Below are 115,343 nucleotides of genomic sequence, written 5' to 3' on the forward strand. Positions count from 1 at the left end.
CGTTGCAAACCAACAACAAGACAATTTACGTTGCAATACTTTCTACTTTAACTTTTTTCTTATTTTTAGATTATATTCCTGGTTTACAAGCATGGTCCGCATGGGTGACTCCTCCGGTAGCTTTGTTTCTCGGACTTATTTTCGCATTAACCTGCGGACAGGCACATCCCAAATTTAATAAAAAGACATCTAAATATTTGCTGCAATATTCTGTAGTAGGATTGGGATTCGGTATGAATCTTCAGTCGGCTTTGGCATCCGGTAAAGAAGGGATGGAGTTTACTGTTATTTCTGTGGTAGGCACGTTGCTCATCGGCTGGTTTATTGGTCGTAAAATCTTCAAGATAGACAGAAATACTTCCTATCTGATTAGTTCGGGAACTGCTATCTGTGGTGGTAGTGCTATTGCGGCAGTAGGGCCGGTGCTGAGGGCCAAAGACAGTGAAATGTCTGTGGCATTGGGAACGATTTTTATTCTGAATGCTATTGCACTTTTTATCTTCCCGGCTATCGGACATGCTTTGGATATGACCGAACATCAGTTTGGCACATGGGCTGCCATTGCTATTCATGATACCAGTTCTGTGGTGGGAGCAGGCGCTGCTTATGGTGAAGAAGCACTGAAGGTTGCTACAACTATCAAGTTGACCCGTGCTCTTTGGATCATACCAATGGCATTCGCCACTTCTTTTATATTTAAAAGTAAAGGGCAGAAGATAAGTATTCCCTGGTTTATTTTCTTCTTTATTCTGGCTATGATTGCGAATACATATTTACTGAATGGCGTGCCACAGTTGGGTGCTGCCATCAATGGAATTGCACGCAAGACATTGACTATTACCATGTTTTTTATAGGCGCTTCCCTTTCTTTGGATGTTCTAAGATCTGTCGGTGTCAAACCTTTGATCCAAGGCGTTTTGTTATGGGTGGTCATAAGTTTAAGTACATTAGCCTATATCTATTTCGTGTAAAAAGTGAAAGAAATGTCCCCTATCTGAATCCTCGCAATACAATTCAGATAGGGGACATTTCTTATGTTTAAGCTAAAAATAAGCTGTCTCAAAACATCGAATGAGACAGCTTATATTATTTATAGTTGAATCGGTTGAGACAACTTATTCTTTATTCAAGGCTTCGAAGATCAATCCTTCTAATTCTTCAGCAAGTTCGGGATTATCTTTGATACATACCTTGGCTGCATCACGTCCTTGACCCAGTTTAGTGTCATTGTAGCTATACCATGAACCGCTCTTTTTGATGATTCCCAGTTCTGCGCCCAAATCGATGATTTCTCCGGAGTGAGAAATACCTTCACCGAACATGATGTCAAATTCTGCTTTGCGGAAAGGGGGTGCTACTTTGTTCTTCACCACTTTCACCTTAGTCAGTTTACCAAGAACTTCTTCACCATCTTTGATTGGCTGGCTGCCACGGATATCTATACGTACAGAAGCGTAGAACTTCAATGCGTTACCACCTGTCGTTGTTTCCGGATTACCGAACATGACGCCAATCTTTTCACGGAGCTGGTTGATAAAGATACAAGTCGTACGTGTTTTGCTGACTGTACCGGTCAATTTACGCAAAGCCTGTGACATCAGACGTGCCTGCAAACCTACCTTATTGTCACCCATGTCGCCTTCAATTTCTGCTTTCGGAGTTAATGCTGCTACGGAGTCAATAACAATAATATCAATAGCGGAAGAACGGATTAACTGTTCGGCTATTTCCAAAGCCTGCTCTCCGTTGTCCGGTTGAGAAATCCAGAGATTGTCTACATCCACGCCTAATTTCGCTGCATAGAAGCGGTCGAAGGCATGCTCGGCATCAATAAAAGCGGCGATACCACCGGTTTTTTGTGCTTCGGCAATGGCGTGAATAGCCAAAGTCGTTTTACCGGATGATTCCGGACCATAGATTTCGATGATTCTTCCCCTAGGATATCCTCCTACGCCAAGTGCTACGTTTAAAGCAATGGAGCCGGTAGGAATCACTTCCACTTGTTCAACACTATTATCACCCATTTTCATGATAGAACCTTTACCGAAGTTCTTTTCTATCTTTTCCATGGTAGCCTGTAAGGCTTTCAGTTTTTCGCTTGATGCCATTTTATTATCTGTTTCAAAATTAAGTTCGTCTTTCTTTGCCATACCTTATTCTTATAATTAATGGATTTATTGATTTAAAATCTGTGAGGCATGCTCTTTGGTTTTCACTTCTTTGGGAGTGATAATCCGTTCTATGACTCCTTCTTCATTGATCAGGAAAGTAGTGCGGAAGGTGCCCATATAGGCACGTCCATACAGCTTTTTCTCTCCCCATACACCAAATTCTTCTACTAACTTTTTGTCCGTATCGGCTATCAGTGTAAAAGGAAGATTATTCTTATCGATGAATTTTTGGTGCGACTTCTCGCTGTCTACGCTGACACCGATTACTTCGTAACCGGCTTTACGCAGTTCGGAATAGTTGTCGCGCAGACTGCATGCCTGTGCCGTGCAGCCCGATGTGCTGTCTTTCGGATAGAAATACAGTACTATCTTTTTTCCTTTATAAGCACTCAGTCGGATCTCTTCACCTTTTTCATTGATGCCTAATACTTCCGGTGCTTTATCTCCTATATTCTTCATTCGACTCGTTCTATTATAGTTCCAGATCTTTATCAAACACTTCATGCCAAGGCAGTCCCTGCTTATTGAGCTGTTCCATGAACGGGTCCGGATTAAATTCTTCTACGTTGTTTACACCCGGACGTTGCCATTCGCCTTTGAAGAACATCATGGCACCGATCATAGCCGGAACACCGGTGGTGTAGCTGACTCCCTGCATACCTGTTTCCTTGTAAGCCTCCTGATGGCTGCAGTTGTTGTAGACATAGTAAGTACGTTCTTTTCCGTCTTTGATGCCACGGATACGGCAACCGATAGAGGTTTCACCTTCATAGTTCTCACCTAAATCCTGTGGATTGGGCAATACTGCTTTCAAGAATTGTAATGGTACGATTTTAGTTCCGTTATAATCAACTTCATCGATACGGGCCATGCCGATATTCTGAATCACGCGTAAGTGAGTCAGATATTCTTGTCCGAAAGTCATCCAAAAACGGGCACGCTTGATTGTCGGGAAATGCTTGACCAACGATTCCAGTTCTTCATGATAAAGAAGATAGGAATCACGTGGACCGATATTAGGATAAGTCAGATCTTTGTGAATTTCCAGCGGACCGGTTGTCACCCATTGACCATTCTCATAATAACGTCCGTTCTGAGTAATTTCGCGGATATTGATTTCCGGATTAAAATTGGTGGCAAATGCTTTATGATGATTTCCTGCATTACAGTCTACGATATCCAGATATTGGATTTCGTCAAAATAATGTTTGGCTGCATAGGCTGTGTAGATTCCACTGACTCCCGGATCGAAACCGCAACCAAGAATGGCAGTCAGACCTGCTTCCTTGAAACGGTCGTGGTAAGCCCATTGCCAGCTGTATTCAAAATGAGCTTCATCTTTCGGCTCATAGTTGGCTGTATCCAGGTAGTTGACACCCGCCTTCAGACAGGCTTCCATAATGGTAAGGTCCTGATAAGGAAGAGCAACGTTGATTACCATTTCCGGCTTAAAGTCATTGAATAAAGCTACCAGTTCATCTACATTATCCGCATCCACTTTGGCGGTTTTTATATTGGGATTGCCTATAGCTTTGACGATATTATCGCATTTCTCCTTTGTACGGCTGGCAATCATGATGTCTGTGAATACATCGGCATTTTGTGCCACTTTGTGTGCTACGACAGTACCAACACCGCCTGCACCGATAATAAGAACTCTACCCATTTCTTTTAATTAATAAATTATAAATCAAAAATTAAGATTTTAGAATTGTTAGCTTGGCAAATATACGTGATTATTTTCAGATAATCACCGCGTCGCTACTCCTTTTTATTTGAAACGTTGCAAGATGCCACTCTCAAATTCCAGCGTTTTTCCGTTGTAGAACCAAGTTTCGAAACGACTGTCTTTTTTTAACTGTATTTCTACAGGATCACCTATTGACAGACGACATTCGTCGGTGTTCATACCTTCTTCCAAATCACCCCGTGCGATGATTGCCCAACGTTTATCTGTGATAGCCGGATACTTCTGATGGATGTCTCCAAATCCGAAAAGGTCTTCAATATAATTCTCGTTTTTGACGATAACGTCATATTTCAAGTCAACCTCTGTTTCATAAAGTGATCCATGCCGATCCTCCAGTGAGAGGATAACCAGACTTCCCGGACCGGAGATTTTTATTTCTTTTATTTTCAAAACAGTGTAGCGAGGCAAATGTATGCGGTTTTCCATTTGCTTGTTTTCAAGGCTGAAGACTCTTTTTACAGCCAATGTCCGTTTCGGATAGACGGTCAGATCAATATATTTGTCTTTCAAGGTTTCCAGATTTCCGGACTTTTTGCTACTGAAACTGATGGCGTTGGAAAAATATCTCATTTTCTTTTCAGCTTGGAAATCGCTCACGTCCATACCGGAATTAGTGCGGGAAAGAGCTACTTCCAGATAATAGGAATGTCCCTGCGAATCCTGAAATATGATTTTCACGGGATATGACTGACTGCCAACTCCTATGGCGGTAATGGTTGCTTCGGTGTTGACCGGAATAGACACTTCCCGATATCCGGAGTAACTATTGGCGTCGTCCACCCGTGCCATATCGGACTGAACATATATCTTTCTGCCTGTCAGCAATTCTTTTGCCGTGTCTACGTCTTTCAGATTAACTAATCCGTTGATATAGGCACGGGGATTCTTTTCGCAAATTTCATCCGGACGTGTATTTTTAATCTCATAATAATATTTTTCTCCGTCACATTCGAAGAGGAGTCGAGTGGAATAGCTCATGTCATTTGATAGTTCTTGAGATTTTTCTTCATATCCGGCGAAAGTAAGAATCTTGTGTTTCAGAACGCTGTTGTCTGCCCCTTTTTCTGTCTCATACACCGAAAGGGTAGGGAGGAACATGTCACGTCCGGATGGAATAAACATGAATTTCATTCCGGGTGTCCATTTACATAAAAGTTGCAGTGGGAAGTTCTCTTTTATGAACTGTTCTTCTTCACTTAGAGGGTCTTCCTGATTGGAAATAGTAGTGACAAGATAATCATTTTGCGCTGTGATATGAGAGGTACCACAACCAAGCAGGATTAGAAATAGGACGATTGTTCTCATATTTATTTACTTTAGATGAACTATGTAATCTTATTGTTTGTTTTATAGATAATGGCAAATGTATGTATTTTATATCGCATTAGATGGTATTTCCCAATCTTTTTGATATCTTTGCCCCCGATTTTAACTTAAACGTTATAACAAAATGAAGAAAGTATTCGTTTCAATTTGCATTGCCAGCACAGTACTTGCAATGTTTTCATGCCGTTCGGTTGAGAAGGCAGTCCCATTGGCTTCAATCAATGGTGAGTGGAATATTATAGAAGTTAACGGCTCGAAAGTAACTCCGGGCGAAAGCAGAACCCTTCCCTTTATTACTTTTGATACAGCGACCGGAAGAGTATCCGGTAACAGCGGATGTAACCGTATGATGGGTAGCTTTGACGTGAATGCCAAGCCAGGCAGCATGGAGCTTAAGGGAATGGCTAGCACCAGAATGATGTGTCCGGACATGACTACCGAGAGAAATGTGTTAGGTGCGCTTGCACAGGTGAAAGGTTATAAGAAAGCCGGTAAGGATAAAATGTTTCTTTGCAATGAGTCCAATCGTCCGGTTGTAGTTCTTGAAAAAAAGGAGGCTGATGTGAAACTATCGGTATTGAACGGAGAATGGAAAATAAAGGAAGTGAATGGTGAAGCAATTCCTTCGGGAATGGAAAAGCAACCTTTCATTGCTTTTGATGTGAAAAAGAAAACACTTCATGGCAATGCCGGATGTAACTTGATTAATGGTGGTTTTGAAACTAGCACTACTAATACTAAATCAATCTCTTTCCCTGGGGTGGCTAGCACAATGATGGCTTGCCCTGATATGGAAGTGGAAGGTAAGATTCTGAAAGCAATGAATGAAGTGAAGTCGTTCGATAAACTTTCCGGTGGTGGAATCGGTTTGTATGACGCAAATAATGCGTTGGTGATTGTACTTGAAAAGTAAGATATACGTATTATATTAAATAGGTATGCCTGTGTCGCACATAACGATACAGGCATATTTTTTATTCCTTTATGATCTATTCTTTTGCTTTATTGAACCAGAGCTGTTTCCATTTGTTTAATGAGTCGATAGCTGTCTGGCTTCTATGTGACTTGACAGCAGTCATTTCGATTTAAAACTGTCGTTTTGGCAGAAAATATGTCACGTATTCGTCTGATTTCTTTTTGGCACATGGTTTGTTTTTTAATCAGCGTCCGTTTGAAAGCCCTTACAAAGAGAAAGAAAACAACCGGACAAAAAGAAATTGAATAATAATAAATAAAAAGAATAACGATCATGGGAAAAATTATTGGTATTGACTTAGGAACAACAAACTCTTGTGTTGCCGTATTTGAGGGCAACGAACCTGTAGTAATTGCAAACAGTGAAGGTAAGCGTACAACTCCTTCTGTGGTTGCATTTGTAGATGGCGGCGAACGTAAAGTAGGTGATCCTGCTAAACGTCAGGCTATTACTAACCCGACACGTACGATCTTCTCTATCAAACGTTTTATGGGTGAAAACTGGGATCAGGTGCAGAAAGAGGTTACACGTGTTCCTTATAAAGTAGTGAAAGGTGACAACAACACTCCGCGTGTAGATATTGACGGTCGTCTGTACACTCCGCAAGAAATCTCTGCAATGATTCTTCAGAAGATGAAGAAGACTGCTGAAGATTATCTGGGACAAGAAGTTACAGAAGCTGTTATCACCGTTCCTGCATATTTCTCCGATTCTCAACGTCAGGCTACTAAAGAAGCCGGACAGATTGCAGGTCTGGAAGTAAAACGTATTGTTAACGAACCGACAGCTGCAGCTCTTGCATACGGTCTGGACAAGGCTCACAAAGATATGAAGATTGCTGTATTCGACCTTGGTGGTGGTACTTTTGATATCTCTATCCTCGAATTCGGTGGTGGTGTATTCGAAGTTCTTTCTACTAACGGTGATACTCACTTGGGTGGTGATGACTTCGACCAGGTAATCATCAACTGGCTGGTACAGGAATTCAAAAACGACGAAGGTGCTGATTTGACTCAGGATCCAATGGCTTTGCAACGTCTGAAAGAAGCTGCTGAAAAGGCTAAGATTGAACTTTCTTCTTCAACAAGCACAGAAATCAACTTGCCGTACATTATGCCGGTAAACGGTGTGCCCAAGCACTTGGTGAAGACTTTGACTCGTGCAAAATTCGAATCATTGGCTCACGGATTGATTCAGGCTTGTCTGGAACCATGTAAGAAAGCAATGAGCGACGCTGGTTTGAGCAACTCCGATATTGATGAAGTAATCCTTGTAGGTGGTTCTTCCCGTATCCCTGCCGTACAGAAATTGGTAGAAGATTTCTTCGGAAAGACTCCTTCTAAAGGCGTGAACCCGGATGAAGTAGTAGCTGTTGGTGCTGCTGTACAGGGTGCTGTTTTGACAGACGAAATCAAAGGTGTGGTATTGTTGGATGTTACTCCGTTGTCAATGGGTATTGAAACACTGGGTGGTGTGATGACGAAATTGATTGATGCTAATACAACAATTCCGGCTCGTAAGAGTGAGACCTTCTCTACTGCTGCCGATAATCAGAGTGAAGTAACTATTCATGTATTGCAGGGAGAACGTCCGATGGCTGCTCAGAATAAGTCAATTGGTCAGTTCAACTTGTCAGGTATCGCTCCGGCTCGTCGTGGTGTGCCTCAGATTGAGGTTACATTCGATATCGATGCAAACGGTATCTTGAAGGTATCTGCTAAGGATAAGGCTACAGGTAAAGAACAGGCAATCCGTATCGAAGCTTCCAGCGGTTTGAGCAAGGAAGAAATCGAAAAGATGAAGGCTGAAGCTGAAGCTAATGCAGAAGCAGACAAGAAAGAACGTGAAAAGATCGATAAACTGAATCAGGCTGACAGCGTGATTTTCCAGACAGAAAATCAGTTGAAGGAATTGGGTGATAAGTTGCCTGCTGATAAGAAAGCTCCGATTGAAGCTGCTTTGCAGAAACTGAAAGATGCTCATAAGTCTCAGGATTTAGCTGCTATTGATACAGCTATGGCAGAAATCAATACTGTTTTCCAAGCTGCAAGTGCTGAAATGTACGCTCAAGGCGGAGCTCAGGGTGGTGCACAGGCTGGTCCTGATATGGATGCAGGTCAGAATGCTGGTCAGGATAATAGCAAGCATGGTGACAATGTTCAGGATGCAGATTTTGAGGAAGTGAAGTAAGTATCGATAAATAACGATAACAATAAATAGGAATATAGGGTGTAACTCAATAAGTTACGCCCTATTTCTTTTTGTAGACTTTTCTTTGGCTTTGCTTATTTCTCGGATTTTTATCGTATATTTGTACCATAATTGTACCGACACTTAAAAGTAGATAATGTGACACTTACAAGAATGCCGGTATTGAGAATGAGGAATATAAGTAAAAAGTAGATTATGCCAGCAGCAAAATTTGAAATAAAACGGAAGTGCCAGATTTGTGGAGAAGAGTTTTTAGCCAAAACAATAGAATCTTGGTATTGCTCTCCCAAATGTTCCAAAATTGCATGGAAGCGACGCAAGGATGAAGAACAAAGATTGCAAAGGTTGGACGAAGTGGTTAAGAAGATACCCAAGTCCAAAGAGTACATCACGGTTCCTGAAGCATACGCATTGTTTGGCATAAGCAAGGAAACTCTTTATCGTTTGATTCGTAAGGGTACAATCCCCAGTGTAAATGCAGGAGAAAGACAGACATTACTATCAAAAGCAGAACTGATGAAACTCTATCCTCCACGCAAGAAAGCTCTCACAAAGCCGAAACCTGTTGCCAAACTATATAGTCTGGAGCCGAAAGATTGTTATACCATTGGAGAAATCACAGAGAAGTTTCTTGTGAATGAAAGTACAGTTTATCTCCACATACGCAAATACTCTATCCCTACCCGGCAGATTGGGAACTTTGTGTATGTACCCAAGAAAGAAATTGATAACTTATATAAAGGTGTGAAGCGATGAAGAAAGCATTAGTCAATACACGAGTGTCGGTAAAGCTCCGCAAATCTGAATATCGTGATGAATGGTATCTTTATGTGGAATCTTATCCTGTATTTCAATCCGGAAAAGATACGCCACAAAGAGTGCGTGAATATCTCAATCGTACCATTACAACACCTATTTGGGATAAGTCACGCAATGCAAGGACTAATGCCGAAGGCAAAACCACTTATAAGCCGAAGCGAGATTTGAACGGTGTCATTCAATGTAAGTCGCAATTAGACCAGGAATCATGTATCTATGCCGACAAGGTCAGAAGCCTACGACAAAAGGAATACGACAATGCAGCTTTATATGCCGATACCGATGCAGAACAGGCGGAGCAGTTGGAACGCTCCCGAAGTAATTTCATTGAGTACTTCGACCATGTGCAGCGAACAAGGCATGCCCATAGCTCTGATTCTATCATTGTCAACTGGAGGAGAGTGCATGAATTATTGAAGATTTTCGCAAAAGGTGACACCATTCTCTTTTCGCAAATAGACTTAAAGATGGTTGAATCGTTCCGGCAATTCATAATGAATGCCCCACAAGGAGGCACTAAACGAGGTACGATTTCTCAAAATACAGCAGCAACCTATTTCTCTATCTTCAAAGCCGGATTGAAACAGGCTTTTATAGACGGATATCTGACTATTGATATTTCTGCAAAAGTCAAAGGCATTCAAGAAAGGGAAAGCCGGAGAGAATATCTCACGGTAGAGGAATTGAACCGACTGGCTCAAACACCTTGTGACCCATTACTGAAACGTGCTGCCTTGTTCTCTGCTTTAACAGGAATCCGTCATTGCGACATTCAGAAGTTGAAGTGGTCGGAAGTGGAAATGTTCAATGGAGGCTATCGGTTGAATTTTACTCAGCAAAAGACAAAAGGAGTTGAATATATGCCTATATCAGAGCAAGCATATAATCTCTGTGGAGAGCCAAAAGAGGGTGAACTTTTGGTTTTTGCCGGACTTCCTGACCCTTCTTGGATAAACCGTCCTGTCAAAAAGTGGGTTGAAGCTGCCGGAATCACCAAACACATTACCTTCCATTGTTTTAGGCACAGCTACGCAACCCTGCAACTGGCTGGAGGAACTGATATTTATACGGTCAGCAAAATGTTGGGACATACAAATGTGCGAACAACACAGGTGTATGCAAAGGTTGTTGATGAAAAGAAAGAGAAAGCTACAGAAACTATTAAATTGGATTTATCTCAAACAAAATAACCATTATTATACTTTGTAAGTATAGCCATCTGCGTAAAATCTGCGTGGGTGGCTTTTTGTTTTTATCTATGGTCTTTTCTTCAGACCATCTTATGATTCCTTTATGATTGAAGACATTATCATAAAAATCTACTGCTGAATTCTCCACTATTCATGTTGATAATCAATGGGTAATCCTTATGATGATTATGTTTCGTTACTGCTTGTTTATGTGATGTATTACACTATGAAATCAGTATGCGTAATCGCTGTTATTTTGCCGAAAAATCAAAAAACAAGTAGCAATATGAGTGAGAAGAACATTACATTTGAAGATTTACCCAAAGCAATGTCGTGGTTGATGGATAAATTGAATGAGCTGGATTCTAAAATAGATGGATTAAACAATCAGAATCAAAGCGTTCCAACCGAACAATGGATGAACCTTAAGGAATTGTGTGATTATATTCCCAGTCACCCGGCAGAGCAAACTGTATATGGCTGGACGAGTTGTCATCTAATCCCATTCCACAAAAGAGGGAAGCGTATCATGTTTCTAAAATCGGAAATTGACGAATGGCTCCATGCCGGCAAAATCAAATCTGATAAAAACTTGGAAGATGAAGCCGCCCAATTCATAAAGTCAAAAAGAAATACCAAATTCTAATGGATTCAACCAATTTATGCAATGCGCTCAGAATGGAATTTGAAGGAATCTTTGAAAACAAGATTCCTTTGGATGCTTTTCCTGCCAAAATTCAAGATATGATATTGGCTCTATCCCGACAAGAGAATTATTCCATAGAATATATGATGGCTTCTCTTTTGGTTGCAGTGTCAACCGCTATCGGCAACGCTGTCAATATTCGTATTCGTGGTGGATGGATTAGTAATCCTGCCCTTTATATGATATTGGTAGGTCGTCCCGGAATGGGCAAAACCCCACCTTTGGATTTTGCATTCCGTCCTATCCGAAAGCATGATGCCAAAATCATCAAACAATTTAAATTGGATATGGAGCATTATAATAGCTTGGTTGAAAACAATAAGGCTAAAAAAGACAAGTCCTCTTCATTGCCGGACAAACCAATTTTACGAAGAACCATCATATCCGATTTTACACCGGAAGCTTTAATGCGTGCGTTGGATGACAATCAGCGAGGTGTCGTGGTATATGTGGATGAAATTATGGGAATGTTTAATGCCGTGAATCAATATAGCAAAGGACAACTCATTGAGCAGCTATTGACAGCCTTTAGCGGAAAACCATTGGATATTTCAAGATGTAGCATCCCTGTACCTATTCATATAGAGCATCCTTTTATAAATATTGTCGGCACGATGCAAACGACACGTATGCACGAACTGATAGAGAAAGGATATAAAGACAATGGGCTGATAGACAGAATAATTTTTGTTTATCCATCGTCTCAGGAAATTTCAGATTGGGGGCTGGATGAAGAATCTTCCGTATCAACTTTTGGTAAATACTCATCAATGTGGGATTCTATTATAAATAAGGTAATTAGTTTGCCATTTATAGAGAATGAAGATGACAGAGCCATACATAATGTATTGGAATTTTCTTCGGAAGCCAAAGCCTATTTTACAAACTGGCGCAATAATGCAGTTCGGGCTGTTAATCAAATCCAAGATGATGGATTGGTGGATAGCAGAGTGATTAAAGCTCCCATGATTACGGCTCGTTTAGCTTTAGTCTTGCAAATCCTTCGTTGGGCTTGCGGTGAAGAACACAAGGATTTTGTGGATATTGACTCAACCAAATCTGCTATTGCATTGAGTGAATACTTTGAGAACTGTTATACCAACATTCAGAAATATATGTTGCGAGAGAGCGTTGAACCGCAAAAAAGAGAATTGCTTGATTGCCTTTCCGCAACTTTCACTACTGCCGATGCCATTCAAGCCGGAAAAGAAGTAGGGTTGTCGGAAAGGTCGGTAATGTATTCTTTGGTTAGCCTTGCTACGAATAAGGTTATCAAGAAAGTAAAGCGAGGTGAATATGAGAAGCTGCAATAAACGACACCTTTTGCAGTTTGCAGTTGTTGCAGTTTGCACTTTGCGCTGACATAGGATTTCTGCAAAACTGCAATAAGTGCAAACTGCACGGACTGCAATAACAAAATGAAGAAGTATGGCTGAATATAGATTTTCTCTTCAAAAATATAAGCGTGGGTCAAAACTTTCATGCCCGAAGTGTGGAAAGAAACAATGTTTTGTCAAGTACATAGATAGCCAAGGAGAAATAATTTTTCCTGATTATGTAGGCAGATGTGACCATGAGCAATCTTGCCAATACCATTACACTCCATCGGATTATTTTCATGATAACCCAATGGTAGTGGATTACAACAAAGATAACTTCATTGAAGCCGATAAGCCTAAGCCCAATTTACTGCCTCCAACCTCTTTTGTTGTCAATGAACTAATGAAACGTACTCTTACTAACTATGGTATGAATCCATTGTACATCTACCTGTCTGGGATGTTGGGTAAAGATGAGACTTCTCGGATATTCCAACTATATCATGTTGGCACATCAAAGAAGTGGGGCGGTTCTACTGTCTATTGGCAAATTGATTGGCAAGGTAATGTACGAACAGGGAAGATAATGTTGTATGATGCAGAAACAGGACATCGGACAAAAGAGCCAAGAAGTTATGTTAGTTGGGTACATACAGAACTGAATCTCCCAAACTACAATTTGAAGCAATGTTTGTTTGGCGAACATCTGTTATCTGAGAATCCGACCAAACCTGTTGCTATTGTGGAAAGCGAAAAATCCGCTTTGATAGCTACCCATTATATGCCGGAATTTATATGGTTGGCAACAGGTGGAATGCATGGATGCTTCAAGTCTGACGTGGTAAGTGTATTGAAAGGTCGGTCGGTTATGCTATGCCCGGATTTGGGTGCAAGAGAGGTTTGGCAAACCAAGATGGCTTTACTCACTTCCGTATGTTCTAAAGTTGTATTGAGTGATAGTTTGGAACAATGCGCCACAGACGAACAGCGCAAGAACGGACTTGATATTGCGGATTTCTTATTGATGACTGAAACACCTGCGATGATACTTCAAAAGATGATAAAGCGAAATCCAAACCTACAAACTTTGATTGACTGCTTGCATTTGGAACTGGTGGATTCCGGTTAGTGATGTGTTTATGGAGAAGCCAAACTAAGGGGAAAGTAAAACTATTGATTATCCAAATGGATATAGGTGACAATAGCCACTCTTAAAGTTGACAGACAAATGGCATAGTTCGGACAAAGACAATGCTTACATTAAGGTATGTAATGCCCCATTTTTAATGGGTATTCTATGCAAGAAGTACCACCGTCCGACAAAATGGTTTCACTCATTTGTCGTCTTGGAGGCTTCTTGCATTACTCGCAGGCTCGCAATGGATAGAACATTTTATTAATAAATTCCAGTTATAAACGCTTATGGATATACAACAAAACAATGGAAAACAGGGTGTTCGTACTCGTCATATAGACATTCGTCTGACTGAAAATGAGTATGAAATGATAGTAGAAAAAGCTGCCGAATGTGGACTGACACTTAGTAACTACGGACGAAAATTATTGCAAAATCACCATCCAAACAAACGACTTTCAGACGAGGAAGTACAAGGATTGAACTCTTTATCGGATGCACGAGCCGACCTTATCCGCATTCAGAATGTACTCAAAGGTAAACCTGATGAGATTAAAAAACGATATTTCCGAGATGAGAATTATATGCGTGCTTGGATAGAGGCAGTAAATAGGCTTATTGTTCGATGGGGACAAATACGAGACAGTATAAATCAAATTTGAAATTATGATAGCACAAGGAAAGGCAATTTCTCATGGAGCAAGAGCCATTGAGTATTCTATGGAAAAAGATAAAGCCCAGCTCGTTAAGGTGCATGACTTGCCAGAAAATATAGAACCTTTGGCTATGTGGTCACGGATGATGCAACACCAGCATCAATGTATGAAAGACAGATATAATCCGAAGCCCATAAAGCTGAACGCACTGCGCTTTGAAATATCTCCAGCCAAAGAAGAATCGGCAGGATGGACAATGACGGATTGGCAGAATTTGGCGGATGAGTTTATTGCAGTACTTGACGGCATTGACCGAAGATGTGGCAAACCAGATAGTCATCTTAAACCGACCAATATCAAAAATAGCCAGTATGTTGTTTCGTTACACACCGACAGCAAAAGTGGCATCCCTCACTTGCATATTGTAGCTAACCGCATAGACAATATGGGCAAGACAAACGATGCGCATTATATTGGTGAACGTGCCGTTCATGCTGCCAACATCATCAATGAGAGACGTGGCTGGGTGCAATCCGTGCAACGTCGTGATGAGAATATTCAGCAAATCAGTGAAGACTGCATCGCAATATTGAAAGCTATGCCAGAATTTGATTGGGAAACTTATAGCCAAATGTTAAACGCTAAGGGGTACGATATTAAGTTGATAAAGGACGATAAGGAAGTGGTCAAAGGGTACGCTATACGAAAAGGGAACTCTATTTATAAATCCTCGATATTGGGTAAAAGTCGAAAATTGATGCCATCAAAAATTGAAGCGACTTGGGTGGGATTACATGCTTCTGATAAACAAACTGCAATTCAGTCAAAGGAAGTATGTACTCAAACGATGGCGCATAATAATAAAGAGGTGATGCCACAATCAAAGCCTTCTATTTACCACTATTCCATAACAGTGGATGGAGAACAACTCGAGGTTGATATACCAGATATGGTTAAGTCTGTCTTTGACGAAGAGTTTGGAAGCCTTGATGAAGAAGTCAAACAGACCAATTTATTCAAAGTTGCCGCCTTACTATTTGCCGGATATTTGGATGCAGCCACTTCTATGGCGGCTTCAAGCGGAGGTGGTGGCAGTCCCGGTAGCGGATGGGGTAAAGATAAGGACGATGATGAGCGTAACTGGGCTGTTCGTTGTGCAAAAATGGCAAAATGGCTCTGCAAACCGATTAAACGTAGCAGGGGTAGATAGTATTTCATTTATAATCACATATAACCATGCGTAAAAGTAAATATGACCAATCTTCTTTGCCTGTGCAGGATAGCAAGAGCATAGATAGTGATGATAACATTAGCAAAATTGAAAATCGTGTTGATTTTGAAACCGAGCTTGTAAATCTCACGAATCAGATTAAGGACATCAAAGATGTTATCCAAGAATTGAAACAGATAAAAGCATTTGTAGATGCTTCAGTGTTAACTTTTGAAGAATCAGCACAGGTTCTTAATGCTGCAGTGAAAACATCCGACAATATCCCTGATACTATTAGCCGTGCAATTATTCAGGCAGAGAATACTGTTGTAAATGTCAAACTTAGCGATGAAGACAAGTCTATTCTTACAGAATATCGCAATAAATTGATTGAAGAAGAAAAATCTTTATTTGAGAAGCAGATAACAGAATTGAAGACACTTCATACGAATCACTGGAAAGAAGTCCATAAATGTGTGAAATCTGAAACTTCGTTTTCTCTTAATGGCAAAATAGCCAAATGTGCCGTTGTCGGATTCTGGATATTGTATGCGTATTTCTGTTTGACATTGGGAGGATTGATAATCTATATGAAGTTCTTTTAAGGAATTGGAAGGATGGATTGACCAACCTTCCAAATACATCACCATGTTATGACCTTATCAACAATCTCTTGTTGTTCGGCACTGCTACGCCTCAAATAAATACGAGTTGTTTCAATACTTTCATGTCCCATCAGGTCAGCAAGTAGAGAAATATCGTTGAACTTCTCCAAGAAATTTTTAGCAAAGCGATGACGGAATGAATGGGGGTAAACCACTTTCTCATTCAATCCGTATTTGGCTGCGTAGTTTTTCAACTGTTGCGCAATCCCTCTTGTAGTGATACGCTCACCAAAGCGATTAAGAAAAAGATAGCCGGTGGTACGATTGACTTTGCTAAGCCATTCTGTGGCTTCCTTGCGCAAGGACTTCGGAATATAAATACGACGTATTTTGCCACCTTTGGTGTAGATGTCAAAATAACCCATCTGCACGTGTTCAGCCTTCATTTGGATTAGTTCACTGACTCTTGCTCCTGTTGCTGCGAGGAAACGAACTACGAAATACCATTCTTGGTTTTCCTCCTTTTTTAGTTTGTTTTTTAGAAAAGCGTAGTCGGCATTACTGATTACATTTTCCAAGTAACTCCGCTGCTGCACTTTGACGGATTTTAATCTCAAACGAGATTTTCCCATGCTATCAAGATACTTGTTCATTGCCTGAATACGAAGATTCACTGTCTTAGGCTTGAATTTCTCAATGAGATAGGTTTTATACACAAGCAAATTGCGCTTGTTCAATTCTTTGTGCCGGGAATAATACTCTTTTACGGCATAGAGATAAGCTGCAATTGTGTTCTCCGCCATATTCCCTTGACGAAGATACGTTTCAAAATTTTCAATGTTCATGTCAGATACATTATTAGTTAAACAATTCGTTATCATAATAATGTATGGTATTGCCTAATTCATTGAGTTCCTATTATGAGAAGTTTCTCGCTACGGGAGAGGTGAAGTGCATTGATGACGAGATTCCGTTTGAGATTCCTAAAGGGTGGGAATGGTGCAGATTGAAGCATATGTGTTCTATGCAGGCTGGGAAAAATATATCAGCTTCAGAAATTTATGATAAAAAGTCAGTTCTTCACCCATATAGATGTGTCGGTGGAAATGGACTACGAGGGTTTACAAACACATTCAATGCAGAAGGACATTTTGCTATTATTGGCAGGCAAGGAGCATTATGTGGATGCCTTAATATAGAAAGTGGGAAATTCTATGCCACAGAACACGCTGTAGTTGTGAATGGCTTTGGTATAATTCCATCGTTGTTCATCTATTACTTTTTTACGGCATTGAACTTAAATCAATATGCAACCGCAACAGCTCAACCCGGTTTGGCTGTATCCAATATAGTTGAAGTATTTATACCTTTACCTCCGCTTCCTGAGCAACTACGCATAGTCTCAAAAATAGAAAAACTACTTCCGTTAGTCAAAACTTATGAACAAGCACAGAATGGACTTAACGAACTTAATGCCTCACTTAACGAGCAATTACGTAAATCGATTCTGCAAGAAGCAATACAAGGTAAACTTGTACCTCAATGTTCAGACGAAGGTACAGCCCAAGAATTGCTCGAACAGATAAAATTAGAGAAGCAGAAACTCATCAAAGATGGCAAATTAAAAAAGTCTGCCTTAACTGATTCTGTCATCTTCAAAGGTGACGATAACAAGTATTATGAGCAGGTAGGCAATGAGAACATTGATATAACAGAAGAAATACCTTTTGATTTACCTGAAAACTGGACTTGGGTTAGATTTGGTCAATACGTAAGAATGTCTATCGGAAAGACACCACCGCGAGGGGAAACCAAGTATTGGGCAAATGGTAAATATCCTTGGGTTTCTATTTCAGATATGTCTGATTATGGATTGGTTACAACGACAAAAGAATCTGTTTCAGAATATGCCAAAAGTTTATTTGGAGAAATATCTCCTGTCGGAACTTTAATAATGAGTTTTAAGTTAACGGTAGGCAGGACTTCTCTTCTAAATACTTCGGCATATCATAATGAAGCAATTATATCCATATATCCTTTTGTAGATAAAAATTATCAAGCAAGGAATTTTCTGTTTCACATTTTGCCGATTATATCTAATCTTGGAGATACCAAAGATGCCATAAAAGGTAAAACACTAAATTCTAAGAGTTTGAACAATCTTTTATTACCACTTCCGCCTCTTAATGAACAAGGGCGAATAGTGGCTATGATAGAATTATTATTTGATAAGTTGAAATAAATTATTTATTTGACAAGTTATACGTTGCTGTTCAGACAATGGCGGAATACCGATTGGTAGCTTGTAGAATAAATCCTTATTGAGGTGCGGAATTGCTGCACCTCTTTTTGAATTTCTCAATGCCTCTTTATAGAACAAGATGAAAGCCAAAATACAAGGCTTCCACATAACCGAAGAAAGCCATAGCTGTTTGAATGTGCTTCCCATATATCCATCTTGTGGAATAGAAAAAACTTCACCTGAATTTTCACCATCCACAAGAATGATATTATCTCCAGCATAGACAAATCTGCCTTTTTCTATAATGGTTGCAGATGATTTTCCACGTAGGAACTTTGCATCAAGGCAAATGCCCTTTCCGTTTCTTTTTTCACCGTCTGTTAGTTGGCATATATCTTTCAAGCGTAACACAATCCAGCTATTGGGATATTCAAAAGGAAGTTCAACTTCAACGATTTGCTCATTTATCCTCTCATAATACTTGTTACAGTTTTAATCTTTTCAACAATTCGAGTTTGTTCCTTTAAAGGGGGAACAGGGATTAAGTATCTGTTCAATCGCACCATTGTCAAGGTTGCTACTGTAGTTCCATCAGACTCTGATAAATATTGGTTTGCAAAAGCAGACGATTCAAAAAATAATTTCAAATAATACGGATTCAAGCGAAAAGGATTACCTATACATAAAACACTACCGTCCTTGTAATAGAAAGGATTGTTTGTTTCAACAACATAAGTTTTACCAAGTGTCCCAACTGCCGTCATCATTAGGTCTCCAATTTGCGGAACTCCGCTTTTAGAGAACTCATCGTATAATGATTGTTCTATAAACAAATCGTTATCAACATGACCCCAATCAGCCATTTTACCAATTTCTCTTGCTCGATAAAATGGAATTCCAGAAGAACGCCAATCTCTTTCGTGTACTCTTCGAGCAGACCAAATATTTAAGACACTTCCTATTCTACACCATTTCCAATCATCAGGTATTTCAAATGGTATTTCATCAGTAATATCCTGCTCTGTTTTACCAACCTTCTCGAAGTACTTGTTATCGTCACCACGGAAGATAATGGAATCGGTTAAAGCAGACTTTTTAAGTTTGCCTTCTTTGACAAGTTGCAATTTCTCTTGCCGTATTTGTTCAAGTAATTCTTGGGCTGTACCTTCCTCTGCAATCTGTGGAACTAATTTACCTTGTATTGCCTCTTGAAGAATGGACTTTTTTAAACTATGCCATATTTCTTTATTTATTTGGTTGAGTCTATTTTGACTATTTCCATATTGATAAATATATGGGTATAACTGATTTAATTTTGTAACAATGCGAAGTTGTTCTTCTTGTGGTGGAATAGGTAACAAGCAGTGCTTAATAATGAGTTGATTTATGTTGGAATCTTTTCTTGAACCTGCTGCAAAATCCATCCAAAATGGTCTTTGATATTCAATAAAAGTATGGATGTAATCCATATTACAAAATCCATTAGGCTGGATGGCACATACAGATTGGTTTATAGTTGTATCAAAATGCAAGATACAGTGTTTGCCTATTGTCCCAGCACCACCATACATTGCAACACACACTGAGGTTTGGGGTAAAATAGAAAGATTGTAGTCTATAATTGCTTTCGAGGTTATTTGTATTTCGGTTTTGTTCAAAATTCCATTGTTCAAGTCTGTTGTACGTACCCAATTGATATTGCCATTTTTATAATAATCTGGATTCCTACTTAATGGCGTAGAACCACTTGTTGTTTCAAAAATATTTCCAATTCTTTCCCATTGCCACCCATTTGGAATCTCAAACGGAATCTCCTCATCGATGCACTTCACCTCTCCGGTAGCGAGAAACTTCTCATAATAGGAATTATCGTCACCACGGTAAATGATAGATTCGTTTTTGTCTTTTTTGATTTTCTTTTCCTTGACCAGTCGGGCTTTTTCAGCTCTGATACGTTCAAGAAGTACCGATGCCGGTTCGTCATTAGGGTCTTGCGGTACAAGTTTTCCCTGTATCGCCCACTGGAGTATGCTGTTTTTTAATTGTTTTCCGTTCATCTTATTCTAACTGATTTAGAAGTTTTCGTCTTTTTGTTTTTCATTCAGATAGAACTGATATAACTTTTTCCCTATCTTATCTTTTTTGAAAGTACGTTCATGATTCATAGGAGTCATAGACAAACGAATTTTTGCCACACCTTCATTCAAAATTTCAAACTGCTGTGGAGTAATTCTAAATTGAGCAGTAGAACTAATTTCTGTGATTGGTATTACAATATTTCCACTTATAACACCAGCAGATTGACTTCCATTCCCAATCACAGTTCCTCTTAGTTCAAGATATTTACCTGTGAATGTTCTAATTTTCATGGTTGGTTTAGTGAGGAAATTCATTCTGTCTGAACGTACTGTGGCTACTATAGAATAAATGGTGTCTTGCTTAGCCACACTGTATTTCATATTGCAACCTTCAGCTGCGAGTGCTTTATAAGTATAACCTACTGTTTGTGCTTTAGCGTTAATTCCTAAAATAATACAGAACAGTAATAAGATAATTTTTATAGTTTTCATATTTAATCTTTTTCGTAATCCTCCCCTTGTATTCCTAACTCTCCTTTGCTCATGGCATTGGCAATATCTATTTTCAGTTCTTCGTCATAATCTTTACTTGTCAAAAAGCTATTGACGATGCGTAGCAGCAAATCTTGGTTGATATTCGATGCTGCCACATGATAAATGATAGATTCCAATGTACGCATACAGATGCAAGCGTGCCAGTAGTAATTATTCTTGTGTAAGAAGTAAGCTCCCAAAGTCAGCGCAATACGCTTATTCCCATCATTGAAGAAATGCCCAGAACAGAATCTATACATCAGATAGGTCAGTTTCTCTGCAAAGGTTGGATAGTATAAATCATTTTGTACAAAATCCAATGTAGCACGAATGCCACCTTCATCACGCACTCCTTCAAAGCCACCATCGCTAGCATCAATCATTTTGCCATAGACGGTTAAGGCTTCATCGTAGTCTATATAAACAATTTCCTCACTCATCTTCTGCCTGCTTTAAGCGTTTAAGCACATCTTTATTGTCCGCTAAGATACGGTCAAAATCAATAGACTGGTCACCGATGAATCGTTCAAACTCTTCAGGAGTAACAGCTTGCAGATAATCTGCTATATTACCATGATACGCATCCCGGAAACTGAAATCCCTTGAAGCCATTTTGGTTCTGGCATCATTTAAATAAGGTTTCTGCATCGGATGTTCGGCAAGTTCATTCACAATGCGCTCTACCTCGTCAATGGTAAGTAACCTGCCACCATTTTCTTTAAACCGTTCACTGAGAGCTGCCCCCACACCGTTTTCAAAAGAAGAAATAACCAATAAAACCTCTGAATACAGCGTGTGTCGAACATTGTCTTTGGAATCCAACTTCAATACTTCCCGATACTCCTTAGCATTCTCCTTGAATACAGCCTTATATATAAAGTCTGTAATTTGAGGATATTTGTATGTGGGATGTCCGTCCACATATTGATTGATGGCAGAAGTGAGATTCTTGCGATAGTTTTCTTCTGTGATTGCAGCAGGAAGATAATGTACATCTCTGCGGTTTATGTATTTTGTTCCGCCACCCGTCTTTTCATTGATGGTGGTAATCACGAAATCCAAGATAAGGCTACGTACTTTTTTTGCTTTCTCACTCTCTGTAAGCAACATACCCATATCCAAGAATGAGCGGAAATTAAACAATCCAAGTTGGGTCGTTTTGCTCCCGACATTTATGACGGGAGCAAATTGTAACTTTAACTCTTTCAGATGTTTACCTTTACATAAAACATAACCGTTAGCTGCTAATTCATCTGAATGTTTTTCCAAATAGCGTTCTATGGTTCGTTCTTCTACTTCGTAGAAATCGGCAACCATTTTTTTTGTAAAGCGATACTCTCCCTCAAAGAGCATTCCTTCAATGTCAAGATGCTCCTGTACTTTGCTGACCGCAAAACGGTTGTTAAGTACATTTTGTCTTTCTATGTTTGAGATGGTCAAATCTTTCATATCACTTCACAATTATCAGTTACACGATTTTATGTCAATGCCGAGAATCTTTTGAATTTCGGAAAGCGTTTTGTCTATTTCATGGTCGAGCGCAGCACGTTTTTCAAAATATTGTTTGAGCAGTTCTGCTGGAGGGAGTATTTCTTCTTCCTCTTTCGGGAACTTACATTGATCAAAATTGCAATCCAAGTCTATCAATTGTTGGGCAGTGAACACACGGCTCTTTTCACCCACTTCGTCACTGATAATTTCTTTCCTGTCTTTCCACCATTCCTGAATAGGTAGGGTATGCTCCACCTTCATTGGTTTGGTCTTTGAGAAGTGTTTGTACCCTTCCGGCATATCAAGACGATAGAACCATGTTTCTTTGGTCTTGAATCCTTCTTCGCAACCTTCGGCTTCTTCATTATTAAAGAAAAGGATGTTGGTTGCAATAGATGTGTATGGAGAGAATATAGAACCCGGCAAACGGATGATTGTATGTAGATTGAACTTGCGAAGGAGATTTTCTTTAAGTGCAAGTTTTGCTCCATCCGTACCAAATAAGAAACCATCAGGGATAATCACACCGCACCGTCCACCAGCTTTGAGGCGATACATGATAAGGGCGATAAACAAATCCGCAGTTTCACTTGAACGATACTGTACTGGGAAGTTGCTTTTTACGCTGTCTTCCGTGCTACCACCATACGGAGGATTCATGCCGATAACATCAACCTTGTCGCTTTCCTTGAAATCAGTAACATTCGTTCCAAGCGAATCACAGTTGGTTATGTTGGGAGCTTCAATATCATGGAGCAGCAGGTTTGTGATGCTCAAAAGGTAGGGCAACGGTTTCCATTCCTGACCTACAACGGCATTTTGCAGTTTTTCTCCATCTGCCGCAGAGCCAATATTCCTGCCCATATATTTAAGTGCCGAGGTGAGGAAGCCTCCCGTTCCACTGGTGAAGTCGCCAAAGGTTTCGCCCAATTTCGGGTCGAGCATCATCACAATAAAATCAGTCAATGCACGTGGTGTGTAGAACTCTCCGGCATTTCCTGCCGATTGCAGATCTTTCAAAATTCCCTCATAAATATCTCCGAATGTGTGACGGTCGTCAGCATCGTCAAATTCGATTTCGTTTACAATGTTGACCACTTGGCGCAGAAGCGTTCCATTCTTCATATACTGGTTCAAGTCTGCAAATGTTTCTTGAACAATGCTTTTAGCTCTTGGGGTATTGGCATCTATCGGGAGATTCTTCAAGGTAGGAAACAGTTTCTCATTGACGAAAGAGAGTAGGGCTTCTCCAGTCAATGCTTCACCGTCTTTTTTATCTATTGCCCAGTTACGCCAACGCAAATCCTCGGGGATAATGGACTTGTATTTCTCATCTTTCCATTCCCATGTTTCTTCTTGTGTGTCATAGACTTTCAAGAAGAACATCCAAGTCATCTGTTCAATTCTTTGTGCGTCACCATTGATACCTGCGTCTTGACGCATGATATTCTGGATTCGCTTTATGATATTATTTACTGCCATTTTTAAGCTGATTTATATATTTGATATTCCAATTCTCTGATGGCTTGTTCAAAAGCGACTTTGCCACCAAATAGTTTTATGATTTTAGTTGGTTTCCCTATGCTGTTGAATGGAGGAATCTCCAAAATATTTGCCTTTTCAAAGTCAAGAATACCATTCTCCGCATATTTGTCAAGAAGAGCCTCCAATACTTCACGAGCCTTGCCTTCGTACTTTCCGAAGTAGTTACGTTTCTTTACATTGTTAGCCCTTTCTTTCCTCGTCAATGGTGGTTGGTCAAATGCAACGTGACATATCACATCGAAGATATCGGCATCTTTCAATGCCGGATTTGCTTCACGTACTGCGTCTATCAAGATGGCATATTCCTTTAACTCATCCATAACCGCCTGTTTGCGTTCTGCTTCAGTCCACGTTTGTACGAAATCATCCAAACTTTGATAGTGTCGCAACAGTTGCTTTCTCGCAAAGGACTGAACGCTTTCCGTTCTCATGGTTTTGCCATCCTCTCCCAAAACAGATACTATCTCATGAGCAATACGAATATCCTTTCCATTGATAAGATACTTTTCACGAGGTTCGTGAGCTGTTGGAGGATTTGAGGGAACAGGCGGATATGGCTTCGGCTTTTTTTCACCGCCTTTGGGTGGTTCAGGGTCGCCGTCAAATGACGGGTCTTTGAATTTTGCGGTAGCATTGCGGAAGTCGAGGATTTCCAGATGCCACTTGCCTTTGTCTTTTCTAAGTCGTGTGCCACGCCCGATGATTTGCTTAAATTCCGTCATAGAGCCAATTTCTTTATCAATGACGATTAAGCCACAAGTTTTGCAGTCCACTCCTGTAGATAGAAGTTCGGAGGTAGTAACAATTACCGGATAAGGTTCGTCAACACTGATAAAGTTGTCTAACTGCTTCTTCCCCTCTTTGTCCTCTCCGACAATGCGTGTTACGTAGTAAGGAGATTTTTTACATAAATCGCTATTCATGTTGATAAGCAGTGTTCGCATTTCGGCGGCTTCCTCAATATCTGAACAGAACACGATTGTCTTTGTCATACGACCGATGTCGTATAACATTTGGGTAATCCTGTGTGCTACTACTTTACGCCTTAACTTAATGGCAAGGTCACGACCTATATTCTGTCTTTGATATAATTTCTGTTCAATCTCCTTTCCTAACAAATCTATTTCACCTTCATCGGGAGTCCAGCCCTGCAAATCAACGTTGATGAAGTCGGCAGTAACCCGATATGGAGCCAAGAAACCATCTTGGATTCCTTGAAGAAGGGAATAGGTATATACCGGCTCTCCGAAATAATCCAAGTTGTTTGCTCCTTCATCAGCTTTCGGGGTAGCAGTCATACCGATTTGGGTAGCCGAGCTGAAATACTCCAATACTTTGCGCCATGCAGAATCGTCCTTTGCGCTACCACGATGGCACTCGTCAACGATAATCAAATCAAAGAAGTTTGGCTGCACCTCCAAAAACGGATCTGGCTTGCCCTCTTTTCCAACCAGTTGGTGGTATAACGCCATATATACCTCGTATGAGGAGTCAATTTTCTCTTCGCCTTCCCCAACAGAAGTTATCTTAGTCATAAACTTCTTGAAAGGTTTGAAGTCTTGCACCATTGTTTGGTCAATGAGGATATTTCGGTCTGCAAGATAAAGAATCTTTTTCTTTGCTCCGCTTTTATGGAGACGATGGATAATCTGGAAAGCAGTGAAAGTCTTACCAGTACCGGTAGCCATTACGACAAGTACACGCTGTTGTCCTCTTGCAATGGCTTCCACTGTACGGTCAACCGCTATACGTTGGTAATATCTTGGCTCATGGCTATGGGCATCATAATAAAACGGTGTTTCTATTATGTTAAGTTCATCCGATGTATAGTTCTTGGATGCAAGATAACGATTGTATAATTCCTCTTCTGTCGGGAAATTCTCTAATTTGATTTCGGTTTCTTTCCCTGTGATAAAGTCATGTTCCAAGAAAGCATCACCATTACTGGAGTACGCAAATTTCAAGTCAAGGATTTGGGCATAATCCATAGCTTGTTGAATACCACCCCCAACGGCATGTTTGTTATCTTTAGCTTCTACCACTGCAATGGGCTTACCATTATGGTATAATAGATAATCAGCCTTTTTGCCCTCTGCTACTGAATGTTGGTTGCCAACAACAAGTACTCGACCATCCGTGAAATAATACTCTTCACGCATATTTACGCTTACAGCCCAGCCCTTTTGTTGGAGTGCAGGGGTAATGAACAAGGTGCGTATCTCTTGTTCTTTGAGTTCTTTCTTGTTTACTTCCATGATAATAAATTGTTTTAAGATTTATTACTGCTAACAATCAAATCTTTCACATCAATATCAAGAACATTAGCTATATCATTAAGGGTTTTGAGGTCTGGTTGAACAGAATTACTACACCATTTACTCACAGTGCAATTGGATTTACCAATCTGTTCTGCAAGCCATTTTCCTGTTTTTTGTTGTTCTGCAAGTACGACTTTTAGTCTGTTCAAATTAGCCATGAGGTAAAACGTTTTAATTCAAGAGCAAATTTACACAAAATCTTTGGAATTGCAGTGAGAAAAGGGCGAAAATGCGCTGAATGGCTTAGTATAAAAGCGTTTATAACGCCAAACGGTGCCAATGGCAAAAATGGGGTAACGCAAAGAAAAGCGGAATATTGAAGAAGAACGGTCTCCAAATCATTACCCGCTGAAATGTGATTTTTAACACATGGCATTGAATGTGTCTCCGTATGGCTTCGATTGACTTACATGGTCTAACTCGTTGAGTAATAACTTTGCAGACAAAAACAGCGAGTATGGCAAGAAGCACATTCAAAGTGCTGTTCTACGTGAATGGCAGCAAGGAGAAAAACGGTATTGTCCCCATCATGGGACGAGTGACAATCAACGGGACTGTAGCGCAGTTCAGTTGTAAACGGAGCATCCCGAAAGACCTTTGGGACGTGAAGGGCAACAAGGCGAAAGGCAAAAGTGTGGAGGCACGGGACATCAACCATGCCCTTGACAACATCAAGGCGCAAATCATTAAGCACTACCAACGTATTTCCGACCGCGAAGCATTCGTAACTGCGGAAATGGTACGTAACGCCTATCAGGGAATCGGCAGCGAGTATGAAACATTGCTCAAAGCATTTGACCGTGAAAACGAGGTGTTCAAGAAACGTGTGGGCAAAGACAGGACAATAGCAACCTACCGTTCACGGGTGGTGGCAAGAAACCATGTGGCAGCTTTCATAAAGTCTTTTTACAGACGGACAGATATGTCCATGTTGGAGATTATCGCCTTCAACCGCATAGACAACAACGGCAATACCATATCCGACAAGCACGAGCGTCTACGCAACACCCGTATCTGCAAGGAACTTACCTTGAAATACGGCTTGCACATGGCAAACGGCAAGGAGAATGTCAAACGTAACCGACTGAAAGAGCCGGATAAGACAAAGTACGAGCTTTACGACATCCTTAAAACGGAGGTCGGCAGATGTGGAAACTGGAACATGCTTGTCGCCAATCTGAAACGGCAAGGAGCGGAAGTGCATTTCAGTCACAGAGGACAGACGGACGAAATACAGGGTGTGGTATTCTCCAAGAATGGCTACCATTTCAACGGCTCCAAGGTGGACAGGCGTTTCAGTTATTCCAAGATTGATGCTGCCTTACAGCGCAACAGGTATGGGGAACGTATGAATCTGATACCGAAAGTCTGTACAACAGATACGCCAAACGCAACTTCCGATACTGCAAGAGGTGAACTTGTCAGCGGTTCATTAGGATTGCTAAACGGTCACGGTTCATCCTGTAACGCCACCGATGCGGAAGCCAATCTGGAGATGGCGGAAATGTTGCGCAGGAAGAAGAAGCGAAAAAAAGGATTAAGACTATAAAGTCAGGATATTCTATTTCAATGAATAGGTCGTAATAATTCGCCTGTATTGAGATGATTTATTGCGGCTTTTTTGTAATTTTGCAAATGGATTGAGGCAACTCTTTCCAAGAAATATTAGAAAAGAAAGAAGTGTTATGCTCATCTTGTGCTTGAAAACGTAGGAAATTTTCAAATTGGATACAAGGATAGCATAGTGGTTCTCACGCTATAGCGTGGGCTGCTATTGTTGCATCTGTATCCAAGGTTTCCTACGACCTTCAAGTTAAGTGTGGCAAAACAGTTCACGCTTTGTGTTTTACACTTAGACTAAATGTTTTTAGTGTTTAAAGACATTGCGTGAAACTCTTACAAAATATGGACAATATTAAATGAATATCAATCATAAGGCAAAAGCATTGGAATGAAAAAGGAAATAAATATAGCCGTTATTGGATTAGGATACGTTGGGTTACCCTTATTTTGTCTTTTATCCAAGTACTTCCCTTGTATTGGTATAGACAAGGATACGGTTCGTGTTACTCAATTGAAAGATGGAGTTGATTATCGAGAATGTGAAAATCAGCATAACATAAAAATGGCATTACAACGAAGTTTATTAACTTCCACATATTCTGATTTGACGGAATGCAATGTATTCTTTGTTTGTATTCCAACGGGTATTGATGAAAATAAACTTCCAGAATTGGAACCATTGAAGAACGTCTGTAAGTCGCTTGGTGAAATTTTAAAACGTGGTGATATTGTGATTTTTGAATCAACAGTATTTCCCGGAGCAACCGAAGAATTATGTATACCTATTTTGGAAAAATATTCTATGATGAAAGTTAATGAGGATTTTTCAGTCGGATATTCACCTGAACGAATTAACGTGGGGGATGATTGTCATAGGATAGTGTCCACTCCCAAAATCATTTCTGCATCAAATATAGAATCTTTAAATGTTATGAGAGATATTTATTCAACTATTCTTGATGCGCCTGTAATAGAGGCATCAAGTATAAAAATAGCTGAAACGGCAAAAATGTATGAAAATGTGCAACGTGATGTCTTAATTGCATTGGCAAATGAATATGCGGATTTCTGTAAATCAGAGGGAATAAATATCAATGAAGTCACAGAATGTGCTGCAAGTAAATGGAACTTTGCAAAGGTCTATCCTGGATTGGTGGGTGGTCATTGCATTGGTGTTGATACCTATTATCTTATGAAACGTGCAAAAGACAAAAAACAATCGTTGAATTTGGTACAGACAGCTCGGCATATAAATGAGGCAGAGTCTAAAAAGGTTGCCACTCGAATTAAGGACTATGCTGTGTTTATAAACGCACAGCGTATTTTGTTGTTAGGCTTTTCTTATAAAGCAAACACTCCGGATTGCAGAAATACAAAAGTGGCAGATGTTTACAATGAACTCAAACAACACTGTCTCGTTGTTGATTGTTTCGACCCGCTGGTGGACACAAAGAAAGTAAGCAAAGATTATGGAATTTCGATTATTCATTCCAAAGAAGAAGTGCAGACAGATTACGATTTAGTAGTGCAACTGGTGAACCACAATGTTTTTAACGAAATGGGATTCGCCGATGCTACATTTATTAAACTAAAAGACTTGTTATGATTCAACAAATAAACAACAACTCCATTAGAGACACAGAAATGCATGAATCAGACATAGACTTCTTGAGAAAATTCTATGTAGAGCATAGCCATTTTCCTGTGTTTCAGCAAGTCCTAATAGAGACAAGGACTGATTGCAATAATCATTGTCCGTTTTGCCCACATGCTTTCAACAAAAAAACATTGGGTATTATGAAATGGAAATGCTATACGACCATCATAGACCAACTATGTGAGATAAACTATAATGGTCGTGTCGCTCTAATGCTTTCCAACGAACCTTTATTAGATGACAGGCTGGAAGACATGATTGTCTTTGCCAAAGCAAAATCACAGCGTTTGTTCCTCGACATAACTACTAATGGCAGATTGTTGACTGTTGAATTGGTTGACAGGCTTTTTAGATTGGGATTGGATAATATAAACATCAATGACTATCGGGGAGATAGGGACAAATATCCAGAAAAATGGTCTGCTTGTCTTGAACCCATCTATGTTGCATACTGGAACAATCCAAAAGTGAGTTTCAAACGCAGAAGATTTGATGAACCATTGCCAAATTATGCAGGGAATATTCCGCAGACTTTCAGTAAGGGAAATTTAGGCTTCTGCAACTATCCTTTCCGTAAACTAACCATTGCTTACAATGGCGATGTGTTGCTGTGCTGTGATGATTTCATGTACAAAACAAGTTTTGGAAATGTTATGACAGACAACCTTATAGATTGCTGGAACAATCCAGAACTAAATACTATAAGACTATCGCTGCTTGACAACAAACGCATAGGATTATGTGAGCGGTGCAATGATTTTCAAGATTATAACACATTTTAGATATGGAGAACTTATTATTGGGTAATGTCATTGAATCTGGAAATATTTCACCTTTTAGTTGTCCTTTTTGTGGCTACAATGGTTCATTGGATTTAATGGGTGCAGATAGATTTCCTGTGCTTCGGACTCTTCAAGTTATTGGTGCGGGAAGAAGAGCTGCAAGATGTCCTAAATGTAAGTCCTCAGATAAAGAAAGACTTGTATATACTTATTTGAAAGAAGTAGAAAAAATAGAAAAAACAAAAGGTCTAAGTATATTGCACATAGCTCCTGAGAGTAATCTGCAAATATGGCTTCAATCCATTTCTGATAAGTACATTGCAGGAGATGCGTTCTTACAAAACCAGAAATTTATAGATAAAGTTCAATTTGTGGATATAAGACAAACTGAGTTCTGCAACAATCAATTCGATTATATAATTTGTAATCATGTGATATGTGACATTAAAGAGGACAAAACAGCATTGATGGAGATTTTACGCATTTTAAAAACTGGAGGCAAAGCTATATTACAGGTTCCAATTACAAAAATATCTAAAACTGTAGAATATCCAAATGTTTACACAAAAGAAGAACGAGAAGTTGTTTATGGGTATGGCTACCATGAAAGAATCTATAATGACAAAGAATATGTCAAGCTTCTTACAAGTGTTGGATTTGTAGTTGATGTCTATAACATTTCGGCACGGTATAATAAAAATGGTTTAAATCCATTAGAAGATTTGTATATTTGTAAAAAGAAATAATTATGGTACTAAATCAAGAACAATTTGATGCGTTTCGCATGGAAATAGCCACATTCGGTAACATTCCAATTCTAAGCCAATATTGTGGAATTGGATGTGTGTTCTGTAAAGTACATACAGACTCTTATCTTGGGCACTATCCAAAGATACCGCCTATTGACCGAGAGGACTTGCTAAAAGGGTTTGAATACATCAATCCAAATGTCAAGTATGTCCGTCTTGGAGCAGGCGTTTTGGTCGCTCCACATACAGACCCATTTCTACATCCGAAGATTTATGATTTCATAAAGATAGCTTCCGAACATTTTCCGACAAAAAAGATTACGACAGTGACAACCGGGGCATACATTAGAGAGGATAAAATGGATTTTCTGAACTCTATTCCAAATTTTGGTATTGACTTGTCGTTAATAACTATGCAAGAGCAACGTGAGAAAATAATTCCACGTTCAGAACGGGAACGGACAATGTATCTACTGAAATATGCTCCGTTGAACAAATGTACACTTATGTTTACTGGGAATCTTGACGAAGTAAAGAAGGATTTGGAGCTGCTTCATAAACTTGAAGTAAATAAACGTGTCCGCCAAATTTTGGTGAGACGGGTAGAACACACTGCAACTTCACAACCTCGTCTGAAAGAATTGTCACAGACTTGCATTGACAAATATGAAGAATGTATCTCTTGGGTAAAACAAAACTATCCTGATGTCGTATTTACTGTCCCTATCCTTAAAGATGTTTTTAGGGGCGGCAACAATGAATACTTTATTGATGCTGATCAACGAATAGCTCGACAAAGAGATATTATTTCATCTTTGCCGGAAGGAACATTTGTAAATCTTATATGCCCACTCTCGGGATATGACTATTTTACAAGGGCGTTTATGGGAATGCCTAATGTAAAAACGAATCTTATCAAGAATCATTTGTATGGAGGCTCAGTCTCTGTTGCCGGTCTATTAAATCATCAGGATATACGTGCTCAGTTTAATCCTGATAGAAATGATGTAATGATAGTGCCGGAAGAGATGTATAATATTGATGGACTCGATATTTTAGGAGAGCATAAGACTCTGTTAGAAACTTATTATAATGCTAAAATCATTTTAGGATAATATGAAAAAGCTTCAATGGGACAAAGTAAGAGTCTTGGTTGCTAACTATTGCAACTATAAGTGCCCCTTTTGTCACAATGAGGGGCAAGGCAAGACAACGACTAAAGAACGGATGTCGCTGCAATCTTTTAGGAGATTGGTAGATATTCTTTCTAACCAACCCATATCTGAGTTTAACATTAGCGGTGGAGAGCCGTTCTTGAACGAAGATATTGTAGATATGATTTTATATATCAATGATAATCTGGATTGCGACATAAGCTGTGCCACCAATTTATCGCTCATTAAACCTGAACATATAAGCGTGTTAAGCGGAACAAGAATAAAATTCAACATTCAATTCCCTTTTGCAACAGCCGAGGCATTCAAACAGAGTACAGTTACTGGCAATCTTGATAGAATACTCACCAATATAGATCTGTTGTGTGCTGAAAATATTCAAGTGGGTCTTAATACTGTCGTACAGTCAGATGATTTTAGCTCAATTTCCACATTGATTGACTTTGCTTTAGAACGTGGATTGCCATTAAAGTTATTGCCGCAAATCGGCTTAAGTGGCAGTAATCAGTTCCTAAACCATATCCGGCCGATGCTTGATGCCATTGCTGTCAAAAGCATTGACAAAAATAATGGTGCGCTCAAATGGTATATCGAAAAGAACGGAAAGATAACCACGGTGCTTTATATTGATGCCCCGTGTTTTACTAAGGATATAAATCGATGCCGTAATTATGGTGAATTACGAATACAGCCAAATATGGAAGTTCAGGCTTGCATTTTAGGCTCGCCAACAGATACCATCGACTTAGCCGACTCAAATGATGTAATAATAGCTCAACTCAACAACTTATGGAAGAACTTCAATCATTGCTGAGATATTATAATTTGAGCCATTTAGATGACATGGAAGTCGCTCCTTGGAGTAAGCAATACTGTGAAGATGAGTTCCCTCGATATTGGCAGGTAGTCTATTCGATTTTAGAAAAGTTGGATAGAAAGCTACGCATTATCGAAATTGGATGTGGACTTGGAGATGTAACCACAATCCCATGCTATTTGGGCTTTGACAAAGTCATATCTTTTGAGAAAAATCCTGAGATATGCGAAAGAACTGTTCGCCGTCTTGACGACCTTTTTAATCGTGGCAATATTGTCAATAATCAAGATTACCCTGGGGCTACTTTCTATGAGAGTGATTTACTTTTAATGGTAAACTGCGCATACGCTGATCTTGCAGATTCAAAAGATGAGTATATGACTTTAATGCTTGATTATTATAATCATGCAGGAAAGCCGCAATATTTCATTATGGAGGTTATTGACTCGTCATACACACGAGATAATGCTCAATTCCCGAAACATATACGTCTATCCAAAGAAGATGTAGAGTCTATGTTCCCAAAATATAAGATTTCATCATGGGAAACGTATAAATATCCCATCAACAAAAAGAGCAAAACATTATATTTGATTGAGAAAGTATGAAAATCTTGTTCGTTACATCGGAATTTGGAAGTAATGGAGGAGGGCTCTCGCTTTCTTCTGAGCGTGTATTTAATTACTTAAGTGAAAGGTATTCAGTACAAATTGTCAACCCGAAGAATCCACAGGTGTTAGTAGCTGATGGTGGATATAATCAAGAATTGGCGAGTGCGATTAGACATGAAAATGATTTGAAGATAGATGCTTATCAATATAAAGATAAGGACATTGACTATGTTATCGCATTTGGAGGAGGTTTTAACGGTTATTATGCCTCTATTCTGTCTCAAAGAATAAATTCATCTTTCATTCTTTGCCTACGTGGCACTGATGTAAATCTGGCAAAATGGTCACCCATTGAAACATTCTATTTAAAAGAGTCGGCAATCCATTCCCATAAAGTAGTTTGTCTATCTAGAGAAATGATAGAAAACTTACGTTTGATTGATAAGTCTCTTTGCATTAAATGCGTGTTGATCCCTAACTCTATTGTTGGCGGTGGGGACGTAACATTTATGGAGAAACAAAATTCGACCATTGTAATTGGAACTGCATCCACTCATTTAAATGAAAAGAAGGGAGTCGCAAACCTTCTTTCATTGGTGAAACTTGCAAAGGAAGGTGGTATTGATATCAATTTAGAATTAGTCGGTGAAATTGATGCGGATTTATATGAGTCGTATGTAAAGATTATAAACAACTTTGAAATCTCAGACCATATAACTTTTCATGGACGTATCAGCAGACCTGAGCTTTCATTGTTAATGAGGGATTGGGATTTGTACGTCCAAGCATCTGTTTGTGAAGGTCATCCCAATTCCGTCATAGAGTCATTAGAGAATGGCATAAGCTTTATTAGTACCAGAACTGGTTATATCTTTGAGAAGTTGCATTGCGATTTCCCCGAGTACTTCTTTGATGATAATACCCCAGCTTCTATGCTAAAAGGAGTCCTAGCTTTACTAAACGATAAAAAACTTGCGCTCAGAAGCGAGCAACTTCGAGATAACCTTCTGAAATCGTCTGATTCTAATACCATTAAAAAATTATGGTATAAATTGCTTGAGTCACCATCGAAAGAAATGTATTGTGCTTTTGATGGCGATAATATCCTTTCTGTTGGTTTACATGATGTTCAAGGAGAGGTGTATGACAGTATCACTACACCGATAGATGTATTCAGGCAGTTCGTAGATTTCATATATAATCATGGTATGGGGTTGTGCTCGATGAGGTATTACTTGTCGATGCCTCCAAAGGAACGACAATCTTGGATTGTCTGCACATTTGATGATGGATATGCCGGATTATATAGTCACGCTTTACCAATATTGTCTAAATATGGTTTTAGCGCAACTGTTTTTGTCTGCACATCTTTAATCGGCTATGACAATAAATGGAATAATAAAGACTCCAAGATGAGAATGCATCTCAACATGGATGAGCTTTCAGCCTTGAATAATCAAGGATGGGAGATTGCCTCACATGGGGTGCATCATTATAACTTCTTGAAATTGACAGACATTGAATTGGAATATGAAATTCAACAATCTAAAGAACAGATAGATAGTCTATTTGGCCCGTCTGACTGTTTTGCTTATCCTTATGGAGCAAACAATGCCTACATCCAACAATGTGTCTCATCTTATTACAGATATGCTTTTGCTGTTAATCAAGGAGGTACATCATTGTCTGCCGATACTTATCAATTAAGAAGGTACTCAATCTCGGAAATCTATAAGATTTTAACTGTAGAATCATGAAAAAGATATTAGGCATACTTAGAGGTTTCCCCGGACTTGGAAGAGTTGTGTCGGGTGTTTCTATCTTAGAAACATTACGAGACAGCTATGACTATGATGTTAAAATCATTAGTTATCTACAAGGTAATAAGTATTTAAATTCTCGTGGTTATAATAATTTGAATGAGGTAACCCCTATGGATTATTGTTCAATAGGTTTATTGCCTACAAATAAAATGGGTATATATATCCATAATTGCATTAGAGAGTTCACCCCGGATTTGATTGTTGTTGATGGCGAGCCCTTGATGATAAAGTCAATTAAGATTTCACATCCGAGCATAAAGGTTGTTGCATTGCTTAATCCTGCCGATGTTGTTAATCCTAATAACAACAAAGAGGCTATGGACTTTTTTAATGAATTTTACTCATTGAGCGACTTGGCAATAGTCCATGGAATAAGACGTATAGATAAGGATTCGAGATACACTAAGTTTCTGTCAATAAACACAATTATTCGTTCTGAAATAATAGGTGTCGAGAATGTTCCTACCAATAACATATACTGTGTACTTGGTGGAGGTACGGTTAATGTGGGACAGCTGTTTGTTGATTCAACAATTGCAATCGGACAACTTTGTCAAAAAGTTGCCTCATTACTTCCGCAATATACGATGCATATAGTTTGTTCAAGCCAAAATATATTCAATGTTTTGAATCGAAATAGCAGCTCCGAAAATGTTGTGCTTCACGACGAAATTATACCTGCCGAACAGTATTACTGTAACGCAGGGCTTGTAATTACACGGTCAGGGCGTAACACTTTAAGTGAACTTGCATATCTTGGCATCCCCGCTATATCATTCGTTTCGGGCTGTTCATATAGAAAAATTGAACAAACTAACAACATCAACGATTTGAATATTTCTACAATTGTAGCCGCAAATAATGATATTAGTCCAGTAGCCTTTGCCGACCTTTGTCAAAAAATGATGCAGGTAAAAAAAGGTGAGCCTATGCTTCCTGGAAATGATGAAGCTATTAAAAGTATATTGCATTTATGAGGATAGTGCATATTAGTGATATTCACCTTACTGAAAATGGTACCGAAATATGGGGCATTAATACCCTTGAACATTTTCAGAAAGCCATCCACAAGATAAAAGAAATGGATGGTCTTGATGGCATTATAGTAAGTGGAGATTTGTCTAACGATGGCAGTAAATGGACTTATGAATGTATTGATAGAGCTTTTGAAGAAATCGGTGTGCCGACTTATTGTTGCCCAGGTAATCACGATAACTTAGAGATGTTTTATCGAGGATATAAACCATACCACTATAAAATTAACGAAAAGTTTGAGATCTGTGGATGGGATTTTATAATGCTCAATTCAGCAGTACCAGATATGTCAAGAGGCTATTTCAATCCTGATGTCCTTATGAGGCTACTAAAATCATGTGATGGTCCGGTGGCCATCGTCCTTCACCATCCTCCGGTTGAACAAGATGGTTGGCTTAATAGAAAACTTCTTGATAATAAATCCCACTTTAAGAAAATCATAGAACATTTCCATAATGTTAAATTAGTGTTATATGGGCATTCTCACTATGCATCATTTAGAACTTTTGAAGACATAATATACAATTGTTCTCCTTCTATAGGATTTGCGTTTTCGCCGAAATTACCAAAGTTTGAAATAGCCTGTGGCGAAGAAGGTTTTTCCCTAATAGATACATCTAATGATGACATAAGTATAAATACAATACTTATCTGACTAAGTATATGATTGTAGAAAAAGAAAAAATTCGATTTATCGTAGATATAGTTGACCATTGCAATCTAAACTGTAAATGCTGCGGTCATTTCTCCCCATTGGCTCCAAAAGGATTTCTGGATATAAATACTTTTGAGAGAGACTTGAAACGTCTTCATGAGTTGCTTTATGGTCATATTCATTGTTTTGAACTAATGGGTGGTGAATCACTTTTACACCCTCGCCTATATGATTTTATCTTCTTAACAGCAAAATATGTGACTGGAGAAAAATACTTATGTACTAATGGGGTGCTTTTAAGTTCAAAGCCTGATGAGTTCTATCAATTATGCGCTGAAACAGATACGATAATAAGTATCACTATGTATCCTATTGACTTGAATTGGGATGAAATCAATCGCAAAGTCAAGTTGTACGGCACGAAGTTATATTTAATTAAATCTCAAGGTGAGGAAAATAAAAACTGGTTCAAAAACAGAAGAGACTTGAGTGGAAGTCAGGACGTTAAAGAAAATTTCAACAACTGCTTCTGGAAGGCTCGTTGTATAGTGCTTGAAAATGGCAGACTATCATCGTGCGTTGTACCATTTAAGGCAAAATACTTTCAACAATATTATAAATCAGATGTGTTTGATACATCTGATAAAAATTCAATTGACATTTTTAAAGCAAAAGATATTGAAGAAATTGTTGAGTTTCTAAATCGTCCCATCCCTTGTTGTAGGTATTGTTTGCCTAATCAAGAGGAAAAAATTCCTTGGGGCGTTTCTAAGAGAGATATTAGTGAGTGGTTTTGAAATTGAGATTTTATGGAAAAAATATTAGTAACTGGTGGCGCTGGTTTTATTGGGTCAAATCTCTGTGAACATCTAGTTCTCAATGGATATGATGTTGTATGCCTTGATAATTTTTCAACTGGACACATGAGTAATATTCAGCACCTCATTGATAGTTATCCACTAAATTTTAAGCTAATAGAAGGCGATATACGTAATTTCGAGACTTGCGTAAGAGCTGTCAACGGAGTTCAATATGTTCTTCATGAAGCAGCACTTGGAAGCATACCAAGAAGTATCAATGACCCAATAACTACTAATGATGTAAATATTGGAGGATTCCTAAATATGTTAGTAGCAGCCCGAGACAGCAATATAAGAAGATTCATATTTGCAGCTAGTAGCTCCACCTATGGTGATAATACTGATTTGCCCAAAAAGGAAGATAACATCGGAAAACCTTTATCCCCATATGCATTGACTAAATATGTTGATGAGTTATATGCTGATGTATTTGCTAAAACCTATGGAATAGAATATATAGGACTGCGATATTTTAATGTGTTTGGAAGAAGACAAGATCCCAACAGTATGTATGCAGCTGTAATACCATTGTTTATAAAGCAATTTCTAAATCACAAGCAGCCAAAGATAAATGGTGATGGATTGAACACTAGAGATTTTACTTACATTGACAATGTGCTTCATATGAACATGCTTGCATTAAATACAACAAACACTCAAGCGGTAAACCAAATCTACAACACTGCGGGTGGAGGGCGAACAAGCATCAACAAGTTAGCAAATGAGATAAAATCATGTTTGGTTCAATACGATTTTTCAATTTCCGATATAAATCCTATTTATGGGGCAAATAGACTTGGTGATATACCCCACTCTTTTGCTTCAATAGATAAGGCAAAGCAGCTATTGGGTTATTCCCCATTGGTTTCTTTTCAAGAAGGATTAAATGAAACTGTTAAATGGTATGTAAACAATAAAAATCATTAGCTAATCAATAATGTTACTATATAACAAGATACGAGCAACTAAATTCAAATATACATAATAAATATCTTATATTGATATTGATTTGTAAGTAACACTTTTCTCACTCTTTTTTCTTTGAAGATTGTGTGTGAATAGAAAAATCTTCGTACCTTTGTGTCAAGACGAGTAACAATGAAAGCAACTCACAGCAAAGCACGGAAATAGGTACGGTTGCCAAATCATTACCTCATTTTTATCTTATCTGCAGAACCGCTTATAAACAAAAAGGTTATAAGATTATTCCAAAATTATATAAATACTCTGATAACATAAGCAACTTCCGATAATAATTATTATTTGGAAGCGAAAAAATGGCTTAGATACCGTATTTCGACAGGATATTTTCGTCAATTTCAATTTTATGCCGACCTGTTGTAGTTCGCAGATTCTTTCTTACGGTGTCAAACGTGGAGTTAGTGAACCATTCGGCAAATGTCGCCATCACAAATGATGTAGTTACATCTCCACCTATATTATATTGGAAAGCGATGTTCCAAGCAAAGTTCTTTAAAGAGATTTGTGTGAGCGAACTATGTTTCTTAATATGAATCTCGGTCATGGAAAGCACTTGACGATTAGTCACAAAATAGCGGACAGATTCGCAAATTTGGAAAATCTCTGTTTCGTCCAAATCAAAACGCTTGAATGTGTCTCGTGTATATTTCAGGATAGCATTTAATTTCTCGTCTTCTTCTCTTTCTTTTTGTTGCTTGTATTGTTGTTGCTCATGCTGGTATTCATAATGGAATAATTCCATACGCCTTTTTTGTACTTCTACACAATCTTGGGTATGTAAGGATGCAACAGCCGAAGTCTTTTTATCTGTCACTTCATCGGCTAATGCCAAATGTGACAAAGGAGTTTCTATAATGTATCTTGCTATAGAGATGCAAAGATGATATAGAAGTTTCAGTATCACATATCCGACAGCCATAACGAACGGAAGCAAACTCATTCGTATGCTAAGCATATTGCATATTTGAAATGCAATCATTGAAGCCAGCAACACCGCAATGACCTCTATTGTCAAAGAATGGAGTATATATTGTTTTTGCTTCATGCCTATTGTTTTTTATTTCTCAATGCAAAGGTATAACACTTTTTCATAAAAAACGAAAGGAAAAAATAGATACCGTTTTGCAAATCAATAGCTTATGAAAAGAAAAGCATAATAAGAGAAAATATCGAAGACTATCTGAAAACAAGAGAAAATAGAAATCGTCAAAAACAGTATGGTTAAACTAAGTTAAAGTTTTTTTTGCGGTAGCTTTTCTATTCTCGCTAAGGCTGAAATATAGAGTAAACGAAGTAAAGTAATCATATTTGTACCAAGTTATATATAATACACTGATATACAGTAGTAATTATCTTTGAGGAGGTCAAATGATTCCGATAAGGAAACAGATAATAAATAATAAGCAAAAGCGTGTAGCTCAATGAGTTGCACGCTTTTTGCGTTTATGGGGTTCATGGTTGCTATATGTTTTCTATGGGCTTTTTTATCTCTTATTTGCGACATGTTTGCGACACGTCTTATTTGGCGATAAGGTACAACTTAAATTGATATAAACCATTTAAAACGAGAAGAATATGCCAAGAGGAAATTACATCATTCAAAGAAGTTGCGAGGAGTGCGGTAAAATCTTTACTCCTCCGACATTAGTGTCGAAGTATTGTTGCCCTGCTTGTTCCAAGAGGGCGTATAAGAAAAGACAAATCGCAAAAGAGAAAGAAGCGATACGCCAAGCACTGATTAGACGAATACCATCCAGTAAGGGGTATCTAACCGTAAAGGAAGCTATGCTGATTTACGGAATTAGTAAAGACGTTCTTTATCGTATGATACGGCAAGGCTTGATACCGTCATACAATTTTGGTCAGCGTCTGATACGCCTTAGTCGGCAGTATATGGATGAACACTTCAAAACAAAGGCAGGGAGTAGAAAGAGAAAAAAGGAGGCATTGTCCTTTGAACCCAAAGATTGTTACACCATCGGAGAGATCGCAAAGAAGTTCCATATCAATGACAGCAGTGTGTTTAAGCACATACGCCGTCATTCTATTCCTACACGCCAAATCGGTAACTATGTTTATGTTCCCAAATCTGAAATTGATAAATTGTATAAGTCGTTATGAAGAAAGCATTACCCAATACCAAAGTGACCGTCAAACTCAGAAGGTCGAATTATAAAGAAGAGTGGTATCTGATTATAGAGTCATACCCAGTGTATAAGCGAGGTTCTAAACGGGCAAGCCGTGTGGTGGAATCTATCAACAGAACTATATCCACACCCATTTGGGATAAGTCATCCATAGCACGAATCTTGCCGGATGGAACATTCAACTATAAGCCTAAACGTGATTTGAATGGAATTATCCAATGCCGTTCAACGATAGACCAAGAGGCTTGCATCTATGCCGACAATGTGCGGAAGTTACGGCAGCATGAATACGATAGTGCCATCCTATACACTGATAAGGAAAACGAAATCGCTGCACAGAATGAGCGGAGCGAACAGGATTTTATCAAGTATTTCAATCGTATTATAAGCACACGTCATCCCAATAGTTCCGATTCGATTATAGTCAACTGGAGGCGTGTAGGTGAATTATTGAAAATGTATTCACAAGGGCAACCAATTCCATTCAAGGCGATTTCCGTTAAACTGCTTGAAGATATAAAGATGTTCCTTCTCCGTGCTCCAATGGGAGGGAATAAGAAAGGTACTATCTCACAAAACACGGCATCAACCTATTTTTCCATACTTAAAGCCGGACTGAAACAGGCGTTCATTGATGAATATCTGACCGTTGATATAAGCGCGAAAGTAAAGGGAATAACAAACATAGAGAAGCCTCGTGTTGCGCTTACCATGAATGAAGTGCAAATGTTGGTTGATACTCCTTGCAAGGATGATGTTTTGAAACGTGCGTTCTTGTTCTCTATTCTCACTGGATTGCGGCATAGTGATATTCAAACTTTGAAATGGAAACAAATTCAGCAAACAAGCAAAGGTACATGGCAAGCAGTAGTAATTCAGCAAAAGACAAAAAGGCCCGATTACAAGCCAGTCATTCAACAGGCACTTCAACTATGCGGCATACGTCCAGACGATGATGAAGCACTTGTTTTTGAAGGATTGACTGATGCCTCTTGGATTTCTCGCCCGTTGAAAGTCTGGATAGAAGCATCCGGTATCAAGAAGCACATCACCTTCCATTGTGGGCGGCATAGCTATGCTTCGCTGTTGCTGGAAAATGGCGTTGACATATACACCATCAAGTCTTTGATGGGACATACTAACGTCAAAACCACGCAGATTTATACGCATATCGTAAACGAACAAAAAGAGAAAGCCGCCAATACACTGCATATAGAAAATTTGGATTTATAGGTTGTGGTGGTTATATCCACCATTGAGCACCAACGACTTATGTAATACCAATCATATACTTACCACCGTTTACCCCTCATGAAGCATCAACTTTTTGAGGGGTATTTTGTAGTATAGAGGTGTTCAGTAAAGAATGTGTTAGTCCAAACAGTCGTTTATTCCCCATTTATTATGTTGCCCAATAAATTTTCGTATTAATGAAACTTAAATCTGTCAGTGGTAAATGAGCGGTTGATTGGTGGCGGTCAAGCACCTATTTAGCACCTATAAGCATCCCTATACTTTTGCGGCATAAATTTTAATACGAAGAAAAAATGGCCTATAAAGTAAATTCATTGGAGGAAATGCCGAATGCGTTGTCCTACCTGATTGAGTCCGTAGAAGTACTGCAATCTAAAGTGAATGCCTTGCAGCATAAACAGGCAAGTAACTCACCCAAGTGGATGGATATAGATGAGCTTTGTGCTTATCTGCCATCACATCCTGCCAAACAAACGGTTTATGGATGGGTGTCAACCAAACAGATTCCCGTACATAAAATAAACAAGGCTTTGGCTTTCCTGCAATCAGAGATTGACGATTGGCTGAAGAACAAATCGCACAAGACCCAAGATGACTTAATGGAAGAAGCCAGACGATTTGTCGAATCTAAAAAGATTATCAGATGATGGAAACGACCGACTATTGCTTTTCATTCTTTCGCAAGCCCATTCAAAACATCGAACCGATGAGGGCTATAGGTATTGTGGATGTGTATCGTTATGTCATCGGACATTATGCCCAACCACAAACCGAGAACCTGCGGCAGATGCAGTCCTCTCCCGAAGCCAAAAGGTACAAAGCCACCCATTTTGACTATTGTACTTTTTCGGGATTATTCCGAAAACGGAATGAAAAGGAACTGATTATGCACTCAGGATTGATGTGTTTGGATTTCGATCATGTGGATAACATAGGGAGGTTAAAGCAACAATTACTTAACCATGAGTATTTTGATACAGAACTGTTATTTGTCAGTCCATCCGGTAATGGATTGAAGTGGATAATACCTGTTGATTTGAAAGGCTGGGAACATTCCCGGTACTTCAAGGCTGTTACCAACTGTATCAAAGCGACAGGTTTGCCATTGGTGGATATGTCCGGCAGTGATGTGGCTCGTTCATGCTTCTTACCCTACGACCCACAAGCATATATTAACCCTAAATACAAAGATGATGTCGAAGAAAATATTTTCTGCCCAAGATTGGGAGAATGTCCCTTCTGAAATACAACAGGCACATACACCAAGTATTGCCCCTATATATAATAAGGTGGAGGATGATGTGGAAAGTGTTGTTCGGGAGATAGAACAGTGTGCCATTGATATAGCCCCTCATTATAAAGATTGGGTGGAGTTGGGCTTTGCGCTTGTGGATGGATTGGGAGAGAACGGGCGGGAGTATTACCACCGCATCAGCAGGTTTTACCCTACCTATCAAAAGGAAGAAACGGATAAACAATACACGCATTGTCTGCACTCCAAAGGGCAAGGCATTACTATCCGTTCTTTCTTCCATTTGGCAAATCAAGCTGGAATCTCATTGGCTCCGTTCTTCAAAGAGCATTTATCCATTTTGCCAAATATCCAAAATGGTAAAACGGATAAATGGATAAAATCAGAAGAAGAACTTCCTGCATTTCCTGAATGTGTGTTTAAACATCTTCCCCCTTTTCTAAATGAGGTTGTCAATAACTCCATTTCAGTAGATGACCGTGATACAATATTGATTGGGGCTATTGTGTGTTTGTCAGCCTGCTTTCATAATGTATGTGGCGTGTACGATGAACGCATTGTTTATCCGAATCTTTATCTGTTCGTGGTGGCGGATGCCGGTATGGGAAAAGGAGCATTGACCTTGTGCCGAGAGCTTGTAGCTCCCATCAACCGTAATTTGCATGAACTTTCAAAGCGGATGGAACTGGAATACAAAGAAGCGATGAACACTTATATCAAAGGTAAGAAAACTGATGGAATGACTATGCCAACAGAACCGCCCATGCGTATGCTCGTCATTCCTGCCAATAGCAGCGCAAGCTCTTTCTTGAAGATATTGGGAGATAATGACGGAATCGGACTGTTGTTTGAATCGGAAGGCGACACATTAAGCCAGGCTTTGAAGTCGGACTATGGTAACTATTCCGATGTGTTGCGAAAGGCATTTCACCATGAGTTGGTAAGTTTGAGTCGGCGCAAGGACAGGGAGTATTGCGAAGTAGCTAATCCGAGAGTTTCGGTAGCTTTGGCTGGAACGCCCGAACAGATAAGAAGATTGATACCTGATGCGGAGAACGGATTGATGAGTCGCTTCTGTTTCTATATTATCCGCTTCAAGCGAGGTATAAGAAATGTGTTTGCCACAAACGACATTTCTCAATCCAAGAATGCTATGTTCAAACTGTTGGGAGATAAATTCTGCCATTTGCATGAGGAATTTGTGAGGCAAGGCAATTATTCCTTTTCTCTTCCCTCCGATTTACAGGAACACTTTATAGAATATTTCAGTCGGGTGAATGAGGAATGTTGTGACGAAGTGGATAACAAGATGCAAGGAGTAGTCAGACGGATGGGACTGATTGCTTATCGTATAATGATGGTGTTGACCGCTGTCCGACATTTGGAGAATGTGATTCACAAATCTTCTTCAGACGAGACTGCACAATTGGTTTGCCATGAGTTTGACTATTTCATAGCCATGAGTATTTGCGACACCCTGCTTTATCATGCCGTATTCATTTATCAGAATTTGTCAGGAAATCAGTCTAAACGATTCAATACCGTTTCGCAAGAGACTGGCGTTTATGCACGAAGGAACACTCTTTATAATATGTTGCCTGACACTTTCACAAAGAAAGATTATGATGCGGCGGTTTTAACTTTGGGCGAGAATGGAAGTACGGCAAACAAGTGGATAGAAGCCTTTATTAAAGATGGCAAGCTGTGCCGAATAGAACAGGGGAAATATAGGAAGATTTTTTGAGTGGCAAGTTTGTGTTTTAGTGCCACTAAAACCTATGCGGCAAGCGATAGAACTGCCACTCTCAAAAAAACAATTTATCAATATCGAGAATCAATATGAGTATAAAGGAAAAGAAACTTGGTGGCCGCCCAAAGTTGGCGAGCTATCAGAAACGTACCAAATGTTTTCGGGTAATGTTTACCGAGAATGACTACATTTATATTCAATCCAAAGCGGAACAAGCTGGGTTGTCTGTCAATGAATTTTGCCATCAGGCAGCAATGGATTGTCCGGTCTGCCAGCGCATCAGTCCGGAAATGGCATCGGCAATTCGTGACCTTTCCGGCATCGCCAACAATGTCAATCAGATTGCTCATCAGATGAATGCCTATGGTTTAGAAACTGTCAAACAACAATGTTTTTCAATCATCTCAGAAATCAGTAGAATTATCTCCCAAGCAAAGAACAACTGCCATGATAGCGAAGATTAAAACAAGAGCCGATTTTGGTGGAATCGTGAATTACGCCAATGACCGAAAGAACAAGAAAAAGTGCGCCACGCTAATAGCGCATGAAGGAGTTTGTGCCGTTAGCAATAAAGCCATCTCGGATTCTTTTCAGATACAAGCATCCATGCGCCCGAAAGTGAAAAGCTCGGTGAAACACGTATCACTTGCTTTTTCTTCGCAGGACATTAGCCGTTTTCCTGATAACGAAGAAGGAGATGCGCTGATGGTAGAGATTGCTAAGAAATGGATGGAACAAATGGGGATTCGCAATACTCAATATATCATAGCCCGACATCACGACACGAAACATCCTCATTGTCATTTGGTATTTAACCGGATAGACAATGATGGCAAACTTATTTCTGACAGCAATGAAAGAATACGTAATACTAAAGTATGCCGGGCTTTGACTAAAGAATATGAACTGTACTTTGCTCCTAAGAATAGTAAAGCCAGAAACAAGAGTCGTTTGCGCCCTTATCAATTACGGAAGTATAATCTACGTTCTGCAACTCTTGATGCACTGGCTGTATCTCGTTCATGGAATGATTTTCTTGGCATTCTCAAAGGTCAGGGTATAGATATACGCTTTAATCATACAGATAACCCTGATAAAATTCGTGGCATATCATTCTGTCAAAATGAATATAGTATAGCCGGTTCTAAACTTGACCGTGATTTAAGTTTTAACAGTCTTTGTGCTACATTGGGCAATGTGGCAGCGGAACTGGTTGTTCAACCTCATCAAGCCATAATTTCCGGTGGAGGTGGAGGAACAAGTAATGAACTGGGATGGCGAGACGATAAAAATAAGGATAACCAAAGAAACGCCCCTTTTTATAAACCCTCAAAACGTAGAAGATAATGAAAGAAGATGTAGTAGCAGCAAATCTTGCAAATTTGCGGCAAAGTATCAACGAGCTTAAAGTGTGTATTGAAAAACAGAAAACTACAGCTCCTAAACCAGAGCAATCTGTAAAAGTGGACTTTGACGAAAAGACCATTTATAATGGAGTCGCCAAAAGTTTCTGTGCTTGCTGGAACGATGCGTTATCAGTGGTGAAGAAGCATATCTGGAAGCAACAGCCGGACACATTGCCGTTCTCGCTATGGTTTCCGAAGCTTATTGAATTATTCAAGCAGAAGTCCAAATTTCTTGAATATCTTTATCGGCACGTTTGCGATTATAATCTCAATCGTATGAATATCGAAGCAAATACCGAAAGCATATTAAAACGGCAGGATGAGATATTTGTCAAAATCAATGAGTTGAAAAATCCAGTAACGGTTATTCCACCCAATATCAATGGGATGTTTATACGAGGGCATCATATCAAACTTCGATATGTTGTAGCCTTTATTGTCATCATTGTTACGTGGGCTGTTACTGCGTCGGTTAGTAGCGTGAAGTATAAGGAAGAATCCTTTGCACATTATTCGATGTATAGGGCGGTGAAGGAGCAGTCTAGATTCATATTACAAAGAATGGAGGAACTCTCAAGAAAGAAATAGCATCTATTGTGTGTAAAATCACTGCTTATTAAGAATTTATCCTTTTATATTCTTATTGAATACCTAAAAAAAGATTTTCTTATGACCATGAGATATTTCATAAGGTATAAACAATAATAATTTAAGGATTATGATTTACGGATATATTAGAGTCAGCAGTGATAAACAGACGGTAGAGAATCAGCGATTTGAAATTAATAACTTCTGTGAGAGGGAAAACATCAAAATTGATGGTTGGATAGAAGAAACTATCAGTGGAACAAAAGCTTATAACAAAAGGCAACTCGGAACACTTTTAAGGCGAATACAAAAAGATGATTTGATAATATGTGCAGAACTCTCTCGGCTTGGTCGTAATTTATTTATGATAATGGAAATACTCAATATCTGTATGACAAAAGAATGTCGAGTATGGACTATTAAAGATAATTACAGGCTTGGAGAGGATATACAGAGTAAGGTTTTGGCCTTTGCTTTTGGCTTATCTGCAGAGATAGAACGTAACCTTATCTCTCAACGAACAAAAGAGGCTTTAGCACGGAAAAAAGCAGAAGGTGGCAAATTGGGAAGAATTACGGGCAGCAAAAACAAATGCAATAAACTTACAGGAAAAGAAGAAAAGATTAAGCAATGGATTAAGCTTGGAACGCCCAAAGCAGAAATAGCTCGTAGATGCAAAGTAAATCCTTCAACCATCTTTCGCTATCTCAAAGATAATCCAACTTCAAAATAACGTCCCTCAGACTGCAATGGTTTTGATATTGTGATTGGGAACCCGCCGTATGGAGCTAATATAGACGAGTTGGTACCTCTGTATGAAAGATTATATCCTAAAACATCACATGGGTATAAGGATATATACAAGTATTTCTATGACTTTGGATTATCAATTTGTAAAAAAGACGGTTCCCTATGCTATATCACTCCAAATACCTTTCTGCGACAACCTCGTTATGGTGATTTAAGAAGAGTTCTATTAGAATTTAATATAATGCAGATTCTTGATTTAGGTGAAAATATATTTATGGATGCAGTGGTTCCTGTGGCTATATGTATCTGCAAAAATGCTAGTTATAAAAATAATGAGGTATCGTTTATTGATTTAACGCAAATTATATCAGTTCAAAATTCTAAGGAGGTATTAAATTCCATCAAATTTGAAATTCTTTCACAAAATTATTGGGCAATAACAAGGAACAACTCTTTTACAAAAGTAATTCAGCAATTGACTCTGAATATTGTAGAATTGGATTCCATACTTAAGTTTAAGGATGCAGGAATTAATTATCAACGGGTTAAAGTGGGTTTATCGCAAAAAGGCAAGTCGGATCTTAGTTCAAGACTATTATATGAAGGAGAAAAAGAGTCAAGAAACGATGTGGAGTTTTGGAAAGGTGTGGATATCAACAGTTTCTTTATTTCTGAACACACATCAAGATTTTGTAGAACTAACATCATATTACGAGAAGGAGAGCGTGTGATTCTTAATGAGGAATATTTTAACATTTTCCCTAAGTTAATATGGCGACAAACTGCACCATACCCAATATGTACAGTTGATTATAAGGGAGTTTGGTTTGGACGTAGTATTCAAGCAGGCTTAATAAAGCCTGAATATCAAAATACAATCTCATATGAATATTTGTGTGGAATTCTTAATTCTAAATACATCAGAGATGTATATGAACAAAATGTGAAAGAAGGTGGGCGTGTATTTCCTCAAGTAAAATTGGAGAAACTTAAACCACTCCCAATAGTTATTCCAACTCCAGAAGAGCGTAAGATTGTTGAAGATATTGTATTGCAAATAATTACCCTTAAGTCTAAATTTGAGGATACAGAAAAATTGGAGGAACGATTGAATAAGTTTGTCGCTAAACTTTATAGTTAAAAGTCCAAATACAGCAATAGCCTGCTGAATTGCAGGCTATTGCCGTGTTTAGATGCTTTGTTCGATAGTTTTTATTTCGGTATCAGTTAGTCCATATAGTTGATATACAAGCTTGTCTATTTTATTACATATTACTGAAGTTTCAATATTTTGTTTTTTATATCGAATAATTGTATCAACCAAGTCTGACAATTCGGATTCAACTCCATCACTAAGATGTGGTAATGGGAACATCTTCAAATGCACACCTTTAATGTAAGGAAAAACATCTGCGTTAGTTATTAGCTTTTTATTATAATAATAATTTAATAATTTAGAATTAAGAATCGCTAATAAAACCCTATTATTATACCTTTTATTGGGTTTTAAATATAGGTTATATAGGCTTTGGTCTGTATAGTATTGTTCGCTATCAAGAGAAGCCATTAGTATATTGCCGGTTTTACGAACAAGAATCTTCTCCTTCTGTTCATAAACAGATTGGTCTGTATTGCTGTGAAGTAACTCGGGTATAAAATTAATGTATACAGATTTGAAAACAATCTGATATGGTGCAATATGTTTACCTTGCAGGTATTTCTTGTGATAGATTGTATCTTTTGTATTTGACAGAAATTGCTTTATACCTTTAGCAACTATACCTACATATATTTTATAATAATCTTCAACTTTCATACCAGATGCTTCCATTTTAGAAAATATAGCAGAATCAGTAGAAGTAGACTTCAAATCTATTACATATAACTTATTAGAATTATTCCATTCTCCTGTAACAAATTCCTTTTCTTCTATGGGTACTAAAGATAAATCTGAAACGCGCTTGAATAGCATTGTATTATTTTCAACAACCCCTTTTTTACATCTAAGAATAATGGAGTCTGTTACAGCATTAAATACTTTATTGCTGAATGAAACTATTTCTTTGATTTGATTTCTGCATATTAAAAACTCTCGTATTTTTTTGAGGTAATCATTTTGTAATATAGTGCCTGGGATAATATAAGATATAGTACCTTGATTATTGGAAATATTGATACCAGCTTCAGTAAATAAAGCATAACTATTTACCTTATACTCAGCAGAATGGGTATAAGTTGCTATTAGATTATTTAACTCGCTATCTGAAATAGAGTTTTTTTCTTTACCTCTATATGTAATATACGGCGGGTTCCCAATCACAATATCAAAACCATTGCAGTCTGAGGGACGTGAAAATACATCACTAAACCAAGTATGCCAAAGGAAGAATTTGTTATTCTCAGCAAGATTGATAGTTTTGAGTTTGCCAAGAATTGTAGGGTTGTATGCTTGTTCCTCCAACTGTTTGTTGATGGTATCGGAAATTTCTTGTTGTAACTTCACCTTTCTATCGTGGTCGCTACAAGAGTAGTACGAAGATAGCAGATGTGATACGGTTTTCTGTAAACGATTCTTCTCATCATCAAAGAGCGATATTTCCCCCTTATCTTTCTTGTACTCCTTTTCGTAGGTGAGCTTACTTAAATCAACACCCATAAAGCTCTCGACAAGTGAGTTACCTTGCATAATCTTATAGTCAAGGTTAGGTAATGGCGATGGTGTTTCTTCATCAACTACGATTGAAAGCCAAAAACGCAAACGGGCTATGTCAACAGCACCTTTCTCAATATCTACACCATAGATATTATTTTGGATAATGCTCTTCTTAATTTCGGCACGGTCATAATGCTTGCCGCTCAACACTTCACGACAATGCAACAATTCATTAAGCAAACCCATAGGGAATGCACCAGAACCGATGGCAGGGTCGCAAATCTTCACCTCTTCAAGTGCTGTAAGTAGTTTTGGCTTCTTATTATCAGGAATGTCAGCTACACCATCTTCGGGAGAAAGAACGAATTTTCGAATCTTATCTTTTGCCACGCTTGTATTGGTTTCAAGATAGGCAATAAGCGATTCCTGGCACATATAGCGTACAATCTCCTTCGGAGTGTAGAACGCTCCTTTATCTTTGTTGTCTTCAAGCAAGTTTTCGAAGATTTTACCCAACATTTCGGGGTCAACACCGACCTCGGCATCATTAGGGTCGTTCTCATCAATGGTAAAATTATACTCGCTGAAGAATTGGAACAAGCGTTTGAAGTATTCAGAAGGGAAACGGCTCTCTGGCTCATCTTCCGTATCACGTTCAAACAAACCTCCATTGAGATATGGAATATCTTTCCACTCGGCAAGCAAAGACTTATCCCAGCCGTAATTAGCAAATAGAGCTTCACGTTCCGCAGGTTTAGTATTCAATATACCGAAGAACAGAGGTTCAAGAACAGAATCAAGATAATCGTTCTTGTATGCCGAGTTCTCAAACATATTCTGCATGTAGTTGAGGTCGCCACACATCCAGCCTTTGCGCTGCAAGAAGTGTAGGAAGGTGATTCGTCCCATCATCTTCTTTACATAATCACGAATTTTCTTTTCGTTGTGGTCAAATGCTTGCATCAATGCAGCATTAGGCTCGCCAAGCACCTTTTCTTCCCACTTGCTACCTACTTTAACGAACCGCTTGCCTGTAATGTATTGAATAAAATCAGCGTATTGTTCACGGTATTTATTAAAGAACTCATCAGAGAGAGCTTCAACGGAGAAGGCTATTTTCAAATTCTCAAATGATACACCTTTCTTCTTCAAGAAGTTGAAACGCTCAATAGGTGTTCGGTATAGCAGATTATCACTACCGAAAACATACGTATATCGTTTGGGTGATGTCGCTTCGCCCTTAATATCACAAATGAATGACAAACGCCAATGGTCGCCACTGTCGAACACCACCAATGCTGCATCAAACTCACCCCAAATAGGATTGATAAATGATTTTACAAGATTGCGAAGCCCCACACGCTTGTTAGCAACTGAACCTTTTGAGATGTTATATTGAAACAAACCGATACGGTAACTATCGGTAGTATTTATGTTGCCTAAATAGTAGCCCTCATCCGAAGTGTTCTCAATAATTCTTTCAGGTTTCTTCTTCAATTCACTTACATTGAAAAAGTGTTGCGAAAAGCTATACCATTGTGTCAAGTTGAATGACGATTGGAACAGGTTTCTTAAACTATCTGTAGTATATATAGTTGCCATAGTAATATTGGTTTATAGTGAGTGATTTATTTGAAACTCTCTGAAATAATGATTTGAGGATTGGAAATATCTTGTGCATCGTGGCGTTGCTCCTTGTTCATCGTCTGATAATCACCAAGTAGTTCCGATATTTTGTTTTGTAAACAATACTCATCTTGCTTCATCTTTGCACGGTCGCTCTTGTATTCACGAGACAAAGCTTTCAAGTAACGAGGTAGCTGGGCGTAGATACCTTCATTGATATATCCCATCAACACATCGCATTGTGATTTCAATTCATTATCGGTTGTTATCTGCTTGATGGTACGCAAGAACTTGTTGGCTTCAAGCGAAGTCTTGTCAAGGTCAGTGCGGTTGATGGATGATGTATCGGCAGCCTCCACATATTCGGTCGTATATTGAGCTAATGCACTATTTACATGTTTGTAGTGTTGCTCTTCTTTAGAAAATGGCACAGGCTGTTCTTCTGGCTTCGCTTTGAGATATTTTACTGCTTCAAGGAAGTCAATAACCTCCACACTAGTTGCTGATGCCAAATAGAACTCTGTTTTAACATTGGAAGAAACAAATATTATAGACTTACCGCTATGCTTTCCTGTATCACGCATTACACGGCTCTTCATTGGCAGTGCCTTGATTTTGTGATACAGTTTGCGGTCACTATTATAGAGTTCACGTACCTCACGCAATAGGGCAATTTTCTTGTCAATGCTATCCTTTACATTGCTATCGAACATCTGGAACTCCTTTACAATCTCCTCTTTGGAGTAGATTTGTGCATCTTCGCCAAATGCCGAATGGAAACCTTGCAACTTGACAAGGGCATTCTTATATAACTGAATTTCTTTATCTCCCTGTTGAGATGGGTAGAACATATAGTTGTAGATGTTGGTAGCAACTGATCCGATACGGTTTACACGACCGATGCGCTGCATCAATCGGGTAGCGTTCCAAGGCGAATCATAATTGACAATCACATTAGAACGATGCAAGTTCACACCTTCCGCTAACACATCAGAGGTAATGATAATGTTGTACCTCATAGAATCGCTGTCAAAGTTTGCATCAAAATTTTCCTTGATGGTCTGTCCCAAACGATTGCGGTTGGCTGCTGTAACCATTAAGACATCGGAACGACCAATTTCCTTTGTAAGTCTATCGTACAAATAGTTCAGTGTATCTACACTTTCGGAGAACAATACCAATTTGCCCGATGGATTTCTCTCTTTATCGAAGAAGTTATGAGTAAGGTTTTCTTGGAACTTATCGAATTTTGGGTCGTCATTCTCTTTCTCCCAATCTGCATTGAGTTGTTCCAATATCTCACGGTCGTGATGGAGCATTTCAATAAAGTCGGAACTGAAAGCATCTGCGGTAAAGAGTATATCTTCTGTGGCATATCCTTTTGTAATAGCATACTCTATAATCTCGTCAAGTTCCATATTCTTTGCTTGAAGATCTTTTACTTTCAAGTCAGGAGCAATGATAACCTTGTCCTCTTCAAACATCTTAATCATATCGGTTGTGATACGAAGAAGTGTGCGGAGCGACTTCTTGAAAGCATAGAAACTACTCTCCAATCGCTTTACCATATGGACACGATAGATAGCTGCCAATGTCTGACCGATATGTACAGCATTCTTGTACTTGTTACGATATTCAGGCTTCAAAAACTCTACTGCACGATAACGAGCATAAGTTAGTCCCTTGCCCTCTGGATTCTCATCTGTTTTCCCATCGGTTAATTGTTTCAATGTTTCGTAGAAACGATTACTTGTGTCGGAGTCCATCACGTACTCCAATTCGTTAGGTGGCAGAATATTGGGGAATATGATGCCCTGAGACTTGATGTCTGCTCTATAATCAGGGTCATTTAGAATGTTGTTGCGTGTACGACGAACTGTTACTTTGTCGATAACCTTACTACGGATTTGCTCATATATTTTATCCACTTCGGATGTAACATCACGCTGGTCACGTTCACGCATCAATCGCTTGTAGTCCAATATGTGTTCTGAGAAGAAACCTTTGAGGTTTGGAACTCCATCAATGGTACAACTCTGACTGTTTTGGAACAGCAATAATTGATTCTGCAAATCATCGGGACGGTTGTTGAGCGGAGTTGCTGAAAGAAGCATCACTTTCTTCTGTGAACTCTTCAATAAGCCCATATTTATGCAAGGAGACTTGCATATCTTCTGCAACTCGTCATACTTGCCCGAACTATCGCTACGGAAACCGTGTGCTTCATCGACAATGATTAGATCAAACTCCTCTTTATCCTTGTAGTTGTCTTTACCGTCAAGAACTTTGGATAGGCTACCATTAGTGATAAACTGAGCTTTTTTGTAGATGCCGAACAACTTGAATGTATTTCTCCAGTTGTCTTCCAGAGCAGGAGGATAAACAACAAGGATATTGGTGTTTTTACCGTTAGCCTCTACAAATCGCTTGGCTATCATTGTAGCAATCATAGTCTTTCCCAAACCTACAACATCAGCAAGAAACAAGCCGTTATGCTGCATCAGCATCTGATAGCCTTGAATAACGGCATCTTTCTGATATTTCAAATCCTTGACACCATCGGGTAACTGAATAGAAAAATCATCTTCCACTTGGTCGCCAAAAGTATCGATAAGCACTTTTATGTATAGTTCGTATGGCGTTGGCTGATAACCCAAATATGTTTTCTTCTTGTACTCTTCAATATCTTCTACAGTCAATGGCACAGCTTCATTCCACAAAGCCCAAAACTCATCAGAGCAATACTTTACATCGTCAAAATCTTTCATCGCTACATTAAGTTCGTATTGTGGTGGTTGCTTAATGCCTAAACCCGAATCAGAGATATTTGACGATCCCATAATAACCCAACCATCGCTATGTTCGCTATGATTTTGTGGCAAACAGAGATAGAATTTAGCGTGCAAGTTTTTAGTAGCGTGGATACGCATTTGTAAGCGTCCTGAAACAAGGTCTTCACACATCTGTAAAATACCCTCTTCTACTTCAGGAGAATATTGGGCATTAATAATGTCCTCTTTGAAGCCGTTGTGATAGATTTCTTTCGCTTTATCTTCGTCTGCTAACATCAATAGAGCTTTATTGTGTTTGCGAAAAATATCATCAATATTAATGCCTACCAATATTTTAATTTCTGATACATTATCCAATTCTTTTCGTAATTTAAAATAACCAGATGAGCGAAAAAATCCAACAACTGCTAAAAAACTATCGAAATTTATCATATCAGCAGCAATACCTTTGAATTTATCAAACAAGGTGTTTCCTGTGCTATTTGTGAAAAATTTTGTACTCATTATTATTCGTATTAAAATTTAATTAGAAATAAGTGACGCTAATAATGCTAATTGTTATTGAGCATTTTCTTTTCTCTCCTTTCCTTAACTTTCTCCAATCCCGGCATCTTTTTAGCCAATGCACTTTCTCCAGCAGGAAAATAGAGAGGAAAAACTTTATATAAGAAACCCACAACTTCACTACGACTTTTATCCATATTGTAAAAAGCAGAGCAGACAAAGTACATTAGTTCTTGCTGACTACATGTTTCTTTGGGCTGTATGCTTATTGAGGGAGCAACTATCAAGTCATGTTCAGCAAATGATAGAGCACTGGCAAGAATAGCTTCCTGTTCTTCTTCGGTAAACATCTTTATTTTCCCAGCTAACCATTCAAGTTCTCTTTGCTGAAGTGCTTGTTGCTTTTCATTTTGATGTTCCAATAGGATTGCTACATTTTTTTGTTGCTTTTCGGTCAAGGCATTTTCCAATGCTTGATTCTTTCGTTTAAGGACATTGTATTTCAGTAATGCGGCAATGTACATACAGAAATAACCTACTGCAATATCAAATATCAGAACAAGCAGATAATTGCTGTTTGAATTTTTGGTATTCTTAGCCATACACTCACTGATAGGAATAACGGCAAATAGCATGATGATGGCTATTGCATAAAGTACCCTGTATCGCATCTTGTGGCTTACTTGCGGTAACGAGGCAAACAAAAAGGCGATAATCAAAACGGCAATTATTGCACTGAATGGTATGAAAGATGTCTTCATAGTTTTATTGCTCAGTTTGAGGGTTAACAATAATGCGCCAATAGCCACCATGATCTGCTCCTTCACGAGACAAAATTCCTATAGAACGAAGCTTTGAAATATGTTTTTCTACGGCTCGGGAGCTTATTCCTATTTTATAGGCCATTGCTTCTGCAGACATTGATGGGTCGGAAATGACGAAATCAATAATCTTTTGTGCGGTTTTCCCAATGCTTTTAGATTTGTTTTTCGAATCTCCGAACTTTTTCTCCGAACCTTTTTGCATTATCTCCGAACTTTCTTGCGTATCACCAAAGGTTTTCACCGAACTTTTGCTGTTTCCACCGAACTTTTCCACCGAACTTTCTTCGTTTTCAGGGTACTTTTCGAGGGTACTGTTTACCCTGTTAGCCACTTCCTCAACAGGTATTCTTCCGTTTTCGTTCCAGTTTAAATTATAGAAAGTGGTGTAGAAAGAAGTCGCTTCCGTTTGATATTGAGGTTCTTTGCCTTGCAGGAAGTTAGGCAGTTTCTCCGTAAGCTCTCGCATTTTCCGTAGGCCGGAGCCACGTTTCTCCATATAGTCCAACTGAGTGAACACATCCGCAATGACGGGATTGCGACGCATGGAAGGCACTTTGTATATGTCACGGTCTTGAATCCGCGTACCATCAAGCATAGCACCGGGTGATACCAGTTCCACTCGGTCATCATAAATGTCGATATGCACTTCACCGCCCATTATGGTATAATCCCGATGGATAAGGTGGTTTACCAAGCCTTCAAAGATGGCACGGTCGGAGTAGTCGGGGAGGTTCAGGCGATAGTTGGGCATCTTCACCCATCCGCTCATGGTGTAGTTCTTGATGAAGTCCATGCCATATTTCAAGAGCAGTACAAGGTTTGCACGATGCTCTACGGAACTGATGGCATCATCTTTATAGAGTCCCGTCCAACGGGTGCAGAAGATACGCGATTGGAATACGGTGCAATTATCCACGAACAACAGTCCGGCATTGGTCAGTTTGCCGTCCGGTGTGACCAGCCCGAATGATTCCAGATACTTGTCATTCCATTCCTGATGGGTTTGCTCACGGAAGGTATTGGCAAGGATGATGAAAGAATGCTTGCTGGCATCCACTTGGGTAGGCAGTGAATCCCAAGTCATGTGCGTACCTTTCAATACCAATGAAAGAAGTTGTTGCGAATTACACTCCACGCTTTCATTGCCAACTCGTACATATGCGGTACGTGTTCCATCCTGATAATAATAATAAGGTGTAAGCGTTCCTGCCTTTACTTTCACTTCAAGCAGGGTATGCCCTTCATGTTCTATCGGAATAAGTTGAACTTCCGGCACAGGGTCAAGTCGTGCCTTTATCATTTCACTGATAAAATCAGCATCGGCTTGTGGATTCTCCAACCCTACAATTACGCCGTCATCATTCACTCCATAGAACAAACTGCCACCATCGGTATTGGCAAAAGCCGATACCGATTTGAGCCATGACTTCACTTTCTTACGTTCCAACATTTCCTTGAAATCGTAAGCTGAGCATTCCGCTATCAATGTATTGTTATGTATTTGCATAGTTTCCTTATTGTTGTTTGGGTGTAACACCCCAATATCATACACAAAGGTAAGGATAAAACCGAAGAATCTGTTAAAAATATCGCTTTCTTTTGATTATTATGCGTTTATATCACGGTTTTTATTAAATAAATCCGTACTTTTGCAGTCAAGAGCTGTGGTTGCTTATGAATGCTTATTTTCAGATTTGCGTTATATTTGCAACACGTGTACGCAAGTCGCTGATAGATATATCACGTTGATTTTGAGGAAGTGAAGTAAGATTAGCTGAATTAGTATATATAAAAAGGTGTGTCAGAACTTTTTCTGACACACCTTTTTGAATTTTATAATTAGCCTATTGAAAATAAATAGAAAGGTTTTTGTTTATTTTGGTGAAGCCATATATTTTGTTGTTTCAATAAATGTCACTTTTTCCCTTTTGCTCTTTCCTGCACCAATATATCTTTCATTTCTTTTACTATGGCTGGATATTTCGGAGCCAGATTTTCGCTTTCAAACTCGGACTTATTCATATCGAACAGCTGATCATAAGGTGCATATCCTGTTTCTATTTTCGGACCCCAAGTGATCATGGGGGAACCATTGGAAGGTTCGATATATTTCCATTTTCCTTTGCGTACGGATAATGCCAGAATATTAGATTCCTCGATAACCCAAGGACGATCTTTTTTACTTTTTCCTAACCAACTGTCTAAATGATTTTGACTGTCCGGAGCTTTACTTTGGGGAATAGTGACATTTACTAGAGAAGCCAATGATTGGATCCAGTCTATTTGGCTTAGCAATGTGTTTAAAGTTTGGTTCTTTTTCACCTGTGCCGGATAGCGTACGATGGCCGGAACACATGTTCCCGCTTCGAAGGCACTGTATTTTCCACCACGGAAAGGACCACCCGGCTTATGACTGCCAGCAAGCTCAACGGCTTTGTCATCATAACCATCATCCAGTACCGGACCGTTATCGCTGGATAGAATAATGAGTGTGTTTTCAGTCAATCCCAGCCGGTCTAACGTTTTCATGATTTCTCCCACGCTCCAGTCAAACTGTACAATGGCATCACCTCGTAATCCCATCGGGTTTTTACCTCTGAAACGTTCGTGTGGGAAGCGGGGAACATGTACATCATTGGTCGCAAAATAAAGAAAGAAAGGCCGCTCTTTGTTTTCTTCAATGAAACGGATGGCATGACTGGTGATGGTGTCTGCTATATTTTCATCTTTCCACAAAGCTTTACCTCCTCCTTTCATGTATCCGATGCGCGAGATACCGTTTACGATTGCCATGTCGTGTCCGTGGCTTGGCTTGAGATTATAAAGCAATTCAGGATTCTTTCTTCCTGTCGGCTCACCTTCAAATGGTTTCTGATAACTGACTTCAATAGGAGCGGTGGAATCATAGTCGGCTACTTTACCGTTTTCAATATAAATGCAAGGAACACGGTCTGCAGTAGCAGCCATGATATAAGAATAGTCGAATCCTATATCTTTGAGTGCAGGAGATATTGTCCCGTTCCAGTCTTGTGTACCCGTTTTGTCACCTAATCCTAGATGCCATTTACCAATAGCTCCGGTGGTATAGTCTGCCGATTTAAACATATCGGCTATAGTATATTGTTCTGGTCGAATTATCATGCCTGCATTACCTGCAGCTACTCCGGTACCTTTCTTTCTCCATGCATATTCTCCGGTCAGCAAAGCATAGCGGGAAGGAGTACTGGTAGAAGCGGTAGCATGTACATTGGTAAACCGTATACCTTCAGAAGCCAACCGATTTACATTGGGGGTATGTACACGTGTGGTACCATAACATTCAAGATCACCATAACCTAAATCGTCTGCGAGAATGATAATAACATTAGGTTTTGTTTTTTTTCTTTTTTTGAACTTTGCCCGGCATACGCGGGCAAAGAACAAGAACATAGAACTGCGACACAAGGCAGCAGATTGAGGGATCTTTTATTCATCATGTGTTTAAATCAAATAAGGTTTTGAGTATAATACTGATTTTTAATTATTACCTTCTAATCCGTAAACAGTCAATTCGCGAATGGCGGCAGGAGGACAGTTATTTCCATATCCTTCAGGAATTATAAGTTTCAGATATCGTGCTTTGGTAGACTTTACATAATATCGGAATGTTGCTCTGGTACCTTCATCATTAAAATCACCGGCACCAATTTTATCCCATTCACTATTGTTATTGCTGGCATAAAATTCTACCCATTTAATATTATTGGCAGCTCCGTCTCCACGATTAAGTAAGTCAATTTGAGCGATTGTAATTTCTTTTTTCATATCAATAATAAAATGGAAGGGAGGTACAGATGATCCTGCTTCATTTTTGAATTTGCAATGCCAGTATGTACTTTCATTATCGTCAATCATGTATGTAGCTTCATTCCCTGCATGTTCAGAACTGCACTCTATCACTTCCCATCCGGATTTGTTGATCTTATTCCCTTCTTTTACAATACAGAACAAAACGTTGCTTTCCTCATCTATTACCAGTGAGTTATTCGGAACTCCTCCTTGGCTTGCCGTGATACTTCCTATTTTTATAGGTAAAATATAGTTTCCCGGTACCAGATTGTTTTTTAGTTGGTAGGAGGCGGTTATCTGACTGACTCCTTCCTGAAGAGTTACGGATTCAGGAGCAGTATAGGCATTTTCGGGAAGTAAAGTGAAATTTACTTTATTAATCTGATTATATTCGTCAATCAATGATAAATCTTCTGTCAGATTACAAAGAATATCCCACTTATTGGTAAAGGGTACTCCGATCTGTATATCCATTGTAGAAGTTAGATCCGGATTGATATTATATACTCCAGCATTACTGATATGAACGATAGGTTCCAAAATGGTAAATGCAAGAAAAGATGTATTTCTTGCTGGATTAATAGCCAGATCGTTAGAAATGAGTCGTAATGGCAATACATATTTTGTTTCGTTATACGCTGACAAAGCCAGTATCTTTTCAGGATGGTACGTGATGTAACCGCATAACTCGTTTTTATCTACCGTAAATTCTGTATTTGTCATTTCATAACAATTTTCCGGCAATAACTCATAATTAGTTTTATCTTCTTGATTCAGCGAGTCAAGCAAAAGAGGGTCTACAACGAATTGAACTTTACCGGAGGCATCTTTCAGTCCTCCCCGTTGTATCCATAGTTCCGCTTGGGCAGTTTCTCCGACATTATAGGCTGCTTGATTATTCAAGGTGTTGACTGTAACAGATATCAGACTGTCTGCTTTATCGGAGACATCAAATTCATTCTCGCAACTTATTGCCAGCATCGCAATAGTCATTGCTGCTAATAAGGTATGTATCGTTTTCATATTGTTATTATATTTTTAATCATGAAATATAATTAAGATTACCATCCCGGATTCTGAACAAGTTGTCCATCAGACTTTTTCATTTCACTATCCGGAATAGGATATAGGTACATTTTGCGTCTGAATACGATGGGGCTGGCCTCTACTTCCTGAAGGAATTTATCTTCAGTTCCATTCATGTTCATACCATGCACGTATCCATATTGACGTCCTTCACCTTCTTGGTCAGCTATCATCCAGCGGCGTACGTCGAAATAACGTTGTCCTTCAGTAGCCAGTTCGATGCGGCGTTCACGCTGTATAGCCAGTCTTTGCAGATCCTGTTTGCCTGCAATGTCAGGATTCAAAATTTCTATATTTTCTAATCCTGCGCGGTGACGTACTTTATTCAGGTAGGTCAATACTCGTGCATCGTTAGGATCGATTTCGTTGACAGCTTCTGCGTATAGCAGGTAAAAATCGGCTAGACGGAAAATGATAGAAGGACGGAATTTTGATGTAACTCCCGGTGATTTCTTATTAACCTCACGATTAAATCTCTTATACAGCATATAGCCCGTAAGAGTATAAATAGTACCACTAAGTTCATTAGGACTTCCTTTATGGAACTGGGTAACGTTATTACTGACGTGCCATCTTCTGTTTTGAAAGAATACGGTATTATAGAAACGTGGTTCACGATTCATGAATCGATTGCTGACATTCTTGGCATCACTTACTTTCTTATTGTTGCTGGTAACGACTTTTTCCTTATAAGTGTCTGTTCCCTCGGTTGTGTAGAGTGTAGACTGTTTTAGGAAACTTGTTTCTTGTACCGGATAACCATCATTCATATAGAATGCATCTACCAATTCTTGAGTGACACCCGTACATCCCATTCCATTTTGTTCACTTCTTGGGGTACATCTGCGGTCAAAGGCATCTCCATCCATACCACCCCAGGTATTGGCAGCAGTGGCCCATATAATTTCTCGATTGTAAGTTTGAAATAAATCATACAATGCTTGTGAAGGGTTCTCTTCATTTTCCAACAATTCATAATTGTTTTCATCTTCAGCGAATGTCATGAAATCTTTCAAAGCACTTACTGCTTTCTCCCATTTTCCGGGATCTTTATCTGGGAAAAGCCGTTGTCCGTCAGGATTAGTAATCGATAATGCTTCTTTGTACTCGCCATTGAATAATTTACTGGCGGCATATACCCATAGTTTAGCTCTGACTGCCAGTGCTACACCTTTTGTGGGCCACGCATTGTGTTGGTCATCCTCATGTAGAGCTTCTTGTGACAGTTCATTGGATACTTCTTTCAGTTCCTGATCAATGTAAGCTATAATCTCATCAATCGGACTACGTGGAATATCTAAGTCATCATCTCTTTCGTAAATGGCGTCTTTTACAAGAGGAATAGGTCCATATTGCTCAAACAAAAGATAATGATAATAAGCTCTCATAAAACGGACATTAGCTTTCATTTCTATAAGTTCCTCTTCTGTCAGAACATCGACGTGGGTGCCATTGGCAGCTATTGGTTTGGCATTGGCCAGAAAAATATTAGCTTGCCGAATTTGTTTATAACAATTTCCCCAACGGTGAAAACCCATGTTTGCTGCATTTTTTTCTGTTTTATTGTATAATTTGTTGTCTCCATAGCCAACGGTTAGTTCGTCACACATACCAGCCCAAGGGTTTTTGAAGCCTGTGACGTTGCCTTCTGCAGCGACGATACCCGAATAATCAGGGATAGCAGTAAAAATATTGGCATACCATCTTTTGGTATAGGCGACATTGTCAAATATCTCATCCAACGATTGAAGATTTCCGGCTAGTTCATCTGATACATCCAGATAGTTGCATGAACAGAGATTGCATAGTGTAAAAGCTACTATCAGTACTTTCCTATATAGTTTCTTTTTTGTTTTCATACTTAATAGATTTAATTAGAATGTAAAATCAATTCCTAAAGTAAATGTCCGTGCTTTGGGGTATGTATTACCACCATTGGCATTACCAGCTTCCGGATCAAAATATTTCAGATCGTCCCATAAAGCAATGTTATATCCCATCAGATAGATTCTGGCTGCCTGAAGATTTATTTTACTTAAGAGTTTTTTGGGTAATTGGTAACCTAATTCCACGTTCTTGAGACGTAAGAATCCTCCGTTGCGTAACCACCAAGTACTTGCTACACTATTATTAGCGGCATTGGTGTTGTCTTTATGTAAGCGTGGCATTAATACGTTTTGGCTTGGATTCTTTTCAGTCCACCTGTCTAAAGCGAATGTACGGTAATTCGATTGGTCTACTCCCCATGAGAAAGGAAACCATCCTTCAGGGGTATTACCTCCCAGCAAAACGGAACAGTTGCCGGCACCTTGAAAGAATGCGCTGGCATAAAATCCTTTATATTCTATATTTAGCCCAAATCCATATACAATTTCTGGAACTTTGGGATGTCCTACACCTCTTACTTTATCATAGCTATCGATAATGCCATCTCCATTTATATCTTTATATTTGATATCACCAGGACCTAACAGTCCCCCCAATGTGCTTTGGGGTAATTCAGAACGTAGAGTATAAGTTTCGATGCCACTACCGTTTTTGCTGACAATAAAGTCTTCTTTTGTATATAAACGTTCTGCTATATATAAATAATTTTCGTTTATTCTCATACCTGTCTGAGCCATCCAAGGATATCTTTGTGGTAATTCATCATATTCAACGATCTTATTTCTTGCATAGGTAAAGGTTCCACGTGCACTGAGTTTTACTTTTCCTATTTGCTGATGAATATTCAGTGACATATCTACGCCATGATTATTAACAATACCGTAGTTGGCATATTGATTGACGCGGAATCCGCCTACAGTAGGAGTAGTATTTCTTTGCATCAGAATATGACTTCTTTCAGAGCGGAAATAATCGAATACAAAATCAACTTTGTTGTCAAACAGTCCTAGGTCGAAGCCGTAGTTTTGTTTAGTTTCAATTTCCCAACCGATATCCAGCGTTTCGGGGAATCCTTCGATGATAGCATTGCCTATTGCATTGGTACCTCCGTTACTTCCTATACCTTGTGACCATGAACCGGCTGCCATATTATAAGTAGCTCTATAAACAAAACGTTTATCGGTAGTATCATTACCGGTTTTTCCGACAGAAGCTCTGATTTTAATCTTATTGGCTATTTTCTTTATTGCTTTGGGATAGAATGGCTCATTGGATAGATAGTAAGCAACTCCTACAGCTGGGAAGAAACCGAAACGGTGATTCTTGGCAAAGGCTTCCGAACCGGTATATCCGAAGTTACCTTCAATAAAGTAACGTCCGTCATAAGCATAGCTTACACGTCCTACTACACCTTGTTTACGGTAAGGTAGTGGCTCGGTTTTATATTGTGTTTCTTTTTGCATATAGAGCAACATTCCGGTTACATCATGTTTTTCAGCAAAGGTCCGTTTATAGTTGATGGAAGCATCAATATATATTTTTTTGTTCGCTTCGATACCGTTGTCCTTCAGGTCGCTAAGGTCTGGAGTACCGGAAACTACTTGTGCGAATTGAAGATTCCCGTTTTCGTCTCTGCCTGTTGCATGATAACGTGATGGATTGTATGAACGTATGGATTTGAAAGTTGCGTCGAAGTCATAACTGATATTCATTTTAGCACTTAATCCTTTGGTAATGAATTTCAGATTTTGTTGTACGCCTACTTTCGACTGGATTCCTGTCCGCCATTGGCGGGTATATCCGGAGTTCATTAACAGATTGTATGGATTCCTCATATTAACTCCTCGTTCCTGTTCATAAGTGGCTACTGTGCCATCACTGTATACAGCAGGAAAACAGTATGGAGGGGTAATTAACATGGAACGGAAGATACTGGATGAAGATGAGCCTGGATAGTTGGCTATCAAGTATTGTCCTGCCAAATCAACAGAAATTTTAGTTGTTGAGGTGACATCCATATCAATGTTTGAACGAAGATTAAAACGGTCAAGTCCGATATTTGTATCATACTTGTCTGTAGGGTTGCCTTTGTAAATTCCACTTTCATTATAATATGCACCTGAAACAAAGTACTTTGCACGTGCGGAACCGCCACGGGCATTTAGTGTGTATCGATGATTATTTGTAGTTTTCTTGAGCAACTCTTTAATCCAGTCTGTATTAGGATAGAGGTCAGGATCAGTGCTGTTACGAAACTTTTCTATGGTTTCGTCACTGAATAAAGCAGGTTCACCGTCGTTACGCAATGCTTCATTATATAATCCCAGATAATCGGCAGATCCCACAAATTCTGGCAAACGTTGGGGACTTGAAATAGAATGCTCGGTCTTAAAAGTAATTTTCGGCTTTTCATCTTTACCGCGTTTGGTAGTGACTAATATAACTCCATTTGCACCTTCTGCACCATAGATAGCTGTTGCAGCAGCATCCTTTAGGATGGAAAAAGTTTCAATTTCATCCGGTTCGATATCTGTAATTTTACGGGGAATACCGTCCACTAAAACTAGGGGAGTAGAAGCTGCCGAGTTGCTTGCAAATGTACTGATACCACGAATCCAAAATTCGGCATCATCAAATCCCGGTTCACTGGATCGTTGTATTGCTATAAGACCGGAAACTTGTCCGGCCAGATTATTAGTCAGATTTCTTGTTGGAGCTGTTATGTCTGAAACTTTGACGGAACTCATGGATACAACTACACTTTCCTTTTTTTGCTGTCCATATCCCACTACTACAACTTCATCCAGTGCTTTTGTGTCTTCGCGCAATCTTATATTGATGTTTCGACGATCATTGATTTTAACTTCTTCAGTTGAATAGCCAATATATGAAATTACCAAAATACTGTTTTTTCCGGGTGCAGTAATTGTATAGCGTCCGTCCATATCGGTGATTACTCCATTGGTTGTATCTTTGATTCTCACAGATGCTCCGATTACTGACTCTCCTTGTGAATCAGTGACAACACCAGTGATTACAAATTTATTTTTTTCTTGTTGAGGAGTTGGCTGCTCTCCTTTGCGGTAAATGGTAATTTGCCGATCGTTGATACTGTAAGTGTTATCGGTTCCGGCAAAAAGTTGATCTAGGATAGCACTTACTTGTTGCTTTCTGACATTGATATTCACTTTGCGGTTCGTATCAATGAGTTGGTCCATGTAGAAAATAATATATTCACTATTTTTCTCAATTTCATGAAAGACTTCCGTTATAGTCTTTTGTGATGATTTAATGGTGAATAGTTTATTCTGCGAATACGTGTTTGTAGCCAAACAGTTTCCTATTCCGATAAGAAGGAAGAGTGAAAAAAACTTCATGATTAGTAATAGTTGTTTATCTTTAGTCCTTTGGTGACTAAATAATCGGTGCTTTTTCATACATTTGTAATGATTAGATTAATTAATATTAACGTGTAAGTAATTTAATCAAAGGCCGGATGATATTAAGGGTATTATTCGGCCTTATTTTTTTAAGGATAATGTTTATTCATAGGCTTTCGATTTTAATTAATGTTTTACATAAATATGGATAATTCCATCTGATTTTTCTATTCTTGCCGGGACAGTCCGTATTAGTGTCTGAAGAACTTCGTCAAGATCTTCTTTCAAATCTAGTTTACCACTGCAGGTAATGGTCTTCAATGGACTGTCTATCATGATCTTTTTGCCATAGTAATCGCTGAGTTTTGTAGCAATGTCTTTTAGTTTTTCTGTTTGGAAGAGGTAAAAACCATCTTTCCAGGCGATATATTTTTGTACGTCTACCGATTGGATATGGATGCCTTCCTGTTCATTATAACTTAATAAGTTATTGGGAGAAAGTGTCTTACTTTCATTTTTGCTGGTTTTTACTTTTATTTTACCACTTACTAATACAACACTTTGCGTTTGTTTATTTTCATAAGCACTGACGTTGAATGTGGTGCCTAATACTTGAATGTCCATTTGGCTTGTTTTCACGATAAATGGCCGGTTCGGGTCATGAGATACACTGAGGAAAGCTTCCCCCTCTATATATATTTCTCGTTTGTGTTGTTTAAATTCCACAGGATAAACGATTCTTGAGTTAGCGCTTAACCAAATACATGTACCATCGGTGAAAGTGATAGATGAACGTTTACCGGCAGGTACGATTAATTGATTATAAATATTAGTCTTTTCCTTGTCATCAGTTTCTTGAATAATGGTTTGGGAGTTTACATTAATCTTGCCCTGATGGTCATATTGTAATTGACTTTCTTTTCCATCAATATCTATCTGTTTTTTTTTCGAAAGTACAAGTTGGATATTATCAGTAGGAGTAGCATTCGGCCTTTTTACAGCTGTTATTTCCAGTTCCGTTTTTTCTTGCATAATGCTGAGTTGTGATTGAAAATACCATGCCGAACAGAGTATAAGAGCTAAACTGGCGGCAACTAATATACTATGATTAATAAAAAGAATTTTCTTTTTTCGTTGTTTTTCTATATTGTTGAGTCTGGAAATATTCTTCCACACTGTTTCTACTTCGTTTTGCGGTAAGTGTGAAACAGGAATGTGTCGAATATCATGCAGAAAAGAACGTGCTATTTTTATTTCTTTTGCTAATGCTTTATCTTTTTGCTGCATCGTTTCCCAAAAAGCGATACTTTCTGGGCTGGGATGCTGCTCAGACTCCAAAAAGTAGAAATCATTGAGTAGTTGATCTGCAGAGTAGTGAGTATATTTGTTTTTAATGTCCATTTTCAATGTTGATTTATCTTAGGACAATCTCAATTGACAAATCTACTCAACTGCTCTTTATTTTTTTTGAGATTTTTATTTTTTAGTGTAAATAGGTCAGTTGATGGAGTATTAACATCCATATTCCAGTGACTCCATAGGCTTCTCTTATTTTTTGTAGAGAGCGTTGCAAAAGGTTATAAGCCGATTGGTAATTGAGCCCCATTATCTGGCAAATATCATCGTAACTCAGTTCTTCTATAAAGCGGTAATAAATAACTTCCCGTTGTCTGGGAGTCAGGATTTTCATCATTCTTTTAATATTATTCATTTCTTCATGCCGGGCTTCCTGATCAATGAATTCGTTTTTAACAGTAAGCTGCTCTTCTGTTTGGTATAAACTGAAAGCATAGTTTTTTTGCAATCGTTCTTGATTGAAAGTATTATAGATGTTATTTTTTAAAGCAATCATTAAATATACTTTAGGATTTTGAGGTACAGTAAGTTGCTTTTTGGCTTTATATATCTTTACGAATACGTCCTGAATGCAGTCTTTCACTATTTCAGAATCAGGAGTGATTTGTAAGCCATAATTATAGAGCACTTGGATGTAATGAGTATATATCCAGCTGTATGCCTGGTCATCTCCTTCTAAAAATAACTTCCATTTGATATAACTTTCGTCTTGAGTGAACATAGAATTATTACTTAAATTTGCCTGTCGCATTACACAATGAAAGCAAAGATAGTATTAAAAAATAATAATAAAAGATTTATGTTTAATAATTCTTTTCTGAAGAAATTCTTTATATCTCGAAGGAGACGTTAAATATTTAAGGTTCTATGTGTATCATTTTATAGTATTCCCTCTACAAAATACTGTAGAGGGATGTTAAGAGTAGCTATTTTTCTTGTTTAAATTTCGAGTTGTTTCCCTTGAAGCAGAATTTATTTCAGGAACAGAGAAACTACACAATAAATACATGCAGCTAGGAGTCCACTGACAGGGATAGTAAGTACCCACGCAGTCATGAGGCTTTTAGTCACCCCCCAGCGAACAGCGGATAAACGTTTGGTTGCTCCGACACCAATGATTGCTCCGGTAATTGTATGAGTCGTACTAACAGGTATTTTCAGCATTTCGGTGATATAAAGAGTAAAAGCACCTGCGGTTTCGGCAACCATACCTTCCAATGGAGTAACTTTAGTGATTCTGGTTCCCATCGTTTTTACGATTTTCCATCCTCCGGACATCGTTCCCAGTGAGATAGCAGTAAAACAGGAGAACGCTACCCAGTCCGGCAGATCAGAAATACTGTTTATTCCCATTCCCAGACCCATAGAGTGGGCAGCTATCATTGCGGCGGCGATAATACCCATTACCTTCTGCGAGTCATTCAGACCATGTCCTACACTGAACATGGCGGAAGAAACCAACTGTAATCTCTTGAACCACATTTCAGCGGTATGCGGATTTGTACGTCGGCAGATATAGAGCACAAGTAGAGTAAATCCGAAAGCGATAATCATACCGATAAATGGAGCCAGGAAGATAAAAGCGGCAATCTTAAGAATGATATTGAGCTGAATAGCTTCAAAGCCGTTTGCCATGATAGCAGCTCCTGCGAAACCACCTATAAGCGTATGGGAGGAAGAAGACGGGATACCCTTCCACCAGGTAATCAGATTCCAGGAAATAGCGGCAATAATGCCCGCCAGGATAATAGGCAGCGTGATGTATTGTTCAACAACTGTCTTTGACACAGTGTTTGCTATGCCAAAGCCCCCTATAATGTATTTGGCTATGAAGAACGCAACGAAGTTAAAGAATGCTGCCCACAATACCGCTTGAAAAGGAGTCAGTACTTTAGTCGATACGATGGTAGCGATCGAGTTTGCTGCGTCATGAAAGCCATTGATATAATCGAATATCAGAGCTAGTATAATGATAGTCACTAATAATTCCATGTGTCTTGCTCTGCTTTTATGAATACTTTACGATCAGGTTTTTTAATATTTTCCCTACATGTTCTGCTGCATCGGTTGTCTTTTCCAGTTCATGCATGATTTCTTTTATTTTAATCAGTTCGATACAGTCTTTTTCTTCTTCAAAGAGTTTGGTGATAAAAAGCTCGTATACGTCATCTGCCTGATTTTCTATATCGTGTAATTGGGTGCAATAGTCGCGTAATGGCTTTGGATTTTTGCGGAAAGTCTCCAGTTCATCCATGGCTTTACCTATATTGATAGCCTCCTCGTGAATCAGACGGCTCAGTTCTTTGCCACTTTCGGAAATAGGGCGAGGATTATAGATTACAATACGCTTGGCGCTACTGTTGATTCCGTCGATAACATCATCCATGCAGGAAGCCAAGTCGTGAATATCTTCACGGTCGAAGGGGGTGATAAATGTCGTACTTAACTCGTCAAAGATTAAATGAGTCAATCTGTCACCTTCACGTTCCATGTCTTTAATTTGTTTGTAGTAATCTGCTCTTTCTGTGGGCAGATCATGTTCCATACTTTCAACAAGTAGAACGGATGAGGCAGATAAAACATCTGATAACTGCTTCAGCAGAGGAAAGAACTTTGGTTCTTTGGGCGTGAATTTACTAAAAAAAGAATTTTTCATAAATACGAGTACATTAAATTGTTTTTGGGATGTTTAATTTGATGGCCGTTGTTATTAATAAACAAATGAATAAAGTTTTTTATTGCTTCGATCCTAACTTCGCTCGTAATATTTCTATTATTGCAGGCAATATTGAAATAAATATAATAGCGATAATCAAGAGTTTAAGATTTTCCTGTACGAACGGCAGATCGCCAAAGAAGTAGCCTGCATAGCAAAATAACCCCACCCATATGGCCCCACCTATCAGATTGTGGATCATAAAGTAATAGTAATGCATTTTTCCCATCCCGGCTACAAATGGAGCAAAAGTGCGGACGATAGGCACAAAGCGGGCGAGAATAATTGTTTTCCCACCATATTTTTTATAAAAATCATGTGTTTTATCAAGATAACTTTGTTTGAATATCCTGGAGTTGGGATTATGAAAAAGTTTGCATCCGAAAAAATGTCCGATCATGTAGTTGCAGGAGTCACCTAATACGGCTGCTGCAAATAAGATTAAAACAAGAATATGGATATCGATCGGCATACCGGGTAATGCGGAAATGGCTCCTGCAACGAAAAGTAAAGAATCACCAGGAAGAAAAGGGGTGACTACAAGCCCGGTTTCGCAAAATATAATGATGAATAAGATAGCGTATGCCCAAGTATGGTAATCCTGCACTATACTAATCATGTATTGATCAATGTGGAGAATAAAGTCTAATATAAATTCCATTATATATCAAGTTATTAATATGTTAAAGGGAAATCGTATGCATATTCCTGGCAATGGAAAAGACTCTTCTTGCTTTCTTGCCTTGAATATAAAGAGATAAAATGGGCATAGATGCACTCATCTCATCCCATAAAAGGAAAAGAGATATTTAAATAAGTATTCGTCCTAGTGTATAGACGTAATATCGATAGGAGAATTTGGTGAGATTTGTGTAGTAGGGGAGACCAGTCCATTTTTCTTTCGGAAATTGATATTTTAATGAACTTAGTATCCGAATTGTAACGGAAGAAACGTTGAATCTTAGAATTTTGGAAAGAGAAGTGGTACGGGATAAAAGTGAGTTTCCTAAAATACCATCGGCAATGTTGCAATCATATTTTCCATCATATTTCCCTTCTTGGAAGGAGTTACTTTCTTTACCGGATTGTTTGACTACAGCTTTGGATCGGTAACTCTGTGACTTGTTATGGGATTGTATAGTGGTAGTACCGGCCTCTGTCCGGAACTCCTGTAATTCTTTATCGGGCACTAAATTGCATCCCCATATCAGAAATATACCAAATAATATACAGAAAATGTATTTCGCCATAACGGTCGCAAATGTAGAAACTATTTTTATAAGAAATACATATTCGAAAGTATAATTAACAATTAGATTTGGCTTCCGGGGAACTGGAATCTAATGGTAATATCTTCTTCTTTATTTGTTCGATATGAGCTTCATCGGAGTGTAACAGATTCCGTTTGTTTGTTGCCTGTTGTTTGTTTTCTCAAATCCCAGAGATTCGTAGAACCTGATAGCGTATGTAGATGAGTTTACCGTTATTTCATTTGCCGGACAATCACATTGGGAATAGTCAAACAGTTGCTTGCCTATCCCTTTTCTATGGAATTCCTTTTTGATGAAAAACAAAGAAATGTGTTTGCCTTCATTCTTGGTTCCCATAATACCTATTAGTTTATTCTCTTCGAAAGCTCCATAAATGCAGAGTTCATTCATCAATTTATCGTTGAATATAAAACTTTTGAAACTCTCAAGACCTTCGTCTTCGAAATCATCCTGACCACATTGCAAGTATACTTCTAATGCTAAAGTTGTCGCCTGCTGCAATTCTACTTTATCTAATTTGCGTATCATAATTAATCATTTGTTGAGAATCTAATTTTTGTCTGTCGGGCAAGATACTGATTTTTTTTATTTCAGACAATAGGGTATTTGCAGATTGAACGATCTTATTAGTAGAAGCAGGAATTATTTACTTTAAAACTCTATTAAGATGAAAAAGTCAGTTATACTTTTGGTTGGATGGTTATTAGCTTTTCTATGGATAGGGAATGCTGATATATGGGCGCAGGATGCAGGAGATTATTTCACGATTGTCGGAATGGTGAAGGATAAGCAAAATAAGAGAACACTTGAAAACGTGAATGTATCTGTGCAAGGAAGTAATATCGGTACGGTGACAAATGCGGAGGGAGAATTTGCTCTGAAAGTCAGGAAAGAAGAAGTGCCGCGAGAGTTGGAAATCTCTCACATAGGCTATATCAATAGTCATGTATCTTTAGATAAGGATAATTCTTCTAAATTGACGGTCTGGATGATACCCCATACTAACCAGTTGAATGAAGTGGTCGTTTATGCCAATAATCCGCGTACAATTATAGAAAAGGCGATTGAAAAGATTCCGGTGAATTATAGTGCCAACCGGAATATGCTTACCAGTTTCTATCGGGAGACTGTGCAGAAAGGGCGCCGTTATATCAGTGTATCGGAAGCTGTACTTGATGTGTCGAAAACAGCATACACCAATCGCACTACGGATTATGATAAACTACAGGTTCTGAAAGGACGCCGTCTGCTAAGTCAGAAAGTTAGTGATACATTGGCAGTAAAGGTTATGGGTGGTCCTAATATATCAGTAGTTTTGGATATCGTGAAGAATAAAGAAGCGCTGCTGGAACCGGAAGAATTGAACAACTATGAGTTTGGGATGGCTGAATCGGCATTGATCGATAACCGGATACAATATGTTATCAATTTCCGTCCGAGAGTTCTTTTACCATATGCGCTGTTTCATGGGAAATTGTATGTAGATTGTGATAACCTGTCGTTTACACGTATCGAGATGAATTTGGATATGCAGAATAAATCGAAAGCAATTGCTGCTATTCTTCATCAGAAACCATTTGGACTGAGATTCAAACCGCAAGAGTTATCTTTTCTGATTACCTATAAAACGATAGATGGAAGGACCTATCTGAATTATATCCGCAATGATATTCGTTTCAAATGCGACTGGAAACGGAGGCTTTTCTCTACGAGCTATGCAGTGACCTCAGAAATGGTGGTGACAGACCGGAGGGAGAACCCGTCCGAGGTGATTCCGCGGAATAAAGTATTTACCTCCAATCAGATCTTCTATGATAAAGTCGGAAATTACTGGAGTGAAGACTTTTGGGGAAATTATAATATTATTGAACCTACAGAGTCTCTGGAACATGCTGTCGATAAATTGAAAAAGCAATCTAATTAAAATCAGAATTGTTTTCTTATATTTGGGAACAATCGTAAAATGATAGAAGTATGCTGAATGAACTGCTCATACTGACAAAAATAAAGGCAGGTGACATAAAAGCGTTTGAGGAACTATTTCGCTGTTATTATTCTCCCCTGTGTTGGTATGCGGCAAGCATTACCGGGCGGATGGAGGTAGCTGAGGAAATTGTTGAAGAACTGTTTTACGTGCTTTGGAAGGATAGGGAACAGTTACAGATTTTCCAGTCTGTAAAAAGTTATCTCTACAGGGCGACACGTAATCAGTCAATTCAATACTGTGAGCATGAAGAGGTCAAGGAGCGGTATAGAGAGTCTGTGCTGACTGCATCCTCTTCGGAACAGGCGACAGATCCTCATCAGCAGATGGAATATGAAGAACTTCAGAAGCTGATAAATAATACCCTTGAGAAATTGCCGGAACGCAGAATGCAAATATTTAAAATGCACCGGACGGAAGGAAAGAAATATGCGGAAATTGCAGTCCAGCTTTCTCTCTCCGTCAAAACGGTGGAAGCGGAAATGACGAAGACTTTACGAACTTTGCGAAAAGAAATAGAAAATTATATTCAAATGAAATGATGAAAACGGATATTCATAAAATAAAGACGGAGCAGGCTTGGAATCGGTTGTACGACCGATTGGATAAAGATCATCTGCTTGTAGAAGACCATCGGATGCCTAAAGTCCCGATGTGGGTACGCTATGGCACTGTAGCGGCGATGGTGGTCGGTTTGGTTTTTAGTACCTTGTATTGGGGATTCGGTCAAAAAGAGGAATTACCTGACTTTATAACACGGGAGAATCAGGATGTTCCTACATTGGTCACGACTCTGGAAGATGGTTCTGTCGTGTTCTTGGCAAAGGAGACTTCTATCCGATATCCGGAACATTTTGTTTCTGATAAACGGGAAGTTAGTTTGCAGGGAGATGCCTTTTTTGATGTGGCAAAGAAGCAGAAGCAACCTTTTTGGATTGATACAAAGGAAGTAAAGATTGAAGTATTGGGTACTGCTTTTAGTGTAAAGAGCGTCGAAGATGCTCCGTTCCGTCTCTCGGTGCAACGGGGAACCGTCAGAGTAACCCTTAAAAAGGGAAATAAAGAATGTTATGTCAAAGCCGGTGAGACAGTGATATTGCAATCACAGCAACTTTTGCTCAGTTCGACTGAAAATGCAGGAGAGTTGAACCGCTATCTGAAGCATGTCTGTTTTAAAGATGAATCTTTGGGGCATATTCTGAAAGTAATGAATATGAATGCAGGCAGTTCACAGATACGTGTAGCTTCTCCTGCGCTGGAAAAAAGAAAGCTGACAGTTGAATTTTCCAATGAATCTCCAGAGACTGTGGCTACATTGATAGCCTATGCGCTTAATTTGAAGTGTACACGGCAGGGGGATACATTCATGCTGACAGAATAAATAAAAAAGGAGTGAAATGAGGCTGATTTATCGCTATATGGTGATTCTGTGTTTGTTCTTTATCGTACCGGATACGTTGAGAGCTGACGGAGAAGATGTGCTGGAGCGTATGATCAGTCTGCCGAAGATGAAAGGAACGGTCTATTCACTGTTAGGCAATATTTCTCAGCAGTCAGGTTATCTGTTTATCTATGACAGTAAAGTAGTAGACAATGATGTAACGGTGAAGGTACGGAAAGGAGAGCGAACCATTCGTCAGGCTATTTATGAGATAACAGGAGATACCAGCCTGAAATTTAAAGTAATAGGGACTCATATTCTGATAACTTCTTCTTCGCCAATCAAACAGCAACAGGCGAAACCTTCATCCGTTCGCCCTGTAAATCTCATGCTTACCGGAACTTTGCTGGATAAGGAAACCGGAATGCCTGTCGCTTCTGCATCCGTTGGAGTCCGGAGGACATCTGTGGGGATTGTTACTAATCAGGAAGGAGAGTTCAGACTTTCCTTACCGGATTCTTTGCAAAACGATTCGGTTGTTTTTTCTCATATAGGATATGTATCACAAACTCTGGAAGTTTCAGTTTTGGCAGGTGGCCATCATATTCTGAGCTTGGAACCAAAGGTTGTTCCTTTGCAGGAAGTAGTGGTTCAATGGGTTGATCCTTATAAGCTGCTGAAAGAAATGGGAAGGCAAAGAGAGCAGAACTATTCTCATTCTCCTGCCTACCTGACCACATTTTACCGTGAAGGAGTTTTATTGAAAAATAAGGTTCAGAATCTAACTGAAGCAGTCTTCAAAGTTTATAAGATCGCTTCGCATTCTCCCGTTTCCGATCAGGCGAAGCTGTTGAAGATGAGCCGGCTGAGTAATGTCGAAGCCAAAGACAGTCTGCTTGTAAAGGTGAAGTCCGGTATTCAGGCATGTTTTCAGATGGATATAATGAAGGATATGCCTTCATTCCTGATACCTGACGCAGGTGATAACGGTTATCTGTATACTTCGCAGGGAGTGACATTCATAGACGACCGGTGTGTGAATGTCATACACTTTGCACAAAAGAAGGAGATTATCGAGCCTCTCTACTGTGGAGATTTGTATATTGATGCCGAGACGAATGCCTTGTTACAAGCTCGTTTTGAGGTAGATCCCCAGCGTGTGAAGAAAGCGTCGGAAATGTTTGTAGAAAGGCACACGCGTGGCATTCGGATAATACCGCAAAAGGTGGTTTATACTATTTCCTACAAACCATGGCAAGGTATCTATTATATTCACCATATCCGTGGAGACCTTTCATTTAAGGTGAAACGGCGACGGTTGCTGTCTGCTAGTCCGCAGATGCAGATTTGGTTTGAAATGATCACTTGCAAAGTGGATACGGAACAAGTGGCTGCATTCCCGCGGGCAGAAAGATTACCGACGCGTACTATCTTCTCTGATCTGAATTTCAAATATGATGAAGACTTCTGGAGGGATTTTAATGTGATACCTCTGGAAGAGGAGCTTGGTAAGCTGATTGAAAGAATCTCTTTGAAAATAGAAGAAATCGGTCCTTGAATTGTTTTGCCATTCGACGGGATTGCTGTAACTTTGCGGCGGTTTAAAAGATTGTAGAATATGGAATTGCCTAAAGATCCGATGATGCTGTTCAGTGTCATCAATATGAAGTTGCGTGACTGTTATTCTTCGCTGGATGAGCTTTGCGAAGATATGGATGTAAGTAGAGAAGACATTGTCAGTCAGTTGAAAGCTGCAGGTTTTGAATATAGTGCGGAACATAATAAGTTCTGGTAATTTTCAGTCAACTTCGGCTTCTATATAAAGAGTTAATAGCGCCTCCATGGTCTTGAAAAAGACTATGGAGGCGTTTTTTTATTCCCTGTATGCCAATACCATATTTCCTCTTTTCTATTAATAAATGTAAAATCGGCTCTTGTGCATTTAACTTCGTTTCTTTTCGGCGTTCTAATAACCAAAGCTCAGAAATAATAGATGATAAACGAAGATAAAATCCGAAAAGCTTGTTCCTCCGATCGCGAGCGGGGATTCAGGTTGCTGGTGGACAGTTTTCAGGAACCGATATATAATTATATCCGGAGAATGGTGGTGTCTCATGAAGATGCGGAAGATGTGCTGCAAGAAGTCTTCATTCGTGTATTCCGCCATTTGGACCAGTTCCGGAATGAAAGTTCGCTGAGTACATGGATCTACAGAATTGCAACGAATGAGTGTCTTCGGCTATTGAATAACCGTAAGGAAGAAGTGATATCAGCGGAAGATGTTCAGGAAGAACTGATGAGTAAACTGAAAGCTTCTGACTATATCGACTACGAAGATGAGCTGGCTGTAAAGTTTCAGGAAGCTATATTGACTTTGCCGGAAAAGCAGCGGATCGTTTTCAACTTGCGCTATTACGATGAACTGGAATATGAAGATATTGCCCGTGTTCTGGATAGTAAGGTTGAGACACTGAAAGTGAATTATCACTATGCGAAAGATAAGATAAAGGAATATATATTAAACAGGTAACATCATGGATAAGGATTTTGATTTTGACAATATTGGTAAGCGGACACCTTATCGCACTCCCGATAACTTTTTTGAGGAGACGCAGCGTAAGATATTGGAACGTACGGTTGGCGAACAACGCAAGAAACGTCGGCTGAAAAGGATTATTCCTACTGTGATTGCTGTAGCAGCAGTATTGGCCGGGATTTTGTTTACGCCGTCTCTCCGCTATATGAATACCGACACACCATCGGCTTCAAATATATTGGCTGTCGATAAAAACAATGTAACTACAGATCCGGTAGATAAATGGATTAGAGAATTGTCAGATGAGGAGTTGGAAGAGCTCGTCAGCTTCTCTGAAAACGATATATTTTTAAACTGAATAACTCAATTAATTATTTAAAACGTGAAGATTATGAAGACTAAGTTTATTTATGTAGTGTTGATGGCTTTATTTTTGGGAAGCCAGATGACCCTTTCTGCACAGAATAAAGATAATAAAGAAAAAAAACAGCGTCCTACACCGGAGCAGATGATGCAGATGCAGACCAATCAGATGGTGAGAGCGCTCATGCTGGATGATGCAACGGCAGCCAAGTTTACTCCGATATACGAGAAGTATCTGAAAGAACTTCGTGAGTGTCGTATGATGAACTTCAAACCCAGAGCGAGAAAAGATGCAGCTCAAGGTACGGAAGCCAATACTGCCAAAGAAACTCCAAAACCGGTTATGACAGATGCGGAAATCGCTAAAATGTTGAAAGATCAGTTTGCGCAGAGTCGTAAGATGCTGGACATCCGTGAGAAGTATTATAATGAGTTCAGCAAGATTCTGTCTCAAAAGCAGATCATGAAGATCTATCAGCAGGAAAAGAGTAATATGAATAAATTCAGAAAAGAGTTTGACCGTAGAAAAGGACAGAAACCGGGACAAGGTCACAAACCCGGACAAGACCGCCAGAGACAAAGACAGCATACCCCTCATCAAACTCAAAAGTAGATAATGGATTAGGTATAATTTATTATAGTGTTTTATTTTACTAAAGTCAACACAAATTGGGCATAGGCAGATATATCTTTTCTTTTCAGTATCGTTTGATTATTCATTGTGTCTTGTTACTGATCAGTTTGACTGCCTATACACAGTCCGGCAAAGAGAGCTTTGCCGGACGTGTAGTTGATGCTGACTCATGATACATGGTATTCTGCGTCTGAATCTGCTGGAAGGATAAAGCTGATTAAATATTTATCAGTCTGAAACCTCTGCGGGGTATTAATTGTTGTATCCATGCGAAAACAATGAAAACTTTGCTGAATGGAGTTTCGACTGATTAAAAAATTAAAGGACAGAGGACGTTGGCGTATCTTCAAACTCAAATTGATTGATGCGCGGCTTTACTTTGTCAGTATCTTTGTCGGGTTACTGACGGGGCTTATTGCTGTGCCTTATCATTACCTGCTTCAGTTCTTCTTCAATCTTCGCCATGACTTCTTTGATTCTCATCCTAAATGGTATTGGTACCTTCCTCTTTTTCTGTTAATGTGGGGGATTCTTATATTTGTCTCCTGGCTGGTGAAAAAGATGCCGTTGATCACAGGAGGAGGTATTCCACAAACACGTGGAGTTATCAATGGAAGAGTTGCGTATAAACATCCTTTCATTGAAGTGATTGCCAAGTTTGTGGGTGGAATACTTGCGTTAAGCACCGGTTTGTCTTTGGGACGTGAAGGACCTTCGGTGCAGATCGGTTCGTATGTAGGATGTCTGGTTTCTAAATGGGGGAGAGTGCTTGCCGGCGAGCGGAAACAATTGTTGGCGGCGGGTGCCGGTGCCGGGTTGGCGGCTGCTTTTGCTGCTCCGTTGGCTTCCTCATTGCTGGTTATAGAATCTATTGAACGGTTTGATGCGCCAAAGACGGCGATTACTACCTTGCTGGCAGGAGTCGTTGCCGGAGGAGTCGCCAGTTGGCTTTTTCCTATCAATCCGTATTTTCAGATTGATGCGATTGTACCGGGAATGACTTTCTGGTCACAGGTAAAGTTGTTTCTTCTTTTGGCGGCTGTGGTTTCTGTTTTCGGAAAGTTCTTTTCTGTCACTACGCTTCAGGTCAAACGTATCTATCCGGCCATCAAGCATCCGGAATACGTAAAAATGCTATATCTGCTCTTTATTGCTTATCTCATCTCTATGGCAGAAGTCAATCTGACAGGAGGTGGGGAACAGTTTCTGTTGGCACAGGCCATGCATCCCGATACCCATATTCTTTGGATTGTCGGTATGATGTTGTTGCATTTTGTATTCAGTACCTTTTCTTTTTCGTCAGGACTGCCGGGAGGAAGTTTCATTCCTACATTAGTGACAGGAGGGCTTTTAGGGCAAATAGTTGCATTGATTCTGGTTCAGCAAGGAGTGATTGCTTATGAAAATATCAGTTATATCATGTTGATCTGTATGTCTGCTTTTCTGGTTGCGGTCATACGTACACCTCTCACCGCTATTGTGCTGATTACTGAGATTACGGGACATCTGGAAGTCTTTTATCCTTCTATTGTAGTGGGAGGACTGACTTACTATTTCACGGAAATGCTTCAGATAAAACCTTTCAATGTGATTTTATATGATGATATGATTAATTCTCCTGCGTTTAAAGAAGAGGCCCGCTACACTTTATCGGTAGAGGTCATGAGCGGTTCTTACCTGGATGGTAAAATCGTGGATGAACTTCGCCTGCCGGAACGTTGTATTATTATTAATGTTCATCGTGACCGGAAAAACTGGCCTCCCAAAGGGCAGAAACTGATGCCGGGGGATCAGGTGCAGATAGAAATGGACTCGCAGGATATCGAGAAACTCTATGAGCCGTTAGTCAGTATGGCGAATATTTATTAAAAAAGAAGTGAAGCGTTTATTCAACGCTTCTCAACCATGCAATTTCTTCTGCCCACTTGCTTTCATCGGGTGTTTCAAGAATAAGTGGCATATTATCGAATCTTGAATCTTTCATTAATCTTTCAAAGAATGCACTCCCGATCAGTCCCTGGCCTATGTTATCGTGACGGTCAACATGACTGCCTAATTCTTTTTTAGAATCATTCAGGTGCATACCACGCAGATACTCGAAACCTACTTCTTTTTCAAATTCGTCAAAGACTTTATCGTAATCATTCACTATGTCATATCCCGCTGTATATGTATGGCAAGTATCCAGGCAAATACCTACACGGCTTTTATCATTCACCCGGTCGATGATATATCTTAATTGCCAGAATTCACTTCCTAAATTACTGCCTTGCCCCGCAGTATTTTCAATAACGGCCGTTACTCCTTTAGTCTTCTCCAAAGTCAGGTTGATACTTTCTGCAATGAGTGCGAGACAATCCTCTACGGAGATTTTATTCAGATGGCTGCCGGGATGGAAATTGAGAAGTTTCAGTCCTAATTGTTCGCAGCGTTGCATCTCATCTAAAAAGGCAGCTCGACTTTTCTCCAATCCTTCTTCTTCGGGGTGTCCCAAATTAATAAGGTAACTGTCATGCGGTAAAATATAGTCTGTTTGGAAATTGTACTTAGTGCAATTTTCTTTGAAAAGACGGATGTTTTCTTCTGTCAATGGTTTACTCACCCATTGACGTTGATTTTTAGTAAACAGGGCAAAGGCATTTGCTCCAATCTCATGCGCATTGACAGGGGCGAATTCTACGCCGCCGGATGCGCTTACATGTGCTCCAATGTATTTCATCTTTTATTCTATTTAAATTTTATCTGTTGATATAACATTTATGCAGGTTTCAATGTTTGCGTAAAGTACCAGCATAGGCAAAGATACAATTTTTTAGTAGTAAACTCAATGCTCACTATGATAAAGGTACAGTAATCTACTGTCTTTTTATATCCCACATCTCAGGTATTAATAGTTGAGTTGTCAGATGTTAATACCTGAGATGTCAACTGTTAATACCTGAGAAGTCAGATATTAATACCTGTCATGGCCATTATTAATGCTTGAAATGAGGCATAATAAGCATTGTCACCTTCAATAAAAAACAATAAAAGAAAGGAGCTACTCGTAAGTTTATAATAACCTTTGAATAGCTCCATATTGTGTGGTCGAATGGAGAAATTATATCTCGAAATCCGGTAAATAGTCAGTCAGAACCTTATTGACCTGTTTCCCTTGTACTTGGTCAGTGACGATAGTCGCACCTTCCTTCTTGCCGGCATCATACTTCAGAGAAACCTTTTCCGCTTGATGGGTAACACTGATTGCCGCTTTCCCTTTCTCCGTCAGATTGCAGGTAATAATCCAGTCACCTACTTGTATGGTATTGCCCTTGCGAACCACTTTCATATCCGCACGATTATTTCCGTGTGTATCCATAATGGTGAGGAAACGGGCGGTTCGGCAGGGGACGGTAGTAGACGAAAAATGCCAGTGATTGGGATACTTCACAGCTTTCCCTTGCGCATTGGTTACATTCTTCCAGTTGGTTGGAGCGCAGAAGAAGGTATCTACGATGGCCTGTTCCGTCTTTGCCGAACTGAAAAGATGAGCAACAGAGATGCCCCCATCCTTATTCTTTCCCGTGACTTTTATTTCATCAGGAAGTTCCTGCATTTCCATCGGAAGTTCTACCGTATGCAGCAGATAGCTCCATGTGACCGCTTCTTTTCCTTCCAGTTCATCATAAATCACATACACTCCCGTATGCCCTAACTGAATAATGTGCCGACGGAACATCTCCAGTTTGTTCTCATCCCATCCCTTTTCGGGAGTATATTGAGTGCCTGAAAGTTCGCCACGTTTCAGCCAGATAGGAGCTGTGATCTTTCCGTAAGCATTGGAAGCATCTCCTACCATATACGAAATCTTTTCTCCTTCATACCAACGGGGAATCCATCCGTACCCTTCCGTCCCGATAGTCTGAGTCATCCCATTGACCAGAATGCTGTTGTGCGCACGGGTGTTTCGATAGGAATACATACAATGGTCATCCGTAAAACCGGTACGATGTCCGCTGCTATAGAAGATCGCCTTGCCGCCATAGAAGGTATTAAATGCATTCTGATTGGCCAATGCGTGCGAAGTTGAACCGTATGGACTGGAACGGAATGACAACATTGCGTTCTTTTCTATATCTCCCAAGGATGTATGCATCGTAGCAATTCCCGTTTCATTGAATACTTTCGTCATAGGCAACTCTGCCAATGAGTGTTCTTCTTTCGGGAGTGCCTTGTCGGTAATGCAGCGATACCAGGTCAGATCACCTGCTTTTCCAAGAAAAGACTTTTTCATGATATCCGGTTCTTTCTCAAGGATAGTACGTGCGTAGGCGGCTGCCCACGGATTATTGCATTCACGTGCTAAAGCATCCGCATAGCCGACCCGTGTTCCGTTCGGTTTCATTTTCGTTTCATGAGAGTTGCCGTGCCCCGCAGATTTGGAGAACGGAGGCTGATGATAGATTACATAGAGCGCATTGTTGTTATACCAGGGATCGGCAAAGAAATCGAAACCGCTGATACGTGAATAGAAAGCGGGAACTTCGATCAATGTACGAAGGTTGACATGGAAATAAGAATCACCATTATGCCATCCACCGTCGGTATTGAGTCCCGGCAGGCGGGATACCCATTCGTTATAGCAATAATCTGCCCAGGTGGAAGCCATCGGCAATTCACCGTACGTAGCAAAAGCTGCCATATTCAGAATACGGAAAGTCATCTGCCATACATGATTGTCGGCAATACGGTTTTCCAGATGATTCACATATTCATGATAAAACTTATGGGCGTTTTCGCTGATCGTTTCGAGAAGCAACTGTTTCTCGGCAGGCGTTAACAGATTGTACCATGCATCATAAGCGGAAGTACTCATGGATAGAATCGTGGAGCGGTTGAAATCTCCTGCGAAGTACTTACTGTCCTTCCACGAAAGAATTTCGGAAAGACGCTTGATACCTTCTTTGTAGTAAACCTCGTCTTTCGTCAGCAGATAAGCGCGCACCATAGCTTCTATGTTCGCTTCTTCGCGGTCTACTATCTTGCGGCTTTCCCGAATCAATGCCGAACGGTATTGTACGATGTTCGTCAGTTTGACTACTTGGGTGGTATCGATTTCCTCCTCCAGATGTTTCAATGGATGATTGAGGCACCCCCTTGCTTTCTGAATATAGAGCTGCGCTTCCGGATTATTCTTGTTCCGCTCGATGATCTGATCCCAGTCTTTGGTATCGAGCAGGATACGGGGATGGCTTTGAGAGAACTTCGCCAGCACTTCCTGCAAGGAGGGAGGATTGAACGTGCGTGTCTGCTCGTCCACATAGAAATGATAGACGGGCGACCATTCTTCTTTGCCGTCCTTGTCAAGGTAGGCGTGCTGCCAATACCATTTCCCTTTCTCAAAGAGTTTGAAAGGATTGAAGAAAGCCCAGTTTCTTTCGGCGGTCATTACTTCCGATTTAAACTCAGGATCACGTGCGATACGGATGCGGTATGTCACTTCCGGTTTGTGATCTTCTTCTTCCACTCCGTCGAGTACAGGTCCGAGGTGGGGGAACTTGTCCGGCCACATGAAACGCGGCGGATTGACTGCTATGTGCTGACCGTCCAGTGGAGAAGGTGTTTCGCGGACTTCATGCATCAGCGTCTGCTGGCTCAGACGCAGGATGCTTTTCTGCGCATATCCACTATAGGAAAGCATAGCTGCAAATAACAGGAAAATACAGTATCGTTGTTTCATCATCTTATTAAATTAGAAGCGGAAAGCTGGGTGAATACCAATGAGGCGGCACCGATACTTCCGGCTTTGTTGCCTAAAGAAGCTGCCATGATTTCCGTGTTCACGGCACAGTCGGGGATGGCATAGCGAAGGGCTTTCTCACTTACTTTCTGAATATAAAAGTCTCCGGCTTCGGACAGTCCTCCGCCGATAACGACTCTTTGCGGGCTGAAGATATTAATAAATCCGGCAATGCCATGACCGAGGAAATCGCAATGTTCTTCCAGTGATTCGGTGGCAATCTTATCTCCTTGTTGATAGAGACGGACGATCAATTCTCCGTTTATTTCTTCATTCGGATAAGAGATGCCGGCTTCGGCTATCCGTTTACTGAAACGACGGACCAGTGCGGCAGTGGAAGCATAATGTTCAAGGCATCCTATTGAACCGCAGGCGCAAGGTTCACCATTAGCTATCAAGGGGACATGTCCCAATTCAGTACCCCTATTGGCATATCCGTTAAACAGCTTGCCGTCAATGACGACTGCGCCACCGATACCGGTTCCTACAGTCAGAAAGACCACATGAGTTGCTCCGTTTCCGGCTCCGTACATCGTTTCGCCGAGTCCCATCAGATTGGCGTCATTTCCCAGTTGGGTAGGAAGTCCGGTCTCTTTTTCCATCCGGTCTGCCAGTTTCAGATTTTCCCACCCTTTAATATTCTCCGCACCACCCAATACAATGCGATTCGTACCATCCACGATCCCCGGCGTTCCTATCCCGATGCCGGCTATCGTATATCCCTTTGCCTCAGCAAAGTTTTTCACCTCATTGACTGCCTTAATCAATTGCCCGATCACAGCCTCAGCTGATACATCGGCATTCGACGGCAACTTCCCTTGAAAGTGAAATACCCCATTATTATCAATAAGAGCATATTTCACTGAAGTCCCGCCAAGATCAATTCCTATAGCGTATTCTTTTTCCATATAACTAGGTATGTTTTAAATTCGTTTATACTGTGCCATGCTTGTGCCAAAGGCTTGACACAACTGTGCCAACGGCTTGGCACAAGCAAAGCAACTGTTTTCTTTCATATACCAGTTTATACTCTTTCTGCCCAGATAGGTGAACTCCATGCCCATTGCCCGTCACGCTGGCGAACACGCACGTAGTAGTAATCCGTATCACGCTGAGGCTCTTTATCTTCCATATAGTGTTCCACAGTGAAACAGCTTTCGGGCATAGCACGATTGAAGAGAATCGCTTCACTCAGCCAGCCGATCATGAAGTGCGAACGTGAGCCTTCGAGCAATTCGCCCAATGTGTGTTCAAACTTCTTGCCATTGAAATCAGCAATCACTTTTCCGTCTTTCGGCATCTCTACTTCGAGGATGACAGCCTGCATGGCAGCGGTAGTCGTATTCGGATTCTTGCTGCTGTACATATCCAGTTCGGTTTCTTTTTCGCCTACGGATACAATGCGGTTTACGTGAGTGTGGAATTCTGTTTCTCCTTCTTGCGGAGAAGTGAAGGCTGCACCGCGGAAACATGGAGTGACGCTCAGAATGCGTCCTTTGTCTACAGACAATTTACCTTGCCAGTGTACATACTGTTCTTCACGGTTCCATCCGAAATCTACTTTCACTTTGCAGCGGACAGTATCACCTTCGGGGGCAACCGGAGTCAACGGACCATTCATGCGGGCCAGAATCTGACCGTTCTTGACGATATCCACATAGTCGATGCAACTTTCTCCGGTAACGTTCAGATAAATGCGGCGACTGTTGCCACGCACTACGTCACCCATGAAAGCATCGTTGAGGCGGAAGTCAATCAAAATCTTATCGCCGGTTGCAGCGCATACGTGGCGCGTGCGAAGTGCTTCCCATATAGCGTCGCGGGTCAATGACGGAGCTAGTACACCGATACGGCCGTCGCCATAACTGCCCGGATAACCCGAATGTTGGTCGGTAGAAGCCATAATACCGAATTTATTTCCCAATTCCAGACCATATTGAATGGTTCCTTCCCATTGGCGGGGACCCATATCGTGCAAGTATGGATAGTCACCCTGATCGCTTTCAGCCAGACCGTGACGAGAATACATTTCTACGAACGGGGTTTGGTCTCCTTCGGTAAAGCATTTCCAGTTATAGCCGCGATAACCACCCTGATAGCCCATGTGGTGGGGAGTGATGAATACTTTGTGTCCTTTGGCCTTTTGTTTCCAGTCTTCGATGGACGTGCATTCTACAAGTGGTGCATCGAGATCATAGTTCAAGGCAACATGATCGCCATGTTCCATACTGTGTGCTTCATATCCTACGAAAGTGAGGAATTCCCCTTCTTTATTATATTCGTTTGTCATGGCTACGTACTTCTCATAGCCGCCTTCGCGCAAACGTTTGAAAGCACCGGTATGGTAGTCGATTACCCATTTCAGACGTGGGTCGTCTGCTCCGGGGATATCCGGCCACATAGCGTGGGGAGTTACACTGACAAAGTCTAACTGTCCTTTCGCTGCTTCAAAAGCGTCACGCATATCGCCGTGTCCGTATGTGATGTTACAATGGTTGTGCAGGTCTCCCCAGTACATTTTGAGGTCACTTGCCGATGGCATTTTCTTTTTAGCTTCTTTACTTCCTGCCACGCAAGAGCTGAGCAGGCTGCCGGATGCTGCCAGTCCTAAAAAGGACCAGCCTGTGTTCTTTATAAAATTTCTTCTGTCCATGATATCATTGTTTTGGGTTATTTATCGATTTTCCATCAGTCTTCTGTCTCCTTTGAAAAGCACTGTCTCTTTTTCATCGGGATCATTGTCTTTATATTGTTTCTGAGTTTCTTCAAGTAGTTGCATCAACTCTTTTTGTTTCTCAGCATATTCCGCTTTCCCGAAGATATTGTTCATTTCTCTCGGATCGGCTTTCATGTCATACATTTCCCATTCGTCAATGTCGTTGTAGAAATGAATCAGTTTGAAGTCCTGCGTGCGAATTCCGTAGTGACGTTTCACGGAGTGTTCTGCCGGATACTCATAATAATGATAGTAGGCTGCTTTACGCCAGTCGGCAGGAGTTTTGCCTTCGTTTTCCAATACTGGTTTCAGTGATGCTCCCTGAATATCAGATGGCACTTCTACACCGGCAAAGTCAAGGAAAGTGGGGGCGAAGTCTACGTTCATGCTAATGGCATTGCTGGTGCTTCCGGCTTTAATGGCCTTCGGATAACGGATGATAAGCGGCATACGCTGACATTCTTCGTACATGAATCGTTTGTCAAACCAGCCGTGTTCACCCAGAAAGAATCCTTGGTCGGAGGTATAGACAATAATGGTATTGTCCAGTTCGCCGATCTTTTCGAGATAATTCAGCAGACGACCGATATTCTCGTCTACAGCCAAAACGGTAGCCAGATAATCGCGCATATATTGCTGGTATTTCCAGCTGATTAATGCCTTGCCTTTCAGGTCGCCTTTACGGTATTCAGCAATGCGCTGTGCATAGGCGGAATCCCATTTGTCCTGTACTTCTACAGGCATGCGCTTATAAACGCTATACAGGCGGTTTGTCGTATCTTTCAGCATTTCTTCGCGAGTGAGCAGTTTCAAGTCCCAGTCATTCGTCAGCGTATGCTCGATCGACATATCTTGTTCCCGTGCCGCTTTCCCGCGTCCTTCGTAGTCATCGAACAGGTTTGCGGGTTCGGGGAAAATAGTATGGTTGAATATACCCAGATGGCGGGGGGCGGGCATCCAGTTACGGTGGGGGGCTTTCTGATGATACATCATGCAGAAAGGTTTGTTCTTGTTGCGGTTTTCGAGGAAATCGATTGCCTTGTCGGTTATAATATCCGTTGCATATCCTTTCTCTACGATGTGCTTTCCGTCTTCCCAAAAGTCAGGGTCGTAGTAGTCGCCCTGCTCATGCTGGCCGCTGAGTATGCTCCAGTGGTCAAATCCCTGCGGTTCGCTGATAAGATGCCATTTACCGATCATGGCAGTCTGATAACCGGCTTGTTGAAGTAGTTTCGGGAATGTCTGCTGATCGCCGTTGAAGGTACTTGCATTATCGGTAAAGCCGTTCTCATGGCTAAATTTTCCGGTGAGGATGCAGGCACGTGAAGGCCCGGAGAGGGCATTGACTGCATAACAATTGTCAAAACGGATACCCTCATTGGCTATGCGGTCCATATTGGGAGTCTGGATGAGGTTACCACCGTAGCAGGACATGGCTTGGGTGGTATGGTCGTCGGTCATCATGAAGATGATGTTCGGACGTTTGGTTTCTTCTTTTTTGGGGTTGGCACAGGAAGCAAGGCTTAGTGCAGCCAATGGAAGCAGTAAGGTAGAGGGGTTGCTTTTCATGATAGAAATAACATCTGATGATAAAAATGACCAGTGAGGAGCCGAAGCCTTTTCCGTAGCGGGCATATATCCGCATGGAAGTCTGGCCTCAGTGCCTCGCTGGTCACTGGATTATAATTTATATTTTAATGACTGTTTCTTGCCGTTTACTTTCACTTCGACTTCCAGTCCGTTTTCATCGAACGTTTTGTTCTTGAACTTAGCGTCAAATTTAGGGGCATCTGCGCTCTTCTTGACTGGGTAAATAACTGTGATGTAACGTACCGCATTCTCATTGTCTTTCTTTACGTTGAATGAAACATTCATACGTTTGTAGCGCTTGCGATATGCAGTAGAACACCATCCCGGCTCTTTTTTCATGCTCATGCCTTCAGGACCGAAGCATTGAAGTTTCATGTTGCTTCCATCTTCGAATTGAGTCAGGAATGTCATGTCTTCACGGCTGTTGGCTATCTCACCTTTCGGCATCTGATAGTGCAGGTTGACAGAACCTTTGGCGCTGCCTGATACTTCATCTACAATGACAAAGTAGGTATTGTCTACGAAGAAGACCGAACGGCGGTGCTTGAAGTTCTTGTAGCTTGGGTTTTCTGTAACCAAGGTCTGGATGTTACCTTCCGGCTGCCACAGTTTAGTAACAGATTCGGTTGTTTCCAGATTCTTATTGTTCAGAGTCACGGTGTTGTGTACGGAAGTCTGACGATGCCAGTTGCGTTGTTCCATCACTTCGCCTTCACCGGCATACACATATGAACCGGAGTCGGGGAACAGGTTCTTACCGTTAAACCACATTTCGAAAGTACCGTTATCCGGCTGACAGTGCCAGAAACCTTTCGGACCAGCTTTTACTACCATTTGTGTAGCATCCATTCCCCAGGAATTACGGAACACAAAAAAACCTGACTTCAGGAAACCTTTCGACATATAATCGGGTAACGCACCTTCTTTGCCGTCTGTTGCCAAATACTTGATAGTTTCGTTTTTCGGGAACAGTTTGCTCCATTCACGATAGTTCTTCAGCATTTCTTTCTTTTCTGTGATTTTAGCATCACTGAAGCACGGATTTGTGTAATCCGGGAAAGAAATATTGGCATAGAACATGATCATCTTTTCGATGGTATCCAGATATTCCTGTGGGAACTCATTACGGAATCCGTTAACGTCTGCAATACCCAATGCCTTGCAGAAGATATTGATAGCAGCAAGATGATAATGCGGGTCAAGTTCAAACTGGCCGCCATCGTTGTAAACCTGTACGTTTACTTCACGGTTCAGAATGTCGATACCGCTTTTTCTCCAGGCCGGAGCTTCTTTAAATTCCGGGAAGAATGCACCTGCATAAATCATACGCTGAGCTTCGAACAACAAGTGATTACCCTGATCAGAGTAATTAGCCAGAATATGTACGGCATGTTTATGATAGTTCACCAGAAATTCAGTCAGGAAATCCGGAGTGAAAGAAGGAGAGGGGAGGAACAACTGGAACTGTGTAGTCTGATCCTGCAGACGATTACTGACTTCCAGCGGACGCCATGCGAAACGCACATTTTCCACTTCGCCTTTAATCTTACCGTCACTTACCAGTTCGTATTCTTTCTTGTCCATCTTCACCAACGGATTCTTTTTGATCCAGTCGATGTATTGGTATGCCCATTCTTTGGCATATTTCTCGTCACCGGATACACGGTATGCCTTACCCATCGGAGTAAACCATTTATGACGGTGCAACTGCCAGCGGAGTTCATTGTCTTTTACCGGCCAGTATTGCCAGTTGATATCTTCTCCGTAGTTGTAAGAAGGCTGATAGCCTTTGTGAACAAAGAATGTATGCTTCAATCCGTCATCCGCCCATTGCTGTTCTTCTTTGCCGATAGTGATCTTTTTCAGATTAATATCAGGAGTCTTCACATTCGTACGGGCACGGTAGTAGTCGAGCAGTGCTTTTGCGGCATCCTCATCTTTGCCTTCCTGGTGTAAGGCTTTTACTTTCTCCAATCCGGGGTAGTCCAGGTTGAGAAGCGCGAATACCTCGCTTTTCAACTCTTGGGCATAGCCTTTGCCTACGAAACAGGCAAATGTCAGCAGGACGATATATTTCAGAGTTTTATTCATGATATCATTTATTATTCTGCAATTTACAATTTAGATTTGAATTTTCTCAGATATATTACTCAATAACTCTCACCTCTCCATTCTCCACTCTCAACTTCTTCAAGTCCATGAATCTCTTCAATGCTTCCAGATAGTAGTAGTCAGCATAATTCAGCGGAGTATCGATTTCAGAACCGTTGGGCAATGATCCGACAGAGTGCATTAAGATGAATCCCTGGTTTTCGCCGACTTTGGCGAGGTATGCGTCGCTTGAAAGGCTTTTCAGTATTTTTTCTGCATAATCCAGATATTTCTTTCCGTCGGGTACCATTGTGCTAAGCTCAATGAATCCTGCGGCTGTTACAGCAGCAGCCGAAGCATCGCGCGGAGTCTCTTTGGTGACAGGAGCATCGTAGTCCCAGTAAGGAATTGCATCGTCTGTTTTCACACGTTCCATGATCATGTCGGCTATGTTTACGGCAAAGTTCAGGAAGGTGGTGTCATTTGTTTCGCGGTAACAGGAAGTATATCCGTATACAGCCCAAGCCTGTCCGCGCGACCATGAAGAATCGTCGTTTTTACCTTGGTGAGTCTGTTTGCGTTCTACTGTGCCGTCGTTGTTATAGCTTACTACATGCCAGCAAGTGTAGTCAGGGCGGAAATGATTTTTCATCGTAGTGATGGCATGCTTGATAGCGATATCCTTGTATTTGTTGTCGCCTGTCCATTTGCTTGCAGTGAACAGAAGGTCCAGATTCATCATGTTGTCGATGATTACCGGGAAGTTCCAGCTGCCAAAGTCCCATGAACGGATGGCTCCGATTGAATCGTTGAAACGTCCGCTCAGGTTGTCGGCAGTTTCTTTCATGACAGCTTTGATGGTATCGTTAGGAGCCAGACGCTCAGCGTTTCCGTAGCTGCAGTTGATCATAAATCCCAAATCATGTGTACCTTTATAATAGCGTACCGGATTCAGCAGGTTTGTATATTGAATGGCATCCGCTTTCAGTGTATCATTTCCGGTCATTTCGTATGCGTACCACAGTGATCCGGGGAAGAAACCGCTTGTCCAGTCGTATACTACACATAAACGGCGTTTACCCATTTGTTCGGCAGTAGGTTGCGGACGAAGTGAGTCCTGAAAAGTAGAAGGATCTCTTTCTAATTGGCGGCAGAGGAAATCCATGTCATATCCGGTACGGATTGAACGTGGAAGCTTACCGGTTCCGTTAATTTCTTCTGCTGTAAGTTGTAACTGGGCAGAAGCTACATCCAGCCCTTTCTTAATCCAACTGTAGTCTTCCTTTGGAGTTGTCTGGCACGATGCAAGTGCAATGGCAACCGAAGCAAAGAGAACAAGTTTCTTTTTCATGTTATTCATTTTAAGTGATTGTTTTTAGAAGTTTTGTAACTGATGCAAAAGTAGATGATCTGTTTAATTTTAAATGATACGAATGTTGAAAAGGACATTGAAACAGAATTTCGACTATTAGTTTTGTTGAAAAAACTATTACTTTTGTCAAGTATGCCCTTTACAAGGGGGCTAGAGCCCTATTTTCGTTCATTTAAAATGAAATCTTTTTTCTTTCTCCTGCATTGAAATGAGTCTTTTTTATTTGGTTATTATAGACAATTTCGATGGTCTGTTCGTATGGACTGGTAATGTTTGCGACTGTCATTTTTCCTTCTTTCCATTCCATATCCACAGTAAATCCGCCTCTTGCTTTGAGTCCTTTTATGCTTCCTTCTTTCCAGGTTGGAGGCAGTGCCGGGAGCAAGTGAATATTTCCTTTATGACTCTGCAACAGCATTTCGGCAATACCGGCAGTTGCTCCGAAATTTCCATCAATCTGGAAAGGAAGTGCATTCAATAGATTACGATATAATCCGCCCCGATTTTCAGCTTTGATGTGAGGATCTATGTAATTGATCAGATTGCTCAATGCCTCATGGGCATTGGAGGAGTCGTATAGGCGCGACCAAAGGGAGATTTTCCATGCCATGCTCCATCCCGTTGTTTTATTTCCACGGTCATACAACGATTTTCGTGCTGCCTTAAATAGTTCCGGAGTGTTGTCTGTAATGTCACATCCCGGATATAATCCGAAGAGATGGGATACATGGCGGTGTTGTGGTTCGCTTTCTTTATATTCTTTGTCCCATTCCAGCAATTGTCCTTTGCTGCCGATCTGGTATTTTTTCAGTTTATTTCTTTTCCCGGTTAATTCAGTACGGAAATCCATATCGGTCCGGAGTATTTCTGCCGCTTGAATGGTATTCGAAAATAAAGAGCGGATAATGGCTATGTCCATTGTACTTCCTTCGCAGACGGATGCCGGAGTATTGTCGGGCATGAGATAAGCATTCTCAGGAGAAGTGCTGACAGGTGTTACCAGTTCTCCTTTGCTGTTTTCAACTAGCCATTCGGAACAGAAAGTAGCGGCTCCTTTTAGTATTGGATAGTATTTTTTCAGGAAATCCACGTCTTTCGTAAATAAATAGTGTTCCCATATATGATTGCATAACCATGGGCCGGACATATTCCAGAAGAACCAATATACAAACCCGTCTGATGGATATGCTTCTCTCCAGATCGATATATTATGGTGAATGGCCCAACCATTCAGTCCGTACATATCATGAGCAAGATCCTTTCCCTTGTCTGCTATTTCTTCAATTAGTTTGAATAAAGGCTGGTGACATTCCGACAGATTAGTGACTTCAGCCGGCCAATAGTTCATTTCCAGGTTGATATTTAAGGTATATCCCGAATTCCATGGAGGTAATATCTGATCATTCCATAAGCCTTGCAGATTCAAGGGTTGTCCTTCACCTCGGGAACCGGCTATCATTAAATAACGTCCAAACTGAAACAACTGTGCGATCAATGCCTGATCCTCTTCTTCCTTGAATCTCTTTAACCGTTCGTCTGTGGGCAATTCTTTTTGTAGTTTATTCACCGGAAGGCTCAGTGATACCCGGTTGAATAAAGATTGATAGTCAGCAATGTGTTTCTTTCTTAGTTCTTTATAGGTCTCTCCTTCACTGATTTTCCGATAGCTCATGATTTCTTGATGCGGATTCTTACCTTCTTTGCTCGGACTTTTACGTGGCCCGTTATAACTGGTAGCAGCATATAGCATGAGTGTCACCTCACTGCAACCCTTGGCAATAAGTCGGTCGTTCGAAATAGTTAGTGTTCCGCCTGTATGACTTGGAAGAAGGCAAGCTTCAAAGAAAGTCCCCTTTCCATCCATTTCGTTTCCATAAATTACGTGCTTTTTCTGTATGATATGTCCTGCGGCATCAAAATATTCCGGATGCAAACGTTGAGTATTGAAACGCTTCATGTGTTCTGTGTCTCTTCGTTGAGCGTGCGCAGGTGCCTGACCTTTCAGATAAACAACTTGTGAATCGGACTCATTCGTTACAGGATGCGGAGAATCCAGATAAGCGGTAAAACTTAAAACCGGTTTGGAAGCCTTTAAATGTATGACAATAGCTTGTGCCGGATAAGATGCAAAGACTTCTCTTCTTATCTTTACGCCATTTTGCTTATAAGAAGTTGTAACAACAGCGTTTTCCATATCCAGCGAATGGATATAGTCTGTCACGGCTTCTTTGGAATCAAAGTCGATATATAAATCTCCGAAAGGTTGATAGGCTTCATTGAGTCTGCCAATCCATTTCTCTTGCATGATAGTTCCTGCTTCTGTGTTTTTTCCTTCGTCGAGTAACTGGCGTATATGAGTGAGGTCAGGTACTATATTTATGTTTTTAGGAGTTTCCGGCTCTCCACTATAAAGAGTGTTCTCATTGAATTGTATTCTCTCTTTCTGTGGATCTCCAAAAATCATGGCTCCCATACGCCCGTTACCTACAGGCAATGCTTCTTCCCATGCTTTTGCAGGAGACTTATACCAAAGTGTCAGATTGCTCTGGGCGTTGGTACTTGTTATGCAAAGAGCAACAATAAATAATGCTATTAATCGAGTCTTCATAATTAATGATCAGCTTGGTGTAATAAAAGCGTATAGTTTTCTCCCCGGATAGTGGAAATGGATATATATGTTTTGTCCTTTTCTTTATCTAATGATACTTTTATTGTTTTTTGAGGACATTCCACATTATATAGCCCGTTGATAGTCAGTTGCGTATCATAAGGCTTCTCTTGTTGTATTACATCTTCTTCCGTCAGTAGTCCCATATGTGCACGGGATATTCTTCTCATATCCGGTTCACAAACAGAGAGTTTAAATGAATTGTCCTTCTGCTTTTCAAGTATGTAAGAAAGCGGAATATTTACTTGGGAAACCAGTTGACCTTCATACTTCTTCTGTGCATTGAAAAGAGCACCGTATGTGATTTCTTTCGCTTTATAAGTAACAATGTGCGCATCGTTATCTTGGGCTACTACTTCTATCGGACTCTCGTTGGACAATAGTTGACGGGCCAATACTTTATTCTTGTTTTTAAGTATATAATAGTGATATTTTGCCGCCTCCGGTGCGGTCCCGTGTTCTATATAAGCTCGTGTGTGAGAGCCTTCACTGGAAGTTCGTACCGCTCCTCCTTTTACTGCGTACATGAGTGAAGGGTCTGTCAGAATATATCCTTCCGGCATTCTTTCTTCACTGGTGTTCCTGCTGAACGACTGAAACAAAGTAGTGACTGTAGGGTATCTCTTATCTTTAGTTTGGATGTCCGAACCCAGGCAGAGCAGGAAATCCTCACATACAAATACTGATTTGTTGGCACGGAATGACTGATCGTATGTGATATCGTGCATTCTGAAAGAGAACATGGCATTTTTGTTGGAAGCATGTACTCCCGTTAAGAATGTCTCATCTGAGAAATTACGATGTCCGGAACTTGATCCGCCTTTATCTTGCAATACTTTATCTGGTAAAACTTTGGTAGTAGCTCCCGGAATATAATTCCAGTCGAAGTCGGTTTCTTGCGGATTGAAAGATTTATGTCTGTTTTTTAAGTCAAAATATTCTATTTGACCATAAGCCAGATAACGTCCTTTGGTGTTTTCTGTGGCAGAAGATTCAAAGTCCCATATATAGCGGCTGAATCCCTTGATGTTGAAATGAAAAAGACTGTCTTTAGCAACCAATAATCCGGAATAAGGCATGAACAGTGTACCGGTGACAGGCTTTTCTTTAGCAATGGAACTTGATGCCAATTGGGTTATTAGCTCGATTTCTCCTACAGTGCTGGTATATGCCAGACTTGAATTCACATTGCTGATATATTCAGCGATAGCCTGTTTGTTTTCTGTGGATTCAAGTATTCGCTTGAAGGCAGCTGTTAATTCTTTATCCGGTTCTTTAAATGACAGAGCTGTATAGGTAAAAGCCGGTAATAAAGTCTCTAAAATCTGTTGTCCTTTGGGAAAACGTCCCACAGTTCCGGCAGGTACATCCAGACCGGCGCAAAAGAAACGGAAGGTCAATAACCCTTGTTTCAGATTATGCAATGTTGTTTCGGACAGTGCATAAGGAGTATCGTGCAGTAAATAAGCAATGAGTGCACCTGCATAAAGTGCATGAGGGTAATAAGCACTATGATAAGGACCTCTGTGATGATATCCGGAGAAGTCAGCTTTGAACGTCCCGAAAAATCCCGGAGCTATTCCTAATGCATTGTCCATATAATGCTTGAATGCAGTCAGAGCAACTTCCTTTTCTTGTTTATCATTTTGTGATAGCGCGTATATTAGCTTTGGAATCGTCAATGCGCGTAAGTTATCTGCTACTTCGCCGGCATGTGAAGGAAGCTGATAGCATGCCCCGAACATGGTAAACCAGTTCATCGTTTGGAGTTCACGTTTTAGTTGTTCCGGAGATAATTGTTCTTTGAGCAAAAAGAATGAGTGAAAATAGCCGGAACTTCTAAGTTTCTCAAAACATAAAGTTCCCATACTGCTGCCGTCTGCCCAGCCTTGGTCGTTGAACCAGTCATAAATGTAAAGTGCTTTTTTCAGGCTTTGATCATTTTGATTTTTACGATAATCCAGTGCCAATGGAAGCAGGATGTTTTCATTAATGCTCCTGAACTTTTTAGCTTCTTGTCCGTCTATGATAGTGGGTGCTCCCATCGGGAATAATGGTTCTCCTTGAGGAGTATGATCTTCGTTATATTGGATTTTGATTCTTTGGGCAGCTTTCACACCGTTCCGGATAAATGTCTTTTCATTTTCCGTTCTCATTTTTATCCACCTCTCAGATGAATGTTGCCCGCTGCCAAGATACCAGGTTGTTAATCTGTCTGTGATGGTTGTAATCTGATTATCTTCGGCTGTGATTACTTTTTCTACTTTTGGAGTAGCATTTCTATAGCCAATGAAGTCAGGTATTAAACTATAGTCAGTACGGTTCACCTTATATTGTGCATCCGACATATTCTGCCAGGAAACTTTAGGCGTGAACTCTAAAAGATCTATGTAAGTAACTCCTTTTTTTGTATGCTGTGGAAATTGTATTTCGACTGACTGAATATTGCTTTTGGATGGCATATTCATGTCTCCTTGAAATTTAGCCCAAATACATCGCCAACCTTTAAAGTCAAGTAGGAAGGGGAGTTGGCATACTTCCTTACCAGTCTCATCTCTGAAGGAAAACAATAAATTCTCTTTGGTGGGAGATTCGTTATAGATCCATGCATTCATACCGCCATTTCTGTTTCTACATGCTTCAGAAATACCGGTAGGTGAGGGGAGAGTGAGGATGGCTCCCTGTTTCCATTTGATTTGAAGTGATTGACTGCCTGATTTGTATTTCTCAGAGGAAATATGGAGCACGCCTTTATCTATTTTCCAACCTTCGGGCACTTTTCCCTTCTCAAATGAATAGATTTGGGAGAATACCGATTGACTGATAGCTAAAGATATAAGAAGAATTACTATGCTAAGATTCTTTTTCATGGTATATAGAAATCAGTGAAATAAAGAATTATGATAAAAGCGTTACCAAAAGAGAGACTATTTCTTCGGTAACGCTTTCATGTTATATTACAGTATGATTATTTACCATCCCGGATTCTGATTGAATTGAGTACACAAGTCCATTTCCTGTTGTGGTATGGGGAGTAACTCATTCTTGTTCTTTTTAGTATAATCGACGCATACATAGAATTCGTCACCGGCACTATACCAGTCAACTAAATCTTGAGCTGTTTTTCTGATACTGTCGTAGTAGATTCCCCAGCGAACTAAATCTTGTCTGCGATGTCCTTCGAATGCCAATTCATAAGCTCTTTCATTACGTACGGCTTTTTGGAATTCGTCGTAAGACAATCCGGATAAGTCTGAGGCGCTGTTGTCGGTTTCCACAGGAAGTCCGAAGCCGCGTCTGCGTACCATATTGATAGCCTTATATGCTTCGTCGGTCGGTCCTTGTTTCCATTCGTTCAAAGCTTCTGCATATAAAAGTAATACATCAGCATAACGTAATATATACCAGTTGATATTTGAAAGATTAGCATCGATAAGATAGTTGGCACTGTTTACATATTCTTCTGTATCCCATTTTCTCGGGCATACATTATCGATATAGGATTTCTTTAATGCATCTTTAGCATCGTCTTTGATGGCATCTTCAATATTACCGCTGGCATTGATTACAAGTTTGACTCCATCTTCACCGGTAGTCGTGTTTTTACCATATTTGTAATCAGCAAAGGAGTACTTCCATCTGTTATCGCTTTCACGGTCTTTCCAGTCGCGCAGGAAAGTCGGGATGACACGCCAGTTACCGGCATTACGAACGCTTCTGATACCGCTTGCCTGTACACCGTTCCATTTACCAATACGTCCGCAAGGGTCATTAGCTGATACTCCGGTAACGGTAGGAGCATAGAAACTTACTTCGATCAGACTTTCTTCGTCATCCCAAACACCATTACAAGTGTTCTTCCATAATTGTTCGAAGTCAGAAAGCAAGTGATGTTTACCCGATTCGACTAGAATCTTAGCAGTTTTTGCTGCATTTTCCCATTTGCTTGTATCATGAACAGGATAGCCTGCCCATGTAGCGTATACTTTAGTCAACAGTCCGAGTGCGGCGCCTTTAGAAAGACGGAAACTGTTGTCTGAACGTATATTGTCATCCACTGAATAAGGCAGATTATCAATAGCGTATTGCAAATCAGTTTCTATAAATTTATATACGTCCGCCGGATCTGCTTGTGTGAAAGTAGATGGATGCTGACGGGATTGAGCAGTATTGGTTATCAATACTACATTCCCAAACCAACGTACTAATTCGAAATAGTACATGGCACGCAGACAACGTGCTTCTGCCATATAGACAGCGGCTTTCTTGTAATTACCTTCATCGTAGGTTCCGATTTTTTGTCCCAGTGTCTCGATAAAATCGTTTGCATCATAGATAGCACTGTATAGGTTTGCCCATGTTGTTGCTATTTCTGTCTGTGAACTGGTATAAGCGTTTGAGGGAATCAGACGAAGTCCGTCGGTACTGTTACCTGTTACTTTGGCAATATCACTGGGGATAGTAAAGTACAAAGATAGGTGGAAACCATAAATACCATCCTGAACCATATCACGATATACGCCCAGAAGTACATTTTCTGCTTCTGCCGCATTCTTCATGTAGTTTCCTTTCTCAATTTCTGTATAGCTGGTCTCATCTAATGAGCAAGATGAAACGGTGATTGCACAGGCTAATGTGCATAAGTAGTATTTGAACTTTTTCATTGTCTTTTTTTGTTTAGAATTGAACTTCTACACCAAATGTAAATACTCTACTTTTCGGATAAGCACCCCAGTCGAATCCTGGCATAAGCGGGCTGCTTTTCATATTCACTTCAGGATCGTAACCGCTATATTTAGTCAGGCAGAATAAGTTCTGAGCTGTACCATATACACGCAGGCGGTTGATATATGCTTTTCTTGTCCATTTATTAGGGAATGTATATCCTAATGTTATGTTTTTTAAGCGAAGGAACGAACCGTCTTCAACGAAACGTGAGTATAATTCATATTTTACATATCCTCTGGCGGAAGGCACACGATTAGATGCATGTGTCGGAGTCCACCGGTCGGCCACTTCTGCCAGTTGATTACTTCGTTCGTCTTGCGATTGTGTATTGAACATACGCGTCGCATTATAAACATCGTTGCCATATTGGAACTGGAACATGAAGCTGAAATCAATGTTTTTGTAATTGAAGGTGTTGGTGATACCTCCGTACCAATCCGGTTGGCCGTTTCCAATAGTGGTACGGTCGTCAGGAGTAATGACACCGTCTCCATCTATATCTTTATATTTCACCATACCCGGTTCCACCGTCTTACCGGCATGTTTGCTTATATCTGCCACTCCGGGTTTCAGTTGCATTGAACCGTTAGGAAGTACGTTGAAATCAGATGTTTGGTAAACACCGTCAAAAACATATCCATACATTTGTCCAAGTGAAGAACCTACAATGGAGATATAATCATTTCCATTGAAGTTACTGTTGAATTTAGTTGCTGACTGTATATATGTATTGCCGTCCTGCAACGCTTTCAATGTATTCTTAATGAATGAAATGTTGAAATCTGTCTGCCATAAGAAGTTACGAGTTTGAATATTAGTGGAATTGATGTTCAATTCGATACCTTTATTCTCAATCTTACCAATATTCTGCCATTGAGAGTTGAATCCTGTTACATAAGCAAGCTTTTGTTCAAGTAACAGATCTTTGGTGTTTTTTAAGAAGAAATCTGCTGTCAGGTTCAGGCGGTTATCAAGAAGACCGACATCAATACCTAAGTTAGCAGTGGTAGATCCTTCCCATTTCAGATCTTTGTTAGCCAGTTGTTTCGGACTCAGCACTGTGGCCATTTGTTGCCCTATTCCATATTTGCTTGATGAATACAGATCCATAGACAAGTAGTTTGTGATACGGTCATTTCCTACTGTACCCCATCCAAGACGGAGTTTTAAGTTTGATATCGGAGTTATATTCTTCATGAATTTCTCTTCCGATATACGCCATGCTGCAGAGAATGAAGGGAAATATCCCCATTTATTTTTTGCAGAGAATACGGTAGAACCGTCAGCACGTACTGTAGCAGTAAACAGATAACGGTTGTCGAAGTTGTAGTTACCTCTTGCAAAGTAAGATAACAGTTTCTTGTCGCTTCTTGAAGTTGATACGCTGCTAGGAGTGGCTCCTATTCCCAGATTGTCGTTACCCAGGTTTGGGAACGGGAAATCTTTGGATTGTCCATATAAAAGTTCCGAGCTTCTGAATGAAAACTCATGTCCTAACATGATATCAAACGTGTTTTTCTTATTGATTTTCTTTTTATAAGTTAATGTGTTACTGCTCTGCCAACGTAAGTCTTTCTGCATTTGTGTAGAACCATAAACGCCTCCACTACGATATGCCTGGCTGGAGTTTTCACCATAGAAAAGATCCCTTCTGGTATTAGTCGTATTGTAAGTGGCTGATGCTTTGAATGTCAGGTTTTTCATCAATTGTACTGTCAGTGCAGCATTAGCTCCCCACAATTCAGATTGTCTCCGGTCTTTTACAGCTTCAGCCTGTTTAATTGGATTAATTTGTGAATAAGTGGTGTTCTCACTTAGTTCCAATGGGTCGAAAACAGAATTCAGAAGTTCATCGTTTGTTACACTGTTACCTCCGGTAGGACGGAAACGTAATATATTTGATAACATATTTAGTGTTCCTCCGGTACCTGAAGTACCGATGCCTTCTTTCACCGTATTTGCATAGTTGATAGTAGCATCAAAAGTGATGAATTTAGTAATCTTTTGGTTGATGCGTAATTTACCTGCATTCTTTTTATAGCCACTGTTCGTGAAGATACCATTCTCATCAAAATGTGAGAAAGAGGCGGCATATTTAGTTTCTTTTGTACCGCCGCTGATACTGAAATCATGGTTCTGAGACCAAGTCGGTTTGAATGATTCACTCTGCCAGTCAATTCCGGGATCCGTCAGGTAGTCTTCCAAAGTTTGATGACGATAAGGAACTCCGTCAGAATCATTTCCTTCTTGATAATAAGTTGTTCCGTATTTAGTCGGGTTGAGTTCTACTTGTAATGCGGCAAACTCATATGTGCTGAGCATGTCCAGTTTTTTAGGAATGTTACGATAAGTAGCCGACCCGTTATAAGTGATAACTGCTTTTCCTTCTTTACCGGATTTTGTTGTAACTAAAACTACACCATTAGCAGCGCGTGCGCCATAAATTGCAGAAGCTGAAGCATCTTTTAATACTTCGACTGATTCAATGTCTGAGTTAGGAAGATAGTCGATACTACTAACTTCGAATCCGTCAACAATATAGAGTGGAGAAGAATCTCCGTTTACTGTACCGACACCACGAATTTTGATATCGAAACCCGAACCGGGAGTACCATCCGACTGGGTGATCTGTACACCGGCAATCTGACCTCCAAGTGCTTCTACTACAGAACCTGTTTTGAAACCTTCAATAGATTTAGCTGCTACAGAAGAAACGGAGCCTGTCAAGTCGCTTTTCTTCATACTGCCGTAACCAACTACAATTACTTCGTCCAGCATTGCATTATCTGGTTCTAATTTGATATTCAAGTTCTTTTGACCTTTTATTTTGATCTCTTGATTCTTATAGCCAATGTAGCTGATAATCAATGTTGCATTACTATTCGCTTTAATGGAGAATTTTCCGTCAAAGTCTGTAACTACTCCTTTTTGAGTGTTTTTTACTTGAACCGTTGCTCCGATTAATGGAGTATCCGTTTCATCGATAACGACACCGTTTATTGTGATTTCCTGAGCAAATGAGGTAATCGCAATTAAGAGAGCTAAGAGGGTAAAATACCCTCTTTTACTCAATGCTTTTAATTTTATATTGTACATATCTATTCTATATTAGATTTAAATTAGAAACTTTCATCAAACCAAATGGCTAATGGGAATATTTGATTTTTGGTAGTGCCATCATTAGCGAGATCTGCCTGTTTACCGTCAGTTACAAAAGACATTCTTCCTATAAAAACACCATTTGCATACACTCCTTCAGAATCTTTCCATTTGCCAGGGTTGATTGTTACAGATAGATCTTTGTTGCTTATATAGCCTAAGGGTTGACTGAGATTTTGGGCATTATCGTAGTAGGACATAGGAGCTCTTGCACTATAATTAGGAGTTTTCCCAATTGCTTTATAATATGTTGCCCACAAGCCATTCATAAAACTACCATTGACTGACTGTATTCCATCTACATGGTTTTCAATGAAACTATAGTAATAGAAGTCTCTACGATAATCCATTAAATATGTTGTGTAGTCTGTTACAGTTGTGCCATTTGATGTAACTACAGGTGCAGCTACCATACCACCTTTAGAAGGATTCATCTTTACTGCAAATGGAGTATATTTGACGAAAATTCCGTTTTTATCTTTATTTTGACGTATGAAAACAGGAATTGTTTTAGATATAGCTTCTTCTCCAGAACCCACCGTTGCGGTAACAAAAAGTACACTAACACCATAATTGCTATTCCATTTATTCTCACTAAATGATAGTTCTCCTGTTTCTGAGATTGTAGTACCACTTAATGCAGTTGTATTTAATATTTTAACTTCCCATTTAACAGGACGACCATTGGGAATGTCTGTCTTAGGAGTTAACTTTTCAGCTAGAAGAATAGCTTTTTTGTCATAATCAAATTGATCAGCATAGTTTTCTTCAGGGGTAAGTCCCAGGTTATTTCCATAACGTATGTAAGTGAAATAGTTAGGATTTGCTGCAATAGTCAGTGTAAAGGTTGAAGTCTTCTCACTCTTGTCATTTTTCGCCTGTACTGTGATTGTATATGTGCCAGTTTCTATTGAATTGCCTTTTTTTGCAGAAATAACACCAGTAACTCCATCAATATTAAGTTTATCGGCTAATCTGGAGTCCAAGTCAATGAATGAGTAAGTAAGTTCGTCTCCATCTACTTCTTCCGGACCAAATTCAAATGCAACAGATTGTATCTTTTCCTGGTTTGCATATTGAAGTTGGGTAATAGGGTTAATGAATGCCACTATATTGATAACAAATGTATTATCGAAATCCTTGCTGCCATATTGGTTGGTTGCTGTAACAGATACATTATAGCTATTATCTATTTCTAATCCGTTATTGGCGGCAAGGGTTATGATTCCGGTCTGTTCATCTATAGAGATAGTTGAAGTCTCGGGAGAGATTGATTTTATCTTATACGTCAGTCCTTCTGGAGATCCTTTGAGAATTGGAGCTCCGGACACATATGCTTGATCTTTTTCTACTCTCACCGATGCGGGTTTATATGTTAACGTAAGCGGACTGGAAATAATGTTGAATGTAACAGCATTTTCGTATATACCTGCTCCTGCTTCTGTTGTTAATTTAAGATTCAACACATATTTACCGGGAAGAATTTCTCCTTCATATTTATCGTTGACTGTGATTTTTCCGGTATTGGAAATTGCAAAGTATTCCTTTCCTTCTTCCTGAATGATTTCATACTTGCTGATGTGTACATGTGTTCCTTCTTCAGTTTTTACCTGAGCACTGGCAGACTCTTTATAGATGTCTGCAAAATCTACTGTAACTTCGCTTGGGTCTACTGTAATTCCGTCAGGAACCGGTGCCAGCATATTTACAGTGATTGCATCTTTAAACTCGTAATAATTTCCATTTGATATACAAGATACACTGATGCAATAAGTACCGACAGGCAGATTATCCGTATTAACTAATTTAATAGCTCCTGTACTAGGATCTGAAATTTGAAAACAATCTGTATCGTATACTTCTCCATCAAGAGTAATGCGAGTGATAGAAAAATCAGAGGGGGTACCTCCGATGTAAGTCGGTCCGGACATGTTAAAATTCATAGAGGGGCCTATGTCGGTAATACCGGCATAGAAAATCGCAAACTTGGTAGAGTCAGTTGTCTCCGGATCCGTGCAGGAGGAGTTCGTGACACACAATCCAACTACCATTAAGATTGCCAGCAATCTTGAAGTAATGTTTTGTAATTTAGATCTCATTTTTCTTAGGTATATTAAATTATAAAGTATAAGATAATTCGTATTTCTTGCCATTGATAGTTACTTCTACCGCAGCACCATTTGTATGGAATGTACCTGCGTCTTCAGGAGTATTATCGGTAAACTGAGCATCCATAGTCAGATTGTTTAGTGTAGAAACAGCTTCAAACGGATAGATTACAGTAATAAAGCGGGCAGCTCCATTTTGTGGTTTCCGTATCGTGTATTGATAACCCTTGCGTGACGCATTCTTTTCTCCTAACTTATTGGAAACATCAGATGCAACATTTGATTTGCCAAAATCCTGGTTTGTCTCGGCAAAAGTGCGAACCAGTATGTTATTATTTGCAAATGTGGTATGTGCACCATACTGATAAGAGGCGGACAAGTCATCATATACCGTTTCATTAGCTTCGCTTGAACAAAGATGGAAATTCAAATTGATTTTGTCTTTATTACCATCTCCGTATCCTTCGTCTACAAGTACAAAGAACTCTTTATCTACGAAGAATACAGCCCGACGGTGAGTAAGACCGGCTTTAATTTGATTCTGAGTAACCAAAATCTGTGTGTTTTCTTTGGTCTCATGTTTAAGGAACTCGCCTTTCATATACCCATTGGCAATTGTTGCACTTAAGGCTGTCATTGTGTTATGATTCTTAGTTGCAAGGAATGTCTTGCGATCTTCATTACTTGCACTTGTTCCTCCATAAGAATATACACCGGCATCCGGGAAGAAATTACGTCCGTTACGATAGATACCGAATGTTCCGTTATCGGGCTGGCAGTGCCATTTGTTATCCGGATTATTATTGTTTTTCAGAATCATCATGGTCGAGCTTTTTCCCCATCCGCTACGTAACATATAATACCCGGAAGCATCATATATCTGTGTCAAACCGGCAGGTGTTGTTCCTTGTTTACCTTCTGTTGACATCCATTTCATTTCTGCATCATCCGGGAACATTTCAGAATACTGTCTCAGATTTCTTAATAATACATTTTTAGTATATGAAGCAGAACGTGTATCATTGAAGTTATCAATTGTATAGTCCGGATAGATGATATCCATAACAAAGCGGGCTGCTTTTCTCAATTGTTCTATATAGGTAGAAGGGAATAAGCTTAACTTGTTATTGAGTTGGGCGATTTTATATATATTATAGAATCCTGCAACTACTCCGATATGATAACTTGGGTCCAATTCATTTTGAACTCCGTCCTCTAAGAACTGTGCAGTAATCTGTTCAGTGATTTTTTGTGCTCCTTCATTCAGCCATGCTTCTGCATTCTTGAATTCGGGCATTAAAATACCTGCTGTAGTGATTGCTTGTACCTGGGTAACATAAATATTACTACCGTCAGTATAATAATTGTTGCGAATGCACTCTACTTCATTGGCAAAAGCAACAAGGAATGTTGAAAGCCATTGAGGGGTAAAGTTGGTAGATTGGATAAAATGAGGCATGATATCGATTTGGTCAAGCACTCTTTCGGCAGGTTGCAGGCCATACCACTGGACAGCATCTTTGCTTACCGTACCTTCCGGACAAGGGAATGTATTCAGCCAGTCACTATAAACCTCTATCCATGATTGAATATATTTCTCATTCTGATTGACGCGGTAAGCCTTTGCTTGTGGAAGCATCCATTGATGACGGTGGGTCTGAGACTTAAATTCCTGGTCTGTAATTTCAGCAGGAATATAAGTCCAGTCTATCTTTTTATCTTTATCAAATAAATAATAGACTTCTTTGCCGTTTTCTTCTTTTTCCTTAAAGTTACGTACATAGAATCTGTGTTCCAATGCCTGATCAGCTATATTCTGATCAAAAGCAGTAATAGAAGGGTTGATCAGATTGATATTCGGGTTGCTGACATCTGATCTGTTTCTATAGTATTTTAATAACTCATGAGCAGCGTAATAATACTCATTAGCTTCATAATACTCTTTCACCTTTTCCAGACCCGGATAATCCAGGTTGATAACCTCGAATAACTTTTCATTAATTACGTCATTCGGTTGAGGATTAGGAAGCAAGTTAATGTTAGAGTCTCCATTTGCCAATAGTTCATCATCGTCATCCGTGCATCCGGTAAAAGCGAATAAGGCACAAATGCAAATAAAGAAGATGTTCTTCATACTTTATTAGGTTTTATAATTATTAAAAGTGTATTTTTACTGTTGCAAATGTAACTTCATTAAATATGATTCTTAATTTATGTTGTCCACACTTTGTTCAAAAATGACTTTTTTGATATTAATTTTGTTGAGACATATACTATTTTTGTTCAAAAAGGTGGTTTTGTCTCTGAATTTTAGTTTTTTAGATATCAGAATGTAATATCTCTACATAGTGTCATAAGATACCTTTTGTACAATTTGAGCTGCTCAAATGGATGATTTTAAAATTCATTCAAGCAGCTCCTTTACATGTTGATCTCAATAGGTTATTTTGCCTTCTTTCCAAAATAGTTTTGAGACATATGTGATATGGGTGAGATACTAAAATCTGGAGATGTACCTTTAGGATACATGATGATTTCTTCTCCCTTTTTTAAGTCAATCAGATAAGTACCATTATTGACAGATTTTATTATAAAGTCTCTCTTTCCTGTGAAAACAGGATTAGAGATGTCGGTCATCACTATACAAGGCTCGCCGGCCAGACTCTTTATATGCACGAATTCTGTTTTTCCCTGTTTTCTGCTGGCAGAAACTTTGAAGGCTCCTTCTGTGCGTAAACCGGAGTAGGCAACATCCTGCCAGGCATCCGGCACTGCCGGGAAAATTCTGATTTTTCCTCCCCAACTTTGTAGCAACATATCGTGGATGCACTGAGCACCTGATAACGGGGTTTCGATAACGGGGCCTGCTTCTTTATACATAGTGGTAGGGCTAAGAAACTTTCCGAATAACTTATTCAAATAAGCAAGCGCGTCATTTCCTTTACCGATAGCTGACGAGATAGAAGAAGCACCGGTACATGAATAACCTTGGAGTGCTTTGGGTTTACTTTGCCAAAAGGCCAGTGATTTCTCGATGATGTCAACCGCACCGGTTTGTTCAGTGTTGAGCAGATATAAAGGATAGATGGCAAGTAAATGCGAGTAATGCCTGTGAGAAAAGGCATAAGGCATATCTTTTCCTATTAGCAGGCCGTTTTCATCCATAGGATAAGCCACCAGATTATTAAGAACACTTTGCCAGGTTTCCATCAGGGGATCCTGAATATTCAGACGCTTAGCTGATTCAAGTAAGGTCTGACATCCCCAACGTAGTAAAGCGAGATCGAAGTTACAGTCTTCTACGGCATCGTATTCCGGTGAATAGGTTTTGGGGAGATGCAATTTGCCATCTTCGCCTTTTTCCAGAAAGTGCAGGTAATAGTTGACAGCACCTTTTAATAATGGAAATAACTTGTCGCGTAACACATTATCATCCATCTTGTGACGGTAGATGAGCCAGAGGTTATGGCATGCCCATGGTAATAAGCCTACTTGTGCTTTACCTTTGCCGGGAATACCTATTTCCGTTGACATACATTCCAGATTGGAAGCCACTCCAATCCCTAAAGAATTAGAACGGTAGGCAGAAGGAACGTTGAGACGTAGTTCGTCTATATGGTTGTAAAGTGCGTTTTCGAGTGAGGCGGCCAGGTCTAAATGGTCAGAGGCATTCAATGCCCAATAGGTTAGCTGTACGTTGAGGTTCCACCAGGCGTTGGGCCAGGGAGTTTCTGTCAGCCAGGGGCCTGTATTGTCTATCAAGGCGCGGTCACCGCGAGTAGCGGAAGCCAGTTTGTACATCTGTATCCAGTAAAAGTTTTCTTTTTGGATTTCGGGCAATGTGATGAAACTGGCAGGATAATAGGCATTCCACCATTTGCGATGCGTACTTTGTAGCTTTTTAAAACCTTGACGCCCGGCTTTCTTTATTTCTTTCATACATATTTCTCCGGCATTTGTCTGCGGATATGTATGTGTAAGGTTTATCCACAGAATGCGTTCTCCTTTTTCTGCTTTACTTTCCTGCCATCCTACTACTGTTTCACCACCGGCAAGTAGCTTTTGGGTGGATAAGTTTATGTCATCCTTTTTACTGATTTCAGCAGCAGGATTGAGTTGATAGTCTTGCGGAATTTTGTCCATTTTATCTTGATTCTTGAAGAAAAGATAACGGGGACTATTAGCTTCGGCGGCAATCCATTCCCACTGAAAGTCTTTTTCTTCTCCTTCTGTTGTTGCTTTTACGATCATAATCATATCGTCGGCATGGACAAACGTTTTTAAATGGATCGCTCCTTTGGTAGTGACAATATCTGTTGTAGCTTCTGCGTTCCAAAGGTCGAGGCGCATCTTTCCACTGATGATTTCTCCTTCGGGGTGTAATGCAAAGTGACCGGTGAGTAATCGGGGCGTCCCGAATACATCTCTTTTTTCTCTGTGATCATGTACATCGCAGTTACTGGTTTCGAACCGTATGTAGTTCTTTTCCGGTTCTTTATAAATCATTAGCCCCAGCCTGCCATTTCCCAGATAGGCTGATTCGTGCCAATATTCAGGCAGTACTTCCCATATCATATCCTGACTGCTCATGAATTCGGGCCAGTCAATTTTTTGTTGTATAGTTATTGAACGTGCATTAACTATACCCATACTGATGAATGATAAAATTACATAGATGTAAAGTCGTTTTTTGAAGCTCATAGTATAAACATTTCCTTTAATGTGGTTTATAATCTTTTGGTTCTGATATCTCTATACAAATGTAGAGAGTTATACAGCCAATACTTGTTCATAACGTCTATACTTTGTTCAAAAACAATTTAGCTACTATTAGTTTTATTGAATTATATATCAAATTTGTCTAACAACATATTTTCCTTGAATGAGAAGGTTATCCTTTTGATTTCTTGATATACTCCGTAGGTAAGCATCCGAAGTACTTCTTGAAACTGGTGGCAAAATATGACGGCGTATTGAATCCTACCATGGTGCTGACTTCCGCTACCGTATATCGTCCGTCTTTCAGTAGCTTGGCCGCTTCATTGAAACGAATCTTACGGATAAAGTCAATGGTTGATTCTCCGGTAATTGCTTTTAGTTTCAGATGCAGATTAGAACGGCTCATGTTCATTTCTCTGGCGAATTCGTCGGTAGAGAATTCGATGTTATCCATATTCTTTTCCACAATCGCCATGGCACGTTTCAGCAAGGCTTCATCCATTGCATTGAATGTGATTTTCTCAGGTTCTACTTCCAATGATTTGGCGTACTTGTCGAGCATCCGTCTGCGTGTACGCATCATGTTCTGTATCTTGGTTGTCAGGATGGCAAGAGAGAATGGTTTGGGGATATAGTCATCCGCACCCATTTGCAGACCTTCCATCTGATCTTTGATATCGGTCTTTGCGGAGAGAATAATAACCGGAATATGGCAAGTCCGGATATTCTGTTTCACGTTCTTGCATAACTTGATACCATCCATAACCGGCATCATGACGTCGGTGACAATTACATCCACCTCGTTATCTTTCAGCTTTTCCAGTGCTTCTTCACCGTTCCCGGCTTCCAGTGTGTTGAACAAATCCGCCAGTCCGTTACTCAGGTAACGGCGGATTTCGTTATTATCTTCTACGATCAGAATTGTTCCGCGTTTCTTATCACCGGATTCCACAGATTCGTTTTCCACTTTCTCCGTGTCGATGAAATACATTGCTTTGGAATTGGTAGAATACACTTGCTCTTCTTCATTCTGTTCGTCATTGGAAGCTAACTCGGAAGGTTTGTAAACCGACAGATCCTGTGGCAGATAGACAGAGAATGTACTGCCTTTGTTTTCTTCGCTGTCCAGTTCGATACGTCCATGATGAAGTTCTATCAGACGTTGTACTAACGAAAGTCCGATACCACTTCCTACGTGTTCACTTTCTATCTGATAGAAACGTTCGAATATCTTTCCCTGTTTGTTGATAGGGATACCTATGCCTGTATCGCTGACTTGCAACAATAGCCAGCCGTTCTCCTCTTTCAGAGTTACGGTAATGCTTTGCCCGCTTTCCGTATATTTAAAGGCATTGGAAAGGAGGTTGTTTACTATCAGTTCCAGATAGTTGGCATCAAAAAGAACTTCTTTGTCTTCCAGTTCAGAGTGTAGAGTATAAGTAATCTTTTTGTGGCGTGCCAGTTTATCGTAGAAAAGGAAGTTGTCCTGTATCAGTTGATGAGCGTTTCCTTTTTTCGCTTTTAGTTCGAACACTCCGAGTTCAGCACGGCGGTAGTCCATCAATTGGTTGACCAGATGCAGCAGGCGGTTTGCATTCCGTTGGATATATTCCAGTTGGTTGCGTGTCCATCGGTCGCTGATTTTGTTAATGATCTCTTGCAGGGGAGTCAGAATCAGCGTCAAAGGTGTACGAAGTTCATGCGAGATGTTGATGAAGAAACGCATCTTCATCTGATTGATTTCTTCCTGATGTTCTTTGTCTCTGCGTTCTATTTCAAGTTGGGCTTCCATACTTTTGCGCATCCAGAAGAAGCGGAAAACAAAAGTGATGAAACCTGCGAAGGTTGCGAAGAAGATGAGTAGTGCCCACCAAGTCTTATACCAGATTGGCAGAACGATAATCTCCAATGCTGTAGGGATAGGATTCCATTTGCCGTCGCTGTTGGCTGCTTTGACAAGGAATTGATAGGTTCCCTGTGGCAGGTTAGAGTAGGAGACGGTGCGGCTGTCCGTCAGATAATACCATTCCTTATCATAACCTTCCAGCTTATAGGCGAAAGTATTATGTTGTCCTGAGATATAGTTGGATACCACGAACTCAATGGAAAAAGCTGTTTGCCAGGATTTCAGTGTGATACTTTTCGTTTCACTGATGTTCTTGGTCAGAATACCGGTCTCATCATCCGGGCGGACCACCTTATTAAACAGTTGCAGTTTGGTGATAACCACCGGAGGCGTATAAGGATTGTCGAGCAATAATTCCGGACGGAAAGTCGTGATTCCGTTGATACCGCCAAAATACATCTGTCCCACAGACGTACGACAATAAGAAGCGGTATTGAACTGATTGCTTTGCAACCCGTCCGACTCTGTAAAGTTACGGAATTTTTCAGTTTCCGGATTAAAGCAGGAAATCCCCCGGTTGGTACTTAACCAGAGTCTTCCGAAGGAATCTTCCAAAATACCGTATACTACGTTATTCGGCAGACCGTTGGTCGTGTTATACCGTTTGATCTGCTTGTCTTTCTCATTGAAACAATAAAATCCTTCGCGTGTACCTACCCAGATGACTCCGTTGGAAGCCTCGTAAATACAGTTCGTAAAGAGCTTCGTGACGTTGGAAACCGGAAGTATGGATGCTTTTTGTATATCCAGACCTTCTTGCTTAAAGACTGATAGTCCCTCTTCTCCACCGATCCATAAGCGTTTATGGGAGTCGCGGAATAGTGTCGTGATTTGTTTGGAGACGACCGGAGTGCCGTCTTTCTCTTTTTCAATTGTAGTAAAACTCCGTTGTTCCGGATTAAAACGAACCAGTGCACTGAGTGTCCCCAACCAGAGATTCCCTTCTCCGTCAGGAAGTATGGCATAGACATTCTCATTTACTAGCTGGCTGTTGCGTTGGTTAAAGTTTTCTACCTGACCGCTGTTGCGGTGAAGGATACTCAATCCGCCGGCATGAGTACCTATATATACCAAAGATTTCTTTTCGTCTACATATACCGCCTTGATATTGTTGGAACCGATGCCTCTTGCACTTTCGTCCTCTTGCAGTGTATAAGATGTAAATCGCTGTGTAATCGGATTATAAAGATTCAATCCTCCGTCATTCGTTCCTATCCACAGGTTTTTGTCTTTATCTTCGACAATACAGCTTACTACATTGTCGCTTAACGAGTTTTTATAAGGAATATTGCGGATATTCTTGAAGCGGTTCCGGATAGGGTGGTAATAGTTCAGACCACCGAAATAAGTTCCCAGCCACATACCGCCCTGAGAATCCATAAAGATACTGCGTACCGAACGTTGTGACAGGCTGCCGTTTTCTACGGGGTTACTGCTGTACGAGGCAAAAGAATCAGTACCCTCATGATAAATATTCAAGTCGTTGAAAGTCCCGATCCATAAACGGTTTTGTGAGTCCATTGCCAGTGAACGGATGTAATTGGAACTGATACTCTTCGGGTTGGAAGGAGAATGCAGATAATTCTTTATTTCCTTCGTTTTCGGATTAATCAGGAACAGTCCGGCTCCTTCGGTTGCCACCCAGATGCGGGTAGGGGATTGCTGAAGAATAGCCTGAATCTGTTTAGTCCCTAAAATGGGGATCACTTTTTCAAAAGTTTTCTGAGTAATAGAGTATGTATAGAGTCCGTCGGTCGAAGTTCCGATATAAATTTGGTCGTCCTGTCTGTAAAGAGTGGAGGCGATTGTCTTATGCATCGCTGTGCTGAAAGAATCATCTATAAATTTGGATTCTTTGATATCGAACATGATCAGCCCTTCCGGAGTACTGATAAGTAACTGTTCCGGTGAAATCTCTTCGATACCGTTAACTTGCAAATGTTTCCCATTCTTTTCATAGAAGAAGTTCTGGAATATGTCTTTTTCCTCATCATAACGGGACAAACCATCACGTGTACCAATCCATACCCGTCCCTGACTGTCTGTTTTTACAATACGGGAGATGTCGTTGGCGATACTGTTCGGGTCATCCTCATTATGCTGATAAACCGTAAATGCATATCCGTCGTATTTGTTAACTCCGTCATAAGTGGCAAACCACATATTGCCCCTTTTATCCTGATCGATGGAGAACACCGTACTTTGTGATAGTCCCTCATTGATGGAAATATAGGAAAATGTGATTTGTTCCGGAGTTTCAGAAAAGGCGGAATGCATTCCTAAGCATAGGAAAAACAAGTAGATTACTATCTTCTTAAGCTTGCTCATTATTAGTTCACGAGATTAATAATGGCACCAAAGATAGTAATTTCCTTTAAATACCCCATGAATAAAGTACAAAAGACTGTATTCTTTTGGATAGTTTCGTAGAGATAATAAATAAGCCCGGCATCATACCGGGCTTTTATACTTACAGAATTCGGTTCGGAAACCGGGGCTTATTTGGATAAGTCTCCTATTTCATCCAGATTCTTTTGAATATCTTCGTCAGTCAGTGCGTAGTTCACTAAATCGCCTGCCAGATATTTGTCATAAGATGCCATATCGATCAGACCATGTCCGGACAGGTTGAACAGAATCACTTTCTCTTCTCCTGTTTCCTTGCACGCCTTTGCTTCGCGTATAGCAGCAGCAATCGCGTGGCTGGATTCCGGTGCCGGAATAATACCTTCCGCCTGTGCGAACAGACAACCGGCTTCGAAAGATTCCAGTTGCTGGATATCTACCGCTTCCATCAGATTGTCTTTCAGCAATTGAGAAACGATGACACCTGCACCGTGATAGCGAAGACCGCCTGCATGGATATGGGCAGGAGCGAAGTTGTGTCCTAATGTAAACATCGGGAGCAGCGGAGTATATCCGGCTTCATCACCGAAGTCATATTGGAATTTACCGCGGGTCAGCTTCGGGCACGAAGCAGGTTCGGCAGCAACGAAACGGGTTTTCTTTCCTTCCAGGATGTTGTGACGCATGAATGGGAAAGAGATACCTCCGAAGTTGGAACCGCCTCCGAAACAACCGATTACTACGTCCGGATATTCGCCAGCCATTTCCATTTGCTTTTCAGCTTCCAGACCGATGATGGTCTGGTGGAGAGTAACGTGGCTGAGTACCGAACCAAGAGTGTATTTACAGTTGGGAGTCATTTGTGCAAGTTCGATAGCTTCCGAGATGGCTGTACCCAGAGAACCCTGATAGGTGGGGTGAGCCGTCAGAATATCCTTACCCGCACGGGTAGACATAGACGGAGAAGGAGTGACCTGTGCACCGAAAGTCTGCATAATGCTGCGGCGGTAAGGCTTCTGTTCGTAGCTGATCTTTACCTGATAAACGGCGGCTTCGAGACCGAAAACCTTGGCAGCGTAAGAAAGGGCGGCTCCCCATTGGCCCGCACCGGTTTCGGTAGTAACGTTTGTGACGCCTTCTTCTTTGCAATAATATGCCTGAGCCAGCGCAGAGTTCAGTTTGTGAGAACCGATCGGGCTGACA

At 40.0% G+C, this 115,343-nt stretch carries 88 protein-coding genes (2 of these 88 running past the window's edge); 43 read left to right on the forward strand and 45 right to left on the reverse strand.

What is annotated here, in order from left to right:
- A protein-coding gene (locus tag ACHLI0_RS21375) for a YeiH family protein (RefSeq protein WP_225693970.1) crosses the window boundary here: on the forward strand, positions 1 to 971 show its 3' portion. It extends 22 nt beyond the left edge of the window; the window shows 971 of its 993 coding nt (coding positions 23–993); its start codon lies off the left edge, out of view; the stop codon is at positions 969 to 971.
- 144 nt (positions 972 to 1,115) lie between these two features.
- On the opposite strand, the gene recA is transcribed toward ACHLI0_RS21375, so the two are convergent.
- The 4 genes from recA to ACHLI0_RS21395 all read right to left on the reverse strand — a co-directional run bounded on the left by recA (position 1,116) and on the right by ACHLI0_RS21395 (position 5,226).
- Positions 1,116 to 2,150, reverse strand: a complete 1,035-nt coding sequence (gene recA, locus ACHLI0_RS21380; RefSeq protein WP_490749996.1) for a recombinase RecA — start codon at positions 2,148 to 2,150, stop codon at positions 1,116 to 1,118.
- A gap of 24 nt (positions 2,151 to 2,174) precedes the next feature.
- Positions 2,175 to 2,630 carry a thioredoxin-dependent thiol peroxidase gene (gene bcp, locus ACHLI0_RS21385; protein ID WP_490749997.1) on the reverse strand — a complete coding sequence of 152 codons (456 nt, stop codon included), beginning with the start codon at positions 2,628 to 2,630 and terminating at the stop codon, positions 2,175 to 2,177.
- Positions 2,631 to 2,643: 13 nt separating this feature from the next.
- Positions 2,644 to 3,837 (reverse strand): saccharopine dehydrogenase family protein, encoded by a 1,194-nt coding sequence (locus ACHLI0_RS21390; protein WP_008764762.1) that lies wholly within the window; start codon positions 3,835 to 3,837, stop codon positions 2,644 to 2,646.
- Positions 3,838 to 3,942: 105 nt separating this feature from the next.
- Positions 3,943 to 5,226 (reverse strand): hypothetical protein, encoded by a 1,284-nt coding sequence (locus ACHLI0_RS21395; protein ID WP_234118827.1) that lies wholly within the window; start codon positions 5,224 to 5,226, stop codon positions 3,943 to 3,945.
- 145 nt (positions 5,227 to 5,371) lie between these two features.
- Between ACHLI0_RS21395 and ACHLI0_RS21400 the strand changes: the two genes are divergently transcribed.
- From ACHLI0_RS21400 to ACHLI0_RS21445, 10 genes are all read left to right on the forward strand, one after another.
- Positions 5,372 to 6,160: an META domain-containing protein gene (locus ACHLI0_RS21400; RefSeq protein WP_234118825.1), complete on the forward strand. Its 789-nt coding sequence runs from the start codon at positions 5,372 to 5,374 to the stop codon at positions 6,158 to 6,160.
- A 336-nt stretch (positions 6,161 to 6,496) separates the two neighbouring features.
- Positions 6,497 to 8,413, forward strand: a complete 1,917-nt coding sequence (dnaK, locus tag ACHLI0_RS21405) for a molecular chaperone DnaK (protein WP_234118823.1) — start codon at positions 6,497 to 6,499, stop codon at positions 8,411 to 8,413.
- 216 nt (positions 8,414 to 8,629) lie between these two features.
- The gene (locus tag ACHLI0_RS21410; protein ID WP_009038133.1) at positions 8,630 to 9,190 is read left to right on the forward strand and encodes a helix-turn-helix transcriptional regulator; all 561 of its coding nucleotides are present in this window, start codon (positions 8,630 to 8,632) and stop codon (positions 9,188 to 9,190) included.
- Positions 9,187 to 10,443, forward strand: coding sequence for a site-specific integrase (locus ACHLI0_RS21415; protein WP_196053121.1), 1,257 nt, complete (start codon positions 9,187 to 9,189; stop codon positions 10,441 to 10,443). The genes ACHLI0_RS21410 and ACHLI0_RS21415 overlap by 4 nt, the downstream gene beginning before the upstream one ends.
- A 286-nt stretch (positions 10,444 to 10,729) precedes the next feature.
- Positions 10,730 to 11,089, forward strand: a complete 360-nt coding sequence (locus tag ACHLI0_RS21420; protein WP_032945184.1) for a helix-turn-helix domain-containing protein — start codon at positions 10,730 to 10,732, stop codon at positions 11,087 to 11,089.
- Positions 11,089 to 12,462, forward strand: a complete 1,374-nt coding sequence (locus ACHLI0_RS21425; RefSeq protein WP_007563562.1) for a DUF3987 domain-containing protein — start codon at positions 11,089 to 11,091, stop codon at positions 12,460 to 12,462. The genes ACHLI0_RS21420 and ACHLI0_RS21425 overlap by 1 nt, the downstream gene beginning before the upstream one ends.
- A gap of 115 nt (positions 12,463 to 12,577) precedes the next feature.
- Positions 12,578 to 13,597, forward strand: a complete 1,020-nt coding sequence (locus ACHLI0_RS21430) for a DUF6371 domain-containing protein (RefSeq protein WP_057317161.1) — start codon at positions 12,578 to 12,580, stop codon at positions 13,595 to 13,597.
- Between the two features lie 293 nt (positions 13,598 to 13,890).
- Positions 13,891 to 14,265 carry a plasmid mobilization protein gene (locus tag ACHLI0_RS21435; RefSeq protein ID WP_007563566.1) on the forward strand — a complete coding sequence of 125 codons (375 nt, stop codon included), beginning with the start codon at positions 13,891 to 13,893 and terminating at the stop codon, positions 14,263 to 14,265.
- 4 nt (positions 14,266 to 14,269) lie between these two features.
- Positions 14,270 to 15,469 carry a relaxase/mobilization nuclease domain-containing protein gene (locus tag ACHLI0_RS21440; protein ID WP_007563568.1) on the forward strand — a complete coding sequence of 400 codons (1,200 nt, stop codon included), beginning with the start codon at positions 14,270 to 14,272 and terminating at the stop codon, positions 15,467 to 15,469.
- 26 nt (positions 15,470 to 15,495) lie between these two features.
- Positions 15,496 to 16,074, forward strand: coding sequence for a hypothetical protein (locus tag ACHLI0_RS21445; protein ID WP_007563569.1), 579 nt, complete (start codon positions 15,496 to 15,498; stop codon positions 16,072 to 16,074).
- A gap of 38 nt (positions 16,075 to 16,112) precedes the next feature.
- On the opposite strand, the gene ACHLI0_RS21450 is transcribed toward ACHLI0_RS21445, so the two are convergent.
- Positions 16,113 to 16,919: a tyrosine-type recombinase/integrase gene (locus ACHLI0_RS21450; protein WP_007563571.1), complete on the reverse strand. Its 807-nt coding sequence runs from the start codon at positions 16,917 to 16,919 to the stop codon at positions 16,113 to 16,115.
- A 44-nt stretch (positions 16,920 to 16,963) separates the two neighbouring features.
- Between ACHLI0_RS21450 and ACHLI0_RS21455 the strand changes: the two genes are divergently transcribed.
- Positions 16,964 to 18,316 carry a restriction endonuclease subunit S gene (locus ACHLI0_RS21455; protein WP_117797123.1) on the forward strand — a complete coding sequence of 451 codons (1,353 nt, stop codon included), beginning with the start codon at positions 16,964 to 16,966 and terminating at the stop codon, positions 18,314 to 18,316.
- On the opposite strand, the gene ACHLI0_RS21460 is transcribed toward ACHLI0_RS21455, so the two are convergent.
- Genes ACHLI0_RS21460 through ACHLI0_RS21495 form a run of 8 tightly spaced genes read right to left on the reverse strand, consistent with a single transcriptional unit; the run spans position 18,296 to position 26,440 of the window.
- Complete coding sequence (locus ACHLI0_RS21460) at positions 18,296 to 18,727, reverse strand: restriction endonuclease subunit S (protein WP_081033151.1); 432 nt, start codon at positions 18,725 to 18,727, stop codon at positions 18,296 to 18,298. The genes ACHLI0_RS21455 and ACHLI0_RS21460 overlap by 21 nt on opposite strands.
- A 53-nt stretch (positions 18,728 to 18,780) precedes the next feature.
- Complete coding sequence (locus ACHLI0_RS21465) at positions 18,781 to 20,373, reverse strand: restriction endonuclease subunit S (RefSeq protein WP_490749998.1); 1,593 nt, start codon at positions 20,371 to 20,373, stop codon at positions 18,781 to 18,783.
- A 15-nt stretch (positions 20,374 to 20,388) separates the two neighbouring features.
- Positions 20,389 to 20,886 (reverse strand): hypothetical protein, encoded by a 498-nt coding sequence (locus tag ACHLI0_RS21470; protein WP_007563580.1) that lies wholly within the window; start codon positions 20,884 to 20,886, stop codon positions 20,389 to 20,391.
- Between the two features lie 2 nt (positions 20,887 to 20,888).
- Positions 20,889 to 21,368 carry a type II toxin-antitoxin system death-on-curing family toxin gene (locus ACHLI0_RS21475; protein WP_057317158.1) on the reverse strand — a complete coding sequence of 160 codons (480 nt, stop codon included), beginning with the start codon at positions 21,366 to 21,368 and terminating at the stop codon, positions 20,889 to 20,891.
- On the reverse strand, positions 21,361 to 22,377 hold the full coding sequence (locus ACHLI0_RS21480; protein ID WP_007563582.1) for a hypothetical protein: 1,017 nt from the start codon (positions 22,375 to 22,377) through the stop codon (positions 21,361 to 21,363). The genes ACHLI0_RS21475 and ACHLI0_RS21480 overlap by 8 nt, the downstream gene beginning before the upstream one ends.
- A gap of 15 nt (positions 22,378 to 22,392) precedes the next feature.
- Positions 22,393 to 23,901 (reverse strand): class I SAM-dependent DNA methyltransferase, encoded by a 1,509-nt coding sequence (locus tag ACHLI0_RS21485; RefSeq protein WP_009038143.1) that lies wholly within the window; start codon positions 23,899 to 23,901, stop codon positions 22,393 to 22,395.
- Between the two features lie 2 nt (positions 23,902 to 23,903).
- Positions 23,904 to 26,219 carry an EcoAI/FtnUII family type I restriction enzme subunit R gene (gene hsdR / locus ACHLI0_RS21490; protein WP_009038144.1) on the reverse strand — a complete coding sequence of 772 codons (2,316 nt, stop codon included), beginning with the start codon at positions 26,217 to 26,219 and terminating at the stop codon, positions 23,904 to 23,906.
- Between the two features lie 14 nt (positions 26,220 to 26,233).
- The gene (locus ACHLI0_RS21495; RefSeq protein ID WP_007563585.1) at positions 26,234 to 26,440 is read right to left on the reverse strand and encodes a helix-turn-helix domain-containing protein; all 207 of its coding nucleotides are present in this window, start codon (positions 26,438 to 26,440) and stop codon (positions 26,234 to 26,236) included.
- 299 nt (positions 26,441 to 26,739) lie between these two features.
- Between ACHLI0_RS21495 and ACHLI0_RS21500 the strand changes: the two genes are divergently transcribed.
- The 12 genes from ACHLI0_RS21500 to ACHLI0_RS21555 all read left to right on the forward strand — a co-directional run bounded on the left by ACHLI0_RS21500 (position 26,740) and on the right by ACHLI0_RS21555 (position 38,936).
- On the forward strand, positions 26,740 to 27,831 hold the full coding sequence (locus tag ACHLI0_RS21500) for a hypothetical protein (RefSeq protein WP_490749999.1): 1,092 nt from the start codon (positions 26,740 to 26,742) through the stop codon (positions 27,829 to 27,831).
- Positions 27,832 to 28,233: 402 nt separating this feature from the next.
- The gene (locus ACHLI0_RS21505) at positions 28,234 to 29,451 is read left to right on the forward strand and encodes a nucleotide sugar dehydrogenase (protein WP_117795231.1); all 1,218 of its coding nucleotides are present in this window, start codon (positions 28,234 to 28,236) and stop codon (positions 29,449 to 29,451) included.
- Positions 29,448 to 30,284, forward strand: a complete 837-nt coding sequence (locus tag ACHLI0_RS21510; RefSeq protein WP_057317155.1) for a radical SAM/SPASM domain-containing protein — start codon at positions 29,448 to 29,450, stop codon at positions 30,282 to 30,284. Before ACHLI0_RS21505 ends, ACHLI0_RS21510 begins: the two co-directional genes overlap by 4 nt.
- A gap of 2 nt (positions 30,285 to 30,286) precedes the next feature.
- Positions 30,287 to 31,030, forward strand: coding sequence for a methyltransferase domain-containing protein (locus ACHLI0_RS21515; protein WP_057317154.1), 744 nt, complete (start codon positions 30,287 to 30,289; stop codon positions 31,028 to 31,030).
- Between the two features lie 2 nt (positions 31,031 to 31,032).
- Positions 31,033 to 32,148, forward strand: a complete 1,116-nt coding sequence (locus ACHLI0_RS21520) for a DUF512 domain-containing protein (protein WP_057317153.1) — start codon at positions 31,033 to 31,035, stop codon at positions 32,146 to 32,148.
- Position 32,149: 1 nt separating this feature from the next.
- Entirely contained in the window at positions 32,150 to 33,022 is an 873-nt protein-coding gene (locus ACHLI0_RS21525; protein WP_057317152.1) for a radical SAM protein, read from the forward strand.
- Complete coding sequence (locus tag ACHLI0_RS21530; protein ID WP_057317151.1) at positions 32,998 to 33,633, forward strand: class I SAM-dependent methyltransferase; 636 nt, start codon at positions 32,998 to 33,000, stop codon at positions 33,631 to 33,633. The genes ACHLI0_RS21525 and ACHLI0_RS21530 overlap by 25 nt, the downstream gene beginning before the upstream one ends.
- On the forward strand, positions 33,630 to 35,393 hold the full coding sequence (locus tag ACHLI0_RS21535) for a polysaccharide deacetylase family protein (protein WP_057317150.1): 1,764 nt from the start codon (positions 33,630 to 33,632) through the stop codon (positions 35,391 to 35,393). The genes ACHLI0_RS21530 and ACHLI0_RS21535 overlap by 4 nt, the downstream gene beginning before the upstream one ends.
- Positions 35,390 to 36,436, forward strand: a complete 1,047-nt coding sequence (locus ACHLI0_RS21540; protein ID WP_057317149.1) for a glycosyltransferase — start codon at positions 35,390 to 35,392, stop codon at positions 36,434 to 36,436. Before ACHLI0_RS21535 ends, ACHLI0_RS21540 begins: the two co-directional genes overlap by 4 nt.
- Positions 36,433 to 37,149, forward strand: coding sequence for a metallophosphoesterase family protein (locus ACHLI0_RS21545; RefSeq protein WP_057317148.1), 717 nt, complete (start codon positions 36,433 to 36,435; stop codon positions 37,147 to 37,149). Before ACHLI0_RS21540 ends, ACHLI0_RS21545 begins: the two co-directional genes overlap by 4 nt.
- 8 nt (positions 37,150 to 37,157) lie before the next feature.
- Positions 37,158 to 37,946 (forward strand): radical SAM family protein, encoded by a 789-nt coding sequence (locus ACHLI0_RS21550; protein WP_057317147.1) that lies wholly within the window; start codon positions 37,158 to 37,160, stop codon positions 37,944 to 37,946.
- Positions 37,947 to 37,958: 12 nt separating this feature from the next.
- Complete coding sequence (locus ACHLI0_RS21555) at positions 37,959 to 38,936, forward strand: SDR family oxidoreductase (protein WP_057317146.1); 978 nt, start codon at positions 37,959 to 37,961, stop codon at positions 38,934 to 38,936.
- 355 nt (positions 38,937 to 39,291) lie between these two features.
- On the opposite strand, the gene ACHLI0_RS21560 is transcribed toward ACHLI0_RS21555, so the two are convergent.
- Complete coding sequence (locus ACHLI0_RS21560) at positions 39,292 to 40,035, reverse strand: hypothetical protein (protein ID WP_022331791.1); 744 nt, start codon at positions 40,033 to 40,035, stop codon at positions 39,292 to 39,294.
- A gap of 530 nt (positions 40,036 to 40,565) precedes the next feature.
- Between ACHLI0_RS21560 and ACHLI0_RS21565 the strand changes: the two genes are divergently transcribed.
- The 10 genes from ACHLI0_RS21565 to ACHLI0_RS21610 all read left to right on the forward strand — a co-directional run bounded on the left by ACHLI0_RS21565 (position 40,566) and on the right by ACHLI0_RS21610 (position 49,278).
- Positions 40,566 to 41,111: a helix-turn-helix domain-containing protein gene (locus ACHLI0_RS21565; protein ID WP_117740245.1), complete on the forward strand. Its 546-nt coding sequence runs from the start codon at positions 40,566 to 40,568 to the stop codon at positions 41,109 to 41,111.
- Positions 41,108 to 42,370: a site-specific integrase gene (locus ACHLI0_RS21570; protein ID WP_005818825.1), complete on the forward strand. Its 1,263-nt coding sequence runs from the start codon at positions 41,108 to 41,110 to the stop codon at positions 42,368 to 42,370. The genes ACHLI0_RS21565 and ACHLI0_RS21570 overlap by 4 nt, the downstream gene beginning before the upstream one ends.
- 314 nt (positions 42,371 to 42,684) lie before the next feature.
- Positions 42,685 to 43,038 (forward strand): methylation-associated defense system helix-turn-helix domain-containing protein MAD1, encoded by a 354-nt coding sequence (mads1, locus tag ACHLI0_RS21575; protein ID WP_004313943.1) that lies wholly within the window; start codon positions 42,685 to 42,687, stop codon positions 43,036 to 43,038.
- Positions 43,035 to 43,634 carry a BT4734/BF3469 family protein gene (locus ACHLI0_RS21580; protein ID WP_490750000.1) on the forward strand — a complete coding sequence of 200 codons (600 nt, stop codon included), beginning with the start codon at positions 43,035 to 43,037 and terminating at the stop codon, positions 43,632 to 43,634. Before mads1 ends, ACHLI0_RS21580 begins: the two co-directional genes overlap by 4 nt.
- On the forward strand, positions 43,585 to 45,387 hold the full coding sequence (locus ACHLI0_RS21585) for a DUF3987 domain-containing protein (RefSeq protein WP_490750177.1): 1,803 nt from the start codon (positions 43,585 to 43,587) through the stop codon (positions 45,385 to 45,387). The genes ACHLI0_RS21580 and ACHLI0_RS21585 overlap by 50 nt, the downstream gene beginning before the upstream one ends.
- A gap of 95 nt (positions 45,388 to 45,482) precedes the next feature.
- Entirely contained in the window at positions 45,483 to 45,857 is a 375-nt protein-coding gene (locus ACHLI0_RS21590; RefSeq protein WP_490750001.1) for a MobC family plasmid mobilization relaxosome protein, read from the forward strand.
- Positions 45,841 to 46,740, forward strand: coding sequence for a relaxase/mobilization nuclease domain-containing protein (locus ACHLI0_RS21595; protein ID WP_490750002.1), 900 nt, complete (start codon positions 45,841 to 45,843; stop codon positions 46,738 to 46,740). Before ACHLI0_RS21590 ends, ACHLI0_RS21595 begins: the two co-directional genes overlap by 17 nt.
- On the forward strand, positions 46,740 to 47,387 hold the full coding sequence (locus tag ACHLI0_RS21600; RefSeq protein ID WP_490750003.1) for a hypothetical protein: 648 nt from the start codon (positions 46,740 to 46,742) through the stop codon (positions 47,385 to 47,387). The genes ACHLI0_RS21595 and ACHLI0_RS21600 overlap by 1 nt, the downstream gene beginning before the upstream one ends.
- A 130-nt stretch (positions 47,388 to 47,517) precedes the next feature.
- Complete coding sequence (locus tag ACHLI0_RS21605; RefSeq protein WP_301221357.1) at positions 47,518 to 48,120, forward strand: master DNA invertase Mpi family serine-type recombinase; 603 nt, start codon at positions 47,518 to 47,520, stop codon at positions 48,118 to 48,120.
- Positions 48,121 to 48,147: 27 nt separating this feature from the next.
- A complete protein-coding gene (locus ACHLI0_RS21610) occupies positions 48,148 to 49,278 on the forward strand; it encodes an Eco57I restriction-modification methylase domain-containing protein (RefSeq protein WP_490750178.1) in 1,131 nt (376 codons plus the stop codon).
- Between the two features lie 48 nt (positions 49,279 to 49,326).
- On the opposite strand, the gene ACHLI0_RS21615 is transcribed toward ACHLI0_RS21610, so the two are convergent.
- The 15 genes from ACHLI0_RS21615 to ACHLI0_RS21685 all read right to left on the reverse strand — a co-directional run bounded on the left by ACHLI0_RS21615 (position 49,327) and on the right by ACHLI0_RS21685 (position 72,588).
- Entirely contained in the window at positions 49,327 to 52,392 is a 3,066-nt protein-coding gene (locus ACHLI0_RS21615) for an Eco57I restriction-modification methylase domain-containing protein (RefSeq protein WP_490750004.1), read from the reverse strand.
- Between the two features lie 26 nt (positions 52,393 to 52,418).
- The gene (locus tag ACHLI0_RS21620) at positions 52,419 to 55,712 is read right to left on the reverse strand and encodes a helicase-related protein (RefSeq protein ID WP_490750005.1); all 3,294 of its coding nucleotides are present in this window, start codon (positions 55,710 to 55,712) and stop codon (positions 52,419 to 52,421) included.
- Positions 55,713 to 55,759: 47 nt separating this feature from the next.
- Positions 55,760 to 56,473 carry a hypothetical protein gene (locus ACHLI0_RS21625; protein WP_490750006.1) on the reverse strand — a complete coding sequence of 238 codons (714 nt, stop codon included), beginning with the start codon at positions 56,471 to 56,473 and terminating at the stop codon, positions 55,760 to 55,762.
- A gap of 4 nt (positions 56,474 to 56,477) precedes the next feature.
- Complete coding sequence (locus ACHLI0_RS21630) at positions 56,478 to 58,043, reverse strand: RNA-binding domain-containing protein (RefSeq protein ID WP_490750007.1); 1,566 nt, start codon at positions 58,041 to 58,043, stop codon at positions 56,478 to 56,480.
- A 407-nt stretch (positions 58,044 to 58,450) separates the two neighbouring features.
- The gene (locus ACHLI0_RS21635; protein WP_490750008.1) at positions 58,451 to 59,965 is read right to left on the reverse strand and encodes a sulfatase family protein; all 1,515 of its coding nucleotides are present in this window, start codon (positions 59,963 to 59,965) and stop codon (positions 58,451 to 58,453) included.
- An 87-nt stretch (positions 59,966 to 60,052) separates the two neighbouring features.
- Positions 60,053 to 61,387, reverse strand: a complete 1,335-nt coding sequence (locus ACHLI0_RS21640; RefSeq protein WP_008766895.1) for a BT_3987 domain-containing protein — start codon at positions 61,385 to 61,387, stop codon at positions 60,053 to 60,055.
- Between the two features lie 38 nt (positions 61,388 to 61,425).
- A complete protein-coding gene (locus tag ACHLI0_RS21645) occupies positions 61,426 to 63,309 on the reverse strand; it encodes a RagB/SusD family nutrient uptake outer membrane protein (protein ID WP_011109352.1) in 1,884 nt (627 codons plus the stop codon).
- Positions 63,310 to 63,324: 15 nt separating this feature from the next.
- Entirely contained in the window at positions 63,325 to 66,774 is a 3,450-nt protein-coding gene (locus ACHLI0_RS21650) for a TonB-dependent receptor (RefSeq protein WP_490750009.1), read from the reverse strand.
- Between the two features lie 129 nt (positions 66,775 to 66,903).
- Positions 66,904 to 68,118, reverse strand: a complete 1,215-nt coding sequence (locus ACHLI0_RS21655) for a FecR family protein (RefSeq protein ID WP_008766892.1) — start codon at positions 68,116 to 68,118, stop codon at positions 66,904 to 66,906.
- A gap of 82 nt (positions 68,119 to 68,200) precedes the next feature.
- Positions 68,201 to 68,794 carry an RNA polymerase sigma factor gene (locus ACHLI0_RS21660; RefSeq protein WP_490750010.1) on the reverse strand — a complete coding sequence of 198 codons (594 nt, stop codon included), beginning with the start codon at positions 68,792 to 68,794 and terminating at the stop codon, positions 68,201 to 68,203.
- A 251-nt stretch (positions 68,795 to 69,045) separates the two neighbouring features.
- Positions 69,046 to 70,065, reverse strand: a complete 1,020-nt coding sequence (locus tag ACHLI0_RS21665) for an inorganic phosphate transporter (RefSeq protein ID WP_234118799.1) — start codon at positions 70,063 to 70,065, stop codon at positions 69,046 to 69,048.
- 16 nt (positions 70,066 to 70,081) lie between these two features.
- On the reverse strand, positions 70,082 to 70,729 hold the full coding sequence (locus tag ACHLI0_RS21670; RefSeq protein ID WP_011109354.1) for a DUF47 domain-containing protein: 648 nt from the start codon (positions 70,727 to 70,729) through the stop codon (positions 70,082 to 70,084).
- Between the two features lie 79 nt (positions 70,730 to 70,808).
- Entirely contained in the window at positions 70,809 to 71,450 is a 642-nt protein-coding gene (locus ACHLI0_RS21675; protein WP_490750011.1) for a DedA family protein, read from the reverse strand.
- Between the two features lie 148 nt (positions 71,451 to 71,598).
- Positions 71,599 to 72,039, reverse strand: coding sequence for a DUF8440 family protein (locus ACHLI0_RS21680; protein ID WP_055217160.1), 441 nt, complete (start codon positions 72,037 to 72,039; stop codon positions 71,599 to 71,601).
- A 111-nt stretch (positions 72,040 to 72,150) separates the two neighbouring features.
- Complete coding sequence (locus ACHLI0_RS21685; RefSeq protein WP_490750012.1) at positions 72,151 to 72,588, reverse strand: GNAT family N-acetyltransferase; 438 nt, start codon at positions 72,586 to 72,588, stop codon at positions 72,151 to 72,153.
- A gap of 139 nt (positions 72,589 to 72,727) precedes the next feature.
- Here ACHLI0_RS21685 and ACHLI0_RS21690 point away from each other — a divergent pair, with 139 nt between their 5' ends.
- The 9 genes from ACHLI0_RS21690 to ACHLI0_RS21730 all read left to right on the forward strand — a co-directional run bounded on the left by ACHLI0_RS21690 (position 72,728) and on the right by ACHLI0_RS21730 (position 80,827).
- Positions 72,728 to 73,984 carry a carboxypeptidase-like regulatory domain-containing protein gene (locus tag ACHLI0_RS21690; protein ID WP_490750013.1) on the forward strand — a complete coding sequence of 419 codons (1,257 nt, stop codon included), beginning with the start codon at positions 72,728 to 72,730 and terminating at the stop codon, positions 73,982 to 73,984.
- Positions 73,985 to 74,034: 50 nt separating this feature from the next.
- The gene (locus ACHLI0_RS21695) at positions 74,035 to 74,586 is read left to right on the forward strand and encodes an RNA polymerase sigma-70 factor (RefSeq protein ID WP_118417525.1); all 552 of its coding nucleotides are present in this window, start codon (positions 74,035 to 74,037) and stop codon (positions 74,584 to 74,586) included.
- Entirely contained in the window at positions 74,583 to 75,425 is an 843-nt protein-coding gene (locus ACHLI0_RS21700) for a FecR family protein (protein WP_490750014.1), read from the forward strand. Before ACHLI0_RS21695 ends, ACHLI0_RS21700 begins: the two co-directional genes overlap by 4 nt.
- 16 nt (positions 75,426 to 75,441) lie before the next feature.
- Positions 75,442 to 76,983: a carboxypeptidase-like regulatory domain-containing protein gene (locus tag ACHLI0_RS21705; protein WP_490750015.1), complete on the forward strand. Its 1,542-nt coding sequence runs from the start codon at positions 75,442 to 75,444 to the stop codon at positions 76,981 to 76,983.
- Between the two features lie 60 nt (positions 76,984 to 77,043).
- Positions 77,044 to 77,220 carry a DUF4250 domain-containing protein gene (locus ACHLI0_RS21710; RefSeq protein ID WP_008760362.1) on the forward strand — a complete coding sequence of 59 codons (177 nt, stop codon included), beginning with the start codon at positions 77,044 to 77,046 and terminating at the stop codon, positions 77,218 to 77,220.
- Positions 77,221 to 77,418: 198 nt separating this feature from the next.
- Positions 77,419 to 77,955, forward strand: coding sequence for an RNA polymerase sigma factor (locus ACHLI0_RS21715; protein ID WP_195380741.1), 537 nt, complete (start codon positions 77,419 to 77,421; stop codon positions 77,953 to 77,955).
- A 4-nt stretch (positions 77,956 to 77,959) separates the two neighbouring features.
- On the forward strand, positions 77,960 to 78,319 hold the full coding sequence (locus tag ACHLI0_RS21720; protein WP_490750016.1) for a hypothetical protein: 360 nt from the start codon (positions 77,960 to 77,962) through the stop codon (positions 78,317 to 78,319).
- 33 nt (positions 78,320 to 78,352) lie between these two features.
- Entirely contained in the window at positions 78,353 to 78,937 is a 585-nt protein-coding gene (locus tag ACHLI0_RS21725) for a DUF4890 domain-containing protein (protein WP_490750017.1), read from the forward strand.
- 315 nt (positions 78,938 to 79,252) lie between these two features.
- A complete protein-coding gene (locus tag ACHLI0_RS21730) occupies positions 79,253 to 80,827 on the forward strand; it encodes a ClC family H(+)/Cl(-) exchange transporter (protein WP_008760366.1) in 1,575 nt (524 codons plus the stop codon).
- Between the two features lie 16 nt (positions 80,828 to 80,843).
- On the opposite strand, the gene nfo is transcribed toward ACHLI0_RS21730, so the two are convergent.
- From nfo to ACHLI0_RS21810, 16 genes are all read right to left on the reverse strand, one after another.
- Complete coding sequence (gene nfo / locus ACHLI0_RS21735; protein ID WP_022470957.1) at positions 80,844 to 81,677, reverse strand: deoxyribonuclease IV; 834 nt, start codon at positions 81,675 to 81,677, stop codon at positions 80,844 to 80,846.
- A 381-nt stretch (positions 81,678 to 82,058) separates the two neighbouring features.
- On the reverse strand, positions 82,059 to 84,680 hold the full coding sequence (locus ACHLI0_RS21740; RefSeq protein WP_490750018.1) for a DUF4962 domain-containing protein: 2,622 nt from the start codon (positions 84,678 to 84,680) through the stop codon (positions 82,059 to 82,061).
- The gene (locus ACHLI0_RS21745; protein ID WP_490750019.1) at positions 84,677 to 85,645 is read right to left on the reverse strand and encodes an ROK family protein; all 969 of its coding nucleotides are present in this window, start codon (positions 85,643 to 85,645) and stop codon (positions 84,677 to 84,679) included. The genes ACHLI0_RS21740 and ACHLI0_RS21745 overlap by 4 nt, the downstream gene beginning before the upstream one ends.
- A 116-nt stretch (positions 85,646 to 85,761) precedes the next feature.
- The gene (locus tag ACHLI0_RS21750) at positions 85,762 to 87,390 is read right to left on the reverse strand and encodes a PHP domain-containing protein (protein ID WP_490750020.1); all 1,629 of its coding nucleotides are present in this window, start codon (positions 87,388 to 87,390) and stop codon (positions 85,762 to 85,764) included.
- 21 nt (positions 87,391 to 87,411) lie between these two features.
- Complete coding sequence (locus tag ACHLI0_RS21755; protein WP_490750179.1) at positions 87,412 to 89,022, reverse strand: sulfatase family protein; 1,611 nt, start codon at positions 89,020 to 89,022, stop codon at positions 87,412 to 87,414.
- Between the two features lie 111 nt (positions 89,023 to 89,133).
- A complete protein-coding gene (gene hepC, locus ACHLI0_RS21760; RefSeq protein ID WP_490750021.1) occupies positions 89,134 to 91,134 on the reverse strand; it encodes a heparin-sulfate lyase HepC in 2,001 nt (666 codons plus the stop codon).
- Positions 91,135 to 91,189: 55 nt separating this feature from the next.
- Positions 91,190 to 92,494: a DUF4995 domain-containing protein gene (locus ACHLI0_RS21765; protein ID WP_490750022.1), complete on the reverse strand. Its 1,305-nt coding sequence runs from the start codon at positions 92,492 to 92,494 to the stop codon at positions 91,190 to 91,192.
- A 184-nt stretch (positions 92,495 to 92,678) separates the two neighbouring features.
- Entirely contained in the window at positions 92,679 to 95,114 is a 2,436-nt protein-coding gene (locus ACHLI0_RS21770) for a glycoside hydrolase family 95 protein (protein ID WP_490750023.1), read from the reverse strand.
- Positions 95,115 to 95,116: 2 nt separating this feature from the next.
- Positions 95,117 to 98,044, reverse strand: coding sequence for a chondroitinase family polysaccharide lyase (locus tag ACHLI0_RS21775; protein WP_490750024.1), 2,928 nt, complete (start codon positions 98,042 to 98,044; stop codon positions 95,117 to 95,119).
- A 102-nt stretch (positions 98,045 to 98,146) separates the two neighbouring features.
- Positions 98,147 to 99,838 carry a RagB/SusD family nutrient uptake outer membrane protein gene (locus tag ACHLI0_RS21780; RefSeq protein WP_490750025.1) on the reverse strand — a complete coding sequence of 564 codons (1,692 nt, stop codon included), beginning with the start codon at positions 99,836 to 99,838 and terminating at the stop codon, positions 98,147 to 98,149.
- A 13-nt stretch (positions 99,839 to 99,851) separates the two neighbouring features.
- A complete protein-coding gene (locus ACHLI0_RS21785) occupies positions 99,852 to 102,998 on the reverse strand; it encodes a SusC/RagA family TonB-linked outer membrane protein (protein WP_490750026.1) in 3,147 nt (1,048 codons plus the stop codon).
- Positions 102,999 to 103,021: 23 nt separating this feature from the next.
- A complete protein-coding gene (locus ACHLI0_RS21790) occupies positions 103,022 to 105,214 on the reverse strand; it encodes a surface glycan-binding family protein (RefSeq protein WP_258900106.1) in 2,193 nt (730 codons plus the stop codon).
- Positions 105,180 to 107,303 (reverse strand): heparin-sulfate lyase HepC, encoded by a 2,124-nt coding sequence (gene hepC / locus ACHLI0_RS21795; RefSeq protein WP_490750027.1) that lies wholly within the window; start codon positions 107,301 to 107,303, stop codon positions 105,180 to 105,182. Before hepC (ACHLI0_RS21795) ends, ACHLI0_RS21790 begins: the two co-directional genes overlap by 35 nt.
- Before the next feature lie 308 nt (positions 107,304 to 107,611).
- On the reverse strand, positions 107,612 to 109,870 hold the full coding sequence (locus tag ACHLI0_RS21800; protein WP_490750028.1) for a glycosyl hydrolase family 95 catalytic domain-containing protein: 2,259 nt from the start codon (positions 109,868 to 109,870) through the stop codon (positions 107,612 to 107,614).
- A 190-nt stretch (positions 109,871 to 110,060) separates the two neighbouring features.
- Complete coding sequence (locus ACHLI0_RS21805) at positions 110,061 to 114,122, reverse strand: hybrid sensor histidine kinase/response regulator transcription factor (protein WP_117981266.1); 4,062 nt, start codon at positions 114,120 to 114,122, stop codon at positions 110,061 to 110,063.
- Positions 114,123 to 114,292: 170 nt separating this feature from the next.
- Positions 114,293 to 115,343: the 3' portion of a TrpB-like pyridoxal phosphate-dependent enzyme gene (locus tag ACHLI0_RS21810; RefSeq protein ID WP_008760379.1), read on the reverse strand. The gene runs 320 nt beyond the window's last position; the window shows 1,051 of its 1,371 coding nt (coding positions 321–1,371); its start codon lies beyond the right edge, outside the window; it ends in the stop codon at positions 114,293 to 114,295.

It is taken from the genome of Bacteroides sp. RCH18 (assembly GCF_058231005.1).

Excerpts from the sequence above, each read along its gene's own strand:
- ACHLI0_RS21550 (WP_057317147.1), top strand. The coding sequence starts at position 37,158 with ATGATTGTAGAAAAAGAAAAAATTCGATTTATCGTAGATATAGTTGAC.
- ACHLI0_RS21400 (WP_234118825.1), top strand. The coding sequence starts at position 5,372 with ATGAAGAAAGTATTCGTTTCAATTTGCATTGCCAGCACAGTACTTGCA.
- ACHLI0_RS21730 (WP_008760366.1), top strand. The coding sequence starts at position 79,253 with ATGGAGTTTCGACTGATTAAAAAATTAAAGGACAGAGGACGTTGGCGT.
- ACHLI0_RS21530 (WP_057317151.1), top strand. The coding sequence starts at position 32,998 with ATGGAAGAACTTCAATCATTGCTGAGATATTATAATTTGAGCCATTTA.
- ACHLI0_RS21540 (WP_057317149.1), top strand. The coding sequence starts at position 35,390 with ATGAAAAAGATATTAGGCATACTTAGAGGTTTCCCCGGACTTGGAAGA.
- ACHLI0_RS21620 (WP_490750005.1), bottom strand. The coding sequence starts at position 55,712 with ATGAGTACAAAATTTTTCACAAATAGCACAGGAAACACCTTGTTTGAT.
- ACHLI0_RS21640 (WP_008766895.1), bottom strand. The coding sequence starts at position 61,387 with ATGAAAACGATACATACCTTATTAGCAGCAATGACTATTGCGATGCTG.
- ACHLI0_RS21430 (WP_057317161.1), top strand. The coding sequence starts at position 12,578 with ATGGCTGAATATAGATTTTCTCTTCAAAAATATAAGCGTGGGTCAAAA.
- ACHLI0_RS21595 (WP_490750002.1), top strand. The coding sequence starts at position 45,841 with ATGATAGCGAAGATTAAAACAAGAGCCGATTTTGGTGGAATCGTGAAT.
- bcp (WP_490749997.1), bottom strand. The coding sequence starts at position 2,630 with ATGAAGAATATAGGAGATAAAGCACCGGAAGTATTAGGCATCAATGAA.
- ACHLI0_RS21520 (WP_057317153.1), top strand. The coding sequence starts at position 31,033 with ATGGTACTAAATCAAGAACAATTTGATGCGTTTCGCATGGAAATAGCC.
- hsdR (WP_009038144.1), bottom strand. The coding sequence starts at position 26,219 with ATGGAAGTAAACAAGAAAGAACTCAAAGAACAAGAGATACGCACCTTG.
- ACHLI0_RS21585 (WP_490750177.1), top strand. The coding sequence starts at position 43,585 with ATGTCGAAGAAAATATTTTCTGCCCAAGATTGGGAGAATGTCCCTTCT.
- ACHLI0_RS21500 (WP_490749999.1), top strand. The coding sequence starts at position 26,740 with ATGGCAAGAAGCACATTCAAAGTGCTGTTCTACGTGAATGGCAGCAAG.
- ACHLI0_RS21455 (WP_117797123.1), top strand. The coding sequence starts at position 16,964 with ATGGTATTGCCTAATTCATTGAGTTCCTATTATGAGAAGTTTCTCGCT.
- ACHLI0_RS21655 (WP_008766892.1), bottom strand. The coding sequence starts at position 68,118 with ATGGACATTAAAAACAAATATACTCACTACTCTGCAGATCAACTACTC.
- ACHLI0_RS21420 (WP_032945184.1), top strand. The coding sequence starts at position 10,730 with ATGAGTGAGAAGAACATTACATTTGAAGATTTACCCAAAGCAATGTCG.
- ACHLI0_RS21515 (WP_057317154.1), top strand. The coding sequence starts at position 30,287 with ATGGAGAACTTATTATTGGGTAATGTCATTGAATCTGGAAATATTTCA.
- nfo (WP_022470957.1), bottom strand. The coding sequence starts at position 81,677 with ATGAAATACATTGGAGCACATGTAAGCGCATCCGGCGGCGTAGAATTC.
- ACHLI0_RS21480 (WP_007563582.1), bottom strand. The coding sequence starts at position 22,377 with ATGAAAGATTTGACCATCTCAAACATAGAAAGACAAAATGTACTTAAC.
- ACHLI0_RS21525 (WP_057317152.1), top strand. The coding sequence starts at position 32,150 with ATGAAAAAGCTTCAATGGGACAAAGTAAGAGTCTTGGTTGCTAACTAT.
- ACHLI0_RS21615 (WP_490750004.1), bottom strand. The coding sequence starts at position 52,392 with ATGGCAACTATATATACTACAGATAGTTTAAGAAACCTGTTCCAATCG.
- ACHLI0_RS21790 (WP_258900106.1), bottom strand. The coding sequence starts at position 105,214 with ATGGCAAGAAATACGAATTATCTTATACTTTATAATTTAATATACCTA.
- ACHLI0_RS21645 (WP_011109352.1), bottom strand. The coding sequence starts at position 63,309 with ATGAAAACAAAAAAGAAACTATATAGGAAAGTACTGATAGTAGCTTTT.
- ACHLI0_RS21650 (WP_490750009.1), bottom strand. The coding sequence starts at position 66,774 with ATGAAAAAGCACCGATTATTTAGTCACCAAAGGACTAAAGATAAACAA.
- ACHLI0_RS21680 (WP_055217160.1), bottom strand. The coding sequence starts at position 72,039 with ATGGCGAAATACATTTTCTGTATATTATTTGGTATATTTCTGATATGG.
- ACHLI0_RS21625 (WP_490750006.1), bottom strand. The coding sequence starts at position 56,473 with ATGAAGACATCTTTCATACCATTCAGTGCAATAATTGCCGTTTTGATT.
- mads1 (WP_004313943.1), top strand. The coding sequence starts at position 42,685 with ATGGCCTATAAAGTAAATTCATTGGAGGAAATGCCGAATGCGTTGTCC.
- ACHLI0_RS21580 (WP_490750000.1), top strand. The coding sequence starts at position 43,035 with ATGATGGAAACGACCGACTATTGCTTTTCATTCTTTCGCAAGCCCATT.
- ACHLI0_RS21670 (WP_011109354.1), bottom strand. The coding sequence starts at position 70,729 with ATGAAAAATTCTTTTTTTAGTAAATTCACGCCCAAAGAACCAAAGTTC.
- ACHLI0_RS21435 (WP_007563566.1), top strand. The coding sequence starts at position 13,891 with ATGGATATACAACAAAACAATGGAAAACAGGGTGTTCGTACTCGTCAT.
- ACHLI0_RS21495 (WP_007563585.1), bottom strand. The coding sequence starts at position 26,440 with ATGGCTAATTTGAACAGACTAAAAGTCGTACTTGCAGAACAACAAAAA.
- ACHLI0_RS21700 (WP_490750014.1), top strand. The coding sequence starts at position 74,583 with ATGATGAAAACGGATATTCATAAAATAAAGACGGAGCAGGCTTGGAAT.
- ACHLI0_RS21470 (WP_007563580.1), bottom strand. The coding sequence starts at position 20,886 with ATGAAAACTATAAAAATTATCTTATTACTGTTCTGTATTATTTTAGGA.
- ACHLI0_RS21635 (WP_490750008.1), bottom strand. The coding sequence starts at position 59,965 with ATGTTCTTGTTCTTTGCCCGCGTATGCCGGGCAAAGTTCAAAAAAAGA.
- ACHLI0_RS21450 (WP_007563571.1), bottom strand. The coding sequence starts at position 16,919 with ATGAACATTGAAAATTTTGAAACGTATCTTCGTCAAGGGAATATGGCG.
- ACHLI0_RS21705 (WP_490750015.1), top strand. The coding sequence starts at position 75,442 with ATGAGGCTGATTTATCGCTATATGGTGATTCTGTGTTTGTTCTTTATC.
- ACHLI0_RS21780 (WP_490750025.1), bottom strand. The coding sequence starts at position 99,838 with ATGAAAAAGTTCAAATACTACTTATGCACATTAGCCTGTGCAATCACC.
- ACHLI0_RS21390 (WP_008764762.1), bottom strand. The coding sequence starts at position 3,837 with ATGGGTAGAGTTCTTATTATCGGTGCAGGCGGTGTTGGTACTGTCGTA.
- ACHLI0_RS21440 (WP_007563568.1), top strand. The coding sequence starts at position 14,270 with ATGATAGCACAAGGAAAGGCAATTTCTCATGGAGCAAGAGCCATTGAG.
- ACHLI0_RS21465 (WP_490749998.1), bottom strand. The coding sequence starts at position 20,373 with ATGAACGGAAAACAATTAAAAAACAGCATACTCCAGTGGGCGATACAG.
- ACHLI0_RS21740 (WP_490750018.1), bottom strand. The coding sequence starts at position 84,680 with ATGATGAAACAACGATACTGTATTTTCCTGTTATTTGCAGCTATGCTT.
- ACHLI0_RS21570 (WP_005818825.1), top strand. The coding sequence starts at position 41,108 with ATGAAGAAAGCATTACCCAATACCAAAGTGACCGTCAAACTCAGAAGG.
- ACHLI0_RS21410 (WP_009038133.1), top strand. The coding sequence starts at position 8,630 with ATGCCAGCAGCAAAATTTGAAATAAAACGGAAGTGCCAGATTTGTGGA.
- ACHLI0_RS21715 (WP_195380741.1), top strand. The coding sequence starts at position 77,419 with ATGATAAACGAAGATAAAATCCGAAAAGCTTGTTCCTCCGATCGCGAG.
- ACHLI0_RS21775 (WP_490750024.1), bottom strand. The coding sequence starts at position 98,044 with ATGAAAAAGAATCTTAGCATAGTAATTCTTCTTATATCTTTAGCTATC.
- ACHLI0_RS21415 (WP_196053121.1), top strand. The coding sequence starts at position 9,187 with ATGAAGAAAGCATTAGTCAATACACGAGTGTCGGTAAAGCTCCGCAAA.
- ACHLI0_RS21755 (WP_490750179.1), bottom strand. The coding sequence starts at position 89,022 with ATGAAAAGCAACCCCTCTACCTTACTGCTTCCATTGGCTGCACTAAGC.
- ACHLI0_RS21785 (WP_490750026.1), bottom strand. The coding sequence starts at position 102,998 with ATGTACAATATAAAATTAAAAGCATTGAGTAAAAGAGGGTATTTTACC.
- ACHLI0_RS21605 (WP_301221357.1), top strand. The coding sequence starts at position 47,518 with ATGATTTACGGATATATTAGAGTCAGCAGTGATAAACAGACGGTAGAG.
- ACHLI0_RS21665 (WP_234118799.1), bottom strand. The coding sequence starts at position 70,065 with ATGGAATTATTAGTGACTATCATTATACTAGCTCTGATATTCGATTAT.
- ACHLI0_RS21690 (WP_490750013.1), top strand. The coding sequence starts at position 72,728 with ATGAAAAAGTCAGTTATACTTTTGGTTGGATGGTTATTAGCTTTTCTA.
- ACHLI0_RS21445 (WP_007563569.1), top strand. The coding sequence starts at position 15,496 with ATGCGTAAAAGTAAATATGACCAATCTTCTTTGCCTGTGCAGGATAGC.
- ACHLI0_RS21805 (WP_117981266.1), bottom strand. The coding sequence starts at position 114,122 with ATGAGCAAGCTTAAGAAGATAGTAATCTACTTGTTTTTCCTATGCTTA.
- ACHLI0_RS21685 (WP_490750012.1), bottom strand. The coding sequence starts at position 72,588 with ATGATACGCAAATTAGATAAAGTAGAATTGCAGCAGGCGACAACTTTA.
- ACHLI0_RS21505 (WP_117795231.1), top strand. The coding sequence starts at position 28,234 with ATGAAAAAGGAAATAAATATAGCCGTTATTGGATTAGGATACGTTGGG.
- ACHLI0_RS21710 (WP_008760362.1), top strand. The coding sequence starts at position 77,044 with ATGGAATTGCCTAAAGATCCGATGATGCTGTTCAGTGTCATCAATATG.
- ACHLI0_RS21720 (WP_490750016.1), top strand. The coding sequence starts at position 77,960 with ATGGATAAGGATTTTGATTTTGACAATATTGGTAAGCGGACACCTTAT.
- ACHLI0_RS21560 (WP_022331791.1), bottom strand. The coding sequence starts at position 40,035 with ATGAAGCAAAAACAATATATACTCCATTCTTTGACAATAGAGGTCATT.
- hepC (WP_490750027.1), bottom strand. The coding sequence starts at position 107,303 with ATGAAGAACATCTTCTTTATTTGCATTTGTGCCTTATTCGCTTTTACC.
- recA (WP_490749996.1), bottom strand. The coding sequence starts at position 2,150 with ATGGCAAAGAAAGACGAACTTAATTTTGAAACAGATAATAAAATGGCA.
- ACHLI0_RS21475 (WP_057317158.1), bottom strand. The coding sequence starts at position 21,368 with ATGAGTGAGGAAATTGTTTATATAGACTACGATGAAGCCTTAACCGTC.
- ACHLI0_RS21695 (WP_118417525.1), top strand. The coding sequence starts at position 74,035 with ATGCTGAATGAACTGCTCATACTGACAAAAATAAAGGCAGGTGACATA.
- ACHLI0_RS21660 (WP_490750010.1), bottom strand. The coding sequence starts at position 68,794 with ATGTTCACTCAAGACGAAAGTTATATCAAATGGAAGTTATTTTTAGAA.
- ACHLI0_RS21750 (WP_490750020.1), bottom strand. The coding sequence starts at position 87,390 with ATGGACAGAAGAAATTTTATAAAGAACACAGGCTGGTCCTTTTTAGGA.
- ACHLI0_RS21770 (WP_490750023.1), bottom strand. The coding sequence starts at position 95,114 with ATGAAGACTCGATTAATAGCATTATTTATTGTTGCTCTTTGCATAACA.
- ACHLI0_RS21485 (WP_009038143.1), bottom strand. The coding sequence starts at position 23,901 with ATGGCAGTAAATAATATCATAAAGCGAATCCAGAATATCATGCGTCAA.
- hepC (WP_490750021.1), bottom strand. The coding sequence starts at position 91,134 with ATGAATAAAACTCTGAAATATATCGTCCTGCTGACATTTGCCTGTTTC.
- ACHLI0_RS21765 (WP_490750022.1), bottom strand. The coding sequence starts at position 92,494 with ATGAATAACATGAAAAAGAAACTTGTTCTCTTTGCTTCGGTTGCCATT.
- ACHLI0_RS21510 (WP_057317155.1), top strand. The coding sequence starts at position 29,448 with ATGATTCAACAAATAAACAACAACTCCATTAGAGACACAGAAATGCAT.
- ACHLI0_RS21565 (WP_117740245.1), top strand. The coding sequence starts at position 40,566 with ATGCCAAGAGGAAATTACATCATTCAAAGAAGTTGCGAGGAGTGCGGT.
- ACHLI0_RS21675 (WP_490750011.1), bottom strand. The coding sequence starts at position 71,450 with ATGGAATTTATATTAGACTTTATTCTCCACATTGATCAATACATGATT.
- dnaK (WP_234118823.1), top strand. The coding sequence starts at position 6,497 with ATGGGAAAAATTATTGGTATTGACTTAGGAACAACAAACTCTTGTGTT.
- ACHLI0_RS21555 (WP_057317146.1), top strand. The coding sequence starts at position 37,959 with ATGGAAAAAATATTAGTAACTGGTGGCGCTGGTTTTATTGGGTCAAAT.
- ACHLI0_RS21800 (WP_490750028.1), bottom strand. The coding sequence starts at position 109,870 with ATGAGCTTCAAAAAACGACTTTACATCTATGTAATTTTATCATTCATC.
- ACHLI0_RS21545 (WP_057317148.1), top strand. The coding sequence starts at position 36,433 with ATGAGGATAGTGCATATTAGTGATATTCACCTTACTGAAAATGGTACC.
- ACHLI0_RS21745 (WP_490750019.1), bottom strand. The coding sequence starts at position 85,645 with ATGGAAAAAGAATACGCTATAGGAATTGATCTTGGCGGGACTTCAGTG.
- ACHLI0_RS21600 (WP_490750003.1), top strand. The coding sequence starts at position 46,740 with ATGAAAGAAGATGTAGTAGCAGCAAATCTTGCAAATTTGCGGCAAAGT.
- ACHLI0_RS21535 (WP_057317150.1), top strand. The coding sequence starts at position 33,630 with ATGAAAATCTTGTTCGTTACATCGGAATTTGGAAGTAATGGAGGAGGG.
- ACHLI0_RS21395 (WP_234118827.1), bottom strand. The coding sequence starts at position 5,226 with ATGAGAACAATCGTCCTATTTCTAATCCTGCTTGGTTGTGGTACCTCT.
- ACHLI0_RS21630 (WP_490750007.1), bottom strand. The coding sequence starts at position 58,043 with ATGCAAATACATAACAATACATTGATAGCGGAATGCTCAGCTTACGAT.
- ACHLI0_RS21725 (WP_490750017.1), top strand. The coding sequence starts at position 78,353 with ATGAAGACTAAGTTTATTTATGTAGTGTTGATGGCTTTATTTTTGGGA.
- ACHLI0_RS21590 (WP_490750001.1), top strand. The coding sequence starts at position 45,483 with ATGAGTATAAAGGAAAAGAAACTTGGTGGCCGCCCAAAGTTGGCGAGC.
- ACHLI0_RS21425 (WP_007563562.1), top strand. The coding sequence starts at position 11,089 with ATGGATTCAACCAATTTATGCAATGCGCTCAGAATGGAATTTGAAGGA.